Source organism: Streptomyces sp. HUAS CB01 (assembly GCF_030406905.1).
Lineage (GTDB): Bacteria > Actinomycetota > Actinomycetes > Streptomycetales > Streptomycetaceae > Streptomyces > Streptomyces chengbuensis.
Genome location: NZ_CP129137.1, coordinates 6,662,574 through 6,777,916 on the forward strand (window position 1 = coordinate 6,662,574; position 115,343 = coordinate 6,777,916).

Consider the following 115,343-nt stretch of genomic DNA (forward strand, 5'->3'; position numbering starts at 1 on the left):
TTCGAGCAGCAGGTCACGCTGGAGGAGTTCGACTTCTCGGCGTCCTCCAAGCTGCCCGCGGCCCAGATCCGAGACCTGTCCGCCCTGCGCTGGCTCCATGCCGGCGAGTCGGTGATCTTGTTTGGCCCGGTCGGAGTAGGAAAAACGCATATCGCTCAGGCCCTCGGCCACCTCGCGGTCCGCCAGGGCGCCAACGTCCGCTTCGCCAAGACCAGCCGGATCCTGGCTGAGCTCGCCGGCGGCCACGCGGACCGCACCTGGGAGAAGCGCCTGCGCGAGCTGATCCGGCCCGACGTCCTCATCCTCGACGACTTCGCCATGAGGCAGATGACCGCGCCGCAAGCGGACGACCTCTACGAACTCGTCTCCGAACGCCAGGGACGCTCACTGATCATCACCAGCAACCGAGCGCCCTCGGACTGGTATCCGCTGTTCCCCAATCCGGTCGTCGCCGAGTCTCTGCTGGACCGGCTGATCAACACCAGCCACCAAGTCATCATGAACGGGCCCAGCTACCGGCCCAACAAGCGGCCCCGCACCCCAGCGGACAGACCCGAGAAGAAGCCCACAGCAAAGTAGCGATGGACTGAATTCAGGACGCCCTGGAACTTGACCGTCCTGAATTCAGGCCACATCCTGGTGTTCATGGACACCAAGGACACGATCACCGACCTGACGGCTATCCGGGACAACTTCCTCGGCGAGCGCAGGCTCCTCGTCGCCGCCATGACGAGCGCGTCCCGCAAGGGAGTCTCCGCGAAGGAGATCGCCCGGGCCGTCGCGCCCGCCTTCGGACGCGACCAGGTCCTGCAGTTCCTGGCCGCCACCGCGCTGCGCGACTCCGCCCGAAAGGCCCTCATGGAGGCCGGTCTTCACGGCGTGGTCGACGTGTCGGTCACCGGCATCGATGCGCCCCGCGAGGCGCACCTGCGTCTGTCGGCGGACCCGGCGGAGATCCCTGACTTCGCGACGCTCCCGCAGCGGATCCGAGAGGCTCTCCGCGACTACCTGATCACGCTTCACCTGCCGAAGGGCGGGAACGACGAGGTCGCCATTGAGGTGATCGACGAATCCCTGCTCGACGCAGAGCCAGTGCGGCTCGTCCGACTCGAACCCCGCCTCTGACGCGGACCATCACCCGGGGAGCTCGGGATCCCCGTGATCCCAGCCCCCGGGAATTACGTGATCGTCCACACCAGCACGCCGAGGAGAGGGCCGAGCGTGTCGGTGACGATGCTCCGCTTCCTGCCAACGATCTTCTTGCCCGCGTCGATGCCCTGACCGGAGGCTGGGACGCTGGTCGAGGTCTTCACGCTCTGGGCATCGATCACGCACACTGAAGGCTCGCTCTCCCGTCCTTCCTTCTCCCGCAGCAGCTGCCGGAGCAGGCCGTTGAGCTGGGCGCATGCTAGGGAGTTTGTTCATGGCGCCTCGTGTGACGACTGGGGCCGTGCTGGGTTTGGAGTGATGAACACCGCGAGGTAGCGGAATTCGCTACTTGGGCCCTCAAACTGGGTGTACGGACGCCAGGCGAGCGTGTAGGCGCCTCGCAGAACTCGGGTGTTGTCCGGGAAGGAACCGCCGGCCCACAGCAAGGTTCCGCTCAGTTCGCGGCCGTGGTGGATGCGGAACTCCTCGTCCCTGGTGGGCATCTTGCGTTGCCTGGGACGCCACAGAGCCGCCTCGTTTGTGACGAGCAGGGCAAGCCCGTTTTGGTCCTCGCGGTTGCAGAAGCGTTCCAGTCTTCCTATGTCCCGCAGGAAGTCCCTGCGCGCGACGTCCGGCGCGTTGTGTCCGCGCAAGGCGTACTCCTCGGGCGGCGTCCCCGCTGTGCCCGACCACTGCCGGGTCACGTACTTGAACTCGATTGCCGTACGGCCCACCGGCCCTAGGCACAGTAGGTCCAGGTACTCCGAGGCGTTGCTCCCGCGCACCGGAACCTCAAGACGACACCTGACCTCTGGCGCGACCTCTCCAACCGCGAGGGCGAAACTGTGCTGGAGATCGGCCTCGGAATGGAACACCGGCCGCCGTGCGCGTAGACACGCCAGGACTTCGTCCAGAGCAGCGCTACCCGAGATCATCTCCAGGGTGGCGGGCGGGGGCGGGGGTATGGGTATCGGCGTGGCCACGACGCCATTGAAGACCGTGCGGCCTGTCCTTGTCAGCTGAGAGCTGATCACAGTCGACAGGAAGTCGGCCACATCGTTGGACGCCGAAGTGCTCGTGGTCCGCCGAACGCATCTTGAAAGGGAGCCGATACCGAGGATGCCGTCCCCCTTCCCCTGCTCGGTGCCCGGTTGTCCGGAGGGTCATCATCGGGACTTGAGTCAATTGGCAAGACCGCTTCCTGCGACGCTGGCGAGGGCTGCCACCCGCCAAACCCTTGACGGGCTGCCCCTGCAACCGTCACAGGCGAGGGGTTCGCGCCACAACCAATGCGTTGATGGCCACGGTCCCGAGGACGGCAGCAAGGAGCGTTGTAGCAAGCACTAGTTGGACTCGCTCCGTGACGTTACCCATCCGCAAGTGAGCCTTGCCGCAGCCGAGTTCGAAGTCACTGGCGGGGGTGGCGGCAGGGCCGCTGCCACTCGTGTTCCTGGTCATGGACGCAGGACACCGCGTCTCGGGCGGTACGTCAAATTCCGCAGATACCGGGGCGTTCAGGTGATCGAAAACAAGTGGGTGTACCGCCACAGCTGGCTCGGTCACGCGTGTCACTGTCGCCCGGCTGCGGACCTTGGTGGCTGTCGAACCGGCGCGACGCCAGTGAATCCGCCGCAACCACTATCCCGCGTAGCGGCGCCGGTGGTGGAGCGGCGGACGGCACCAGTAGCGGCAGGCGGTGGGGCCCACCGGCTTCACCCCTTGCCCGCGATGTAACCCTTCCCGAACCCGCGTCCGGCGGCCTACGCTGACGGGCCAGTGCCGCCGTGATCACCGGGTCGTGAGGAGCGGCGGGAGGAGGGACAGCAGGACCGGGGGCAGGCCGCCGCCCGTACGCAAGCACCGGGACAGCGCACCGACGCTACCCGGGAGCGCGTGCCGGGGCCGGGCAGGCCGCGTCACCCGTCAGGGGGAGGGCCATGAACCGCTGGGTCGGCATCGTGTCGCTGCGCGAGACCGCGCCACCGACACCCGTGCACCGCATCGCGCTCGCCATCGATGCCGCGCGGAACCGGACGTCGTACCAGCTGGCCGGTCAGACGGTGCCGTACGCGCGGATGCGGTCGGCGCTGCGCACGCTCGGTCAGGAACACGCGCGCCATCACGAGTGGGAGCGGTACGCGTACTGCGTCGACCTGGCCGGCGACTTCTTCGACGGCGGCCACCCCCCGACAGGACTGCCCTCCTGGCTCACCAACGAACTCAAGAACCTCCTGGACGGCAGGTTCGGCACACCGCCGACCGGCGGGCGGAGCGTGCAGGCGGCCCCTCGGTGCACCGACTCGCGTCCTGCCCACCAGCGCTCGGCGTCCACCCGCCGGGGCCGGACCACACCCCCCGAAGCCGCCCGCCCGTCCCGGCCCGCGAGGTCGGCCCCGCCCGTGACCGGACAGCGTCCGTCGCCCGAGCCGGTCCGGCCCTACTCCCGCGCCGAACGGCGGCTCGACGTCCGCGACGTCACGAACCCGGCACTGTGCGAGCCGCCCGTGTCGCTGGTGGGCACGTACGGGCAAGAGGTCCGCGAGGTCGTGGGGAAGGCCGTGCGCGGAAGGGATGCCGGCCCCGAGGTCACCGCCTGGCTCGGCCTGGCCGCCGAACACCGCAGTCATCTCTACGAGAGCCACCACGCCGCCCAGGTCACACCGCACGTGCTCGGCCTGCTCGACCGGCTCGGCGCCACCACGCTCGACGTGATTCTTCTCGACGCCTACGCGCGATGGGCGACCCCTCGGAAGGCGGGCGAACAGTCGAGTGAACACGCCCGGCGTCGTGCCGCCGCCGACCTTGCGCTCGGCGCGTGGGCTGCCAAGCAGGGGCTGGTGCGCATGGGCGCGGGGGAGGCGCAGCAGCCCGCCCGGTCCGTCTTCGAAGGAGTGGCCCGGCAGATCCTCGGCGTGCTCAGCCTCTGGGGCGAGCACGAGGTCGCCCGGCGGCTGGTCGCCTCCGTGTGGCCCGACCTCGACCGCCCATCCGCGGAGACGGGTGCCGATCCCGTCACTCTGGCGCATACGGCCTTCCACAAGGAAGGACTGACCTACGAATACGACGAGGAGGGTCCGGACCACCGCAAGGTCTTCCACGCCGCCGTCCGCACCGGAACCGGCCGCAGGGCGGAAGGCAGCGGCCAGTCCAAGAAGGCGGCGCGGGCTGCGGCGGCACGAGCACTGCTCGATGCATACCCGCAGGTGGCCGCGGCGGCGGGCGCCGAGCGGAAGGCGGCACCCGCGACCCTGCCGGCCGCGTCGCCGCTGCCGTACGCGCAGCCGGGCAACCGGCACCGGGACGCCGTGAGCGACCTGGCGGCCATGTTCGAGCTCGGGCACCGTGCGGACGGGCTCCTTGCCCAGGCCCTCACACATGCCTCCTGGGTCCACGAGAACCCGGCAGCGGCGACCGCCGCCCGCCAGCGCGACAACCATCTCCTCGCCCACCACGGCTCGCACGTGCTGGACTACCTCGCCGCCCACGTCCGCGTCCACCAGGCCCTCGCGCACGGCCTCACCCCCGACGAGGACGAGGCGCGCATCCTCACCGCATCTGACGACGACACCGCCCGGCTCGGTGCGACCCTCCAGCTCGCGGAAGGGCTGCTGACGAGCCGCGGTGAGAGCGGACAAGGCCGCACAGCGGTGTCGGACGCCGCCCAGGCAGTCGTCGCCGCGGCCTGGCGCGTCCACGGGCCTCGGCTGCTTGGGCGCCGGCCCGCCGTCCTCGACGACTGGCTCTCCGGCCTGGAACACCAGCACGACCCGGTGACCGTCCTCGCCGCCATGGCCACCACGTACGGCATCGACCACGGGTACACGTACGACGTCTCGGGGCCAGACCACCTGAAGAGCTTCACCGCCACGATCAGGCTGCAGGACGCTCAGGGCCGGGTCCATCAGTGGACCGAGCGTCTGCCCAGAACCGCCGGAAAGCCGGAGGCGAAGAAGGCGACCGCCGAGGCCGTCCTCGACATCCTCGCCACTCCCGTCAACGGTGCTGTCGACGATCTTCCCGTCCCGGAACGGGACCTGCTCGTCTTCCTCCTGCGGGCCCAGCTCGATGGCCTGGGCCGGCCGACGGAACGGCAGCGCGCCCGGATGCTCGCCCGCGGCGACCTCGGCACCGACCTCCTCACCACCGGCGATACCGAGGCGTTTCTTATTTGGGCAGAACGCGTCCGCCTCCTGCTAGGGCCGGACGGCCCGGCCGTACCGGACGCGCTGCGCGAGCTTTACCGGAAGGTCCTCGCCGACACGCGCATCGGGCCCGACTCGCTCCTGCGCCGCATGGCCGCAGACCCCGGACTCGACGCCGCGAGCGTAGTCCGGCGAAACGCGACGGACGCTGTACGGCGCGCGTTGAGCAGCGGGCCGCAGGCCGCCTCGGTCCGAGACATCGTGCAGGACTGGTGGCGGGACCAGGCCCCGGCCACCGGCGTCACGGTCCGCGATGACATGCGTCAGGACGTCTTCCGCCCGCTTCCCGTCCACCTGGGCGTGCTGGACGAGACCCTGACGTGGTGCGGCGAAGCCGCCGAGGCAGCTGGCACCCGCATCGACGTCGAGCTGACGGTTCAGGACGGCACGCTGCACGTCTGGCTCGGCCTCGACAAGGTGGACATCCGAGCGGCGTGCGACGATTTCGCCCGCCTCCTGTCCCGCACCCTTCCGTTCACCGACTGCCTGGTCGGGGACGACCATGTACTGCTGCGCCTGCACGGCGATCTTGAGACGGCTCCCATCCATCCCCTGGCCACAGCGGGCATGGATGCCTACGTCTCCGTGCCTCTTGACCGGCGGAGGCTCACCAGGGAGGTCGCCGACGGGCCAATAGGAGCACAGGTCGTGCAGCCGTACTCGTGAGCCCGCTCCGCGAGCCAGGCCACCGGCCCCAACTGCCCCGTCGCCACAGCTCAGAGGACGGCCCTCGGCCCCGGTTCCAGTCGGCCGCTGGCCCAAGGGTAGGACGCCCATCCCTGGACGAGGATCGGGTTGAGGGAGTTCTCGTGCCCGTTCAGGCATTCGTTGAGCGCCCAGGTGGAGCGCCCGAGGCCGGCCGCCCGGTCCAGGAGTAGAGAGCTGGGTGTGGTGTCGGTGAGGGTCACCAGGCGTTCGACTTCGTGGGCTGCGACGACCGTTGTCGGGATGCCGGCGGTGGGCAGGTTGAGGTGGGGGAGGTTGGCGTTGGCGACGGGGAACGGTTCAAGGGTGACGATCAGTGCCTGGCGTGGACGGTCGGTCGGAATTTCGGCGAATGCCGGGTGGCGCTGGTCGATCTGGGCCGAGGCGGCGTTGACCTGGCGGAAAGCGCGGGCGAGTTTGCTGTCGGTCTCGGCGACGCCAAGTTCCAGGCCGAGGCGCGCGTTCTCGGTCGGCATCATGGACTTGACCTCCACGAGCAGCACCAGCTCGTCGAAGACGACGAACCAGTCGACGCTTTGCAGTTCGTTCCCCTTGACCCGGTACGTGATCTCCGAGATGACATCGGCGTCCGGTATCAGGCGGAGCTGGCGGCCGACGTACTCCTCGAAGAGGTAGCCGGTCTCCTGCAGGAAGTCGGGTCCGAAGTGCTCGCGTCCTGCGTGGTAGATGCCGGACGGAGTCGCTTTGCGCCAGACCAGCTGGTGGGAGGGGCACAGCAGGCCGGGTCCGAAGCCGGTGACCGCGGGCCGGCCGAGCAGCGGGTTGTACGTGAAGCGCCGCAGTTGGGCCGCTTTGCCGCCGGCCACTCTCGCTAGGTTCTGCGTGGTGTGCTTCTCGGCTGCTTTGACGGAGGCCACGTCGGTAGCGAAGTGCCGTTCGATGACGCGTAGGGCGGTGTCCCGGCTGACGGTGCGGTCGAACTTTTCCCCGTCCGGGCTGTCGTAGAGCGCGGGATCGAAACGCCCGGCGTTCAACAGTGCGCATCCCCAGAGCAGTTGCGCGGTGCCGACGTAGTCGGACAGCGGGCAGCCAAACACCTCGGTGTCCCAGCCGGGGACCATGCAGCGGGGCTGGCGGTGTGCGGGGAACGGTGTGTGTAGGTACAGCGCCGCGGTGCGGGCGAGACTGGCGAACTCCGGGGCTTGGAAGGCCATCTGTTCGCCGCCCAGGCGCATCAGGAAGTCCCTCAGGCGGACCGCGTCCTCGTCGGTGCCATGCAGGGTCGGTTCCTTCAGGCTGGAGTACGCGGCCAGGATCTCCAGCAGATCGCGCTCGGTGCCGTAGGCCAGGCGGACACGGGCCGCGTCAGCCAGCGCCCACGGCGTGTACTTCAGAGAGGGGCTTTTCAGCCGGGGCTGCGGCCGCTCGGGGATGCTGTAGCGCGCCGCCGCAGCGGCGATCAGAGGCAACAGTGAGCTGGGACGATGCCGCCGGATGCGCTGGCGGTATTCGTCCTCCGTCACCAGACTGGGCGTCTGCGGATGATGACCTGGCGGTCCCTCTCCGTAGGTCCTGCGTCTGCGGGCCGCTCCGCGAACGCCGGCTACTTGTCCGGTCGGGGGCCGGCACTGGCGTAGTAGAAGGCTCGTGCCTGTTTGACACGGTCCTGGGAGTCGCCATGCTCCGTTCCCTCGACGTTCAGCGGCGGGCGCAGTTGGGAGATCAGTTCCTTCTCCAGCGGGACCGGTTCGGGGTGCTCGGTCCAGGTGAGGGTGAGGTGGTGGTGCATCCAGTGGGTGAGGCGCTGCTCGTCCTCGGGAACCAGGACGACGCGGTCGGTCCAGGTGGTGCGGTAGCTCTCGGCGGCCATGAGGAGTCCGGCCAGAGTTCGACGCAGGGTAGACCGTCCGGAGTCCCTCAGGTGGTTGGAGGCGACGCGGGAGCGCAGCCGGCTGGCCTTGCCGAGGTAGAGCAGTCGCCGTCCAGCATCGCCCGAGTTGACCGGCCCGGGGAAGGAGGTCAGGATCTCGGGCGGTGCCCACCAGGCGTACACCCCTGCGGTCGTGGGCAGGGCGATAGTCGCGCGGCTAAGGGGGTGCGGTGTGGAGAGTAGATCGGCTGTGGCCTGCTGAACGGTCGCGTCGTCGAGCATGAACGCACCCTAGGCGCGACGGTGCGGATATGTCACCGCCTGCGGTGCCACCCCGCAGCTTGATCAGAAAGGCGCCTCAGTGCGGGCGAACGCCAACTGCTCACTCGCCCGCGCGGTCCTCATCCAGCCGTCGATCCTTGTCCTAGACGAGGCCACGTCGTCCGTCGACACCCGCACCGAAGTGCTGATCCACCACGCCATGGCCGACCTGCGCACCGGCCGCACCGGCGTCGTCATCGCCCACCGGCTGTCGACCATCCGCTACGGGGACATTATCCTCGTCATGGAGGCCGGGCGCATCGTCGAACAGGGCAGGCGCGAGGAGCCGTTTGGTGGCCGGTGACGCCTAGGGGCGCCTATAGGAGGCTTGTGGTCCCCGGGCCGTAAGACTCATTGTCCGTAAGGGAGTCAGGACTCACTGGGCAGGCGGTGACCGCATCGCTCCCATTGCGTGGGTACCTCATCATCAGTGGGTCTCTGTGCTGCGGGCAGAGGGCGGCGGGGGCCTCTACGTGACGGAGAGAAGCACCGGTTTGGTAAGCCGGTGATTTCCCGCTGCGTTGCGCCCCCGCCCCAGCTGAGCTCGGGGCGAGGAGGAGGGATTGGTGACCATCCACGTCACACGCGTTCGTACAGGGCCCCTTCCGCCTCTCTCAGCTCACGTTCGACGGCTTCGGTGAGGTTCGGGTTGTCGATAAGGATGCCGAACTCGACGTTGTTGTTCTCCGCGCTCCATGAGAGGTTCGCGCTGGTGACCAGGAGGAGGTGGTGGTCGATGGCGAGGAACTTGGCGTGATTGCGGACGTACCCGCCGTCGAATTCCTTGGTCCGCCATACCTCGGCCGGAGCGAGGTGCGCGGCTACCTCTGTGGTCGACGGGGACCAGTGTTGTCCGTTGCCGTCGGCGGCCCGGGTGTCCATGTAGACGCGGAGGGCGATGCCATTGCGCTGCGCGGCCGTTCGAAGTGATGTCCAGAGTGCTGAGCTGCGCTGGAAGTTGAAGGTCGAGCAGGTGATCGCGTGTCGGGCGCTGTCCACGAGGCGGGTGACCGAGGTGGTGAGCGGACCGCTCTGGGCCAGGTGTCCAGGCATGGTCCACAGCGGTGACAGTGTGGTCGGAAGTGCCCGTGCCCCCTCGATCGCCCGCAGGACCAGAATCTGTTGGGGTGCCGCTCCGGGACCACCGCCGACTGCCTCCAGTAAGCGTCGGACCTCTGCTCGCTGGCCGACCGCGACGACCTTGAGCGCGGTGGTCAAGGTGTCGCCGTCGGCCAGGCGGTCCGCTATGTCCTTGGCCTCTGTTCCGGTCAGCAGCCGGCCGAGCTGCCGTGGCGCGTCCGCGTCACTCATGGGCCTGGAAGAAACCGAGGTCACTGCCGGGCAGGTCGAGCAGGAAGCGGCGGTCGAGGAAGCGGTTGGCGCGCTCGCAGGAAGTCTCCGAGGCCATAACGCAGCAGTGGCAAGCGGCGCCGTGGAGGAAGTCCTCGGGATCCTGTGGGGTGCGCTTGGAGCAGATGGGGTCGGAAGAGCAGCGTGCGGCCTTGCGCAGCGCACTGCCGACCGCCCTCTGGAGGCGCGTGGGCTCGCTGAGCTGTACGAGGCCGCCGAGGGTGCCGTCGCTATCTGAGGCGGTGGTGCAGATGAGAAGGCCGGCCGCAGGCTCGCGACCCTCGGCGGCGGGCCACGCGTAGAGGCGTTCGCTGAGGCTAGCGGCCGAGTAGCCGCAGGTGAGGGCGAGTTCGCGGATGAGGACGTGGGCGAGGGTGTGGACGAGCCAATAGCGCGGGGGCTTCAGGCGGCTCTCGGGATCTACCTGGTCGGCGGTTTCGGAGAAGCGGCGCCTGAAGTTCCTGTCGTGTGCCTCGCGGTGCAGCTTCCACAAGTCGGTGTCCAGGACGCGCTTCTCCCATGCGGCGACGGCGTTCTCGTCGAGCTGGAGGAAGATGCCTTCGCCCCGGTCCTCAGTGGCCACGGTCCAGGTCGGCCGGGACGTGCGGGTCAGTGGGGCCAAGCGGCGCGGGAGGTCGCCGACGCGGTCCATGTCGTCGATGCGGGTGAAGCCGACCAGGGCGTTCACCTTGCGAAGGCGTTCGACCGCGAGCACACGGGTGATCTCCGGCTGCAAGGCGTCGCCCCGATCACGAGTGGCGAGGGTGAGCCCGCTCTGGGGGTCCTCGACGCGGGTGCCGACGATGTCCCGCAGCAAGTAGCGCCACTCGGGGACGAGGAGGTCGACCGGGTCCCAGTCGCGGAGCTTCTCCTCCTGCTCTTCGGGGGTGTCGGTGGGGGCTGAGGCCGCCTTAAGGACCTGCTCCAGGTCGTGGTCGGACAGGCCCGTGATGTTGACGCCGCCGTCCATGCCGAGCAGGTCCCGGATCAGGTCCAAGTTGTCGCGGTACTTGGCGAGCTTGTCACCCAGCGCAGTGCGGACCCGGTCGGCAAGGTCGCTGGCCTGTTCCTCCTGGGACTCCGGCATCACGATGATCGACTGGGTGGCCGGGAACCATAGGTTGGAGGCACCGACGAGCATCAGCCGGGTCTCGTTGCGGCAGCCCTTGGGCTCGAAGCCGTCCAAGTGGGGGTGGCGTCCGCGGCACTGCGGGAGTTTCGCCCTGCCTGCCTCGCCCTGGGCCTCGTTCATGGGTCGCCGCATGTCGCAGGACGCGCAGTGGATCACGGCCGAGGCTCCCTTGCCAGCGGTCCGGTCGACCATCTTCAGAGCGGGCAGCTCTGCTTGGCTACACGGCTGTCCGCGGTGCACCCACAAATCGTACGGAAACTCGTCCAAGTGCCCGTCGACGCAGGCCAGCAGATATCGGGCCGGGATGGCGGTGCGGCGCATCGGCTTGCGGGTGCCGGCGCCCGCGCGGCCCGTGCACTTGGCGTGCTCGAAGACGGCCAGGTCGGTGCGGAAAGGGTGCGTGTTGCTGTAGTCGAACTGAGTGAGCAGTCCGAGCATGTCGCAGCCCGTGCACCGCAGCCATTGCGGGAAGACCCGGGAGGGCACTCCGAGGTCGTTGCCTTCGGCGGACCGGCTGTGTTTCTTCGGCTGCCAGGGATACGGCCGCAGCTGCACGTCGGGCGAACGCAGCATCATTCGGACCACGTCACGCAGGCGCGGGGCGTGGATCTGCGGGGGTGCGGAGTCGCGGCGCCGCCAGATGCGGTCCCAGTCGTCCAGGCCGGTGGGCATGATCGTGAACTGTGGCAAGTCCATGATCGCGCCGGGGCCGTAGGTGTAGAGCAGGGAGGAGGGGCGGGCGGAGCCGACCTTGGCACGGTTGTGCTTGGTGGCCTTTTCCGCCTCCTGTTCCAGGTCGCCTAGCGGGTCGACGGCGTGGGCGACATCGTAGACGAAGCGCGTCTCGTCACTCACGAGTTGTCCTCCGGCATCTTCCACTGAGGGGCATGATCGGGTGCGCGGTACACCAGTCGTTCCTTGATCGGGCTCACCAGGAGGTTGATCTCCGGCTGCACCTCGCGCATTGAGTTCGCCACGATGAACGGCGCGGCGTCGCGGGTGTCGATGCCAGCCTTGGCGTTCTCCGCGCTCATCATCAGCGCGTCGTGCCGGCCGTCGTCCAGAACCCTCTCGTACACCAGCGACTTACGGTCCTCCATGAGGCTCTTGCGTCGCTTGCCCCATTGGTCGAGCCGGTTCTCCAGGCGTAGGCGGGCGCGGGTGGCGGCATCCTCGTCGCCGGCCCGCGCGACGCGATGCACGAGGGCGTTGACGAGTTCGCCCGCGAAGTGCTGCTCGGCCTCGATACGGGCCGCCCCGTCCTCCGGGGACAGCCCTTGGCTGGCCTTGGCGGCCTGCAGGACACGGGCGGCGCTGACCAGCACGCCGTCCAGGCCGCGCTCCAGCGAGGTCACCGAGAACGGGGTCACCGACAGTGCCTCCACCTGGGCGTAGAACGTCTCGTGGTAGTGGCGGAACTGCTCGAAATGGGCGAGGTCCCTCGGCCGCGCCCAGTTCCCGAGCGCGACCACCAGGCCCGGCCGGTCCGCGGTACGACCGACACGGGAGGACGCCTGGATGTACTCCGCGGTGTTCTTCGGCTGCCCGACCACAAGCATCAGCCCAAGGCGAGTCACGTCCACGCCCACCTGGAGCATGGAGGTGGCCAGGACCACGTCGTACGGATTGACCTCACGCGTGGGTTCCGGCATCTTCGCCTCCCTGAGCGCGCGCCGGTTGCGCTTGCCTGCGGTGGAGTCGAAGCCCGGGTCGAACGCCGTTGCCATCTGGTCCAGGGTCGCGGTGATGTCCGCGCTGGCCACGCGCGAGGTCAGTTCGGCGACGTGCAGCGAACCGTAGTCGGTGCCGGTGCGGCGGGGGAGCTTCGACCAGGGGCGGCCCTTGGCGAGCGCGGTCTGGATGTCGTCGCTCATGTATCGAGCCATGCCGGCGAGTTCACGAGTGGCGCTGAAGTAGCTGACCAGGCTCATGTACGGATCGGCCGCGCGGCCGGAGCGGTCGATAAGCAGCTGCCCGCCGGCGAGGAGCACCTCGGCGACACGGATCTCCGCTGTGGTCAGGCGCACGCCGGTCGTGCTGATCCCGACGTACCTGCGTCCCGGGTGCTTCTCGGAGACCGGGATCTCCTTGGAGAAGTAGGTGTTGCCTGCGTCCAGGACCTGCGGCGGGAAGATGGTGACGTCGCGCCCGTACAGTGCACGCACCTGCTCCGACGCGTTTCGGGCGGTGGCCGTGGAGGCGACGAGCAGCGGACGCACCGGGCGCCCGTCCTTCGTCCGCCAGTCGGTCATCACGTCGATGGCCACCTCGAACAGGCCCACCGTCGTGCCGAGTGCCCCGGTGATCAGGTGCAACTCGTCCTGGATGACCAGATCCGGGGGCCGCAGTCGCATGGCCGGGTGAATGGGGGCCGCCGGCAAGCCGTTCTTCTTGGGGTGCTTGCTGCCGTCTTTGATGTCGCACTGCTGATAGTCGGGATGCACGAAGCCGTGCCGTTCACAGCGCCGCGAGATGTGCCCGAACAGCGAGGCGGCCTCGCCCTCCCGCGCCAGGCGGGCGAACTTGTCCACAGTGGCGATGACGAAAGCCGGCGCGAGCCGGTAAATCTCCTCGTCCACCGTGAGCACCGGCAGCCCGTCCGGGACCTCACCGCCGTCAGCGAACGGACAGTCGGCCAGCTCGTCCCCGCAGTACACGTACACCCGGCGCAGCGCGGGCTCCGTGCGCACATCCCGTGCCTCGACCCGGGTCCCGCACCACGGGCAGCGCTGGATCTGCAGCACCGTCAGGCGATAGCCGCGGCCTCCATGGGCCTTCTGCAACTGCTCGGCGGCCTCGTCGTAGCGTTTCGGGCTCACATCGGTGCCGACCCACAGCCCGATCCGGAACGGCTCCTGCCCCCATGTCGCCACATCATCGCGCCGCGCCAGCTCCGCCGCGCACACCAGGGCGGTGGCGCGCTGGAACTGCTGGGCGGTGAGCAGGCGCAGCGTGTACCGCATGAGGACGGCCACCCCGGATCGCCCGTCCAGCGGACTGTCGAAGGCATCCACGACGCCCTGGCGGCGACGGATCGCGAACGTGTACGCGGCCAGACCCAGATACGCCTCCGTCTTGCCACCACCGGTAGGGAAGAACAGCAGCTGCGCCTTGGCCAGATCCCCCGACCGCTTCTCGGCTGCCGGGTCGGACAGCAACGGCAACTGCATGAGCACGAAGGCGAGCTGGAAGGTACGCCACGAATGCGCCCGTTCCTTCTTTTCCCCGAGGATCGCCTCGCGAGCCTCGTCGATGCTTTCCTCCGGCTGGCTCGCCCGCCGCTCCGCGACCTGGGACTGCACACGCTGATCGGCCATCACCCGGTTCATGAACCGGAAGCAGCGCAACGCCTCCTTGTCCCCGAGGAGATGGTTCAGACCCTCCTCAAGCTGGCGATGCACGCGGCGTGCCTCGGTGACCGCATCCAGACCCTCGGACCGCAGATGCTCCGGAAGAGCCTTGGCCCGCTGCTCCTCGCCGTCCAGCCAGGCCGTGTAACCTGCGACGATCGGCTCAAGACCCGTACGCAGTTCGTCGGTCGATGCCTCCTGGAGCTTGCGCATGTCCAGCAGGGCCGCGCCGATCTCCTCGGCGGCCGTTTGCGGCGTCTCGCTCACCGGCAGCCACGTCGTCCAGACCTCACTAGCCCTGCGCGCTCCCTTGGCTACCTTCCAGTCCACCGAGCAGGTCCGGCCATGGGCGAACTCCAGACGGTTGCGGTACTGAAGCCGCAGCCGCCGCAGCTCGTCGTCCGGCTCCTCGCGGGTATCGAGGAGTACGTCATTGACCGGCAGGAACACCTCAGCTCCACCGGCCGACACCGACAGCTTGGTCTGGTACAGCCATGCCTCAACCGGGATCTTGCGAGGCGTCTCCCGGTCGTTGCACAACGCCACCTCTATCAGCCGACAGCCACGCTCGGAGTCGTCGTAACGATCCACCCGAAGCAGGACCTTGTCCTTGAGCACGATCTCGGTCGTGCGGGACGGCTTCAGGTCGGCAACCTTGATCGTCTTCGCGATGGCGTGCGGGGTGCGCTGGAAGCGACGGAGCGCCGGAGCGGGGGCCGCGCCCTCGCCGTCTCCGGTGCCCTCGCCGCGCTTCTCTTTCACCGGCTCGTACGTGCCCCACGAGGCGGTCACCGTGAACTCGTCCAGATCGTCAGGGATCTGGAAGCGCAGCCCCATCGACGCCGGGATCATCAACCCGCGCTTCTGCGGCTGGTCCTCGACCTCGTCCTCGTCCGAACTCGCGCTGCTGTCGTCGACGGCGGTGAGCGGCACGCCCCGGCTCTCGGCGGCATCCACAGCGTCGCCCACGTCGGTCGCAGCGTCGTCCGATCCAGCCTCGCCTGGGTCATCCTGGCCGGCGGTGAGGCGCACGGGCGCGATCCGGCCGATCAGGTACGCCGAGTCGGGGACGCCTTCGAGGACCTCGTCCGGGCCGTTGGCCGGGCCGAGGAGCTCGCGCTCCAGGATGTCGACCAGGTTCTCCCGGGCAGTCCAGGAACGGTCGTCGGGTTCGAGGGTGAGACGGTAGGCAGGGGCTTGGGGGCCGCCGGGTGTCGCTGCGGGCTGGCCGCCGTCGCGCCGGGGGGTGGTCACTCGTCGCCCTCCTCTTCCTCAGTGGCCTCATTGTCGCCGGTGGGACTGACAACACCCTGCGACGCGGCACGGCGGTGGTTCTCTTCGAGGAGGCGGTCGAGGATCTCCACCCGGGCGGCGGGGCTCACCGTCCAGCGTTGCATCTGGCGGTAGGTGTGGAAACCGTGGTCCAAGGGGACGTCATCCCAGCCGTAGGCGGCCATAACTTCTTGGTCGAGCGCGACGTGGATCTCGCGGAGGCGGGCTACGTCGAGGTCGGCAGAGTCGGAGATGGCCGGGTCATTGACCATGTTATAAAGCTTGGTCAGGCTCAACTCTCGACGAAGCATGACTTCACGGCGCGCGCGATCGAGAGTCCTGCCAGCTTCCTCAAGTGCCTCAGTAGCGGGAGGCCGAGGGAACGGCTCGAAGACGTCCGAGTGGGTATAGCGAGGGTCGTTACGCAATCCTGATCCGTATTTGATGGCCCACATCTGGTGTGGGCTCGACGAGAGGACCGCCTCGAATGAGTGTGAATCGGTCGCGAATACTCCGAGTCCATGACTGAAGATCTGCCCGGTCTTGACTCGTGCGGGCATAACAGTCCTGCTGTGGATGGTGAGCACCAGAACTTCAGTAAGTTCTGAGATGGCTTTGCGTAGTGCGGGACGCTTCTCGCCGTACTGCCACCATCGATCGCGAAGCACCTTGCGATTTACTCCCTGACGGGCAGGCTTTACATCACGAAGTACGCGCTCATAGGGTAGCGCATACCTACTCGCCGCCTCTTCTGAACGATCATAGAAATCAATGATCCAGCGTGAGGGTGAGGCATCATGACGAGAGTTCAGGTCCTCTCCCGTCAAATAGGGGAACACTACGTCTGCATTTGCCGGATCACGCTCGACCCATTCCGCAGCCTCTTCGGCTGTGAGTAGAAAACCGGAACCGTACGGCTTACATCCCTCGAAAGCGATTCTGGAGTTCTCTAGCAGGCGCACCGGATCCCCGTCCGTTCGCCCCGCGGCCTCCAGCAGCGTAGAGATCCGCCTCACAGGAATGCCATCTGCAATTCTAGGTGAGCTCGGCGCCACCATTCCCCTAGTGCCCCAAACAGCCGCATACTCGAGATTAGCGCTCGCCGCTGGCCACGAGTTGCTTTGGATTGCGCGGGTGATGGTAAACCCACTCCGGGACATTTGTTCAAGTCCAACCTTGCGACTGAACCCCTGAGCGACCGAATTTGTGGCAATGAGCCCAAGTCCGCCATGCCTAGACAGAAGGTCGTGCGCTCGCAGGAAGAAGTACGCCACGAGATCGGCACTTCCCTTCTGCCCGCCGGCAAGGGCGTGGACAAACCAATCTCGGATGTTGGTACCCATCGAGCCGGTGAGCTTCGGCCCGCCCAGGAACGGCGGGTTCCCGATGACCGCATCGAAGCCACCCCGCTCCATCACGTCTGGCACAGCCAGGATCCAGTGCAGCGGCTTCCAACGCTCGTAGTCCGTGGTCACTGTCGGGGTGAGCCCGACTTTCTGGATGCCGTCGAGCATCGTCCGGTTCGCCTCCCCGCCATCGGCCGGATAGGCCCTCTCCACCGCGAGACGCAGATTCTCGTATGCGGCCTTCAACTGCTTCCCAGGCTTGCCACCCCAGCGCAGCCCGGCCGCGATCACCCCGTCCGCGACGTCGGCGAGCTGCGCGGTCAGCTCCTGGTACCGGCGGAACTGCCGCCGCTTGGTGGCGGCCGAGCGCTGCGGGTCGCTGTCGTCGACCTCGGTGGCGAGCTGGCGACGCAGGCGGCTGGCCTGGTCCAGGATGTCGTCCACATCCAGGGCGAAGATGCTGAACTGGTTGCCGGCCACGGCGGGGTCGATGTGAAGGCGGCGCAGCTGGTCGGCGTCGGTCAGGCCAAGCAGGGCGTTGCCGTGGAGCACCTTGTCGTCGACGAAGGAGAAGGGGAGCTTCGGGTCCAGCGACACCAGCCAGAGCGACAGCTTGCACATCTCCACGGCCATGCCGTTGATATCGGCGCCGTACAGGCAGGTCGCGACGACGGTCCTTATCGCGTGGACGAGCAGGTCGTGCGGCGTCCTTCCGTACGCCACGCCCTCACGCTGCCATGCCTCGACGAGCCGGTCGGCGAGGTAGCGCGCCGCGGCGACGAGGAAGGCGCCCGAGCCGCAGGCGATGTCGGCGATGCGCAGGTCGAGGATCTGGTCGGAGTCGATGGGCCGCCACGCGTCCTGGTCGGCGGTCTGGTGTGGGCCGGGCGAGTAGACGAGAGGTTCCAGCGCGTACCGGACGACTTCCTCGGCCAGTGAGCGGGGCGTGTAGTGCGCGCCAGCTGAGGCGCGCGAGGGGGTCTCCACCAGCAGAACGCCGCCGGGCTCGACCACCAGGGGCCGGTTGCGCAGGTCGCGGCGGATGATTCCGATGAACGGACGCAGCCGGTCGCGCAGTTCGGGGTCGTCGGTGACGTCGCGCAGGGCGATCTCGGTGTCGTCGAGGGTGTCGCCCGCCTTCAGCGCCTTGGTGAGGGCGGCTTTGCTGGACGGCTTCGCGGCCGGCTGGTGCTGCTTGATCCAGGCGAGGATCGCGTCGGCCAGCGCGTTCTCGGTGCGCTTGGTCTGGCTGAGTTCTTCGAGGGTGGCGAGGGGGATCTCGGGTTCGGATCCCGCGCTGCCGGTCAGGCCGACGATGATCTCTTCGGCGGGTTGGCAGGAGTAGCCGAGCAGGCCCTCGTAGATGTAGCCGATCTGTTCGACGTCGATGTCGCGGAAGGAGATCCGTCGTGCTCCGCCGGGCAGTTGGGCGATCTGGACGGCGCGCAGGACTTCGAGCATGACGCGGTCGCTGACCGTGATGGCCAGGGTGTCCTGGGAGTCGCAGGCGGTGAGGAAGGGGAAGCGGGCCGGATCGAAGAGGGAGCCGCCGTACTCGGGCAGGCGCAGGTCCTCGAAGCTCGCGCCCCGGTACAGGGCCTGGGAGGTGGCCAGGAGCCGGTGCCAGGTCAGGAACGTGGCGTCGAGGGCCTGTTCGCCCTCTTCCTTCTCGCGGGCGTCGAGGAGGTCGAGTTCGTCGCTGATGCCGTATCCCATGGCGAAGAGGCGGCTCTGGGGCAGCAGTCCGCGTTCTTCGGCGAAGAGGAGGAAGACGACGCGCATCATGACGGTGACGGCGGCTTCGTAGACCTCGCCCCTCGCCGTCGGCAGTGGGTCGGGTTCGCCGCGTCGCTGTGCGTCCAGGGCGCCTTCGGACAGGGCCTGGACGATGAGTTCGACGGCGCGGCGGACCTGGGTGCCGAGGGCTTCGGTGATCTTCTCGGCGGCGGTGACGGACTCGCCGAAGAGTTCGGTCAGCCGGTCCTGCTGTTTGCCGCCGACCAGGCGGCGGCGCTGGAGGAGTTCGATGAAGGCGTTGCGGGTCTGGGGCTCTTCGATCCAGGTCTGGGCGTCGACGATGCCGGAGGCGACCATGGTCTGCGGGCGGGCGCTGACGATCGCCCACCAGCGGCCGTCGGTGACGACGCCGATGGGGACGCCGGAGGCACGCAGTAGCTCCTCCATGCGGTCGATGGGGCTGGCCGACCAGCCGTCGGTGAGCGGATCGCGAAGGGAGTCCGTGGGGTCGGTGACCAGGACGAGAGCCCCGGTCGTGTCGCCGTGGACGAGGGCGCCGTCGGCGCGCACGGTGACGGCGTAGTCGGGCGAGCGGACCTCGGTGGCGGCTGGGGCGGGCACGGTGTAGGAGGCGCCCCAGCGCAGCCCCTGGCGCAGGACGAGGTCGACCCAGGTGTCGCGGGCCTCGCGGTACAGGTCGAGGGCGGCTTCGTCGCCCGGGTGCTCGTCCCAGTTCTCCCATGCCTTCTCGAAGGCGGGCTTGGCGTCCTTGATGGCGTCGAGCGCCCGGGAGTCGGGCTGGGGGATGCCCTGGGGGTAGACACGTTCCAGGGCAGGCACGGCGAGGAAGGGGCCGTCGGCGTCGACGAGTTCGAGCCAGGCGCGGTGCAGGCCGGCGGCGGTCTGGGGGTAGCGGCGGCTCATGCCTTGACCATTCCGTTCTTCGCGTCTTCGGGGGTGAGGGCGAACACGACCGCGGCGGCGGATACGTAGGGCCTGATGTCGCTGTAGCGCTCCTGGATCGAGGCGATCTCGCGCGCCTCCTCGTCGTCCAGGCTGTCCAGGCGCTCGTTCATGTGGTGCAGGTCCCGGCGTCGCTGCTTCTGCTGGTCGTCGGTGAACAGCAGTTCTTCCTCGGCGCGGATGGCCTGCTCCAGGCGGTCGCGGGATTCGCGCAGGTTGAGCCGGAAGGCGTCGAAGATCTCGTGGGCGCGCTTGATGTCGGAGTCCCGACGCTGGGTGAGTGCCTCGGTGACTTTCTCCTGACGGCTGGCGCTCTTGCGTTCCATCGCGGTCAGCAGGCGGGTGCGCAGCCGGGAACCGTCGTCGTTCCACTGCTCGGCGAGGTGAGCACGTACCTTCTCATCGGCGAGGAGCAGATCGGCGGAGTCGAGGGTCTCGTCGAGGACCTGCTCGACCTTGGACTCGGCAAGGGCCTGACCACGCAGTCGGACGCCCGTGAGGAACACCTCCTCGTGCAGGCGCAGCCCGCCGCGTCCGACCAGGACGAGCCGGGAGACGGCGGCGACACAGGACTCGGGAAGGCCGGGGGCGATGACGGCGGTGACCCGGTTGACCGGGGAGTCCGTGCTGAAGAGCGCGGAGCGCAGGGTGCGGGTGGCGCGCTGCATGAGGGCGTGCCCGAGGTGGATGTGGACCAGGTCGGTGCGGTGTTGCGCGGCCTGGTCGTCGAAGGTGATGGGGCGCGGGACGCCAGGCTCCAGGCGGGTGTCCAGGCCACGCAGGGCTGGCTGCCAGGAGCGGCTGAGGTTCGGGATCTCGAAGACCTGTGCTTCGGTGCGGTCGTCGCCGATCTCGACGAGCGGGGGCTGAGAGGTCAGCGTGAGCGCCGTGTCCACCACCCGGCGGGCGTTTGCGGGCGTGAGATGCATGGCGGCCTTGCTCTCGTGGTAGGTCTCGGAGAGCTTGGTGAGCCGGCGGTTCAGCTCCATTCCGCCGGCCAGCACGCGGGTGATCACCTCGTTGCCGTCGTCCGGCGCGGTCAGCCGGGCCTTGCGCACCGTACGGGTGGGGGCGAAGTGTTCCTGCACCTCGGCATCGATGACCTGGTTGACCTTGCCGAGGTCCTCGGTGGCCTGCCCGACCTTGGTCGCGATGATCCCCATGAACTTCATGTCCGCGTCGTACGTCGTGGAGCTGGAGACCGGCACGAAGTGGAAGATCTCAGGGTGCTTGGTCTGCCCGTACCGGTCGATCCGGCCGATGCGCTGCTCCAGGCGGGACGGGTTGAAGGGGATGTCGAAGTTGACCAGGCGGTGGCAGTGGGTCTGAAGGTCGATGCCTTCGCCGGCGGAGTCGGTGGCGAGCAGGACGCGGACCGGGTGCTTGTCCGGGCTCTCGGTGAACAGGGCGCGGATCTTCTCCCGCTCCTCGGTCGGGGTCGAACCCTGGATGACCTCCAGCACGTCGTTGTAGCCGCGCTGCCGCAGGACGCGCTCGATCCATTCGAGGGTGGCCGCGTACTCCGTGAATACCACGACACGTTCGTTGGTCCAGTGGGCGCCGTCCGGCCGGCAGACCGCGGCGAGGAAGGTCAGGAGTGCTTCCAGCCGGGAGTCCGGCTTGTGCTCATAGCGGCGCCCCCACTCGATGAGCGAGGCGATCTCGCTGCTGGTGGCCGCGACCAGGGGGTCCGAGCCCTTGGAGTGGCGCAACGCGGTGAACTCGGGGTGTTCGGCCGCGCCTTCCTCCTCGTCGGACTGGCCGCTGCCCAGCACCTCTGTGTAGTACTGGTCTTCGTCGTCCATCCGGAGCTGCCGGTCACCGCCGTCCGAGCCCTCGTACAGCTCAAGGGTGCGGGCGAAAGACCACGGGCTGGACAGGAAACGCTTTTTCAACAGCATCGCGACGATGTCCCCGCCCGATCCCTTGCCGTTTGCCCGGGCGCTGTCCGCCAGCAGCCGCTCCAGCCGCGCGAACTGCTGCTGCTCCTCCTCCGACGGCGTGAACGGGAGGGTCCCCAGCTTCCGGGTCTTGAACCCCTTGTCCGGCAGATCGGTCTTCAGCCACCGCACCATCACCTCCTTCAATGCCTGCTCGTCGATGCTCGCGCCGCGGGTGAACCGGCGACCGTCGATCATCTCCAGCAGGGCGGTGAACGACTCCGAATAGCCGTTGTGCGGCGTCGCACTCAGGAACAGCCGGTGCTCGCACGCTTCCGCAAGCCGCATCGTCGCCGTCGTCCGCTTGCTGTCCACCGCGTAGCCGCGCTGCCCCGGCGCCGTCGTCGGGCTGGCCGGCGCCACATGGTGAGCCTCGTCGACCACCAACACGTCGAACGCGTACCGCCTGGCCGTGCTCGCGCTGCGCACATCGGCCAGCACGTCGCGCAGCAGGCGCTGCGCACGCAGTGACGGCAGCCACGCCATACTCACGATCACGCGCGGAAAGAGCCGGAAAGGGTTGGCGTTCAGCCCGTGGCTCCGCCGCACCTTCGCCATCAGCTCGCTGTTGACGATGACGAAATCGAGGCCGAACTTCTCCCGCATCTCGTCCTGCCACTTCAACGACAGACTCGGCGGGCACACGATCACCACGGACCGCGCGCGGTGCCGCAGCAGCAGCTCCTGCACGACAAGCCCGGCCTCGATGGTCTTGCCCAGACCGACGTCGTCCGCGAGCAGCAGGTTCGTACGCGACGACTGAAGGGCCCGGCTCAGCGGCACCAGCTGGTACGCCTCCACGTTCGCGCCGCTGCGGAACGGAGCCTGATAGGAGTCGGTGTCCGCCGAGGTGACCGCACCCCAACGGACCGCGTCCACGAACGCGGCGAGGGTGTTCGGATCGTCGAACGCCTCCGCCCGCACGGTCTCCGGCAGCCCCTGATTCGGGGCGACAGTGTGCCCGACCTCGAGCTCCCAGACCACCGTCAGCTCCTGCCCGAGCCGGTCCTCGTCCAGCGACTGCAGGCTGACCACATGTGTAAGGCCGGGCACGCCCTCATCTGCGGGGCTACGGGGAAGCCCCTGCTTACGGACATCAGACACGGCCCAGGTCGAGCCCCGGACCTTGACGACCTGCCCGGGCTCCGGGACCGGTGGAAGGGCAGTCGCGCTCGCGGTACTGCTCGCTGATCCCTGCGGATGCTCCGTAGCGGTCGCCACCTGGGCAGACTCCTTCACCGATGCCGTCATTGCCGGACTGAGACCCCCTTTGCGCTTCGCGCCGCCACGAGGCGCTGGAGGATCACGAAAGCACCAGTATCTACGACCTTGGGTGCGGCCTGCTTCGAGTCGCGCGAACTCGCTGAGAGCGCTGGTCAGCCGGGTGCAGGAGTGCCCTTACAGACTGTCCCGGGAGGCGTTGGCAGCTACGGGCTCCTGGGACCGGACTCCGCTCGATCTCGGGTCAATGGCGATGCGATCCTCCAGTTGAAGCTGGTGTCTCCGGCTGGGGAGCAGTACGGGTTTGACACCTGGGGATCGTCTGCCCTGCGCCTTGAGAACTGGGCAGATGGCGGACTACTGTCCACGGGTGCCCAGCATCTCCGATCGCGTGAGAAGCCTGATCGACCAGTCGGGCTTGAGCCCCCACAATTTCGCCGACCAGGCTGACCTCGACGCCGAGCAGTTCCTTGAGTGCCTCAGCGGCACGAGCCCCTTCTCAACTGTTGATCTCGCGGTCATTGCCGATGAATTCCACGTCTCCATGGACTGGCTGCTCACCGGAGCCGAGCCCCCACTGGCCGTGGCAGCGAGAACGACCACCGGAAAGGCGGCCGAGGCACTGGCAGCCGCTCGGGACTACGTTGCCCGACGCGCTGACCTGGACAAGCTCGGCTATGCGCAGCCTTGGCGGCCCGTCTCCCCGGCAGCGCCTGCTGGCAGTACCTACGCTGCCCAGGGAGAGGCGCTGGCGAAATCAGCTCGGAGGGCGGTGGAGCTCCAGGGACGATTGGTGGTCCAGGGCGGCCTGCCGGAACTGATCGAGGCGGTCTTCGGTGCCGATGTGGCTGTCGAGCCGCTGGGCGACGGCTTTGACGGCCTCGCTGCCATGGGGCAAGGTGCCAAGCTCATCCTCCTGACTACGACATCTAACCCGGCACGTCAGCGCTTCACTCTCGCGCACGAGCTTGGGCACCTTCTCGCCGACGACGACCAGGACGTCCACCTCGATCGCGATATCTTCGAACGGGCCCAGAAGATCGATCCGAGCGAGCAGAGAGCCAACGCCTTCGCTTCCGTCTTCCTCTTGCCCGAGCAATCCCTGCGCGAAGCAGTCGGTGCAGTGAGGTTGACCCGGGAAAGCTTTGCCGCGCTGTGCTGCGACTTCATGGTCAGCCCTGCGACCCTGGCCTACAGACTGCTCACGCTTCGTGTGATCGACGCCGGCGCCTGCGACTACTACAAGCGCATGACCGTGCGCGAGGCCGCAGTCGTCGCTGACCGCGTGGAAGAACTCGACCGGCAAGTCGCGGCCTCGCAGGAGAAACGGCTCCCCGGACTTCTTGTACGCGACACGCGCGCTGCCTATGACGCCGGCAAGGCGACCTTGCGTCCGTACGCGTCGCTACTCGGCCTTGATGTCGACGAGCTCAGAGACCAGTTAGCGTCCGAACAGGACAACGGCGGTACAGCATGAGCGACTTCCTGTTCCCGGACAACACCGTCCTGTGCAACTTCGCCGCCGTTGAACGCCTCGATCTGCTCCGCGCGGTCCTGGCCGGCCGCGGCAAGTGGACCGCGGCTGTGTCGCGGGAGGCCCGCAAATCGGCCGAACAGCTGCCCGCTCTTCACGACCTGAGACGGCAGGGCTGGCTCGGCGAAGCAATCCGAGTAACGGCTCCGGACGACGTTGAGAACGTCGGGCACCTTCGCACGGCTGTGTTCGGCGGTCAGGCCGACCGGTACCTGCAGCACCTCGGCGAGGCCGAGACCTGCCACATCATCCAACACTGGCCCCAGTTCTCCGGTGCATGGTGGATATCGGACGATAAATCCGCTCTGGAGTATGCGATTGGGCAGGGCATCATGACGGCGGAGACGCTCGACGTGATGCAGCTTGCCGTGAAAGCGGGATTCGTCGTGGCGGAGGACGGCTTCGCCCTGATGCAGAAGATGCGCCAGTTGAACCGCTATCCGCGGCTTCCCCAGTCTGTCGCCGACCTCACCGTCCTCCCATGGTCGCTCGCTGAACTCTTACCTGGTCAGAGCGACGGCGAAGCTACCGCGCACACCACGTAAAAACTGCCTCCCCAGTGCCGAGCCAGTGCCTGCGCGGGACGCCGCTCTTTGGCCCACTCCGTGTGTTCGCTCCCGCGTTTCCAGGCAGCGAGGAGTTCTGGCAGCGGCTCGGAGTGCGCTTGCCGAATGTGGACGACGCCACGGCTGTGATCAAGGAGCTGGCACATCGGGACCGGAAGCAGGGTCCGGATGAGCCGGACGGGACGACCCAGTCCATCGTCCTGGAGACCCTGAAGATGCTCGCCGCTCTGGGTCCTACCCAGCCAGGCGCGTTGACGGCCAAGCGCATGGGACGCCTCCCTCTTTGGACGAGCCAGGGCTGGCGAAGCAAGCGGCCCGTGTGTCGCCTGGGAACACCTTCCCCAGGAACTCGGCTTCGGGTCGGGCATGACCTGCTGGCGTCGGCTGGCCGAGTGGACCGAGGCTGAGGCGTGGCCCCGGCTGCACGAGGTCCTCCTCGCGAAGCTGCGCCGCGCGAACGCCATGGACTTCTCCCAGGCCGCGGTCGACGGCTCTCACGTACGAGCGCAAAAAAGGGGCTCCAAGACAGGACGAAGCCCTGTCGACCGGGGCAGGACGGACAGCAAACGCCATCTGATCACGGACGCCACCGGCATCCCACTCGCCGCCACCTTGACCGGCGGCAACCGCAACGACGTCACCGCTACTGGAGGCGGTACCGCCGGTGCGGGGCAAGCGCGGCCAGCCCAGGAGCCGCCCGGATGTGGTGCTGGGTGACCGCGGCTACGACCACGACAAGTACCGCCGCCTTGTCCGGGAACTCGGCGTGAAACCCTTGATCGCCCGCCGGGGCACCGAGCACGGCTCGGACTAGGCACCCAACGCTGGGTCGTGGAGCGCGCCATCGCCCATCTGCACTGGTTCCGCCGCCTGCGAATCCGTTGGGAGATCCGTGACGACATCCACGAAGCCTTCCTCACCCTCGGATGCGCACTCATCTGCTGGAGGCGGCTCGCATCAATGCCGCCGACAGAGTGATGCACGGAGCTGTGAACCCTGGTCACGGCGGTCCGCCGGGTGCCGCTACGATCCCGCTCCATGGACAACGAGGAGCCGGAGTCGGCACCGGTGTCGGCCGGTGTCGAGCTGGTCTATCTGCCGACCCGAGCCGACATGGCCGAGGCGCTGCACGCACGGTCTGGTTCCCCCGCACACTGGTGGCGTATTCCGTTGATCGCAGGACTGATCACGGCGGCCGTTCTCGTGGTTCTCCTGACGCTCGCGGCACCCAAGGGCGTGACCGTGCTGGTGGCCGCAGTCCTGTGCTCAGTTTTGGGGAGCCTCGTGGGCGGGTGGGTGAACCAGCTGTACCGAGTGCGACAGATGACCAGGTATGCCCGTTCCCAGGGCGAGTACACCATGCGGGCGGACGACAACGGCATACACGCCGCCACGGCACTTGTGGAGACCACGATCCCGTGGGCGTCGTTCCGCCACTACATCGAGACGGCGAGCCTCTTCATACTGGTCATCGACGACACGGTGGGCGGAATGGCCCTCCTGCCGAAGCGCGGACTGCGCGACGGAGCGGACATCGACAGGATACGTACAGTCGTCTCGCGGCATCTCGCACCGCGTCCGTCCAGCGGCTGATCAGGCGGCGACACCCCGCGCCAGCCCCGGTGCTTGGACTCCCGCCGACCCGGAACCGACTGGGCTCTGTGAGCCCGGATGAGCTTGTTCTTTAAGGTGTGACCTCGAACGACGCTCCGAACGTGATCGCTCGTACGGGGATTGTGGGGACGTGAACACGGCCTCCGTCTGATCCTGTGCTCCGACGAAAGAGGCACTTGACCAGTACGAAGGCCGTGGGGGAATGAGTCTGCTGCATCACGATGTCAGGCAAGAAGCGTTCGCGGTGGCTTCACACTTCCGGGACGACTTCTTCGATTGCCTGACCGGGCGCGGGGACGCGCTGTTCGAGTTGACCGACGCGTTGTTGTGCGCGGATGGTTCCGTGACCACGCCGGTGGATCTGACGTTGACGGCCGAGCATCGACGCGGGCACGGTGCGATGTACGACGCGCTGAACCGGGGGAACGTGGATGTGCCGCGGTTGCGGCAGGTGCTGGCGGGGCTGCCGCAACCCGAGGCCACCGACGGGCGCTTGGTCCTGGCGGTGGATGTCACCCACTGGCTCCGACCCGACGCGCCGACCAGTCCGGACCGCTTGTTCTGTCACGTCTACGGCCGCAGCGGCCGGTCCTCGGATCAGTTCGTGCCCGGCTGGCCCTACTCGTTCGTCGCCGCTTTGGAGTCGGGCCGGACCTCATGGTGCCAGATCCTGGACGGGCTACGGCTCGGGCCGACCGATGACGTCGCCGAGGTCACCGCGGCCCAGGTCCGTCGTGTGGTCGAGAACCTCATCGACATGGGCCGCTGGACGGTGGGCGACCGCGACATCCTGGTCGTCTTCGACGCCGGCTACGACGCCCCACGCATGGCCTACCTGCTGGAAGGACTGCCTGTGGAGGTGCTGGGGCGGATGCGCACGGACCGCGTGATGCGCAAGCCCGTCCCGGTTCCGTGGGTCTCGCCGCCACAGGGCGGGCGGCCGCCCAAGCGCGGCAAGGAGTTCCGCTTCGCCAAGCCCGACACCTGGGGCGAGCCCGATGCCGCGACCGTGCAGGTCACCGACCGTTACGGAACCGCCCGCGTGATGGCCTGGGACCGCATCCATCCCCGGCTGACCACCCGCTCCGCGTGGATTGACCACACCGGCGAACTGCCCGTCATCGAGGGCACCGTGATCCGGCTGGACGTCGACCTGCGCTGGCAGGCGTTCCTTCGCAGATTCGATCTCGAGCACACCTTCCGGATGATCAAGCAGACGCTGGGCTGGACCCGTCCGAAACTTCGCACCCCCGAGGCGGCGGACCGGTGGACCTGGCTGGTCATCGCCGCCCACACGCAACTCCGCCTCACCCGGCCACTCGCCGCTGACCTCCGCCGCCCCTGGGAGAAGCCGGCCGAGCCCGGACGGCTCACCCCCGCCCGAGTCCGCCGAGGGTTCAGGAACCTCCGCGGTAACTTGCCCTGCCCTGCCCGGCCCGTGCACCGAAACCCAACAGACCCGGCCCCGGCAGACCGCTCGGCTCGAAGAACCGGCACCCCGCCACCCGCTACGACGTGGGCAAAACAGTCAAGCGGCCCAAGACCAAAGCCGAACGCGACGCGGTCACACCATAAAGAACAAGATGAGATTCTGTTCAAGAAGATGCGGGAGCTCGCGCGGGTGCTGGGGGCGCGTGTCCAGGCCGACGACTGTGAGTACTACGACGAGTGAACACTGCCCGCTCGCAGCAGGGACGGCCACCGCGTGATCATCGGGGGTTGGGTGGAATCCTGAAGTTCGTGCGGTGGCCGGCGTATCCCCTGCCCGCTGGCGGGCGATGTTCGACCAGGTCGTGGCTCGGATCGCGGGCTGGCTAGGCGGTTGAGCCCCGGGCCGCTGCCCGCTCCTACCTGTTCGGGCTGCTGTCGGATTGCAACGGAAGAACTGCTGGCAGCTGGCTGAACAGGCGGGCCATACGCGGCCCGGGCCGATGCAGCGCCTGTGCGCGGCGCCCGCTGGGACGCCGACGCCGTCCGCGACGACCTGCGTGCCTACGCCGCCGAACACCTCGGCACCGACGGTGGCATTCTCGTCGTCGACGAGACCGGCTTCTTGAAGAAGGGCCGGTCCTCGCGACACGGACGGGATACCCGAGGCGGTGGAGTTCGCCACCAAACCCCGTCTGACCGGGGAGATGATCGAAGCCGCGCTGGACGCCGGATTCGGCGCCTCCTGGGTGACCGGCGACGGAGCCTACGGACAGGATCCTCACCTCCGCGCTGCCCTCGAGGCACGCGGCATCGGCTACGTTTTGGCCGTCGCCTGCTCGACGCGGATGACAATCAACCACGGCCGCACTCCCGTCCGCGGACACTGGCGCCGGTCGTCTGCCCGCCACGGCCTGGCAGCGGCGCAGCGCCGGAAACGGCGCAAAGGGCCGCGATACTACGACTGGGCCTGGATCCACATCGGCACCTGCTCGTCCGACGCAACCGATCGACCGGCGAACTCGCCTTCTATCTGTGCTGGTCACCCACCCAAATGCCCGTGTCGGAGCTGGTCCGCGTCGCGGTGTCCGCTGGAGCATCGAGGAGTGCTTCCAGGACTCCAAGGGCCACGTCGGACTCGACCACTACCAGGTCAGGCACTGGACCTCATGGCACCGGCACATCACGCTCGCCATGCTCGCCCTGGCCTTCCTGGCCGCCCTCGCCGCCGACGCGGCCCCCGAACGGCCGCCGACCCGCATCAGCCTGCCCGTAGTAGCGATCGGATCGCGTGACCGTCCCGGAGCGGTGGTTGAGGCGTTCGTCGCTGACCTGACCGTACTCGGCGTTGCAGGGGGTATCGCCGCGGCGGCTGGCCGACCGGCGGGCGGAGATCGACGGTGAGCTCCGGAACTCGCCCGAGTTGAGGACTGGATCGAGCAGGGCCAGGCCCTGGCCCGCTCTTCCTCGACGCAATCGTCTGTCGGCGAGACGAATTCGCCGGCTTCCTCAGCAAACATTATCCGGACTGCGCCGCGACGGAAAGGCGTGAGGAAGCACGGCACGACCACAGGCGACGTCGATGCGGCGTTCACCGTGGGGACCACGCTTCGCAGTTCGTGCTGCTGCTACCAAATGCCGTCGATGACTTCTTCGAAGGTCAGGTGCCACTGCGATTCCTCATCCGCAAAGGGGAGAGGGTCGAATGCAGTGATCGCGGTGCGGAGTGCGTCGACGCGGTCCTCCGCATCATCGCAGTCACCGTCTTCCAGCTCCTGCTGAAGGAGCTGGAACTTGGTCAGGGAGTAGACGAGCGATTCGACGTCGCGGTGGATCGCCGTATAGATGAGGTGGCCTTCTCCGTCACCGAGGGCGTAGACCGTGCCCGTGACCGGGGCCAGCGCGAGGGTGGTGTCGGCGAACATGCCGAGCACCAGCCAGTCGTGGCACTCCTTGGGTACTGTTCCCTTGTTGGCGTACCACTCGTTGAGGTTGATGGAGTCGTCCGCGCGGAGGCTGGCCCTGGACATGAACCATTCGGTGTCCGGGAGGCCGATGCTGCTCAGCAAGAGTGCGGCGCGGTCGTTCATCCGGTGGTGCGGATTGCTGTAGCGGGGGAAGTAGACGACACCCGTCAGTCCGAACGCGGTGCGCACCTCGTCCGGGGACACGACGAAGTTCATGCTGAAGCCTTTGCATTGTGTGAGGGTGGCTGGTTATCGATTCTACCGGCCGTGGTGAGCTTTCAGCTCCTCCATGTACTTTTGGTGTTCGATGTCGCGTTTGTGTCGACTGACATTCTGGTCATAGGTGTTGGTGTGATGGACGGTATCGGCTTCCTTGAAGTATTTGTCCAACCATGCGTCGCAACGGGGGCGTTTCTGGCATGGCTCTCGTTCTGTGAATACTTCTTTCAATCCGTCCTGTTTGCCGTTGTTCAGGAGGGGGTAGCCGATCGACCGTTCTGAGTGCAGGCTCTTCTCGGAGTAGCCGACCAGAATGCTCTCTCCGCGCCCGTCGGGGTCGATGTAGCGCCCGGCGGCGTAGTTGTTCCCGTTGTAGTCGTTGCGGGCGTACCGGGCCAACTGCGTGGCCTGACCAAGCTCATCGGTGTAGGGGTCGACCTTGGTCGACTGCACCTTCGTCGTGTGCGTGTCCGCGACGCTGAGCGCTTCACGTTCCGCCCGGGTGGAGGGCCGGTATGCCTTGCCGTCGTCGAGGATACCGTCCAATCGCTGCTTGTCCGTGCTGTCGAGCGCCTTCAGATCGCCGTCAGCCTCCAGGCGCCGCACCGTTCCGTCGGCGTCCAGTAGGTAGGTGCGGACGTCCTTGCAGGCGTCGATGTCTTCCTTGGTCTTCTTGTCGTTCTTCTTGTGTTCCTTCTTTGCCTTGTCGATGTCGGCTCCGTGCTTCTCGAGCACGTGAACGGTTTCGTCGGCCTTCTTGTCGACGGCGTCCTCAGCCTTGTCCATGACGGTGGCGAGCTTGTGAAAGCGGCTGTCCTTCTTCACCGAGCCGCGCCGATTGCCGCCGCCGGCCTTGTGCAGTGACTTCTTCTTGTCGAAGTCTCGCTTGGTCTCGTCGTAGCCGCCAGAGGCCTTGTCGAAGTCGTCGAACTCGATCGCCAAGTCCGTGGCCATGTCGGCCGTTCCGGACAGGTAGCTCCCCGCTTTGCCGTCGTCGTGGGCGTCGAGCACGTCGGTGAACAGGCCTTCGATCTTCCCGAGGATCTTTGCCTCGATCTTGTCGGTCACAACCTCCGTGATCTGGCCGATTGCGTAGTCGATCGCCTCGTGCAGGGCGATCCGGCACGCAGCGATCGCGGCAGCGCTCAGTAGGCCGCTGAGACCGGCGGTGAAGAACATGCCGATCACGCCGGCGGTGGCGGTGGCCGCTGTCGCACCCAGTTCGGTGATGCAGGCGATCTTGCAGCCCTCGATGAAACCTGCGCAGTCGTCGAGAGCGTCCGCCAGGTCGTCCAGGGCTTTGGAGAAGGTTTTGAGATCTTTGGTGCTCAGCTTCCCCCAGCGCCGGTCGATGGCCTGAACCGTCTTGCCCTTGCTCTTGCCGCTGACGATGTGAGCGCAGGCCCGATTGCCCTGCGTGATCGCATCGTTGATGCCCTCGGCAAGGTGTCGATAGTCCTTGGCCGTGCTCCGGACCTCGTCCTCGTCTATGTTCGGCCAGGCGACGCCAACAAGGTCAAGAACCTCTACGAGCTCATCCGGCAGCGTCTTGCCCACGCGTTTCATCTCCCCCGTGACACAGCAGTCTTCCCTGCGTAGGCCATAACGTGACGCCACGTCAACGCGCGTGGCATCACATCAAGCCACCTCACCGGCCTCAGGACGGTGTGAGGCACACCAACATCTCGTCGGTCCCCACCAAGACGTCGCCGTCTGCCAATGCCGCCACTGATCGCACGGGCGCCCCAGGACGGAAGAACCGCTCAGCGGGCTCGGCACCCACAGCCAAGTACTCCAACAGTCCGTCATCCCAGCCGATCACCAGCACGGGCCCATCTGATGTCTGGGAAGCGGACAGAGCTGTCACGGCGCAGTCCCTCTCGCGCACCGCAGTAGTCAGCGGAGCCCGGTCAGGAGCCCACATACGCACGCGACCGTCCTGACCTCCGCTGTAGACGAGAATGGCTCCCTCAGCCAGTTGAATCCCGGCCAGGGCCGCTACCGCACCCGTGTGCAGCACCTCGTGGGCGACATTTGTGGTGTCGCCGACCAGCGTCGCCACACGCACCGCGCCGGCGCCGTCCCCATATACCAAGGCGTCACCGACACAAGCGATGGCGGTAGCGGAGACTTCGACGGTGGCAGCGAGCCGTTCGAAGGGCTTTGCTTCGGTCTCCAGCAGGCCGGCGATGCCCGTGGAGCGCGGAACGGTCGGACTCTGTTGGAGCGTCAGGTGCCCGTGGCGGTCCAAGACAGCCACGCTTCCGTCCCTTCCGAGGGCCACTGCGGTGGCCCCTGGGGCCGCTTGCGGTAGGCGACTTTGTGCCTGGCCGCTTTCTGCCGTGATGAGACGGACGATGCCCTGATGGTCGACTACCGCGGCGCTGCCTGATGTCTTACCGACGCCCATTCCCAGCGACAAGGCGGGCCCGGGCCACGGCGGACGGATGTCGCCGCGCACCCGCTTCCAGCGCACTGTCCATCCCGCACCGTGGGATAGGGTCCGCAGTTCGTCCGCCAACCGTGGATCAGCGTCATCGCCAAGGGCTGTCCACAGCACCAAGGCCCTCTCGTGTGGAGGACAGGGACGCGTCAAGGCGCCGCCGGCACGCAGCCACGCGGCACGCAAACCTCCGTGAGAGCCCTCGGCAACTTCGTAAAAGGCCGTGACCTGCAACGGATCAATGCGGCACACCGAGCTGGGATCATCAAGATTAGGAGCAGCCTGATGATTGCCAGGCAGCGTGTCCGGCTCTGGAGACGGTGCAGACGCCGCCCACACCGCGTAGCGCTTCTCGTCGCGCCACTGGGCGGCGCCCAGATCCATCACAGCCGGGGCCAGGGCCGACAGCTCCGCGGATATCTCACGGGTCTCGACGATCAGGCGAACGTGCTCCAACCGGGCCAGAGCACGGATCAGCCCCTCTATCGCCTCAGGTGCGGCCGAGTGATGCAAGTCGGGCAAGACGATCACGGTGCGGCGCCTGTCAGCAGCCATTGTGGCGATCAGATCGCCAGGCGTGCGCGCTGCCGAGCCCAACTGCTCGGCCAGCAGCCAAGAGGCCGTTAAGGCCGAATGCCCGGCCAGGGGAACGAGTCCGTGGACGCGGCGCTCAACCCTGACATTCGGCTGCGTGGCTTGCTCAACGAGCCACGACAAGAACATCGACTTGCCGCAATCCTCATCACCGCTGATCACGCAGATGCGCGGGGCATGCGGGTCACGCAGCCATCCCAGGATCGCCGCACCGGCAGGCTCGCGCCCCGCTGGAGGCGGTGACCACACAGCCGAGGTCACCGGGACGCCTGTTCCGCCGTATACCGGATCAACCCTTTGAGTCCTTCCTCTCGGGACTCAGCCGTATCCCCGTAGTCGAAGCTATGCGTGAACTGCGCGTTGGGGAACTCCATCGCCATCCACGCGGCGCAGTAGTGCCCGGGCATCATGCACGCCTGCAACTCGCAGTACACACGCCTGACCTGCTGCCCATCGACGCCAGCATCCTTGAGCTGATGCCAGATCAGCTCTTCCGGATGCAGTTTCCCCGGACCGGTCGCGTCCGTGACGATGTGCTTCTGCCCGCTCGCATCCACGTATTCGATCGCCGCAGAGAAGCCAATGTTGAGCGCGTGGCGTACATCGTCCAGTACCCGCGGCCACCAGTATTCGCGCCCTTCGAACGCGCCGGGGTCGATGAGGCGCAGCTCTGCGTTGAGTTCTCGGAACGCGGCCGCCCCACCGGCAAGATCCGTCGAGGCAGCGATCACCCCCAAGCGCCGGTCCAGGACTGCCAGGCACTGACCGAACGCCGATACGGTCGAGTTCACGAACATGCTCGGCTCCACACGGTCCATGAAGACCGCCTGCACCACACCGTCCGCGCTGACTGCCATGTGGGCCAGGCCGTCCGTACCGACGCGCACCCAGGCCGCCTGCGACTCGCCGCAACGCAGCCCGTGATGCCCGGCGTGCAGGCCCAAGGTCAAACCGTCCGATTCGGCCGCAGCCCTAAAATACGGAGTCACACTCAAGGGCACGCCGACCTGCTCCAGAACAGCACGCACGTCATCTTGTACGGCAGCACCAAGACTCGACAGAGTCAGTCGCCGCATCCCGTCCGGCCCGAAGTGCTCGGTGACTGAATCCGGAGTCTGATCTGGCATGGACGAACGCCTCCCCGTAGCTGGTTGATCTCAAGGAGCCTATCCAATCGAGCGGTTCGTGCCCTCGCCGCGGTCCGGCTGCCCCAGCTGCAGTGGAGTATCCGTGACTACGACGCGCAGCACCGCGGCGATCGCCTCCCCGGGCGAGGAGAACAGCAGAATTAGCGACACCATGCCTGCCACGGACCGCACTCCCCGCTTCGACAACGTACCCGTGGTCGTTCACGCGGACGCCAGCGCCGAAGGCCTCGTACACCTTGAAGTGCTGCTCTATGCGGCGGTCTCCGATCCGGCGACCGCCCGGCCAGCAAGTCGGGCACGACCGCGCGGGCGATCAGGCTCATCCCGCGTGCGGGCCGGCGGCCTCGGCGATTAGGTCCTGGCCGTAGCCCCTGCCCTGGTGTCGGGGATGCACCATCACCGTGTAGAGCCAGATCCTGGGCTAGCGTCGGTGGCCTCTACCCGCAGAAGCGTGTCGGAGAGCCGTGCCACGACGCCGATCGGGTGATGAGTGGCGTATCGGACCCCATTCGTGACAGTCCGCTGATGGCCAGCTCGGCCGTGTGGGCGGATTCCGACGCGGCGGGTACTGTCGGCCAGTCGTGTATAGCCTCCTGCCGGTCATGCAGCGCCCCTCCCCCGGCGGCTCGGAGTGCGGCGCTGCTCGGGGGCGATCAGTCGCAGCCGGCGGCGCGTCTGCCTCCGGTTGGACAGCAGGACCACGTCGGCACGGCCCGAGGCGAATTCCTCGATCTTGGCAATGACACGGGGGCGCTTCTTGCGGCGGCACGTCGCCACGTACTTGGTTACGTCCCAGTGGATGCAGTTGTGCACTCCGTAGCTCTTGTGCCCATCACCGTGCCGGATCTGTCGGGAGAAGATCCCGTACAGCGCGGCCACGGTCGAGACGTCCTTCAGGACTACCGTGTCGCAGGCTTCGAGCCGGATCTGCAGCGTCGAGTTGTAGTTCCAGTCGATCACCCACTTCGACTGCGCGACCGGGTCTCGCTGCAGGGCGGGGAACTCCTCCGTGGCCAGCGTGTTCCCGTCGTCGTAGAACGCGGCGTCCAGGTGCGTGACCGGGGCGTCGAGAATCATGCCCAGCTCGCGTGCCAGTTACGACTTGCCGCTGCCTCCGCTGCCGACGGCGGCGACCTTCTTCAAGGTGCTCCAGCGTAGAGGCGTTCGGGTGCCCGGTCGGACCGTCCGGTCGGACACGTTCGGATGGCCCAGGAGCCATAACCCGGGCAGTCAGGTCGATGAGGCTGCTGCCCATTCCACAGCTACGGGGCCGATGGTCGTGTCCAGGCTCGCGTGCTGCACCGAACCTCGATGCAATCGACAAGCCCGCGACCAGTGCCGCCCGCTACCGGGATGAGAGAACGAGGACGCTTCGCCAGGCGAACGCTGGTGACGCACCCTTCACAATCAGCGTTCGGCTGTTTACATTCGGTAAGAGAGAGGTGTCGGGGCGAGTGCCCCGGCGTGTTCGAGAGCAAGGTGCGGCCGTGAGGTCCGCACGAGTGCCGTCGGCCGCTTGACCATCAGGGGGCGGCATGGTGGTACGAGCAAGGAGGCGCGGCACCTACGAAGAAGCCGTGCGAATAGCAGTTTCCGCATTTGGGGCCGAGGTCACACCGAAGCTGAAAGGCGGCGGCTGGCAGGAGGATCAACTTCGCGGCCCGCTGGAGACGTTGATACGGTCCGTCGGGCGACGCCTCGGGTTCACCGTCACACTGGCGGGTGAAGTCCCGCTCGTAGACCTGAGAGCAAGGCCCGACTACGCGGTGTCGGTCGACGGAGTCCTCGTCGGCTACATAGAACTGAAGAAGCCGGGCCGTGGAGCTGACCCCTCCCTGTACACCGGGGAGAGCGCTGCCCAGTGGGAGAAGCTACGGCTGCTGCCCAACGTCCTGTACTGCGATGGGGACGAGTTCGCGCTGTACCGTAGCGGGCAGCTCAGTGGGTCGCTTGCCCAGATGAAGGGTTCAGTCCTCACATCGGGGGCCCGGCTCACGCCGGACGGAGGGGCGCTCGCCAGGCTGCTCCACGACTTTCTCACGTGGCAGCCCAAGCCCCCCCGCACGACTACGCAGCTGGTTCGATCCGTGGCCGGCCTCTGCCGCCTCCTGTGCGACGAGGTGGCCGAGTCGATGGCCCAGGAGAAGGCCGGCAGACGCCGGCGGATCTTCACAGAGATAGCCGAAGAGTGGCGACGACTCCTCTTTCCTGAGACTACCGACGACGAGTTCGTCGAACAGTTCGGTCAGACAGTGGTGTTTGCCCTCTTGCTTGCAAGGGTCGAGGGCATCGCCTTTGAGGGCGAATCTGTCCACGCCATCGCTACCAAACTGGGCAAGCGGCACTCCCTGATGGGGAAGGCACTCGATGTCCTCACCGAGGAGTCGGCGACCACAGGCCTACGCACAACCCTCGACACGCTGCTGCGGGTGGTAGGCGCAGTCGAGTGGAGCCGCCTCGACGACGGTTCCGGCGACTCGTACCTCCTGCTGTACGAGGACTTCCTGCAGATCTACGATCGTGAGCTTCGTGTGCGCACCGGCTCCTACTACACACCGCACGGTGTGGTGGATGCCATGGTTCGCCTCACCGAGGCGATATTGAAGAGGTCCTTCGGGATCCAGACCGGGTTTGCGTCATCAGAAGTGGTCGTCGTCGACCCTGCCATGGGAACGGGCACCTTCCTGCTGTCGATCCTCAGACGGGCAGCAGCCACCATTACCGAAGAGGAAGGGGCCGGCGCACTCGGGCCGAGGCTTCGACAGATGGTTGGCCAGCGAATCGTTGGCTTCGAGCGGCAAATCGGCCCGTACGCCGTGGCGGATCTCCGGATGCACGCGCTGTTGAAAGATTACGGATCCGCTGCACCGAGGCAAGGACTGCGCCTCCTGGTAGCTGACACCCTCGACAACCCGAGGGCCGAATTCAACTGGATCCCCCACACCTACCGCCCTCTCGCCGAGTCCCGCCGACAAGCCAACAAAGTCAAGCGAGACGAGCGTGTCATGGTAGTCATCGGCAATCCACCCCACGATGCCGTTACTCAAGGCGCGGGAAAATGGATCGAGGCAGGCGATCCGAACGTCGGCGAGGCACCACCGCTCGACGCCTTCCGGTTGGCCGGGAACGGTACCTACGAGTCGAAGCTCTCCAACCTCCACGTCTTCTTCTGGCGCTGGGCGACCTGGAAGGTCTTCGACGCCCATGAGGACGCACCGTTCGGTGTGGTTGCCTACATAACGCCGAAAGCCTGGCTGAAGAGCCGCGCCTTCGCCGGCATGCGCCGCTACCTGCGTACAGTGGCCGACGAAGGGTGGGTCATCGACCTCTCGCCCGAAGGTCAACGATCCGCCGTGGCGAACCGTCTCTTCCCAGACGTTGCCCAGGAGTTGTGCATCGCAGTATTCGTGCGTCGACGAGGCGACCGTCGCGAAGGCAGTGCTCTCGTACACCACCTGAAAGTGCACGGGCATCGAAACGAAAAGGCCCAGCGCTTGCTCGAGGTGACCCTCGACGATCCGGAGTGGCGGGATTGCGCCACAGGGGACACGGACCCCTTCCTCCCTGAAGGAGACGACCTGTGGATGAGCGCACCCCTTCTCAGAGACCTGATGCCGTGGTCATCGCGCGGGGTGACGCCCGGCCGGGTCTGGGTCTACGCACCAGATGAGGCGACCCTCCACAAGCGATGGCGGATCTTCCTCAGCGCCGACGCGTCCGAGCGCAGGAGACTCTTCGGAGAGGCCAGGGACCGCACGATCGACAGCCGAGTGGAGCCTCTTGCCGGCACGACCGGGTATGACGCAACTCCGTTACGACAGGAGCGGCGTCTTCAGCCCGATCCTGTCCAGATCGGGTACCGGTCCTTCGACCGGCAGGTGGTCATGCCGGACCACCGCCTGATGGTCGTCGCCCGGCCCGATCTTTGGCGCGTTCGGGGCGACCATCAGGTGTTCACCGTGGAACAGAACGCCCACCCTGTCATCAACGGACCGGCCCTCGTGTTCAGTGCACTGATCCCGGACATGGACTACTTCAACGGACGCAGCGGCTGTGTCCGGCCGCTCTACCGCGATGCGCAGGGCGAGTTCCCCAACATCGCCCCCGTCCTCCTGCAGGTGCTCTCACAACGACTTGCCACGCGGGTAACGCCCGAAGAGTTCCTGGCCTACGTCGCTGGGCTTGTCTCGCATCCCGCTTATACCGAGCGGTTCCGGGAGAACCTCGAGGACCCTGGCGTCCGAGTGCCGCTGACTGATGATGTTCATCTGTGGAACCGCGCGGTTCGCATCGGCCGCCACGTGCTGTGGCTGCATACGTACGGAGACCGCTTCGCGGACCACACCGACAGTCGTCCGCGCGACATGCTGCGACTTCCGTCGGGACGTCCCCGCTGTGTCGTGGAGATACCCGACACCGAGGAAGGGATGCCGCAGGCCCTCCGATACGAGCCGGAGGAGCAACGGCTATGGATCGGATCGGGATGCATCGCGCCGGTTCCGCCATCCACCAGGCGCTATCAGGTCTCCGGGATGAACGTCCTGGACAAGTGGTTTGGCTATCGCCGGAAGGAGCCGGCAGGTAAGCGACGACTAGAACTCGACCATGTGGTGGCCCGCAGATGGTCTCCCGAGTGGACGACAGAGCTGCTCACGCTGCTCAACATCCTCGGACTGCTGGTGCAAGAGGAACCTGCTCAACGAGAACTGCTGGATGCGGTGTGCTCTGGCCCTCTCATCTCTGTGCGGGACCTGTCGGACGGAGGTGTCCTTCCTGTCCCACACCACACAAGGGGTTCCGTCAAGCGTACTGCTCGGGGTGAAAGAATTCCCGCTCCGTGAACCTGGGAGGGCTCGGGTGGCGGTCAGGTTCGGATCAGCAGTTCAGCTTCGGACCGCGGAACAGAGTCGGCGGCGTGAGCGGGACCAGGTCAACGATCCGGATCCCGGTGACGCCCGTACTGGGCACGCTCGACACGGATAGGTCTGTCCCTCCAGCCCTTCCCATCGGGCGTCCGCCCCTGGCGCAACAGGCAGGGCAGCGCCGCCTGCCCCCGGGGCACTGTCGCGAAGCTGAGGGGGCAATCTTGGCGTGCACCGAGAAGAATCGGTGGCAGCGCTTTCGAGCGCGTGACGTCCTTCGATTCTTCAAGGAGATTCGTCTGTCGTCCCGGTGGTCGTTTCGAGCGTCGCTTCTACGGTCGTCCTTGGATGCGACGCCCCCGTCCCCTCATTGCCGCAGGCCATGCGGTCTGCGAGCCAGCAGCTAGCGGGGCCGACTGTAAATCGGTGCTCTATGCATCCCGATCTACTGACTGCCGCCCCGCCGGCTTCGTGAGGCGACTCGTCGCAGCGCCCTCGTGGTATCTGCATCTCTACTCGCGTCCTTCTTCATTCCGTTTCCCCGGCCTGGCCGGCTTCTGCCCCGAGGGGCGATGGCACCTGCCTGCTATAGGAGGACCGGCGTGCACGCATCTGGCCTGAAGTCCCACGCCGGTGCCGCCGCGACTGCGCACGGCTGAGCCTGCCGATCCGTTGTGCGCGGCGGGATGCACGACACCTTGTGTCGTGCCACATTGCATTTCTCTGAATTCCCGTCGTGAATTCACGAGAATTCCAGCAATTCCAAGCCTATTTGTCAGCCCTGGATGTGTTCGTGTCGAGCTATATTTGAATTGTTCCCGGAAGTGCGGGAAGAAGGAAATCGAGGGAAATCTGCCCGAATTCGAATCGCGGGACAAGTGCGCCCAAAAATGGGGTGCGGGTCCATGGTATCGAAAAGCGGGCCCGGCGCCGAGAAAGGCTTGAGACACATGAGTTCCACCCCTGCCCCGCCCAGCTCGCCCACGACCTCCCAGCCGTCCTCGGTCCCGCAGGCAGGAGCGGGTGGGAAGGCCCGCCCCGGGGAACTCCGGGCGGCCGTCGCCCAGATCATGTCGGCGAACCCGACCGCTTGGTTCACGGTCACGGACCTCGCCAAGACGCTGGGGCACTCGGGCGGCGCAGTTGGCAATGCCTGCGAGACCCTCCTGCACCGGGGCGAGGCAGTGCGGCAGGGGATCAAACCACGCATGTACCAGGCGAACACCGCCACCGCCCACGCTGCCCGGACCAGCTCCACACTGCCCAACACCCCGAGCCCCACACCCTCAGTGCCCCGACCAGCTGCGGCCCCGCAGTCCCTCACCACCGCCCCGTCGGGCCGCCCGCAGCCCGTCAGCCGCCCGAACGGCCAGCACTACCACCCCCGTTCCCTCGCCAACCTCCCCGACGTGGAAGCCCTGCAGCGACTGCGGGACGCGAACGTGCCGGTGCTCCTGTACGGGCCGCCGGGCACCGGAAAGACCTCCCTGATCGAGGCCGCCTTCTCCGACCTGATCACCGTCGCCGGGGACGGGGACACCACCGTCGGTGACCTCATCGGGGAATACACCCAGAACACCAAGGGGGGTTACGAGTTCGTCTACGGTCCACTGATCACCGCCATGCAGGAAGGCCGGGCGCTCCTCCTCGACGACGCGACCCTGATCTCCCCGAAAGTCCTGGCAGCCCTGTACCCGGCCATGGACGGCCGCAGGCAGATCCAGGTCAAGGCACACAAGGGCGAGACGATCACCGCAACCGAAGGTTTCTACGTGATCGCCGGTCACAACCCCGGCGTCCACGGTGCCGTACTGACCGAGGCCCTCGCCAGCCGGTTCAGCATGCAGATCCAGGTCGGCTCCGACTACGACCTCGCAGCCGCCCTGAAGATCAACCGCACCGCAGTACGGATCGCACGGAACCTGGCCACCCTCCAGCAGGCCGGGGACACCGGCTGGGCCCCCCAACTACGCGAACTGATCGCCTTCCAGAAGATCACCGACGTACTCGGCGAAGAAGCCGCCTTCGCGAACCTGGTCGGCATCGCGCCCCTCGAGGACCGGGACACGGTCGCGGAGATCGTCACCAAAGCCACCGGCCGAACCGTCACAGCCCTCGCCCTCGGCCGCCAACTCTGACCCCCGGCCCGGCCCCGGGGCCGATCCGGGGCCGGGCCCCGAGCCCGCCCTCCACCCCAGCCTGCGGAAGGACCCATCCCATGCCTGCCCTCAGCCACCTGATGCCCCACCCCCCAGCAGCGAGCGATGACTCGGAAGCCCTGGCCCGCTGGGAAGACGACGGCGGCCCCGCCTACGAGCCCCGCCTCGGCACGCGCGCCGCACACTGGCTCCGGATCAGCGCCGCCCTCACCGCCCGACTCCCCGAACTCGCCGGACGTGACGACGTGATCGTCACGTGCCAACCCGGCACCCGCTCCGGAGCCCCGGCCGCCTTCTACCCCGTCACCGCCCAGCTGGAGGTGGACGCGAACCTTTTCGCACCCACCCACCCCACAGCCATCAACCCCGCCCGGACCGGCGACGAGGAGAACTACCCAGAAGTCTGGGGCGCCTTCACCCACGAAGCCGCCCACGCCGCCCACAGCCGGTGGACCACCCCACCCGCCCTACACCGCACCGCCCAGGGAGCGGCTGCCGAAATCCTCGAGGAGTCCCGCGCCGAACACGCACACCTCAACCGGCGCCCCGACGACCGACGCTGGCTCCGCGCTGCCGTGACAAGCCTGGTCATGGAGAACTGCAGCCCCGAGACGGTCACCGACACATGGCGCGCGGCCACAGCCGCCGGACTGATCCTCGCGAGGCGCGACGCCGGAATCCTCACCGACGAGGAAACCGAACCCCTGCAGGAGACCGTCAGCAAAGTCCTGGGGCCGGACCTCCTCGCCACCCTCGCCGACATCTGGAAAGCCGCCCACTACACCGGCGACGAAGACCAGCAGGGCATGCTCGCCCACGCCGCAGCCTGGTGCACAGCCCTCGGCACCGAACCGACCGGCCACGAGCCCGCACCCGACCCGACCGGCCTCAAAGGCGAACTCGCCGGAGCCATCGCCCAGGTGACCAGCACCATCGAGGTCAACAACAAGGCCGAGACCGCAGCCCGAACGCGTAAACAGGCCAAGGCCGAACAGGCCGCGCAGGCGCGGCAGGCAGCCAGAACAGCCGAGAAGGTGTTCAACTCCAGTGCCAAGCCCTACCTGCCCGAAGGCCAACAGAGCAGGCGCCGCCGAACCATCACCCCGGTCATCGGCACCCGCCCGCCCACAGCCGCCGAGAAGTCAGCCGCCGGACAACTCGCACGCGCACTGCGCACCGCCGCCTACCGCGAACGCACCGTCACCGTCAGCACCTCCGCCACGCCGCCCGGACGCCTCAATATGCGGGGAGCCCTCGCCTACGACGCCCAGAAGGCCGCCGGATCCATCCCCACCGCCCAGCCCTGGACACACACCCAGCGGCGACAAGGCCCCACCCCGCCCCTGCGGGTCGGCATCGCCGTCGACGTCTCCGGCTCCATGCACCGGGCCACCGCCCCGATCGCCTCGGCCGCCTGGATCGTGGCCAAGGCCGCCGCCCTCACCGACCCCGACTCCCGCACGGCAACCATCGCCTACCGCGCCACACTCACCGCGATCACCACCCCCGGCAAGGCCCCCACCAACGTCACTCAGTTCGACGCCAGTGGCGGCGGCCACAGCCTCGCAGAAGCCTGCGACGCACTCACCGCCGCACTCGACCTCAACGCCCCCGGAACCGGCCGCCTCCTCGTCATCGCCTCCGACGGCCGCTACCTCCCCCAAGAAGCCACAAGGGCCACCGGACGCATCACCACACTCCGAGCCGCCGGATGCGCGGTCCTCTGGCTCGCCTTCGACCCTGACCCCCAGCCACTGCCCGGCAGCGCCCTGCTCGAACTCAGCGACCCCGCCCAAGCCGCCGCTGCCATCGGCAAAGCCGCCACGACAGCCCTCGCCATCACCCATCCCTGACCCGCCCGCCCGCCTGGGGCCATCCCGACCAGCCGGGACGGCCCAGGCGGGCACAGCCCGAATCCCACGGAGGACTACAGCCATGACGTCACTCACCGAACGCGCTCAGGCAGCCGCCGCCTTCATCCGGACCACCACCGCACTCAGCCCCTACGGGCCCTACCGCGGCGAGGATCACGCCCGCACCGCCGTACGCCTCGCCGCCATCCTCGGCATCGGACTCGACCACATCACCACCGCACCCGATTCCCTCCGCCGTCGCACCCACCCTGGCGAACCGGTCATCGCCACCGCCACCTGCCCCGACACGGCCGAGAGCCACACCTTCCTCGCCCGAAACCCGCACTACGACGACGAGCCCTTCGAACTCCTCGGCACCTGCCCTGAATGCGCCGGCCAAGTCCCCCTCGCCGAAGTCCGCCATCTCGCTGACTTCGGCGCCCATCTCGCCCAGGCACCCCTCAGCCGCGCGACCCTCGAGAAACCCGACGCACTCCCCGACACCTTCGCCACTGACCCCGCCCACACCCGAGCCTGCCGCTTCGGCGACCACTAACCCCCATCCGGACGCAACCCACCACCACCGCCACGAGCGTTGACCACTCCAGGACACACACCACCAGGCACTCGCCCCCGACGAACGGAGAAGGCTCGCATGCTCCACAACAGTCGGCCCAGCCCGGTGTCTGGACCCACAGACAGCACTGCACCTACCGCTACGGGCCCCAGCAACGAGCCATCCCCGCACGCCGACTCGACAGGGGCAGAACCCCACGCCCCACACGCCGACAGCGAACGAAGCACCCCAGCAGCCCGCTATGGGACCGTCAGCGACGCCTCCAACCACGCCCAGCGCCCTTGGACACCTGAAGAGACACCCCTCCGCGGCGCACCGCAGCAACGCACCGATTTCGCGCCAGGCCGAGGCAGATGCCCGTGCGCGTGCAATCGGGGAAGCTTCTGCGGAGGCTGCGGCCACGCCGGATGTGGCGGACGCTGAAGAGCCTGGATACTCGCCTGAGCCGTTCGGACCGCTGGAGAAGTACAGATTGCGTCTCCATGTCGCTGGCTGATCGTTGATCCTGCTTGGTCGCGTGGGGCCGGGCAACGGAGGTTCAGCCCGGACCCCCGACGGTGATCGCCTTCGAGCCCTCGCCCTACGGTGCCGGGGTGAAACTGGCGATGGTCTCCTTGCAGCCGGCCGCGATCTCAAGCAGCTGGGCGCGCTCGGCTTCGTCGACTGCAAGGCCCCATCGGAGCTTCGTCGCGGTCCACTCCGCACCGTAACGGCACCAGGCCTGTGGAGACGTCGGGAGCCATTCCGCCGGGTCCTGGTCGGCCTTTGATCGGTTCGACTTTGCGGTGACGGCCACGAGCGAGGTGCCCTGGCCGAGATCGTTGGCGTAGGCCTCCCGCCTTGCGGCAGTCCAGCTTGACGCGCCGGAGTCCCAGGCCTCGGCCAGCGGGACCACGTGGTCGATATCGAGTGAGCCGGCCGGAGTCACCAGCCGGTCGTCGTAGTACGAAAGCCACGTCCCGCCGGTCAGGGTGCACCCAGGCCCGATGGCCGCAAGCTCCACAGCTTCGGCGATCAGTACCTCCTGACGGGTGTTGCAGCCATCGGACGGATTCGCTCCCGCGTTCCAGTGCTTGAAGCTGGTCCGCTTGTACCCCGTACGATCCTCGGTCGCGAGCTGCAGCGCCGAGACTCCGACCTGGAGCTGAAAGAGTACGGGTGCCCTTTCTGGGCCCTCGGCGTGCGCAGTTGTCGACAGGGTGGCCAGGGCAAGCCCAGCCGTCAGCGCGACGGCAGCCCGCATGATCATGGTTTTCATAACCCATGTTGTAGCGGATCACTCGAGCCGTCCGAGGTGAGAGCTCCTGGCTTCACTCCGACGGCAACCACATTCACCGGAGAAGACGTCTCCAGGAGCGCCTCACGTGCACGGCCGACACGGAGCTCCGGTTCGAGCCGAAGTCCTCAAGGACATGCCAACATTCGATCCGGTCTGGCGCGCCGAAGTACCAGCCGCCCAGGCCGGAAGTCTTCCCACCAGCCTCGCGCTACCCCCGGCTGCCCAGTCGGGGGACGGTCTACGCGGCGTCGGAGCCGGCCAGGTCACCCGTTGCCGAGGTGCGGGCATGTGGGGAGTGCGAAGCCGCCGTCCTCTGGGCGGCCGCTGATGTCCGCGTGAATCGTGACCCGTACGCCTTCGCCTGGTACAGGGCGAGGTGGTGACGGGCTGGCGAGCCACAGGCCGCAGATTCCTTCAGTCGCCAGCTCGGCTGCCACCAAGGTGTCCGCGGTGATGTCGATCCGAACCAAGCTTTGAGTCTCGATTTCGCTCACAGCAACTCAACGTGCGGATCACCTTTGGGGTATCGCACCGCGATGCATTGAGCCTGTTCGTGGGCGCCGCGGCGCACCGTGTTCGAGTCATGCGGCGGTGCCCGGCCGCGCATGGGCGGTCCGGGCACCGGTTTCAAGGGGAGGCCGGCGGCGGTCGTACGCCCCTGAGCGTGGAGCCCGGGACAGTCGACGTGCGCCATGAGGTGGGGCGGTCCCTGCTTCTGGCTGGGGCCGCCCCGGGCATGGTTGGAAGCTATTCGGCCTGTCGCGGTGGTGTCGCTCGGTACGTGCGGGGCCGTTCGGTGACCTGTTCGGCGACGCCTTGCTTGGCGAGGGTGACGAGGGCGTTGGCGATGGCGCCGGATGAGCGGTCGATCACCCGGCTGATCCGGGTTGCGGTGAAGGCCTCTCCGGGATGGGCGTTGAGGTGGTCGGTCACGAGTTGGCGGAGGCCGCCTGGGGCGAGGCGCTTGGTCCCGCCTGCGGTGGCGGTCATGGGCGCGGGCCTGGGAGGGCTCGCGGATTCGGTGCGCTGGGCGGGCAGGGGCACTGCGAGGGCTGCGGTTTCGGCTGCCTGGTCGGGCGCGGGGCTGTCGCAGTTCTTCCTGGGTTCGTCCGCGGGCGCTTCTTCCGACTCCGGTGCATACTCCGCCTGCTCTGGGGTGTCGGCGGCCGTACCGCTGACGGTCTCTGAGTCTGGCGTGGGCTGGGCTACTTCCTCCTTGGTGGGAGGCTCTTCGGGCTCGGGGGCGGTGGGTTGGGTGTGGGGGGCGCGCCAGAGGTCGGGGCGGCGGTTGGGGCCGTTCTTGGCGCCGCGGTCGCGGAAGGCGAGGCCGCGCTTCTCGAGTGCGGTGAGGGCTTTGAACGTGCTGGAGCGTGCGGTTCCGGCGGCGTGGGCGATGTCGTCGATGGTGGCCGGTTCGGTGAAGGTGACCAGTTGGGTGTAGACGGTGAGGATGTAGGGGGCCAGTCCTGTCAGTTGGTCGGTGGCTTTGGTGTCGGACATGGTGGGGCCTCGTCTCCTGGTGGTGGAAGAAGGGGTGAGGTCCCCGGCCGGGGTGCGGCCCGTTATGGGCTGCTGGTGTCGCCGGGCGCGTGCGCATCGCGGGTGTCCCGGGCGGATGTGGCCGTCGGAGCGGGGTGATCGCGGCGGTGCGTGATCGGCTCTGTGGGTCGGCCACGACCATGGACGCTCGGGCGCGGGTATGAAGTCAAGCGCCGCTCAGCCGATCGGTGTGGTGCGGTGTCAGAGCGGCCGGTCGGTCGGTGGCCGGTGGGTGCCGATCGGCCGGCGGTCGGCGAGCCGCTCGTGGATCCGGGCCGCTCGGCGCGGGCCGATCCTCAGCTCCTGACGCAGCCGCCAGACAGTGACCGGCGTTCCTGTCGCAGCGCGGGTCCGATCGTCCAGTTCGATCGCGCGCGTCCACACGTCGCGGTCGACGTCTGCCGGGTCGCGATCGGGCGGGTCAGTGACGCGTGCATCGGCGTCCGGGCCGCTGCTGTCGGCGGTCGGTGCGGTGTCCCCGTCGGTGAGCGGGCGGGTGGCCTCTTGAGCGGTGGCGGTGTCGTGTTCCGTCCGATGGTCGGTGTCGATCCGGTCCAGGAGGTCGGTGACGGTGCGCCGGTAGGCGGCGATCGTCTCGGTGAGTGCGATCAGGAGGAGGGCGGGGGCGAGGTGGAGGAGGACCGCTGCGGGGTCGGCTCGGCGGGGCCAGCCGATCTGGCCGTCGGGCCAGAGGCTTTCCCAGGAGTTCATGAGGGCTGCGGTGCACCCGGCTCCCCAGCGCAGCGTGGTGGACCAGGCGGGTGGGCTGACGCCCCATGAGGCCAGGCGGGCGTCGACGTAGAGGACGCCGGCGAGGGCGGTGCCGATCATCGGGTCGAGGAGGATGGCGATGGGGAGCGGGACGTCGCGGCTGGTGGCGAAGCGGGTGACGTTGACGGTGGTGAAGATCAGGGCGAGGATCCCGACCGTGCACAGCACGCGGGTCATGGTCTTGAGCAGGCTGATGGCTTCGCGGGCGGCGATCTGTTTCACCGGTGTCCGCTGCTCCTGGCCGCCGGCCTGGTGGCTCCTTGGTAGGTGGGGGAGTTGGTGCCGGCCGGTGATTCCCGCACGGTGGTGCCGGGACGGGGTGCTTCGATGATGCGGCCGTTGCCGATGTAGAGGGCGACGTGGGTGATGTGGTGGGGGCTGTCGCCGTAGAAGAGGAGGTCGCCGGGTTGGGGGCGGCTGCCGCGGGGCAGGCGGGGGCCTGCGTTGAACTGGTCCTGTGCGACGCGGGGGATGGGGATGCCGGCTGATCGGTAGGCGGCCTGGGTGAGGCCGGAGCAGTCGTAGCCGCCTTCTGCGGGGCCGTCGCCTCCCCAGACGTAGGGGGTGCCGATCTGGGCGCGGGCGAAGGCGATCGCTGTGCGGGCGGCGCCGGTCGGTGAGGCGGAGACGGATCGGTCGGCTGCGGCGTACTGGTCGGCGATCTTGAGGACCTGGTTCACGTAGGCGGTGGAGTGGTTGTAGTGCCAGATCGCCCGTCGGAGGTTACGGCCGTCGCGGGCGCCGTTGGCGCACAGGAGGCGGGCGGCGGCGTGGACCGCGTCGACGGGGTCCCAGGGGGTGGGCGGGTTCTTCCCGCCGGGTGGGACGGGGTGGGCGTAGGCCTTGAACGTGGACGGCAGGAACTGCATGGGGCCGACGGCACCGGCGGAGGAGATCATCGTGGGGTGGCGGCCGTGATTCGTCTCGACCTTGCCGATGGCGGCGAGGACGGTCCAGGCAAGGCCAGGACACTCGCGCGCCCCCCGTTGGTAGAGGGCGAGCATGCGGGGTGGGATGTCGGAGCGCGCGTAGCCGCTGGCGACCAGGGTGTTGGCCTGCGACGCGGGGGAGTGGGTCAGGGCTCCGGCGACGGCGGCGGCCGCGAGCAGGGGGAGGGCGAGGACGGTGCAGCCGATGCCGCCGATCGTCTTGGCCAGCAGGGCCGTCATTCCGCCTCCCCGCCGGTGGGCGGGAGCGGGGGGACGGGGAGGGTGAGGGGTGTGTCGGCGTCGGTGGGTTCCAGGCCTCCGGCCGAAGTGAGGTGGGGCCAGAGGGCTGCGAGACCGGCGAGGGTGGTGCGCCGGGTGTCGTTGGTGAGCGGGCACCACCACGGGCCCCACGGGGAGGTGGTGGTGAAGTCCGCGGAGGAGGTGGCGATGGTGAGGCCGAGGCCGCGGGCGGGGGCCGCGAGGTGGCGGCGCAGGGCCTGGGCGCGGGATTCGGTGCGGGTGTGGATGAGCAGCGCGGGCCGGGTGCTGGTGGCGGTGACGAAGGCGGCGTAGCCGGGGAGCTTCGCCTCGACACGGCCCAGGGTTTGGCTGCCGGTGTCGTATTCGAGGAAGAACGGCAGGCAGTGCGTGCCGTCGCGCCAGTGGGCGTAGGCGTCGGGGCGGACGATGTCTCCCCAGCGGCGTGCGCAGGACCGTTCCGAGAGCCACAGTCCCAGCCGGGTGTCGGGGTGGGTGCGGGAGTGGGCGGCGAGGCGGACGAGGAGTTCGTTGACGCCGAGGTCGTGGCCGAGGGAGGGGGAGTAGGCGATGCGGCCGGTGTGGGTGGGCCGCCAGCCCACGTCTGCCGGTTCGCAGCCGGCCCAGGCGGCGAGGAGGGCTGCTCCGGCCGGGCCGAGGGTGTAGTGCTCGGGTGCCGACCCGGACTGCACGAGCGGGCGGAAGGAGTCCAGGACGCCGTACTGGTGGAGGGCGCGCAGTCGTCGCTGGGCGGAGCGGAGGGTGGTGAAGGCGAGGTGGCGGATGTGGTGGCTGGTCAGGACGCGGTGCTCGTGGAGCATGCGCGCCAGCCACTGGTCCCGGGCGGTGAGGTGGCGGGCCAGCGCGGCCACCTCCACGGGCCGGGTGTGGTGGCGGCGCCGGGTGGTGGCGGCGCGTGCGGTGTAGCGGGAGCCGGGCCCTGAGGCGGGGCGGGGCAGTGCGGGCATGGGAGTTCACCCCCGATGAGGTGTCGGAACTGAAGAGATAAGGAAGACCGGCGCCGTCGAGCAACGGCCGGGGTCAGGGCCGGGTGGCGGGGCGGGGGCCGGTGCGGGCGGCGGCTGCGGTGCGCAGGTCGGTGGCGCGGCCGGGGACGGCAGGTGGCAGTGGCTGGGTGGTGAGGGTGAACGCGGCGGCTGCGGCGCCGCCGGTGAGGAGGTGGGCGGCGGCCTGGTAGGGGCCGAGGTGGGCGAGGTCGTGGGCGGCGAGGGTGGGCAGGGTGTGCCGTTCCAGGGCGCCGGCGTCCTCGGGAGAGGCGTTGAAGAAGATCTTGTTGCGGGCGTTCGCGGAGATCCCTTCGCGCAGGTCGCGGGGGAGTTGGGCGAGGTGCTGGTGGGCGAGCAGCATCGACAGGCGGTAGCCGCGGGCCTCGGCGAGCATGTCCTCCAGCGGGTAGGGGAGGGTGAGGAAGTTGTGGGCTTCGTCGATGCTGAGGGTGGCGTCGATGCGGGTGTGTTCGGGGGTGCGGGCGCGGGCGGCGGCGGCCTGCCAGGTGCCGGCGACGAGGAAGGAGCCGAGCAGCCGGGCGGTTTCCTCACCGAGGGCGCCTTTGGGGAGGCGGGCGAGGAGGATGCCGCCGTCGAGGACCTGGCCGAGGTCGAAGGTGGAGGGGCCGGCGGAGATCGCCCGGCGGGCGAAGTCCCGCAGGAGGAAGGCGCGCAGTTTGTTCATCACCGGCCCGACCACGGCCGCGCGCGAGGGTTCGGACATCGATTCGTACCAGGCCCAGAATCCTCGCAGCACGGGGTCCTTGAGGGCGGGGACGATCCGCAGCCGGTAGGCGCTCTCGCCGAGGAGGCGGGGGACGTCGGCGAGGGTGACGAGTTGGCGGGTGCGTTCGCGGTGCTTGAGGAGGGTGAGGCACGCGGCGCGCATCACGTCGTCGGTGCGCGGTCCCCAGAACGCGGTGAAGATGCGCCGGAAGATCCCGGTGATGTTGTCGACGACGACGTCGATGTCGTGGCCGTCGAGGACGTTCAGGCAGGGCGGGGTGTGCGGGTCGTCGGGGTCGATGAGGACCAGGCGGTCGGCGCTCGTGTCCGGGATCCGGTCCAGCAGGTCGGTGACGAGGTCGCCCTTGGGATCGATGACGATGACACCGCGATGGTTGCGGATGTCGTCGAGGGCGAGGTTGGCGATCAGCGTGGACTTGCCCGACCCGGTTGCGCCCATGACATGGAGGTGATGGCGCGCGTCGTGGACCGCGAGGCCGACTCCGCGTCGGGCGCCGGTGTCGGAGCGGCCGAGTGGTTTCACCCCGTTGCCGGCTGCCGGTTGCGGGACCGAGGGCGGGGGCAGGACGGAACGGGCCCCGGCGCGCTGCACCCCCGGTGCACCGGGGTCGATCGGCAGGTGGGCGAGCGCGGCCAGTTCCGGAACGGACAGCAGCGCCGCCCGGCGGGGGAGGAACTGCCGGTCGGTGAGGAAGGGTTCGGGCCTTGGGAGTCGGGTGCGGGCGAGGTAGTTGCGGTCCGCGTACAGGCCGAAGGCGGAGGCCAGCGCGTGCGCCCGGCCGCGCACCACATCCCGGGCCCCGCCTTCCGTTGCGGGACAGGCGACGGCGTAGGTGATCGTGCACTGCCACTGGGCGCCTGACTGTTTCGCCGCCATCTGCCGCACCGCCACCCCGTGCTCGGGGTCCTGCCGCCCCGTCGCGGCTGCCGGTTGGGCGCGGTGCAGCAGCAGCGCGGTGAGGGCGGGCAGACGGGAAGGCGTCTGCCCGGCCTTGAGGCGGCGTGCCTGCCGGCGCGCACGCCGCAGGGCCCTGCCGGTCGCGGGACGGGCCAGGATCTGCACGCACGCCGACTCCGTCTCGGCCATGCCGGTCGCGGCCTGCAGCAGCGCCCGCAGCGGGTCGGTCGCGTGGTCGGTGCGCAACGGCAGCACGTCCGGCCTCGCCGGGCGCAGACGCCCGGCACTGACCGTGTGCCCGGCGGGGAGCAGCGGCGCGGGGGCGGTGACGCGGGTGTGGGCACCGGGCCACGCACCCTCCACGGCGCGCCGCACGAGCCCGAGGGGCACCGATCCGGGAACCCACAGGCGGATACGCAGCCCGGTGTGCGACCAGGAGTACTCGAACGCGAGATGCGGCTGGCCGGTGGTGATCCGGCGCCACCACGGCCGCAGCAGCCCGGCCAGCTGCGCCCACAGGACTTCACCGCCGCGGGGAGCCACCACCGGCGGGGCGAGGATCTCCACCATCTGCGCGCCGGCCTGCAGCTGCGCCTGCCGCCACCGCACGAGCCGGCGCCGTCCCGCCCCCGCCCCGGCGGCGCCCAGGATGAGCACCGGCGTGAGGACGGGCGCGGAGGCAAGAACCCAGTGGGCGGCCTGGGCGAGGGCGGGCCCGAACCGGTGCGGGTGGGTGAGGAAGTCGACCAGCGGCCCTCCCGGCGGCCCCACCTCGACCAGGGCGCGCAGGCGGGTCACCGCTGCCACTCCCCGTCGCCGTCGAGGAGCCCGTAGGCGTCTTCGACGGGGAGGTCGTCGAAGCCGGCCGGGTCGTCTGTCAGCGTGGTTTGGGCGGCGAGTTCGCCGGGGTCGGTGGTGATGACCTCGTGCTCGCCGGGCGCGGCGACGCTGATCAGGGCCACCTTGTGGCGGCGGTCTCCGGTGAGCAGCAGGGCCTCGCCGCGGGTGGCGGAAACCAGGAACTCACGCTCGCCGTGGCTGAGATGGAAGGTGTCGCTGATGGTGTCGATGGCCTGGGGTGCCTGCCGCAGCAGGATCTGGGTGGTCGCGTTGGAGACGATCGCCCGCCCGAGCGGGGAGGCGAGGACGTCGTCGGCGTCCTGGGTGATCACCGCCAGTCCGGCCCAGTACTTGCGGGCGGCCTTGGCCATGCGGAACAGGAAGCGGGCCCCGGCACCGTCGCACATCAGCCGCCAGGCCTCGTCCACGACGACCAGATACCGGCCCGGCTCGGGGCGCGAGGTGACCTGCCGCCAGATCGCGTCCAGGGCCAGCAGCATGGCCGGCGCCTTGACCTCCTCGGGGAGCCGGCGCAGCGCGAACACCGTCAGGTGACGGTTGGTGTCGACGGTGGAATGCCCGTTGAACAGGCCGGCGTGGGAGCCTGTCGTGTAGGTGACCAGCCGCGCCGCCAGATCCCTGCCCGTCTCGCCGCCGTCCTCCAGGACGGCGGCGAGGTCGTCGAGGGTGGGGGGCGTGCGCTGCCAGGTGCGCGGGTCCGCGGTGATCCCGGACCGCGCGTAGGTGGCGAGGATCGCCTGGTCGAGGACGGCCTTCTCCGACGTGCTCGGATCACAGCCGAGGAGCACGGTGAGGAACGTGTGCAGGAACAGCACCCTCCGGGTCAGCACGTCCCCACCGCCCCTCGTGCCTGGGGCGGGGAGGTCGAAGGGGTTGATGCGGATCCCCTCGGCTCCCAGGGCAAGGACGCTGCCCCCGACGGTCTCGGCGAGCCGGACGTATTCGTCTTCAGGGTCGATGACCGCTGCGGTCACCCCGGTGAACAGCAGGCGCAGCAGCTCCAGTTTGGCCAGGTAGGACTTGCCGGCACCGGAACGGGCCAGGGTGATCGAGTTGTAGTTGTCCTGCCCGTAGCGGTCCCACAGCACCGGCGCACCCGAGGAGGCGTTCAACCCGTACAGCACCCCCGACGCCGTGCCGGTGTGGGAGGGCAGGTCGGGGCTGGTGAAGGGGAAGCAGGCGGCGAGCGCGGCGGTGTCGAAGGTGCGGCGGATCTTGAGGGTGTCGATGCCGAGGGGGAGGGTGGCGAGCCAGCCGGGCAGGGCCCGGTAGGTGGTCGGGGAGAGCGTCATCAGCAGCGATTCGGCGACCGCGCGGACCGCGGCGGCCTGCTCGGCCAGCGTGGCCTCATCCGGTGCGTGGACGGTCAGGTACAGGGCGACGTGGAAGAGCTTTCCCTCGCCGCGCGCGATGCGGTAGGCGAGGTCGGCGGCGTCGCAGGCCGCCGCCTCCACATCGGGGTCGTCCAAGTGTCCCTTGTCGAAGCCGGCACGGCGGCCGGACTCGAGCCTGGCCCGCTGCTTCTTCAGGCCGGCCGCGGCGACCGCGTTGGGGATCGGTTCGATGTGCGCCGCGATGTCCAGGGGCGCGGGGAAATTCAGCAGGGGTGCGAGCCAGCCGGGGGTGACCTCGGCCGGGTAGCCGGTGACGACGAGGGTCGTGGTGAGGTGACCTGCCACGGCCAGCATCCGCGGATGGACCTCGACCGCCTCCGGGCCGGCCGCCTCCAGCAGACGGGCCACCTCAATGGCCGGCTCCTTCCCTGCGGCGCGTCCCGCAGTGGGAGATGGGGTGGTGGTCATGGGCGGTCACCTTCCGAGGGATCTGGCAGGGCTGGGGTGTCGGGATTGCAGGCCCCGGTGATCAGGGCGGCGGTGTTCGTGGCGTTCAGCGGGGTGACGGTGATCTCCGCTCCGCCGAGGGCGCGGGCGGCCTCGTGCGTGCGCTGCACCGCCCGCCCGGCCCGGCCCGCGGGTTCGCGGGAGACCAGCACGGTCTGCCGTCCGAGGAGGTTGCCGCCGGTGGCGAGGGAGGCCAGGAAGTCGGCATGGGCCCGCGCGGCCTGTTCCAGAGCGGGGTGCGGCAGTCCCGCCGCGTCCTGGTGCAGCTGGTCGGCGAAGGGCGTGAGATCGATGCGGTGACAGCGCACCAGCAGCTGCGCCGGACCGGTGAGGGAGTTGAGCCACCGGGCGAACGCGGCGGTGAGCTGCTGCTGTTCGGCCGCCGACCTGAGTTCGAAGTTCACCGTGGAGCACGTCGCCACGGCCGCCGTCCCCTCCCGGCCGAGATTGAGCACGCCATCGGCGCCCACTCCTGCGTACGGCATGGCCATCGCCGCCGGTGGCGGCCCGGCCGCAGCCGCCCACCGGCCCGGGACGAGCGCGGGCAGAGGCGGGACGCCGTCGGGCGCGTACACCTGCCGTTTGGGCCGGCGGCGGTGAGCGAGGGCGGCCAGAAGGAAGCGGTCCAGGCCGATGCCCTCGCGCCGGCCGAGGACGAGCGCGGACGCCGCGCCGGCGACCGGCACCACCATGGCCAGGTAGACCAGCGGGGCCATCAACGGGCGGGTAGTCCACCAGCCGGCGTAGAGGACGACGGCGACGGCGGCGAGGACAGCGGCCTGCCGGGCGGTGAACGGGCCGATCAGCCGGTCCGGGCGCGAGATGTCCGCCGGAATCCGTGTCGTGCACGGGCCCTCTTCCGCCGACGTGAACTGGTTCATCGTGGATTCCTTCTCTCAGGTTCCAGGGGAAGCCGCAGCTGCATCGGGCGCGGCGGGCGCACGCGGACCCGGCGTGCGGGAATCGGCAGAGCCAACTGCCGGGCCGTACGGCTACCGGGAGGCGGCTGCGACACGGACCGCCGGCCGGGCGGGGCGTCGCCGGCCGAAGACCGGGCCGGGGAAGGCGCGGCCGCGGATGGGGCTCGGGGCGGCACCGGCACAGAAAGCGACAGCTGCGTCGACGTTCCCGGCATTGCTGGACCGCGCCGCCCGGCGTGTGGCGGGGCCGGTTGCGGCGCCCGACCGCTGTGGCCGGTAGGAGCCATCCGGGGAGCCGGCGGCGAGCCTGCCCGTGGCCCTGGCCTGGCAGCTGCGGCCGGTGTCGGTGGCTCGGGGGGGTGAGGGAGGAGACCGAGCCGGCCCAGGACCGCGCGGCCGCCGCCCAGTAGAGGAGCGGCTGCTCCCGTTCTCCGGCCAACCGTCGGCGACGGGCCGGACGCCATCTGGCCCGGATCCGGGCCCCCGCGCTGCGGCGAGCCACCTCCGAGCCACCCCAGGCCCGGCCCCGAGCCACCCGGCCCGCGCGGCCCCCGGCCCAGGCCGCCCCCACCGCGGGACCCACCGGCCCGGCCACCGGGACGCGGCGGGACAAGTCCGGGGAAGAAGCGGCCCACCAGCCGGTACATCGCCAGGTGCTTGAGGACCCGCAGCCCGCCGGCAGGCTGCTGGATCGGACTGCCGCGCAGCACGACCTGAAGCGTCCAGCCGGGAATCTTGAACAGCACCCAGAACAAGGCCACTCCTGCCAGCATCGTGCCCAGCTGGTCGGACCGCGGAATGCCCAGGGTGGTCGCGCCCGGCGCGAAGAAGAGCTTCAGCGCGAGGACGAACGTCACCGACTGGGCCACCTGAATCACCAGGCAGCCGCCCAGCGCGCGCCACCACAACCGGGCGATCGGATCGGTCAGCGGGTGCGCATGACACGCCAGCATCAGGGGCGCGCACACAGCGAGCAGAGCCATCACCGCGACCCGCACCAGGAACCCGATCAGCACCGCGAGAACCAGAGCGATCATCACCAGGGCCAGGAGCAGCAGATACAACTGCACCCCGGGTGCGCCGAACAACGCGAACGGCAGCACGCGTTCGACCATGCCCTGCCCGGCATCGGCCATGTCCGTCTCCATGACTGCGTGGGCCAGGGCATTGGAGAGGCCGATCGCCTTGCCCATCACGGTCAGGGAGGACGCGGCCGCGGCGAACCCGAGCAGCAGGCGCGGGGCGATCTCCTTGACGGTGTAGCGGGTCTGGACGGTCTCGTAGCCCATGACGGTGATGCCGCCCGCCGTGACGAACAGGACGTAGATGCCGGCAGTGATCCCCAGCAGCGACTTCCACAACGTCCTGATGTCGGCATGCCGGGTCACATCCGGGGTCGCGAGGAGGGTGTCGGCGAGGAACTCGCGGACCGGCTTCATGATCTGCTCGACCAGCGTGCCGAGGAACGAGGTGATCGCGTTCACGATCATCCCGCTGGCGTCGAAGAATCCGAGACCGCCGCTGCCGTCGTCGCAGTCGCTGGGATCCCCGTCCGCCTCGCACGCCGACGGCATCTCACCACTCGACGGCTCCTGCCGGGGTCGTTCACGCCGCGGCTCCGACTGCCCTGGAGAAGGCCGCGGCCCGGGGGACGGCGCAGGCTCCGGCCGCTGCGGACTGCCAGCCTCCGGCCGGCTGGGGGCGGGCGGAGGTGGCCCGGGGGCGGGCTGCGGCCGCGGAGGATCCGGAGCCGCAGGGGCCGCGGGCACCGGGGCCAGCGCGCCGGCCTGCTCGGCGAACGCACCGAGGAATAACCCGCCCAAGAGCAGCACCGGCACAACCCGCAGCACACGCGCGGCGTTCCGCTTCACTGCCCGCGCCCGGTACCGACGATGCCCTGCAGGATGGTCACGATCACCGGCGCCAGCAGCGCCAGGCCGTAGCCGATCGCCGCGGCCCGAAACGACCGCTTGGCGGATTCGACCTCGCCCGGATCACCCCCTGCCATGAGGTACCGGACCCCACCGAGGGTGAAGAAGAGGGTGGCGAGACCGGAAAGGATGCCGATGATCCAGTTCCGCAGATTGCTGATCACCGTCGGGATGTCGGCGACCGCCCACCCCCGCCCCTCGTCGGCGAACAGCACCGCTGTGGCGAAGAACGCGACGAAGCCAACACGGCACAGCCAGCGGCCGCACAGCCGGACGACCCGGACCGAACACCTGCGAAGCCTCGCGAGCACGGTGACACACCTCCAGGATGGGGAGGACGAAGAAGCGGGGGAGTCCGGCGGTGCGGGGCGAGCAGACCCCCGGGGCCCGGCGCCCACCTCCTTCAGAGGGCTGACGGACTTCGATCTCGGGTGTCAGCACGAGAAAGTCGTACTCACCCCACACCGCTCGGCAGACCCGGCCCCGGGCGCACGGTAGGCGCAGACCGTGACACCAGGGGCCGGGAAGGCGGCCGAGACGCGAGTGCGTTCCAACCGCCGTCACCGTCCATGGAGAACCCTTCCCGCCGCCGTTGACACGACAGCGGGCGGGCTCCCACGAATGGCCCTGCCTACTGCTCCTGCAGACGCCGACGCAGATACCCCGCCAGATGCTCCTCCGCGGCGCTGCGGTGCCGGTACAGCTGCCGCCAGCTCACCCCCCGCTCGGCTGCCAGCACCTTCATGTGCTCGCCGTTGAGACGCGTGCGGGCAATGAGCCGTGCCTCATCCACACTGATCGCACCGGCCCGCAGCGCCTGCGCCAGCACCGTGAATTCATCGACCGACTCGCCCTCCTCGCAGGCGAACATCGCTCCCGCAGCGCCGGCCAGCTCGACCTCCAGTGCCCTGTCCCGCAGGCAGCTCTGCTGCGCGGCATACACCAGACGGTGCACAGCCCGGTCAGCGGCACGGAACAACTCCCGATCCTGCTGTTCCCCGTCGAGATCGACGGTGCACAGCGCCGCGGCGACACCGGCAAGGGCCTCCTGCTCGACCTCGGTGCGATCCAGGTGAGCGGGCCGGGCCAGCCTGGCGAGCATCCGCCGCAGGACCGGGACGGACATGGCCACCGCGACCACGTCCCAAGGCGCGCCCAGTGTCCGGGCTCGCCGGATCACCTCGCGCCAGGTCCGCTCGCGCAGTTCCGGCCGAGTGGAGGGGTGAGCCAGGTGGGTGCGGATCCGGTCCACCGGCCAGGCGTCCCGGTCCGGCTCATCGCACACGAGCCGGGCCGGCATCGTGAGCGGATCCACCCCCCGGTCCACCGGCCAGGCGTCCCGGTCCGGCTCATCGCACACGAGCCGGGCCGGCATCGTGAGCGGATCCACCCCCTGGGCAAGCGAGAGGAACGCCTGCTCCAGCTCCATGAGCGGCGAGCGGACGGCGCTGGGCCGGCGGGCGGCGGCGGGACGGTGAACCTCGTGGCGGTGCTGCATGGCGGCACTCCCGTGACGTAGCGGACAACTTCCGCCGCCACACCTCCCAGCCCCGCGAACCAACACCGGCCCACCGGCAAACCATCCCCGTGACACGCCCGGTCAAATGGACCGGCCTGTGCGAGAACCACACCTCGAACCACGCCAGCTGCCTGCCGTGTCACAACGGATGCGGCACCGGAATCGAACATGAAATGACTCCAGGGCCCGGTCCAGCTGCATGACGGAATTGAGACGAGTGGACCGGGCCTGGCTCACCCCTGGCCCGGCGCGGGCTCGCCGCCACAGCCAGCCGTGCACCACCGGTCACCGGCGCCAACGCGCCAGGGGCGCGGCAACCCAGGGCCAGTGAACTCTCTATGAGCCCATGTCAGCACGAGCAGCAGAGCCCTGGGACCCGGCGCCGCACCCGCCATGACCCACCAGGCACCCCTTGGCAACACCCCCGGCCACAACAGTCCGCTCCCCACCACCGTCTGGCTCCCGGACGCCGACGAGCCCAACACCGCCCCGATCCCGGGATGCGTCCTGCCGGCCTGGGCCCTCGACAAAGTCCGCACCGACTTCGTCGGGCACCCCGGGCACCAGCCCGTGCCCCTGCTGAAGATCGCAATCCGCGACATGGGCCCGGGCGCCACCGCCCGCATCCCCACCACCGCCTTCACCACTCACACGGCACAGGGCGACGCCCCCCAGCGCATGCGGATCCTCCTCGCGGAAATCCACCCCGACGCCTACCCCGTTCCCGGAGAACCCCTGTCGTCATCCGCCCCCGACGTGCCCGGTATTGCGGAGGACGGCTGGCCGGGCTTCTTTTACCACGCCCACCGACTCCTCCCCGACAACGGCCACCTGCTGCTCGCCACCCGCCAGCGCAGGGACTCCGGACGACTCACCGACCCGCTAGGAGCCCTCATCGCCGCTGCCCGCACCGCAGGCTTCCGCTACCTCCAGCACATCGTGGTCGCCTACGCCCGCCCGGACGGCGACGGACTCGTCCCCGTGCCGCCCGCGGATGCCTCACCCGGCGTCGCCCATTGCGACGTGATCGCCCTCTCCGTCATCCGCCACAAGTAGCCAACCAGAGGAGAAGCGCCCGTGACCCACTCAGCATCGGTGTGGAACACCGCCCCCACATCCGCCCCCAAGCAACGCAAGAGAAACTACGTCCCCGGCTCGGCCGCCCACCCGGCCAAGATGCTCCCCCAGATCGCCGCCCACGCAATCTCCACCTACACCCGCCCCGGCGACCTCGTGCTGGACCCGATGTGCGGCATCGGCACCACCCTCGTCGAGGCGATCCGCCTCGGCCGCCCGGCCCTCGGTACGGAGTACGAACCCCGCTGGGCCGCACTCGCCAGTGCCAATGCCCGCCACGTCATGAACGCGACCGGAACCGGACGAGGTGAAGTCGTCTGCGGCGACGCACGGCGCCTGACCACCCTCATCGACAAACAGCACCACGGCAAGGTCGCCCTCGTCGTCACCTCACCCCCCTACGGCAACTCCGTTCACGGACAGGTCCGCTCCACCAAGGAAACCGGCAACCCCGGCGTGCTGAAGAAGGACCACCGCTACAGCCACGACCCGTCCAACCTCGCCCATGTCTCCACCGACCAGTTGCTGGAAGCCTTCACCGAGATCCTCACCCAGTGCCGAAGGGTGCTGCGACCCGGCGGCACCATTGTTGTCACCACCCGCCCATGGCGCGAGCACGGTGAACTCATCGACCTCCCCTCGGCCGTTCTGGGCGCCGGCAAGGCGGCCGGACTGCAACCGACTGAACGCTGCGTCGCACTCCTGGCCGGCATCCGCAACGGCAGGGTGATCAACCGCCCATCCTTCTTCCAGATGAAGAACGTGCGCGACGCTCGCCGCGTCGGCATCCCTCAGTGCGTCATCCAGCACGAAGACGTCCTCGTCTTCGCGCGACCCCAATCGCGCACAGGACCCGCGCACAGGTAGCAACGCAGCACAGAGACCCTGACCGAGAAACAGACACGGCAGAGCGCGCAACGCCTACTCCCGCTCTAGAGAGGGCCGGGCAGCGAGGTACACCCTCAGCAGAAGCGAGCGCAGAGAAGGGCCGGGGCGCAAACGCGCCCCGGCCCCGGTCGGATCACCTCGCGCGGCGGTCCCGCTGCCGTACGGTCCTCAGCCCGGTCAGCGCGTCGCCGACGCGTTGTTGGGGGATGCCGGTTACGCGGGGGATCGCGGTGTCGTTGTGGTTGCCGGTCAGATAGTCATCGGGCCGGAGCAATTCGTCGTCATGGTCGCGGTGGGCATGCATGATCGCTGTCCCTTCAAGGGGCGTGATGGGGGAGGGGAGCGACCGGGGTGGGGTGCCGTTCCCCATCCCCGATCAAGAACAACGATACAGCGACTCGTGACAATGGGTTGGTGGCGCGCCGTGGTCCGGAGCGCTCAATACCCTTCTCTGTCACGCGAAATGTGGGGACGATGTCCCCGTCGTACGCCAGCGTCGACGGAATTGAGCCGGGTCGGCCCGCATCTGTCGCCTCACGGCGCAACGTCGCATCCCCGCTTTTGGGTGGAGTGCGCCCGCTGCGGCTCCCGTTGGCAGTCGTCCCCACCGCTTCTGCAGTCGGGAACGCGGTGATCCCGTTCATGGCCGGCATGCTCGAGCGGTCTGGTCGCGTGCTGCAGCGTTTCCCTGTATCTACGTGTGTGAGGCGTTCCTGATGCCTCAAGTCGAGCCTGTTGTGTCGCTGGGCCGAAGTTCCGCGGTCGGAATTGCCCATGGCTGCCTGCTCTTGGCCTGAGTGACGGTCAGGTATCTGCAGCCTCCAGCCGCGCCTGCGCCGAGAGGCGTGAAGTAGCCGACTGTTCGCGAATGATTAGAACGTGACAGCTCATTGGCTCGAAAAGATCAGTTGAGTGGCAAGAAGTGATCATTGCGGAGTTTTGTGCATGCCGGGTAGGGTTCCGATGACCAGCTTGACCGGGTACGTGCCGGAGGGGACCGGCGAGGTGTTGACCGCACTTCGCTCCGGGCCGTGCGCGCACCGGAGCACGTTCGTAAGACCGGGGGGAACTGTGAGCTATCAGTCCGTGCGTGGCTACTTCGCGACAGTCGCATCCATCGTTGAGTCGCCGTGCGGGCGCCGATGCTGCGCCGCCGAATTGCACCTCCGCACGAACTGAAGTCCCAACCCTGGCCCAGAGGTCTCTGCCCGTAAGCCTCCTGTGGAATACGGTGCGGCACGCCTCTGCTTGGCGGCGCAGGGTTCATCTCCCCGGTCGGCTGTGGATGTGCGCGATCGACGCCCGAGTGAGCTTCTGCCATGAGGGGACTCCCTGAGAGCCAGGAGCCGCAGGCCTGCCTGCCGGCCCGCCTCGGGAGCTGTCCAATCACGGTTGACCCCCGTCACCTTCTTCAACTGTCCATGCCCGCTTGCTCTTCGAATGCGGGCGCGTTGTGTCGTCGATTCGCGACGGCGGAGAGGTTTTGGCATCAGCATGAATACCAAGTACTTGGCTTCCTCGCGGAAGCGTCGGATCGTCACACGCGGGCTGGTGACCGCTACCGCACTTGCAGCGGTCAGCGGCGCGGTCGTGCCCAGTACCGCCGTGGCCGACGATCCTGCCGGTGCGGCGGAAGTGACGGCTCGGGCGGCGGGAATCGGTACCACCGACACGCAGCGGGTCGAGGCCGCGGCCGTGGTCGGGCTGGATCCGACGGCGGACGTCCTCCTGTTCAGTGACTACGACTTCATCCACGCGCTCTGGCAGAAGGCCAGAGACGCGGGTGAGAGACTCGACGCGGTTCGGACAGCGGCAGAGCAGGCCATGGCCAGCACAGCAGCCGAAGACCACGTGCGTTTCATCGTCACGGGCATCCACGAGGCGCACAGGCTCGATCAGCAGCGCGAGCGGGACAAGGCCGAGGAAGAGCGTGTCACCCGGCTCGCCAGGACACAGGTGTTGCTGGCCATCGGTATCCCCAGCAGCCCTGAACTTCGGGGCCTGACGGACGACAACTTCATCCGTACGGTCGCCAGGCATTCCGCGGCCGGCCCCGAGGTGCGGGCCGCGGCGCTCAAGGCATTGGCCGGCGAGGCGGCGGACTGGCGAGAGTTCATCATCAACGGTGCCCGGGAGGCCCACAAGCGGGACGTGGCCAGGGAGCTGGCGGAACTGGAGGAGCAGAACCGCAAGGAGGCCGAGCGCCGCAAGGAACTCGCAGCCCGCCACAGCACGGCCGCCCTCTTCCGCATCACGCCCTCCGAGGCGATGCTCGCGCTGACCGACGACAACTTCCTCCGCGAGCTTCTGCGCCTGGCCCCCGGAGACCTCAAGGGGACCGAGCTGCTCACGGCCGCTCAGCGCGCGGTCCTGAGCTCGAACGCCGCGGACTGGAAAGCGTTCATCTACACCGGAGCCGACGCCGCGTTCAAGCGTGACGACGAAAACCGCCGCAAGAAGCTCGCCGAGGCCAACCGCAAGCTCGCCCTGCAGATCCAGGCTGCGGCAGAGAACAGCGGCGTGAACCCCAATCTGGCCGCTGCCGCAAATAAGGTACTGGCCGGGACCGATGACACCGCCGTTGCAGAATTCCTCAAGGAAGACACGCAGTACCGGCTCAAGCGCCAGTCCCTGAGGGTACGGGACACCACTGAGTACGCGCGCCAGACCGACGCAGACCGCGGGCGGGTGACTCTGAGCAGCTCGATCAACAGCAGCAGCGTGCTGGCCGACCGTGAGGACGCCACCTGGGTCATCGTGCCGTCCCTCGCGAACGAGCCCGGCTGCTACTCCTTCGAGTCCGTGCGCAAGCCCGGCTACTACCTCAGGAGCGGCAAGGTCGAGCAGAACGCGCTTCGGGTGGAGATCGCTGCCGACGACCGGAGCAGTGTCTTCCGCAAGAGCGCCACGTGGTGTGTCCGCCCCGCCCCAAGGCCGGTGCAGGGTGGTGTGGGTTTCACACAGGCGGCTGGGTCGGGCGTGAACTGGCTCTCGCCCACGACGAAGGACGTCTACGCCCGCTCCACCTTCGCCTTCCCCCTGCCTGGGAGCGCCGACGGAGAGGCTCGGAGCATCCGTCTTGCAGCCTGGCGCATCCTGCCGCCGCTGGCGCGTTGATTTGTCCGAATGAACGAGGGCTCATACACCGTCGTGAAGGGGAACAGAATGATGGGAGGCTTTGCGAGGCGTGGCATGAAACATCGGAGGTGGGTCACGTCTGGGATGGCAATCGGCGCGCTGGCCTTCAGCGGCGCGCTCGCCGACGCGGCGCCTGCCCAGGCACAGACCGCGACAGTTGCCGATCCGGCCGGGCCCCCGTCCCAGGTGGTGACCGCTGCTGCCGATGAGGCGCGGGAACATGTGCTGCGCCTGGCGAAGTCGGGGTTGCCTGCGGAGATCCGTACGTCGGCGTGGAACGCATTGCGCAGCACGCGCGGTGATGCGGCAATTGCGGAATGGTTGGCCCCCGGGGGCGGATACGACTCGGCGAAGCAGCGCTTGCGTGATGCCCGGTTGCGCAACCGGGCGTTCTGCGAACGGGTGGTCAGCACGCATCCGGTCGGGTTCTCGCCGGAAGTTCGCACTGCCGCGGAACGGGCGATGAAGGGCACTGATGCCGATCGGGCCGCGTTCGTGAAGTCCGGTTACGCGGAGGCGCAGCAGCGTGACCGCACCGTACGGGACAACAATGCGCAGCATCGTCTGGAGGTCGCCGAGCGGGACCGTGCCTTCGTTCGGAGGCTTGCGGAGAGCGAACCGGGCGAGCAGGTGAGGGTCGCCGCGCAGTGGGCGCTGCGCGCCGGATCCACGGATGCGGACATCGCGGAATTCTTCGGCTACGGCTGGGCGACGGGTGCCGCGTTGGACGTGGAGGCATACCGTCTACGGGTGGTGGACGCGGAAGTGCGACGTCACCACGTCCTGTCACTGTTGATCGCACAAGCGGTGTCCGCCGAGGACGCATTGAGGACGGCAGCGGACGCGGCGAAGGCACGGGCCGAGGCCGAGCGGGCCTGGAAGGCCGTGGCCGACCACGCGGACAGTGCACACAAAGCGTGGCTCGCCGAGCAGGAGACAGCCCGCGTGCAAGCGGAGAACTGGCAGAACATCGCCCGGCAATCCAAAGAGAGCGCCGACAGCATCTGGAAGCACATCACCCTCCCGGCCGAGGCCCGTCACGCCGACTGGGCCGAGGAACACTCTGAGGCCGCCATAACGGCCGCCTTCTGGAAGGACATGGCCGACCGGGCCACGGACAGCGAGAAGCGCGTAAAGGGCTGACCCGAGGGCCCGGCGCACTTCACCGAGCCCAGCGCTGCCGAACCGCAGCCACGGCCCGACCTGGCCCCCCTGCTCACGCAACCAGGGCAGGGGGCCTTCTCATGTCGCTTCCTCTACTCATCGATCTATCAAAGGAGTTCTCGTGAATGGGAGATTCCGGCCGATAGCCGGAACAGTGCGCGGCCGCGTGCCCGGCATAGCGGGCAGACTGCTGTCGATGGTGATGGCTCTGGCCATCCTGGGCGGTGTGGCGCCGGGCGCGGCATCTGCTGCCGTCACCTCGGCGAGGCCGGCGGACACGGCGACCCTGGCCCGGTTGGTGGCCGCGCTGCCGACTGCGCCGCCTGGCCCCGCTCCCGCGCGTTCCGAACTGGACGACATCAGCGATGAGCGCGACCGGCAGTTGGTGGAGGACCTCGCGGAGTTCGCGGAGGAGGAAGAGGTCCGCGAGGCCGCCAGGAAGGCACTGGAGAGCACGGATCCGAACGCGATCCGGGACTTCCTGGAGCGCGGTGAGGCCGAGGCGCGGCAGCGTGCCAAGGAGAAGCGGGACGCGGCCGATGCCGCCGACCGCCGCCGGATCGAGGCGCTGCGCGGTACCGGCGGGCCCTACTTCAACGCGGAGGTCGAGCGGGTCCTGAAGGGAACCGCCCGCGACCGGGCCGACTTCCTGGCGTTCGGCGCCGACATCGCGAGGCAGCGGGACAAGGCGACGGAGCAGAACGAGAAGGAACGCGCGGCGGAGAACCGCAAGCGGGTCGAGATGCTCGTGGCCGTGGGCGGCCCCGAGGTGAAGAGGGCCGCGCAGGCCGCTCTGGCCACCGGTGACGACAAGGCGATCGCCGAGTTCCTGGACAAGGGCTACCTGGTCGCCGCGCAGAAGGACGCGGACGACCGGGCGGCTCATGAGAAGGCGCAGAAGGAGGCGTTGGAGGCGGCGGAGCGGCTGCGGAAGCTGGCGGAGAACGCCGCCCGTGCCGCCGAGGCCCGTACCAAGCTGATCGCCGCGCACGGAAGCGCGGTGAAGGCGCTCAAGACCGCGTCGAACGCGATGAACGCGGCGGCCGCGCAGTCGCGCGAGGCCGACCGGATGCTCGCGGCCGACCGGGCCGGAAAGCGCGTCTCCGACTACGGGCCGGTCAAGGTGGAGATCGCCCGCCAGGTCGGTATCGCCGAGGACGCGTCCAGGCAGGCGCAGGTCGCGGCTCTGCAGGCCAAGGTGCAGGCGGATGTGCTGGTCGACACCGGGCTGACCCACGGCGTCCAGTGGTCGGAGGTCGCCTCCGGTATCGCGGGTGCGGCGGACGCGGCGGCCAAGGCGGCGGCCACCGCGCAGCACGCGGTGGACGCCTCGGCCGCCGACGCCGCCGGGCTGAACGCCAAGAACCAGGCCGAACTGCACGAGCAGCAGGCCAAGAAGTGGCGGGCGAACGCCGAGGAGCACGCGAAGGCCGCGGCCCGGCTCGCCGAGGCGGCGGCCAAGCAGGCGAAGATCGCGGCCGATGCGGCGGCCAAGTCCCGCCAGGCCCGGATCGCCGCCGAACAGGCCGAGAAGGAGGCGTGGGAGCACGCCCGCAAGACGCGGGACGCGCGGATCGAGGCACAGCGCCAGGCCAGGATCGCCGCCGAACAGCGGGCCATCGCCGAACGCGAGCGTGACCTCGCGGCGGCCGCCCGGGCGCGTGCGGAGCGGGAACGGGACATCGCCGCGGCGGCACGAGCACGTGCCGAAGCCGAGGCCCGTACCGCCTCGGCCAGGCGGGCCGACGCGCAGGCCGCCGCGGCCGTGGCCGCCGAGAAGCGGGCCACCGCGCAGACCCAGGAGGGCATCGCCGCCAAGGCCGACGAACAGGCCCGGGGCGAGGAGACCAAGGCCCGCACCGCCCGCAACAAGGCGGTCGAGGCCGAACGCGTCCACAACGCCGAAGCGGCCAGGGCCCGGGCGACCGAGGCGATGGCCGCCAAGGCCGCAGGCACCGAGCACGCCGAGACCGCGCGCACGGCGGCCACCGAGGCGCGCTCCGCGGCGAACGCCGCCGGCACGGCGGCCGGTACGGCCCGCGGGGCCGCGGACCAGGCGTCCGCGGCGGCGGTGCGTTCGCGGTCCGCGGCCATCGAGGCTGCCGGAGCGGCCGCGCGGGCACGGGCGGCGGCCGCGGAGGCCACCGCGCACGCGGCACGCGCCAACGCCGCCGCGAACAAGGCCGAAGCGGCCGCCTTCGCGGCGAACGCGGCGGCGAACCGGGCCGAGGCCGAGGCCGCGCTCACCCGCGCCGCCGCGCAGCGTGCCAATGCCCAGGCGGCCGAGGCCACCGCGCAGGAGGCCCGCGCGGGCATCGCGGCCCATGAGGCGTCCCGGCTGGCCGGACTGGCCGCCGTCCACGCCAACCAGTCGCTCCAGGCGGCCAACCGCACCCGTGACGAGGCCGACGGGGCCACCCGTGAGGCGGCGATGGCCCGCCTCCAGTCCACGATCGCGCTCCAGGCCGCCGCGTCGGCCCGTACCACCGCGGCCGGCATCGCCGACCCGGCGAACACCGCCATCGCGCTCACCGCGCCGTTCACCGGCACGGACGTCGACGCCGACTTCGCCGCCGAGGTGGCCAAGGCCGCCCAGGTGATGGGCCAGGCCGAGGTCACCAAGGCCGAGGCCAGGGCGGCCGAGGCGGTCAAGGCCGCCGAGGCCGCCGAAGCCGCCGCCAAGCGGGCCAACGCCCAGGTCGCCCCCGCCTTCAAGGCGGCGGCAGCGGCGGCGCGTTCCTCCGCCGACGCGGCCCGCTCCTCGGCGGCGGCGATGAAGTCCGCCGCCCAGGCGGCCGAGGACGGCGCCAAGGCCCGGGCCGCCGCGGCACGGGCCAACGAGGCCGACGCCCAGGCCCAGGCCGACGCCAAGCTCGCCCGCCAGGCCGCCAACCAGGCGTTCGCCGACGCGGCAGCAGCACGCAATGCCGCCACCCAGGCGGAGGCCGAGGCCGCCCGCGCCCGGGGCGCCGCCGCCGACGCCGAGAACCACGCGGCCGCCGCCAACGGCGCCGCGAACCTGGCCGAGCAGGAAGCGAGCGTCGCCCAGGGCGCCGCCGCCCAGGCGGAGAAGGACGCCACCGACGCGAACAAGTTCGCCGAGTCCGCCGAGAAGCACGCCACCTCCGCCGAGACGGCCGCCAAGAACGCCGGCACCTACGCCAAGGAGGCCGACGAGGCCGCCAAGAAGGCGGAGGAATACCAGCGAGAGCTGGAGCGCAAGGAGCGCGAGGAGGCCGCCAGGCCCGGAAAGGAGGTTTCCAGCGGTGACCTGACGGAGGCGGAGCGCAAGGCCCTCGAAGCCGCAGGCATCAGCGTGGCGGAGTTCGAGGCGGCCAAGGCACTCGCCCAGAAGAACCTCCTCGACTACCTCAAGGAGAACGGCGCCGAACTCCTCGTCGAACTCGCCGCCGAGGAGATCAAGGAATGCTGGGACGACCCCGACATCCCGACCTGCCTCTGGGCGATCGTCAACAACCTGCCCTGGACGAAGGCAGCCTCCCTCGTCACCAAGCTCCCGAAGCTCGGCAAAGCCATCTTGGGCATCAAGGACTTCCTCGACAAGGCAGCTGAGGCCAAAAGGACTGTCAAGAAGGCCGAAGAGGTAATCGAAAAGGTCCAGAAAAAAATTCCGGACTGCTTGGGTAAATCCAAGAAGAAGCCGACGCCGAAAAGCAGCAAGGCGCGTTCCGCAGCCGCGAAAGCCGACGACGATGACGAGTGCCTCACAGCGGAAACGGTAATCTACCGCTCGCCTGCCACAGGAAAGCGCGAAAGCGAGAAGAATGGCCTCAACCCGGCCAATCATGGCGGCGACTACCCTACCGCCTACTACGCCAACTTGCCTGAAGGTGCCGCGCAGTACGCAGGGAACGGCCACGATCTCGGATTTCACCGTTATGTAATGAAGCCGGGCTTCCGAAAGGCCTTCGGAGACCTGGAGTACCCGCTGGAAAACAAGAATAAATTCCCTGGCCTGACCGAATGGCGTATCCCGGCGAACCGAGCTGCCGAGTTCAACTCGTATATCGACCACAGCAAGACCGAATGGTGGGACGCTGCGCTAGGGTCGTACTACCCGCCTGCCGGATGAGACGTCCAGGACTGTCTTGAGGCTGCCGCGGGCGGCGTGCGACCGGTCCCTGTACAGCGTGTTAGAAAGGCGCAAGTTGGGCTGAACCCTTCTTGAAGGGGCGAGGCGAGCCCAGGCAGTAAGGCCTGGGCTCGCCTCGCCCCGCCGAGCGGGCGAAGCATTACGCGCAGATCGCAACGCGCGACGCAGCTTCTCTCGCACGCACCGAAACTGTGCAAGGCCACCGAGCGTTGAGAGGGCAAGCACACTCACTGCCTATCGAAAGGATGACAGCGTGATCAAACCTTCGGAGAACCCAGACCTTTGGAACTTTCTTGATTCGCTGCAATACGGTGATCTGCTTTCTGGGCAAGTTGTGGCGATCGAAAGATTCGGCGTTTTCGTAGATTTGGACGACGGTCCCGGCCATCCAGTTCTCCCTGGCGTAGGGTTCATTACCCTCCCGGAGCTGTCCTGGCAGTCATTCGAAGACCCGTCGGAGATCGTTCAAATCGGACAGTCCGTGTCGTGTATGTTCCTTCAATTTGATACCTGGAATGGGGAGGCCCGTCTCTCACTGCGAGAGACACTGCCGGACCCGTTCCAGGCGGTCGCCGACAGTATTCAAGTGGGTCAGGAGTTGACGACGCGCGTAACGAAACTCCTACCGTTCGGCGTTATCGTGGAAATCTCCGATGGGGTAGAAGCTGTGATTCATGAGAAGGAACTCATGGGAGAACCCGCCACCACCGCAAAGGAAGATGGGATCAAGGTTGGCGACGACATCGCCGCAGTGGTGCTTGGGCTCGACCGAGAGCGCCGGACGGTGACTCTCTCGCAGCGACAGGCTCGGACCAACCTCGGTTGACGGCTCCCTGTTCGTTGACGTGGGACTCGTGAATCAGTCTGCCGCCCAGGCGAGAGCTCGATCTCCGGCAAGCACAAGTGCCACCGCATGAACGTCCAGGTCAGTGCCGATCCGTTCGCTCGGCTGCTCTGGGCTTCACCCGCCCGCCAGGCGCCGTGCACGACGGCCGTCCGAACCCACGGAACCATCGAAGCGCTCACCAGAGCCGACGTCCGGACCTGGGTCGACAAGGGATACCAGGGGGCCTGGGGCACGGAGTGAGTCCCCTACCGGGGCCGCTGGAGCACGCTCCCGTCCGGGAAGCGCGCAATGAACTCCTCACACGCCGGGATCGGGTCTGTAAAGATATCGGCCCTGTCTCACATTCGGTGGTGACGGAGCGTCGTGAGGACTCGTTGACATTCACGTGAAGGATGTCAACGAGCTTGTCCAGACGGTGTTTTCGGGCTTGTCGCCGCTGGTCATCGAGGATGTGGCTGACGAAGGTGAGCGGATCCTGGTGCGGGCACGGACACCGCGGGACACTGCGGCCTGCCCGGTGTGCGGGGCCCCGTCGGAACGCGTGCACGGCTATCACTGGAGGACGGTGGCCGACGTGCCGGTCGATGAACGACGGGTGGTGGTCCGTGTGCGGGTGCGGCGTCTGGTGTGTCCCACGCGCGGCTGCCGCCACACCTTCCGCGAGCAAGTGTGCGGAGTGCTGGACCGATATCAGCGGCGAACCGTCCGCCTGACCAGGCAAGTCAAGGCCGTGGTCAAGGAGTTAGCGGGCCGGGCGGGGACACGTTTGCTGGCGATACTCGCGGTGAGCCTGTCGCGTCACACGGCCCTGCGCACCCTGCTGCGGATCCCACTGCCAACCGGTCGGGTGCCCCGGGTGATCGGCGTCGACGACTTCGCTCTGCGCCGGCGCCACCGCTATGCCACCGTGATCATCGACGCCGAGACCCACGAGCGGATCGATGTGCTGCCCGACCGCACCGCCGACACTCTGGAAGTGTGGCTGCGCGAACATCCGGGCGTCGAGGTCGTGTGCCGTGACGGCTCCGCGACCTACGCCGAGGCGATCCGGCGCGCCCTGCCCGACGCGGTGCAGGTCGCGGACCGGTGGCATGTGTGGAAGAACCTGTGCGAAGCCGCCCTGAGCGAGGTCAAGGCGCACAGCACCTGCTGGGCCACCGTGCTGGACGCGCCGATCTACGACGGGCCCCGCGCCCAGACCACCCTCGAACGCTGGCACCAGGTCCACGGCCTGCTCAAGAAGGGCGTGGGCCTGCTCGAATGCGCCCGCCGCCTGCAACTGGCCCTGAACACCGTCAAACGCTACGCCCGCGCCGATCGGCCCGAGCGCATGCTCCGCGTCCCGAAGTACCGTGCCAGCCTCGTCGACCCCTACCGTGAACACCTGCGTAAACGCCGTGCCGAGGACCCCTCCGTCCCCGTGAAGCACCTCTTCGAGGAGATCAAGGCCCTCGGCTTCACGGGCTGCCTGATTCTCCTGCACAAGTACATCAACCAGGGCCGTGCGGACGCCGACCGCAGCCACGTCTCCCCGCGCAGGCTCGCCCGGATGGTGCTGACCAGGCTCGACAACCTCAAGGTCGAGCAACACGAGCTCCTGGCCAAGCTCACCGCAGCCTGCCCCGAAATGACCCAACTGGCCACCGGCATCAGAGTCTTCGCCCCGCTCCTCACGCCGCACGTCGACAATGCCGACGCGCTCACACGCTGGATCGCTCAAGTCCGAGCAGCCGACCTGCCCCATCTGCATGCCTTCACACGGGGGCTGGAACGAGACCGTGACGCCGTCAACGCCGCACTCACCCTTCCGTACAGCAACGGCCCCACCGAGGGCGTCAACACCAAGACCAAGCGGATCGCGCGTCAGATGCACGGACGAGCAGGCTTCACCCTGCTCCGCCACCGCATCCTCCTCGGATAGCAGCACTCTCCGTCACCACCGAATGTGAGACAGGGAGCCTTTTCCATCCTCACTCTGAGCTGGCCAGATGCAGGGCGAGGACGGCCCGGACGAGGCTGGTGACGCGGGCGGTCGAGCACCGGAGCTTGCGGAGGAGCCGCCAGGATTTGAGGGTGGCCATGGCCTGCTCGACGAGTGCGCGAATCTTCGCGTGGGACCGGTTGACGGCCTGCTGACCGGTGGAAAGGGTTTCCCAGCGGCCCCAGTAGGGGGTGCGAACGGTCCCGCTGGCACCCCGATATGCCTTGTCCGCCCAGCACTTGATGTCGGCTGCGGCAAGGGCGTCGACGATGCCGTGCTCGCGGGCCGCGCGGACATCGTGGACGGCGCCGGGCAGGGCCGGCGAGGCCCACAGCAGCCGGCCGAAGGGATCCGTGAGGACCTGCAGGTTCATCCCGTGTTTCTTGTGTTTCCCGGAGTAGAAGGGCCGGTCCGCGGCGATGCGGTCGGTCGGCAGGAGTGTGCCGTCGAGGATCACGAACGCCTTCGTCGACGCGACCCGGATCGCGTCGGCCAGGGTGGGCGCGAGGCCTGCCAGGAGTTCGACAGCCTCGGTGGCATACCGGTAGGCGGTCGTGGTTCCGATACCGAATCCGGCCGCGAGCTGGGCATACGTGTTTCCCATCCGCAGGTGGGCGAGTGCGAGCAGGGCCTGGCGGCCGGGGTTCAGACGCCTCCAGCGGGAGCCGATCGCGCGACGGTGCTGCCGCAGACGGGCGGACAGAAAGCGCAGGGCAGAGCTGGACACGTCGACGCCCGAAGGGTAGACAAGCATGCGAAGCCTCTGGTGGAGACGGTTCTCTTGGTCGAAAACCCATCTACCAGGGGCTTCACCACGTTGTCATCCCAACTGGCTCGCTGCTGCCACAAGTTGGAAAGGGCTCAGGGCCGTTCTTCTTACAGTCCCGTTACACACGACAAGACTGTGAACGCAGCGTATGTGTACTTCATCGATCCGAAGGTCGTCGTCGGCGTCGCGGCACGTCAACGCCAGCAGGTCCGGTTCCTGGCCAAGCGGTTCTTGTGGGAACGGCCGGCTCCGGTGCCGTGCTCGACCGTCTCCAGCAGATCCCCATCGAGCGCGGACGGGAGCACGGCGGCATTGGACGCGGCGTTGGAGGCGCTCCGGGCCGGCCACTGCGTCTGCGCGTTCCTGAAGGGACTCTTTCCCGGGGGAGGACATTACGCGTGCGCAGTGGCGTCGCACCTCGTCACAGCGGTTCCCGAGACTCGGCTCATCGGGTGCGCTGTCACGGGTGCCAGAGCTCTCGCATCGCTTCGACACCGACCACGGGTGCGGGTCGTCTTCCTCCCATGCTCGCGCGAGCCCCTGCCAGCCAACTACAAGCTCAGGGTCGAGTCGGTTCAGAACTCGATGCGTGCCATTCGCGCGATCGCGCCGCCCACGCCGTGAGCCACGCCATTGGACGGACCTCTCGACACGGTGCCCGCCCGGTGGCCGTAGCTCGCGTCCGGGTCGCGCCTGAGGTGTCTTTGCCCACGGAGCCTGCGCACCGAGACGTCTTTTCGATGAAACGATCTCGTGCAGCGGTTCGACCGCCCAGGGAACCCCGCGAGCCTCGATGAGTTCTGCGGCGTCCGGCGGTCGTGCGGTCGAGCCTGTCACCGAGCAGTGGGAGCCCATCTGTGACGAGGTGGCGATCGGGGGCGGTGCGGGCTGGCAGGCATGATCTGGGATCGGCCCCGGGCTTCGGTAAGCCGTCGGACGTGGAGGCGGTGGTGGCGATGTGGCGTCGACGGGATGGATTCCGCTCGAGTCGACGTTTCAGGGTTCCGCTGAGCTCACCGAGGAACTCTCGGGGCGTGATGCGATGCGCGCACGCGCCGCTGCAAGAATCCGCGCTCCAGTCGACCGGCTGACATTGAACCGAGCGGCAATCTGCGCAGCACTCGGAGGCTTCACACCCTCGCCCATAGCTTGATCGACCACCTCAGCCGTTTCCACGACTCGAGAGTCTGGCGGGGCGGTCTCGTCGCGACCCGCTCGACCTCTGTTGGGTCGCTCCGGACTGCTCGTCGGACGTCCAGCACCCGTACGCTCCGGACGCTCTCGCTGATCGCCCTGCTCGAAACGGGCCGCGATCACCCATCGCGGCCACCGCCGACCGTGCACTTCCACACCACGAGGGAGATAGCCGGACACGGCATAGCTGCGCACCGTCGAAGCGTCCACTCCGAGAACCGCAGCGGCTTCTCTGTCTGTCAGCAGGTCATCCGGGTGCTCGACAGCATCTGGCAGCGGACGGATGGGCTGACCTTGCACGAAGGCGGACACCTGCTCGGCGTCGTAGAGGCGAACGCGGCCCTCATCAGCGTTGACTCGGCACACGTGCTCCTCAAACGCGTCGCGCACGTTCCGGCGCCACGAATGCAGCGGCAGCCCCATCGCCTCGGCCACCTCTGACTCGGTACGCACCTCACGGCCCTGGGGGATCATCGAGACTCTCCCTCCTGCTCGGTGTTGATAGCGCCAGCCGAGCGTCCCACCATAAACTTCCCCGCGACATCGAGGCTCGCTCTCGGGTGGGTGTCGATGGGGGAGGGGCCGGCGGATGCCGTCGCTGCCGTTCAGGCAGCGAACCGTCGGCCCCGACAGCAATGCACCGGCGAAGCCGCGGTGCGATGAACCGATCGAGGACAGCAGGCAGAAGTGCTGTAGCTACCGGGGTCGTTCATCCTGAGGAATCAGTGGCGGGAGCCGTAACGCTCGCGGGTCGGCTCGGTTGGCCAGGCATGCTACGAAAGATCACTTTGAGCATGGCGGCTCTTCTCCTGGCAGTCACCGCTGCACCAGCTTCTGCATTGTCCGGCAGCGCGCCCCGCGTCGGCAGTCCCTATGTGGACCAGCGCGATCACTCGTGCGTCCCGAAGCGCGGCGGGGGCTGCCTGATCGGAGCGGTGGTGAAGTACTGGCACAAGAAGGGTGCTGTTCAGCGTTCGGTGAGCTGGGTCTACGCATCACGGGCCGCAACGGCCGGCGCAGCGCGCTGGCTCTACAAAGCACCGGGGCGTGGTTGGAAGGTCGGCGGCGGCTGGAAGAAGGCTGCAAACCGGGGCAGCTTCGTCGAGGCTCACTGGGGCCGCGGTGGCCACACTGGCCGGAAGGTCCCACGAGGCACCCAGGTCTGCGTTGAATTCAAGGGCCTCACCAAGAAGGCCTGCATCAAGATGAAGTAGCGCACCACGCCGGTGTCGGCATCTACGGTTCTCGCAGGGACCTATGTCCGCGTACTCGTCGGAGTGGCCCTGGCAAGATTTTCGTAGCCGGAGATCATCTCGGCAGGACGCTCGACCAGTCCGGGTAGTGGCGGCGGAAGTGGGCGATCAGGACAACGCGGTGGCGGAGGAGTAGGACGCCGGTGCGTCCGGCCATCAGGCGTTTCTGCAGTTTGACGTCGGTGATGCGGCCTTCGTTGACGCCAGAGTTGTAAGGGGTGGTGATTCCCTGGGCGACGGCATGCCGGTCCAGGGCTCTGGCGAGGCTGGAGAGTGGGGCCAGTCCGCTGCCTGCGAGGTCGTCGAGCCAGCTCGGCAAGTGCGTCGCGTCACGGTTGTCGAGCATGGTGGCGAAGCGCCGGACAGGTCGTGGGTGGTTCTGAGTGCAGGGCAGTGCTCGAGAAGCCGGGGCAGGTGATCGCTGATCTGCAGTGTTCGGCGGCCGGGATGGGTGGTGATCCACCGGGCGGCTTCGCGTGGGGAGGGCGGTCGCTCGTGTGGCTCGTCCAGCGGCAGGCCCCGTTGCAGGGGCGCGACGGCCATTTTCACGCGCTGGGAGCGGCCGAGGTATCCCTAGGACTGGAGTTCCTCGTGCAAGATCTTCACGCTGTGCCGTCCCTCCTCCCAGCGTTGCCCCAGGTAGTCGAGGTAGGGATCCAGCGTGGAGGGCTTGCGGGGCGGTCGGCGCATCACTTCCTGCCAGGTGCGGGCCCGGGCGTACTTGCTCACTGTGCGGCGGTCCAGGCCGAGTTCCGGGGCCACGGAGCTGTGGCTCCGGCCGGTGCCAGGCCGAGCGTGCACGGCTTCGAACAGCCTGCGTGCGTGCCGTCCAGCACGGGAGTCAGCCGCGATGTTCTCGGCGGCTTCGTCGACGGATGTGGGACAGGTCTCGTCCACCCGGGGCAGTGCCGCGGGCAGGCAGTCGCGGTGAGCCGAGGTGATGTCCTGGACACGGCGGGAGACCCCCTGCCAGAGGTGGAAACGGTCGCTGACCTGCACTGCGTCGGGAGCGCCGGCGTGGATTCCCTGCCGGTAGGTGAGGGAGCCGTCGCGGCAGGCGACCGCAACACCCGGGTGCTCGCGGAGCCACTGACTGAGCTGTTCCGCGTCACGTCCCTGCCAGAGTGTGAGCGGGAGCCGTGTGGTGGCATCGACCAGGAGGGTGCCGTAGGTGTCGCCGTAGAGCGCGAAGTCGTCCACCCCCAGCACCCGGGGTGTCTCCAATGGCGGCAGCGGCACCCGCATCAGTTGCGACAGGACAGTGCACCGCGAGAGCGTGACGTTCAAGACCCGTAGCATCCGGGCACCGCCCCGGCCCGCCAGCACCACACCGACCGCCTCCACCAGATGCTGCAACTGCGGCGTGCGCCGCTGGTATCGTACGGTCAATCCTGGCACCTGCTCGGCGAAGGTCACCTTCGGACAGACCGAGTTCTCGCAGTACAAGCGGCGTACGGACAAGTCGATGCGCACAGGCCGGCCGCCGAGAGCAACGTCGGCGAGGCGCCGTGCGTAGCGGCTGTGGCGCCACACACTGTGCCGGCCACATCCCGGACATCCCGCCGGAACACCGGATCGCGTGCAGGCACGGACCGCCACACCAGCATGGGAGACATCAACAGAGACGACCTACACATCGGTCAACTGCGGTAACAGGCTTGCCAGTTCAAGAGAGCACAGTCAGATGCTGCCCGCTACCCGGACTGGTCGAGCGTCCTGCCGAGATGATCTCCGGCTACGAAAATCTTGCCAGAGCCACGTTCACGTGTACGCCGTCACCGCCGACCGTGCCGTCGTCGTGCCACCAGGGCAGCGCGCCCCCGGGACCTTTTCCGTCGTCCCGTTCAGCGGGGAGGCAACGCGGAGTCGCAGCCGTTTGACGTGCGACGACGGAGGTCCCCCGGCTGAGGCTACGCTGTGTCACAGCACCGCCACAGCGCCTCTACTCAGGTCGCACATGTCGCATGATGGTCCCTCAGCAGCTGAACCGCTCAGGGGGGATCATGCACACCCGCACCGTCGCCGCGCTCACGTTCACCGCCTGCGAGGGCACCGACACTGCTAGCAGCAAGCCCAGTAGTGTGCAGAGCGCCAACGACCAGCCGTCGGACGCCGGCAACGCGCTCGCCACGGAAGACAAGAAGACGGCCACCCTGCCGGACATGATCGGCAAGGGCCTGCAGTCCGCCGCGCAGGACCAGGAGCATGCCGCTGGCATCTACAGCCCAACCTCGCACGACGCCCTCGGGCGCGGCCGCATGCAGGCCTTTGACGGTAACTGGGAGGTCTGCTCGCAGACCTCGACGCCCGGCGAACACCCGGCCGACACCAAGGTCGACTTCGCCACGGTCAAGCTCGAGGAGACCTGCCCCTCCACGGACGAAGGCGCCGCGCCACAGGCTGCCGGATCGATCATGCCCGACTTCACCAGCAAGTCCGTGAAGGTCGCCCTCCAGGCCCTGGACAGCTCGACGAGCATCACCGTCGCGCCGTGACCGGTCTGCCAGCGGAAAGCGATGACGAGTTGACGACAGAGGCGGTGTCGCTCGAGGAGGCCGTTCGATCGGCCGTCGAGCAGGGACACGCGGAACTGACGCGCCTGGATGACATAACGGACGACCTGATCGGCGCATTTACGCAAGGACAGTGCGTCGCGCCGTCCTCGTCTGGCTTGATCATCCGACTGGACGAATTCACTCGTGGGTTCCCGGGGGAACTGCGACGTCATCTCGATCGTGAGCGTGAGTCGCTCGGGTGGTTCAACATCGTGTTCTTCGGACGCACCGGCGTCGGAAAGAGCACCCTGCTGTCGGCGTTCGGACAGCTCGACGGGGAGTATGTCTCACCGGGTGTCAGCGATTGGACCACCGAGGTGCGTCCAATCGAGTGGCGGGATTGCCGACTGTTCGACACACCCGGGATTAACGGCTGGGGACGGACCGAGAGCCGCGACGAGCTCGAGGCCAAGGCCCGTGAGGCAGTCGAGATCGCTGACATCGTGCTTCTGTGCTTCGACAGCCAGTCTCAGCAGGAGATGGAGTTCGAGAAGATCGCCGCCTGGATCCGTGACCACGGAAAGCCGGTGGTGGCTGTCCTGAACGTCCGTAACTCGCGCTGGCACCACCCCGCGAAAGTTCCCGAGGCCGGCCGCAGGAATCTGTCCGAATCGGTTCGCCAGCACGCCGATAACATTCGGACCCAGCTTGTACAGATCGGGTTGCCCGACACCCCGGTCGTCGCGATCCACAGCCGACGGGCCTTGTTGGCGCGCGCCACGACTCCCTTCCGTGGACCCGCCTCGGAGGCCTTCCACCTTGAACGCGAGGAATTCGGGTCGGACTACCACGATCGTTGGTCGAACTTCGGGACGCTGGAGCACCTAATAGCCACCTCGATCGCGGAAGGCAGCGCCGATCTCCGGTTGACCGCGCTGCGCGAGGACATCCGATCACGGTGCCGTCGAGGGGTCGGCGAACTCGAAGACCTGGCGGTTGAGATAGAGCAGGAAGCGGAATCCCTCGAACGCAAGGTCGAGTCGCTATTCGCCGTGTTGGGCTATCCGGAAGATGCCGAACGTGCCAAGTGGCTGCACGATGCGGCTCTCAGCGCGGATCTGGTCGACATGTCCGAGCGGGCGCGGGGCCGCCCGTACACGTTGCCGGTCAAAGGGGCATTGGACCGCTTCGTCCGGCACGTCGCTGCTTCGCACCTTGCGGGATGTCGCCGACAGGCGAAGGCCAACGCGGATGATCTGATCCGGAGGGCATTCGACGAGCAGACTGCGATCGAGGAGTCGAAGTTTGCGGAGGTTGTTTTCGATCAAGGTGCCATTTCCGCTGCGGTGGGGGCTGTTTGGGTGGGTCGCCGGGCGTTCCTGCAGCGTGAGCTTGAAGTCGCGGTGGACCATGAGTCCCCAGACAACGTGGCGGCGGTATGGCACGCCGCGGTGATCCTTGGCGACGAGGGCGGCGGTGGGGCGGGTGATGTTGTCAGGGGCGCGGGCATCGCGGTGGGTGCGGGCGCCCTTGCGGTACCCGCGTTGGCCCTCTTTTGGAACCCCGCAGGTTGGGTACTCGGCGTAGCTGCCGCGGGCGTCGGGGTCGTGGGACAGCTCCAGCAGCATTTCGGCAAGAAGATGAGCCAGCAGGCGTCGAAGCAAGCACGAAAAGCGAAGGCTCAGGCATTTGCAGACTGCCATCGTGCTGTGGATCAGACGTTCGTCGAGTATGAGGATGCCCTCGTCCGCGACAGCCGGGAAGCGGCGTGGTCGTTGTTGGCTCCTGCGGTCGGCGAGTCGCTCCGCGCTGCGATCGAGCTTCGCATGGCGCGCGGCCGGATCGTGCGGTTGATCGACAGCCTGCAGACCTACGCCGGTTCGATTAAGCCCGCACCCGCTGTGACCGGCGTCCTGCTGCGGGCGCAGCGTCGGATGGGAGGATCCCCGGCCGAGGTGACCCGGGCCTTGTTGGGCGAGGACTGGCTCGAGTCTGGCGTGGACCACCAGTCGGCACAGATCGGCCATGCCGTTCATGAGGCGTACTCGAGTCGCCGCGAGGAGGACCGCAGCCGGCTGACGCGCGCAATAGCTGCGGCGTGGAGCGAACCGTCGACGGCGAACATCCACTCGTGGCGAGACGACCTCGAGGACGCGGCCCGACGCGACCCGGCACTGTTCGATATCGCACGAACCTTCTGGCGCGTCGCCGGGGCAAGGCCAGCTCTCGTCGTTCTCGGTGACTACAACTCGGGAAAGTCGTCGTTGATCCGTCGGATCATGGTGGACAGCGGCCAGCAACCGCATGCAGCGTTCGACATCCGGGCGTTGCCCGCGACCGCAGCCGCGATCCGCTACCAGTTGCCCCGGTTCGATCTCGTGGACACACCGGGCTTGCAGAGTGGACATGACGAGCACGACACCACCGCATTCGAGGCGATCTCCGAGGCTGCTCTCGTGTTCGTCGTCGTCCACATCAATCTGCTGGTGGGCAACACCTCGATATTGGAAGAGCTCTCGCGTGGCTCGGAGATGATTGCCACAAAAGGCGGGCGGATGCTGTTCCTCGTCAATCGGTGCGACGAACTGGGCGTGGATCCGCTGACTGAACCCGAGGCATTTCTCAACCTGCAGGACCGCAAAGGTGAGGAACTGCATGCAGCGTTCGCCGTTCGTTCCATCGAAGTCGATATCGACAGGATCCACTGCTTGTCCGGCGATCCGTTCGGCCTGGTGGGAGGGGACGCAACGGCAGAACCCGGTGATTTCGACGAGAATCGGCTGTGGGACGGCGTGGCCGCATTGACCAGCGTCATGTCAGGTCTCTCCGACAAGCAGCTGTCCGCTGCGGCGTCGGCGGCCGCCTTTGATGGGGCGGTCACCGGTCTCAAGCGTCGCCAGCACACGCTTCACCAGGTGCAGGTCGACGGTACGAAAGAGCTGCGTCGCTCGGAGCCGGTGATCGCTACCCTCCGGGCTGCCGTGAACGACGCCGTGGTCCTCGAAGGTTCACTGCGAGAGGACGCCCGCCGTGTGGTGGACCGCCACGTGGTAGCGGCGAAATCCGCAGTCGTGAAACTCGATCGGAAGGACGGCCAGCAGCTGGAGAACCTCGCCGACTCCTGGTGGAAGGCTCCGCAGTTCGAAGCTGATCTCGAACGGTACCTTGCCGACGCAACGCGCAAACTGGACGAGTGGTACAGCGACCACATATCGGCAATCGGACGCGAGATGCGCGCTGCTGAGTTCCGGGTGACACCCGAGTTCGCGGCAGAATTCAAGGCCCAGGGCACCGCCTGGTACGAGGATCTGACCCAGGGTGCCGGCAACGTCGCAGGAGCCGCGGCGCCGCTTGCGAAAGCCCTTGGGAATCGGAACGCGGTCTACGCGATCGGCAAGCAGTTTGGCCACAAGTTCAAGCCATGGGGTGCGGTGAAGGGAGGCGCCAAGGTTGCCAAGGTCGGGTTCGTCCTCGGGGTCGTCGCTGCCGCCGTGGATGCCGCGGCGATGGCCAATGACATCCAAAAGGCTGGGAAACACAAGCACCAGCAGGAGTCGGCATTGCAAGTGATTGACGAAGCGGCTGCGGGGATCGTCGAACAGATCATGCACGGTGAGCAGGGGGAGGGTCCCGTCGGATACCTCGAACAGCAGACCAAGGAGCTCGAAGCACTGCTCGACGAGCACCTCGATTTCGAATCGTCGATCAGGGAACGGATGGACTCGACGAAAGCGCAGGCCGAGGTAGTCGGGGCCTTGATCGCGGCTGCGGACGAATTGATCGGCACACCAGAGGGGAACGAGTGACAGTGGTCGACATCGATGCAGTGCGGGACTGGCTGGGGCGACTTCCAGGCGGATCGTTGGTCGAGCAGTACGTCGACGACTGGGACGCGTTCGAGAAGCTGGACAGACCGGTAGTGACCCTCTTCGGGTCCTACAACACCGGCAAGAGTTCCCTGCTCCGCCGGTTGCTCGTCGATTCGGGCGGCGATGTCCCCGGCTGGCTCACGATCAGCGCACGCCACGAAACCTTCGAGGTCAACGACGCCGAGGTCGGTGGGTGCATCATCCGCGATACTCCCGGATTCGCGGTGGATGCGTCCGACATTCGTGCACAGAACAATTCGCGCCGAGCGATGGCGGCGGCCGGACTCACGGACGTCTGCATCGTGGTACTGACTCCGCAGTTGGCGACCGCCGAACGCGACGTGCTTCACAAGCTGTTCACGCAGGGATGGCCGGTGGGGGCGATGTGGTTCGTCATCTCGCGGTTCGATGAGGCGGGTGTGGACGCAGGGTACGACCTCGCGGAGTACCGGCAACTGAGTGATCGCAAGGTCCGCGAGTTGCGGCAACTGTTTGAATTGGACGACAGGACACAGATATTCGTTGTCTCGCAGGACCCGTTCCAGACGGCCGGGCCGGACACAGATCTCAGCCGAGAGACCTGGGATGACTTCCGTGGCTGGGACGGCATGAGGGACCTCGCGGATGCTTTCGAGGCGGTGTCCCCGTCGGCACTGCCCGGATGGCGGCATGCGGCCGGGCAACGGTACTGGACAGCGGTCCTGGACGAAACCGTGACCGAACTGCGGAGGCAACTGTCGGACTACACGGCACGTGCCGAAGTAGCTGCCAGTGGCGTCGCTCGCCGCGACGTATGGGGGAGCGAACTCGACACTCTCGATCGGGCCGCCCAAGCCAGCCTCGACGGTCTCGTCGAGGAGGTGATGCGGCGGTCGTGGGAGCCGAGTTCCGGCGCCGATGAACTTCAGGCCGAGATTCAGCGCACGCTCGACGAGTGGTTCACCAAGCACGAGGTCCGCCTCCAGCGGTTGCAGCAGTCGATCCGCAAGACCAAGGAGCGAGAGCGCGCCCGACCTTCCTGGGCCGGCTTTGCTTCGCTGGTCGCGACACTCGGGTCCGGGGAGGATGCCTCCACGACCCCGGCAGGGCCCGGCGGTGCCGCAGAACATGTCGAGACGGTCGGGACCATGGTGATCGGTATGTTGAAGGCCGCGAACAACGCACCCGGGCCGATCGCAGGCGGGAAGGCCGGTTCGGCGAAGGCGGCTCGGGACCTGGGACGGCCCATCGGCATCGCCGAAGCTGCGCTTCCCCTTGCCGTCTACCTGGCGAAAGTCGTCGATGAGCAGAGAACGGATCGCGCGCGCCAGAACCAGGACAAGGTGGCGGCCGAGAAGCGACAACAAGCCGTCACTGAGTGCACGCAGCGCACTCGCGACACCTGGCAGCCGTTCGTCGACGACGTGCGTGAAGCGATCGTCGCGGAGACGAGAGACCAGGTCGACCTCGACGCGAGCCTGCGCCAACTCGTCGAGCAACTGCAAGAAGCTGTGGCGGAAGGCGAGGGTCTCTTTCGAGCGGGTACCGTGCCGCTGCTCGAGTCAGACGCGTAAGCGAGTCGGGCCACTGCGGCCCGACTTCAGGGAACAGGTCATTAGCGGGTCTTCGAAGTTGGTGGGGGTGCGGCACGCGGGATGCTCCTCCGCGTCGGACCCCCGCCGCTCCAGGAAGCGAATTACGTGCCGCGCTGGTAGAGCCAGATGGCGTGATCCAGTTCCCAGGGAGTGCAGCCGATGATCTGCGCTGCAGCAGTCAGCAGTGTGCGGGCCTCAGACACGCCCATAGGACGCTTCAGAACGTGGGCCACCCAGTTCAGAACCATACGGTCCGGCTTGATGCCCGTGTCGTCGCCGGCGAGCATCCACAAGTAGCTGAGCCGGACCCCGTGGGCGCCATGGCCCGGCACCTGGGCCAGCGCCTTCTCAACCCTGGCGAGGCGATTGTCGTCGGCAAGCAGCTTCTCAACGTCGATGAGGAGATCCACGCCATGGTCCACGAGGATCCGCGCATAGTCCACGGCCGCCTCGACCTTGAGGATCCCGCCCCTCGGAGACGTGCGCCCATAGTTGTCGAGGACGGCGGCCAGGGCGTCCATGTCCGCAGCACACTCCGCGAACCGGGACAGCGGCTCCTCTTCACCCGGGTGCTCGGTGCCGCGCGGGTACAGCCGTTGCTCAAGTCCCACATGATCGGCGTATCTGTGACACACGTTCACGACGCCTGCGTAATGGGCGTTGATCGAGAAGACCGCGTCGAGCACACACAGCGATAGATGAGCCCACCGCTTCAGCCCGGACTCCGGTCCGCACCGGACGATGTCCAGCCTCTTGGCGGCCATGACGACCACCTTGATGTCCTGTTCCTCCACGTTGCTCCCCCTGGTCAGTTCCCCTACCGGTGCCGGCCGACTCGTCCGGCACTTCACGGCGGCGTGTCATGCACTCGCGCGGACCGGGAGCCAGTCTCGACTGAGCCCTCTACACCGCCCGCGCCCTGTACCAGGCGTGCGGACAGCGACGGCTACGCCCCCGAGCAGCAGCGCCGAGGAACGCCCGCTCCGCACGCGGCTTCGCGGAAGACGGTGCCTGCCGTGCCGGACCGCAGAACGCGGAACCTGCCGCACGTCGGCAGGACAGTTGAATCCCCATTGGGTGCGATGTGATCGGTCACGGCTATCCGCCTGTCGGGCGATGGCTTCGATGACGCAGCCTGAAGGCACCCCAGAGCTGAGTGACGCATCCTGCCGCAAAAAAGAAGGAGCCGGCCCGAAGCTCGGTTTCCTCGAACGCGAGGGCGTACGCAAGGAGTATGCCAAGAAACAAGGCGGCACTCGTCACCACGTTGTACACGACGCGAAGCGCCCGATGCCGGCACGCCTCGGGCGTCTCCAACACGAGGCTCGTCACAACAACGAGCATCAGCACGCACACGGCACTTGTTATCCCGATGGGCGTTTCGAACGGGTAGTACGTGCTTCCTGGATCCTCCGCATACGCTCCCGGAATAAAGTGGGTGGGCAGGACCATCGCCATTGTCATGGCGACAGCTCCAGACACAAAAGGCGCGACAAGCCTGCGGTTCGCAGAAGCGGCCTGCGCGAGTTTCGGTTCGCGTGCTCCCTTGTGCTGGCGCCCGTTCAGGAGGCCGTTCCTCGGCAGATTTCCAGTCCCGCGCTCCGCTGTCACCGTGGCGGTGACGTGCACGAGGAGGTTGCCGACGGCGGTTTGGAGCTTCACCACTCCGGTGTAGCTGCCGGCGGATGCCGTAGCGTCGAGGGAGAGCGTCAGGCCCTCGGGCAGATACCGCACACGCAACCAAGGCTCCGCTATCGCCTCCAGCGTGCCGCGGACAACGGGTGGCCCGTCGACTGGGAGCAGTACGGCCGGGCCGGGAGTGCCCGCCGTCGAGCTCCCCAGGTCAAGTTGGGTGGTGGAGACCTGTGGCTGGATAGCGGCCCAGGCGTTCTCGGCGGCCTCAGAGACACGGCGGCTGTCGTCCTGGCGGAGCTCGGCCAGTCTTGCGCAGGCAGTACGGGCAAGTGCCATGTTCGGCCCCCGGGCGATGGCTCCCAGGTCGGTCACAGCCCACAGCCTTCGCTCACGCTCGGGGGATACGACGGCAGCGGCGAGATCCGAAGGCAACGCGGCAGGCTGGGCAGCGCGGCGTGGGGCCTTGCCGATCGAGAGGTCGCCCTGAGCCCCGAACATCCACAGCTGCGGATTCTGGTGCGGTGTGATCCGGCGGATCCGCTGGCTGATGTATTCCGCCAGCTCCGACAGCCCGATCTCGCCGTCTCCGTTCAGATCTGCCGCACCAGTACGCATGCCCTCGACCAGCGCCCCGGTGAACAGTGAGGGGCCCGGTCGGCCTTCTTCGGTCAAAGATCGTGCACCTTCACTTGCCACGAGCCGGTCGCCCTCGAACGCATACTCCACGGCGCTGGACGCGGTGAGTACTGCTCTTCCGCGTTCCCCGATCGTGCGCTCCAGCCCGGTGAAGCTGTCCTGGACATGCGCCTGGGCATCCGCGCGGCTGAACATCCCACGCTCGAACGCACCGGCATAACAGCAGTCCAGCATGAGTGCCACCCTCTGCGCCCGGGTTGACATCATCAACCCGCTGACGTAATCCGCGGGAACCGCGGTCGAAGCGAGCCGGTCACGCCTCGTGTCGGTGGCAGCCAGGTAGAGTTTGCCGCCCGGGTTCTTAAGCCCATGGCACGCGACGTGTACTAGCAGCGTGTCATGCAGCGACCGGTCGGCGAAGAAGTCCTCCGTCTTCCTCCTGAGTTCGTAAGAGTCGGGGTTCTTCACAACGGTCACTTCAAACCCGCCGACGGCTGGTTCTCCCAGTACCTCGACCAGTTCGTCCGCGTCGTGGCCCGGCGCCTTGAGACTCCTCAGTCCCTGGTCACTGTAGGTTTCGATGGCGACGATGAGTGCGTAGCGCCCATGAGGAATAGTCACCGCCTCTGCCTAGGCCCCCGGCATGGACGGGTTCTGCCGGGACCGGTTCTCCACGGACTGTTCCCCCGATGTGACGATGGAGCGATCAACCATGACGGCGCCCAGCCACGCGTCGGTCAGGCGCCGCTGATCGGCCCGACTCACCCCGGTCAGCTCCAGCCGTCGGCCATCGATCTCCAGAGTCGCGCTGCGGCCTCCCGTCCGTTCCAACCATGACTGGACGACCCCCACGAGTCCTTCCAGGAGTGGCAGGCTCGGCGCCAGCACCACAAGGAGCGCTCCGACTGCCTCCGCCACACCAGCACGGCTTCCTTCCGGCGCCGGCCCCGCCTCCGCCTGCTCCACACGATCGATGTCAAGAGCGAGCAGATCCTCCTGCAGTGCCTCCAGCAGCAATTGCAGTGCTTCCGCATCCGCCGCGTCCTCGCCCCTTCCGGACGCGACAAGGCTCAACCGAACAGCCATAAGCCCCCACTACCCGCGCACCAAGCCCTTCGGACACCCAGTGTGGCACTGCGATCACCCCATGTCTCAAGAACGCGTGACTGCACAAGGCCATGATGAGATCCCATCGGAACGACTTGCTTGAGGCTTTCGGTACGCTCGCCGAAGCTGGCACCGCGATCGGACCCGCCTGAGGAGGGCCAGCGAGCTCTCACAGCTCGACCACGCAGCATGCCCCGGCCTGCGCCTCCTGGATGGCGCGGTGTGGGACGCGGTGCGCGAGGACGTACTGGCCGGTCTGAGCCTGGACATGCCTGTCACCGAGCACCTGGCGGAGCTGGTGTGGGCCCTGGACGCGGGCTGGAAGCAGATGGCCGAACGCCTGGAGGCGGCGGGCAAGGACGCGAAGGTGTCGCTCGATGTCCTCCCGAACGGCCGCGTGAAACTGAACGTGGAGAAGATCGGCGCGCTCGGAGAGCCGAAATCCCTGGCCTGGCTGCGCAAGCGGGTCGAGAAGATGCTCCCGAAGATCGACCTGCCGGACCTGCTCTTCGAGGTCTACTCCTGGACCGGGTTCCTCGACGCCTTCGTCCACCTCGGAGACGGCACCACCCGCATGAAGGACCTCACCACCTCGGTCGTCGCGCTCCTTGTGAGCGAGGCGTGCAACATTGGCATGACTCCGGTCACCAGCCCCGGCCACGAGGCTCTCACCCGCTCCCGCCTGGTCCACGTCGACCAGTTCTACCTCCGGGGCGACACCATCGCCGCGGCGAACGCCAAGCTGATCGAAGCCCAGTCTCAGGTGCCGATCGTGGCGTACTGGGGCGACGGCCTGCTGGCCTCGGTCGACGGGCTGCGTTCGTCGTCCCGGTACGGACCATCAGCGCGGCACCGTCGCCGAAGTACTTCGGGTTCAAGCGCGGCATCACCTGGCTCAACGCCGTCAACGACCAGGTCGCCGGGATCGGGCAGATGGTCGTCCCCGGAACGCCGCGCGACTCCCTGCACATTTTGGACGCGCTGCTGAACCTGGACGGCGGGCGCAAGCCGGAGATGGTGGCCACCGACAACGCCTCCTACTCCGACATCGTGTTCGGGATCTTCAGGATCCTGGGCTACAACTTCAGCCCCCGCTTCAAGGACCTGGACGACCAGAGGTTCTGGCGGGCGACGATGCCCGGGGTGAGACGGGGACGTACGGGGTGCTGGAGCCGCTCGCCCGCAACCGGGTCAACCTGAAGAAGATCGAGACGTGGTGGCCGGACATGCTCCGCGTCGCCGGTTCCCTGGTCACCAACCAGGTCAGGGCGTACGACCTGCTGCGGATGTTCGGCCGTGAGGGCCACCCCACGCCGCTGGGGCAGGCGTTCGCGGAGTACGGGCGGATCGCCAAGACCGAGCACCTGCTGCGGATGGTCGACCCGGTCGACGACACCTACCGCCGCCAGATGAACCGCCAGCTCACCGTGAAGGAGTCCCGCCACAAGCTGGCCCGGGACGTGTGTCACGGCAAGCGCGGCGCCATCCACCAGGCGTACCGCGAGGGGATGGAGGACCAGCTCGGCGCGCTCGGCCTGGTCCTCAACGCCATCGTGCTGTGGACGACGCGGTACATCGACGCAGCCGTCGCCCAGCTACGCGCCAAGGGCCACGAGATCCGGGACGAGGACATCGCCCGGCTCTCCCCGCTCAAGCACCGCAACCTCAACGTGCTCGGCCGCTACAGCTTCACCGCCTCGACCCCGGCCGGTGGCGGCCTGCGGCCCCTGCGCGACCCGGATGTCGCCGGGCTCGACGAGGGCGACGAGGAGTAGACGAGACCTTGGCGACTCCCCGGAAGCAGCATTGTCGCCCGGGGTGAGGGCTGGCCAGGGGAGGGTCCTTCCGGAGCCGAAACTGGGGCCTCGGGGGGCGCTGGTAAGGGTGCCGTCCCAGCCCTCGATGGGGCCGCGGCCGCACTCCGGCGCCGGTTCACGACCCCTGGGCCGACTGCTTCCGGATAGTCGCTCACGCGTCCGCCTGCGGCATCGGAGAAATGCCTCTGACCTGGTGTTTTCCTGGGATCTATCTAACCTGGGAGGTCTGCTCGACATCGTCGGAGGGGACACCGTGAGCGAGGAAGACACCAGGTACGACGCCAGCCACATCCAGGTGTTGGAGGGGTGGGAAGCAGTTCGGAAGCGGCCCGGGATGTACGTCGGCTCGACAAGTGAACGCGGCCTGCGTCAGATGGTGTTCGAGGTCGCGGACCGGGCGGTGAACGATGTTCTGGCCGGCCGTGCCGCCTCCGTCGACATCACTCTGACGCCCGACGGCGGCGTGTGCGTCGCCGACGACGGGCCGGGCGTTCCCATCGACGAGACGGAGGGTACCGGCGGTCCCGGGCTCGAAGCCCTGCTCACCCGAATTCAGGTCGGGGCGGGTACCGGAGACCGTCACGACGTGACGCTTGGCTTCTGTGGCGTGGGGCCCGGCGTCGTCAATGCCCTGTCGCGCCGGATGACGGCCGAGGTACGCCGCGAGGGAGTCCTATGGGTCCAGGAATACGCGCGCGGCGTGGCCGCCACCCCGCTCACCGTGGTGGGTACGGCGACCGGAAGCGGGACCGCCATTACCTTCTGGCCCGACGCCGACATCTTCGGAGCCACAGAGTTCTCGTTCGACGGACTGGAGGAACGATTCAGAGAACTGACCTTCCTGAACCAGGGCCTGGAAATCTCGCTGACCGACCTGCGCCGCCTGGGTGAGTCCCATTCGGTGCGGCTCCGCTTCCCGGGCGGGACGCGGGACTTCGTCGACTTCCTCGACGGCCGCACAGCGGCGCACGCCCCCATGGAGACCATCGCCTTCGAGCGCGAGGACGCTCGGATGGCTGGGGTGATGGAGGTGGCCTTCCGCTGGTGCAACTGCCCTGACGAGCGGGTGCAGAGCTTCGCCAACAGCCGGCCCACCATCGGCGGTACGCACACGGTGGGCTTCCGCGAGGGGATGGCGGCCGCGGTCACCGCGTACGCGCGGGAGCAGGGGCTGCCGACACCTATGGACCCCGACTTTGGCGCCGATCGGATCGGCGCGGGCCTGACGGCGGTCGTGTCGGTGAAGCTGGACCGTCCCGAGTTCGAGGGCGCCACGCGCGGTGTGCTGGGCAATTCCGAAGTGCGCAACTGTGTCGGAAAGGCCGTCCAGGACCACCTCGGCAGGTGGCTGAAGGAAGACCCGGAGCGGGCCGCAGCCGTCATCGACCAGATCGTCCAGGGTGCCCGCCGGGACTGACCAGCAACGAACCGCCCTGCTGGTTTACGAAGACGGGACCGGCAAGGCGTTGGCAGGATGCAGACGCTCGATCGGAGTTCAGAACGGCCATCCAACTGCGCGTGCGGACTCGGGACCACTCTCACAAATGTTCATCTGTGAGAGTTCTGCGAGAGTCCCCTCAGTGATCACGTTTCCGCAGGTCGCCGTTCGCAAAAGTCCTCTCGCCCGCGTATTGTGCGAGGCACTTCTGAGAGACTTCCCGGATGGATCTCACGCCCGATCGGGCCGTGTCCTGTCTCTGCCATGTCCGGGCAGTCTCGGAGATCTCCGGGCAAGTGAGCTGATGTCTCATGTCGAGCACAGGGTTGATGCCAGCCAGATGCGCCCGGCTTTGTCAGTGGCAGCGGAGTCAGCGTCAGTAGGCGGGGAGAGGTTGGCAGGCAAGGCGGCGGCTTCGACACGTCGCCGGTGAGGATGCCGTGGTCGCCCGTCCGCGCTCCACTGCGTGGGCAGCGGCGGAAACGCTACTCGCGGGCGGGCATCGCGGCGGGACGATGCCCTTCCTCTTCTCCTTCCGCTAGCAGCCATCGCAGCAGGTTGAGTCCACTCTTCCGCAGCCGCGAGCGGAACTGGCGGAACCAGCGATGGACGAGGCCGGAGAGCCGCTGAGCCTGACGCATGTACCAGGTGCAGGCCGGAAGAGCTAGGAGTGCGAAGATGCCGTACAGGGCAATTTCATTAGGAGGCACCGCGTTTCCCTTCATTGATTAATTTCCGCACGCGAAGACCGACCCGAGAGGCACGAAGATGCATTAGTCGCAGCCTGTAATGGGGCACGGACTCGGCTCGGACGCAAGAGGCCATCCCGGAACTACCGCAACTCCGGCAGGCAGGTAGAATTCGACCTCGGGTTCCGGAATTACGACCTTCGATCTTTCTCTCGTCGGGTCGTCGTCAATCATGGTCCATTCGACCCCTGTGGAACTCTTAGCGAAGATTACGCAGATTTCTCTGACAGCTCCGTCCTCTGTCGCCTGAATGCCATGCAGGTGCCTTGCTTCGCTTACGTCGGGGCCAGCGTCCCGGTATGTCGGCATCCAAGGAATCGCTTCGCCCAAAGGCCAACTGCCACCCTGCCTCACAGGTCCTGGCCATCCCGGGCGCTTGAAGGGGTACCGCATGACAGCAAGCTCCACCGCCTCAGTATTCTCGTAATTCGCAGCCGCGACATAAGCGCGATGGTAGGTCAGGTCGTTGGTCGCCAGGGTCATCCGAGCACGGCGACCCCGCTTGTCTCGGACCGTGCAATGGAGCAGCCCCCATTCCTTCACCGAAGGGGCCAGAGCGGCATATTCGCACAACTCTACATAGCTGCATACACGAATACTCTGCATCTCACGCGTCGAATAACTCGACACCTCAGAGAACTCCTTGATCTTCGGGTCCCGCAAGTCGGAGCTGAGATATCGGACCCTCTTCTCCTGCGCGGCGGGGTTGGGGGACTTGAAACGGGAGTTGCGCTTCTTCTTCGTCATGCCGTGAATATTGCCGCACTCCAGAAGGTATGTGCCACCGTGCTATATCCAGCACGGTAAAGAACGATCGCAGGTCGCTGAGCTGGGCAAACACGAGTCGAGGAGATCTGCCAGCGACCTCTGCGGGGTCAGCGCGGGCCGCAGTGCAACCTGACCGTTATCCGCGCTCCCGCAGGCGGCGGCTGGCAGCTCAGCGCGTCACTTACACCTACTCTGCGCTCAACATCTCACTATCAGTCAGGTCCGGGCGTCTGGCGGGCTGTCTCGGTCTTCTCCGCGTGCGCTGTCGTCTCTGTATCTATGGTCGTCGTGGTTCGTCGGCTTCGTAACGGAGGCCCGGATGGATGTGAACGGGGTGTCGACAGAGGACGTCGAACTGGAGTACGTCAGCGCAGTCGGGGCCCGTGAGCGGGCTTTGCTGGGGTGCCTGTGGTCGGTTCCGTTTGAGTCGGTCCGGCCCGAGCGGCGGTTCCCGGCTTTCCGGGGACAGGGCAACTGGTGCGGTTGGTACTGGTCGGCTACATGCGGCGGGCACGTCGGCTATGAGTCGTGGCTGGAGCGGGACCGGCTGATGCTGCTCGACTTCGATCCGCGGGTGGTCGGGATGGCCTCGCAGCCGTTGCGGCTGTCGTGGGACGGGGCTGGTGGTCGATGTCCGCCCCGATGAGCGGATCGAGCCGCGTGACGCGGTGAAGTTCGCCGGGACAGCGGCGGCGTGTTCGCTGGTGGGCTGGGACTTCGCCCGGGTCGGGATACCGGACGCACTACGGATGTCCCGCTCGGTGCTGCCGCACGCCTCGCTCACAGCGCTGGACGAACGGTTGGCCCAGGCGGCGGCGATCCCCGTGATCACGCCGGAGACGATCGTCTGCGACCGGGGCACGCTGAACGCCATGACGCGCTGCGGGCCCTCGAGGCCGTCGGCCCACCAGGCACGCCGGGCCATGTCGAGCCTGCCGGGCAGGGAGGCGTGTCGATGAACCGGGCCAGGACGCGCCACACGCTCGCTGAGGTCTGCCGGTACTGGGCGAAGGAGACCGCGACCCGCGGCAAGTAGTCCCAGCCGCGGGGGCCAGACACGAGCGCAGCCCATGCCATGAGGGCGGCCGCCATCACGTGGTTGTCCGGGTGCGGGCCCCGGGCGGCGATCCGGCGGGTCTCGTCGGCGGCGGCCGCGTCAAGGACAGCGCGCTGCTCGTCGTCGAGGATGAGGCCGAGGATGTCCTCGGCGAACCCGGCCGGGGTGTCGCGCCACAGCTCGTAGGCGCTGCCCGCGTGCCGGTCGAGGGCGATCATCACGTCCATGAGCGTCCCCGGGGCCATCGCCGCGACCTGGGCGCGGCGCTCGCCGACCGGGAGGTACATGAGCTGGTGCGCGAGCTCCACGGTCTCCGGTTGCACGCACGCGATCGGGTGCGGCCGGTTGTGGGTCCGGGCCGATGCGGCGAGCGAGGCGCAGCGGGTGAGCGGGATGAACGTCATGGCGCGCACCGTAGGGATCCGAGGGTGCTTGCGTCGCGGCCGCCGCGGGGCCCCTTCTCCGGCCGACGTCGGGGCCCCGCTGGCGCTGAGAGCCAGGAGGGACAGCGCCACCGGGGTGAACGACGCGGCCGCGCTCGGGTCACGGGCCCTCGGGAACGGGTGCGCCCCGACCGCCCGCTTGGGCCGGGGCGCAGTGTGCGGGGCGGGCTATCCGGCGGTGGTGCCCGTGGTCGTCCCGGCGTCGGTACCGGTGCTCGTTCCGGCGTCGGTGTCGGCGTACACATGAACGTGGCCCTGGCAAGATTTTCGTGAAGCTGGGGTGTGCCACTGTGCGCCGGTGACGCTCCGTCACAGGTGGCGGCGTCGGAGCAGGGCCATGAGGATGACGCGGTGTCGGCGCAGTGGGACTCCGGCGCGGCCGGCCATGAGCCGTTTCTGGAGTTTCAGGTCGGTGATGCGGCCTTCGTTGACGCCGGAGTTGAACGGAGTGGTGATGCCCTGTACGACTGCAGCCTGGTCCTCGCGGATGGCTTTGGCCAGGCTGGCCAGGGCTGGGAGGCGGGCGGTCGTGAGCTGCTCGAGCCAGTCCGCGAGGCCGCCTGCGTCGCGGGCGTCGAGCATGGCGGCGAACTGACGCACCAGGTCGTGGGTTCGGTCCAGTTCCGGGCAGTGCTCGAGCAGCCGCCTGAGTGCCTCCGTGGCGTGCAGGCTGCGCCGGGATGGTGCGGTGGTGATCCAGCAGGCGACCTGACGGGGCGAGGGCGGTCGCTCCCGTGGCGTGTCGATCGGCAGGCCACGGCGCAGCGGTGCGATGGCCATCTTGACCCGCTGGTAGTGACCGCGGTAGCCCTTGGCGACGATCTCCTGGTGCAACACCGTCGCGGTGTGCTCGCCTTCCTCCCAGCGTTGCCGCAGGTAGTCCAGGTACGGATCGAGGCTGGTAGGCCGACGGGGCCGGGTGCGGCGCACGCATTCCTGCCAGTTGGCGGCTCGCGCGTTATTTCCGCACGGTGCGCCGGTTCAGGCCGAGGTCGCGGGCTGCTGCGTTGAGCGAGCGGCCGGTGTCGGTCACCGCGTGCACCGCCTCGAAGAGGATCTTCGCGTGGCGACGGGCGGGGGTTTCGGCCTGGTCGGAGGGTGCTGCTGGGCTCGATGGCGGGGGCCGGTTCGGGTTCGGGTACTGCGGCGGGTAGGCAGCCGCGGTGGGCGGCGATATCCCCAACTCGCTTCGACAGCCCCTGCCACAGATGGAACCGGTCGCTGACCTGCACCGCGTCCGGGGCGCCGTCGGCAATGCCTTGGCGATAGACCAGCGAGCCGTCCCGGCAGACCACCTCAACACCGGGGTGCGTCCGCAGCCAGGCTGCCAACTGCTCGGCGTCGCGCCCGGCCCACAGCTCGATCGGTAGCCGGGTGTCGGCATCCACCAGCAGGGTTCCGTAGACGTCCGCGTACAGCGCGAAGTCGTCCACGCCCAGCACCCGCGGCACTGCTGCTGACGGAAGCGGTAAGCGCATCAAGTGGAACAGCACGCTCGTCCGCGACAACGGCACCCTCAGGATCTGCAGGAGCCGGGCCCCGCCCCGTCCGGCGAGCAGCACCCCGGCCATCTCCACCAAGTGCTGCAGCAACGGGCTGCGGCGCTGGTAGCGCACCGTCAGCCCCTCGACCTGCTCGGCGAACGGGCCTTGACCCCGGATCTTGGACACCGGAGAGACTTGGATCTTGATGGTCCAGGAGAACGGAGTCCCCGTGGGGATGAAGCACTACCCCGCCGAGTTCAAGGCGGACGCGGTCGCGCTGTACCGATCACGTCCGGGAGCGACGATCAAGTCGGTCGCCGCTGATCTCGGGGTGAACACCGAGACGCTGCGGAACTGGATACGGGCTGCCGACGGCCGCCGCTCCGGTGCCCACTCCGCGCCGCCGGCCACTGCGCAGTCTGGTGGTAACGCCGTCCAGGCGGAGCTGGCCGCGGCAAGGAAGAGGATTCGCGAGCTGGAGGAAGAACGAGACATCCTCCGCAAGGCGGCCCGGTATTTCGCCGGGGAGACGCGCTGGTGAACCGCTGCCAGTTCGTTGACGACCACCAGCGCCGATACGGCGTCAAGCGGCTCTGCGACATCCTCGGGATCGCCCGCTCGAGCTTCTACTACTGGCGCCGCACCGCCCCGGACCGGGCGGCCCGCCAGGCCGCCGAGGCCAAAGTCGCGGCCCGGATACGCCAGGTCCACAAAGACTCCGACGGCACCTACGGCGCCCCGAGGATCACCGCCGAGCTCCGCGACGAGGACGGCCTGGTGGTCAACCACAAGCGCGTCGCGAGGATCATGCGGACCATCGGCCTTGAAGGCGTCCGCCTGCGGCGCCGGCACCGCACCACCGTCCCGGACCCGGCCGCCGCGAAAGCACCGGACCTGATCGGCCGGGACTTCACCGCCGTGGTCCCGAACACGAAGTACGTCGGCGACATCACTTACCTGCCCATCGGCGCCGGGAAGTTCTGCTACCTCGCGACCGTCATCGATCTGTGCTCACGCCGTCTGGCCGGGTGGGCGATCGCCGACCACATGCGCACCGATCTCGTCACCGACGCCCTCGCTGCGGCGATCCGCACCCGCGGCACTCTCGCCGGAGCCGTGATGCACACCGATCACGGAGCCCAGTACGCGAGCCGGGCATTCGCCGAAGCCTGCAGGTCAGCAGGGGTCCGACAGAGCATGAGCGCGGTCGGGTCCAGCGCGGACAACGCCGCCGCCGAGTCGTTCAACGCGACCTTCAAAAGAGAGACGCTCAAGGGGCGAAAGAGCTGGTCGGACGAGCGCGAGGCCCGCCTCGACGCCTTCCGATGGCTCCACCGATACAACACCCGACGCCGTCACTCCCGCCTCGGACAACGATCCCCGATCGCCTACGAGAACGCCTTCCACCCAACATCAACTACCCTGACCCGAGCCGCATAGACGTGTTCAACATCCGGGGTCAAGGCCCGACGTCCGCCGACCGCAGTCCGGGCTGTCACAGAACAACCGGCGCACCGACAGCCCGATCAGCACCGGGCGTCCACCGACAGCGACATCGGCCAGCGTGCGGCAATAGCGACTGTGCACCCGAGCAGAACTGCGACCGCAGTCCGGACACGCCACCATCAGCTCGCGGGTACGGGCGGCCATATGCACAGTGCCACCCTCCGCCCACACCCGTTCCACCCGCACCGCATCGAGGTGCGGAGTCACAATCCGTACGAGGTCATCACACTCGCTGACAGTGCCGCCACCCTTGACGGAGCGTCACCGGCGCACAGTCGCACACCCCAGCTTCACGGAAATCTTGCCAGGGCCATGAACGGGCCCTGGCAAGATTTCCGTGAAGCGTCTGGTGAGGAGCAGACATGCCGGTGCCCCCGGCAGCGGGTCTTCCCCGCCGGGGGCACCGGTTCTCGTGTTAGGGCCGCCCCACCCAGTTTTCGGGTATGAGCGGTGCTGGTGTGAGCCAGACGAATGCGACCTGGGCCATACCTTGGAACAGCAACGGCTCGCCGGACGTGGCAGCCATCAGGGGCCAGGCGAACATCAGCATCGGCACGGCCAGTGCGATTCGGAATCGGGTGACGTCCATCCGAGTATGCATCAGCCCAGCGATGATCCCGAGAAGCAGCGTTGGTGCCCCTGTCACGATCAGCACAGTCAGGCCGTCCCGCAGGATGACAGCGAGGGAGTCACTGCCCGGGTCGATCAGGGCCATGGCCACCCAGGCCACCACATACAGGACCAGATACGTGAGTACGCATCGTCCGATCCGCGCCAGCACACGGAGCATCCCCGGCCCAGCTGGTTGTTGGAGATCCGACATTAGCAACCTTTCACGCATCGGCCGTCTGTCCAGGTCTTGTCGATCTTCCCTGGCCAGCCCGGGATGGAGTCCAACCCCTTCTCGCTAGCCATGCGGTCTGTTGCGATGACACGCGGTGCCTGGTTGGTGCGGTACTGGACAACCTCCATGTCAGGGTAGGCGTCACCGACCCTGGTCACCGTGACCGAAGTCTTCGTCGCCCTGACCTTCATGTGGTTGTCGACCGCGAAGATCCTGATCAGACTGTTGACGCCGTGGACTCCGAGATCCAGTTGCTCCGAGGTGCTCTCGTGCCCGAATGTCTTGTAGTTCACGATGTTGTGCTTACCGGGGGTATCACCGGGGAAGCTGTCGAACTCTAGGGGATAGGCCGGGAGCGTTTGACTGGGCACCGTCACCCTCTCCACCTGCAGATGCCCAGTGCCGACAGAACGGAGCGCGTGTGAAGGTACCGTGTGCGACGCAGTGACGGTAAAGGTGCACTCGCCAGACTCGGTGTTCCAGAAGAGGGACATCCGGTACGGCTTGTGCGGGTCGATCGACATTCCGCGGTCGTCGCCCAGCAGTCGCCCCATGAGGGCGTCCTTGGTGTGGATGTAGAACGTGAGGCGAATTATGCCCCGGTCCGGCCCCTTGCCGACGTTGAACTTACCGCGTACAGATCCGGCCGGCACCGCGCCCCAGCCAGCCTCGATGACATCGGAGATGAAGTCATCGACAGTGGTGCTTGAAGGCTGCGCTTCTTTAGGCTTAGCGCTCACGGGCTTACCGCCCGAGCAAGAGACCTTGTCGAGGTTGCACTCAGCAACGATCCGGCCCGTAGGGTCGCTATAGGTAATGGGGTTGTTGTTGCCGTAGCTGTAGCCGTGTGACTGCTGCGGGTCGTTGAGGTCAACCACCGGGTCGACGCTGATGAACCGGCCCGTGGTCGGGTCGTACTCTCGTGCGCCGAGGTGGACGGTCGCACTGACCTCGTCCTCGGTGCCGCCGAGGAACGCCTTGTCGCCGGTCCAGGTCGCGGCGTCGGCGCCGCGTCGGCTACCGAAGGGTGAGGTCTTGCGGCGCGTCACGGTCTGTGCGGCGTCGGCGGTCACCTGGGTGGTGCCGGTGTTGTGGTGGTCGGTGAAGACGAAGGTGAGCTTCCCACCGGTCCGGATGGCTAGCGAGCGGCCGTCGGCTGTGTAGTAGCGGGTGCCGGTGACGGTACCGCTCGTGCTCAGGTGCAGCTCGGTGCCGTATGAGAGGTAGAGCGTGGTGCCGGTGGCGTCGCGCTCGATGATGCGCTGGCCGTCGGTGTCGTAGAGGTAGCTCGCCTTCTCGGTCGTTCCTTCCTTGACGGATGCGAGGTGGCCTTCGTCGTCCCAGTTGAAGGTCTGGGTGGGGGAGGTGCCGATCTTGCGGGTCTCGGTGTTGCCCGACGGGTCGTAGGTGTAGAGGTCGTCGCGCGGGGCCGTACCCGTCTGGGTGACCTTGGGCAGGTCGTGCTTGCCCGAGGTCGGATCGGCGTAGGTGCGCGTGGTGTCTGTGGCCGGGCCCGAGGCTGTCTTGTGCTGGGTCTCGGTTTTGCGGTTGCCGACGGCGTCGTACGTGTACGACGTCCAGTAGGCGTCCTGACCCCCGACGACGGAGTCCAAAGGCGCCGGGGAGCACTGCGTGTTCTTGTCGGTCCAGGCCTCGGTGATTCGGCGCAGGGCGTCCAGGTCGAAGCACTGGGTGTCGGTGGTGCGGGCCGCGTCCTGACCGTAGGAGGTCGAGATGGACGTGATGTTGCCGGCGGGGTCGTACTTGTAGTGCGCGTCCTCGATGCGCTGCGGCGCGGTGTCCCGGTCCAGGTAGGTGTCGGTGAGTGCGCCGGTGTGGTCGTCGAAGACGTTTGCTGTCTGGAGGCTCTGGCCGAAGGCGCCGTACTTGCGGATGGTGTTACGGCCGTAGTGGTCGTAGGTGCTCTCGGAGATCAGTGGGTCGGTGCCTGCACCGATCGTGTCGAGGAGGCCTGCGACGGGGCTGTAGGTGTTGGCGACCTTCTCCGCGGGCAGTCCGCCGATGGCGGGGTGCTGGGTCCACATCACCTGGCCGGTGTTGAGGTTGTACGAAGTCGTCCACTTGTAGGTACCGGCCAGCTTGTCTTCGGAGGCCGGGATGGTGGTTTGGGTGATGACCGGCTGGTAGATGCTGTTGTAGGTGAGCACCGCAGACTCGTAGGCGTTGCTGCCCACGTAGCGGATGGACTTGGACACCTGGCCCTTGGCCACCGTGTCGTACTCCCACCTGGCAAGGGTGGCAGCGTCCTTCTTCAAGGCGGTACGCCGGCCCAGCTCGTCGAAGTCGGTGTGGAGGGTCACGCCGCGCGCGTCCTCCACGTCGGTGATGCGGTCACCGTTGTCGTAGAAGCTCTTGATGATGCCCTTGTCGGGATCCTTGGCCTCGATCTGCCGGCCGCGAACGTCGTGCTTGTATGTCCACGTGGCGCCGGCGGGGTCGGTGACCGTGGCGAGCCTTCCGTGCTTGTCGTAGGTGCGCTTGGTCGTCTGGGGCGTCGTTCGGGCTGTGTCCGCGTACTGCTTCAGCTCGACCGTCCGGCCGCGGGCATCTGCCACGCTGGTGGTGGCGATACCGCCGGTGGGCGGGATCACCGTGATGCTGTCACCGGTGTAGCTGGTGGTGATGCGCTTGGTCTCGTCGCCGAAGCGCTTCGAGATCACGACCGTGGTCCGGCCCGCGCCGTCAAACTCGGTGTCGGTCGATGCCGGGTAGTTCAGCTCCTGGCCCGTCACCAGCACGGGCCCAGGGGCACCGGTCGCGAAGTAGGTGCCGGAAGTTCGCCACGCCTGTCCGCGCGTGTCGTAGAACGTCTCTGTCAGCAGACGGCCCGCGCGGTCCGGGGATTCCTTCTGGGTCTGTCGCTCGCGCAGGAGGCCGTCGTAGATGCCGTAGGAGGTGGCGTACTTGGAGTCGTGGGTCAGGGTCTTCGTGGTGACGACGGTAACGTCGTTGTTGCGTACGAGATACGCGAACTCAATGTTGGGCGAGTCGGGGTAGGTCAGGGCCGAACGGGTGGGCTTCCAGACCTTGGTGAGTCGCCCCACAGCGTCGTAGGCGGTGGTGGTGATCTTGCCGTTGGCGTCGGTGACCTGGGTTGTCTGGCCGCGCAGCGGCTCCAGTGCGGTGGTCACCGTGTGGCTCTTGGGATTGGTGACCAGGGTTTGCGTGGGCACCTCCCCGGTCACCGGTGTATATACCGTGGTGGTCACCTTGCCGTAGGCGTCGGCGACGCTGAGCGCGCGGCCGTAGATGTCGAAGTCCGCTGCCGGTGTCGAGGTGACCGTGGAATAGCCAGTGCCGGATCCGTTGATCCTCTCCCGCTTGGTCACGAGACCGCGGGTGGGCGCGGCGCCCAGTGCTCCACCGTCGAAGTAGGTTCGGATGTCGTCGATGACGTCACCGGGACGCGACACGGGACTGCCGCACGGGACGGCGACGGTCTCGATTCGGCTGGCCTGGTTCAGGATCGGGCTTGTACCGCTGCGAGCATATGTGGTGGTGACGCACTTCTCGTCACCGGTCTCGTCGACGTCACCGGTTTCCGATATCCAGTCGACCATGCCGTAGGCGTCGAAGTGACGGGTGGCCTCGGTGGTGCGGAAGCCGCCGGTGACGGCAGTGCGGGTCGACTCCTTCTCCGTTCCGGTCTTGTACGACACGAGATCGGGCAGGCCGGGCCGAGTGCGGGTATTGCCTGCCGCAGAGCGCCACGGTGTGTACGAGGTCGCGGAGACGAGCTTGTCTGTGTCGTCGCCGTTGTACTGGATGTTCTCCCGGACCATGCCCGCGAACTGGGGGCGGTCGGTGACGGAAGCGCCTGCGCTGTCCTTGACGGTGGCGCCGTCAATCCCGCGGAAGAATCGCTTCTCCTCCAGCGTCTTCGGATCGCCTGCCGCGCCGGTGCGGGTCTGGATGCGCTCGTAGCCGCGCGCGACGGAGTGGACGCGGTTCTCCGGCTTGGTGAACTCGTCTGTGCTTTTCGTCCATGCGGCGTTGCCCACGTAGGAGTAGGTGCTCACCGTGTCGGGCGATTCGACCAGGTTGTCGCCCTCGGCGACCTGGGTGACGACGTACTTGTTGAACCAGTCCAGTTTGGCTGTCTCGCCCTCGAAGGCCCATTTGACCGGGTAACAGAGGGTGGTGTTTTTCTCGTCGGCCGGCGGCAGGCTGGTGGCGGTGCAGTCCGGCTGGGAGTAGGTGACCCCGATGGTGCCCCCGGACTCTGTGGTGATCTGGTAGACACGCAGGCGCACGAACGGCGCAAGGCCGTCGCCAAGCGCATCGACACGGTTGGCCTTCTGCTCACCCGCGAACGTCACTGCCGGCAGGGTGATGGTGCCGCCTGCCTTGCCAGTGCGCTGGATGGACTTCAGCCACATCGGCGTGGAGATGCCATCGCCCGAGGCAGGGAATTCCGGGGTCAGGGTCCAGGTGTCGACGTCCTTGTGGGCACCGCTGGTCAGGACCTTGGTGGTGATGGTCTTGAGTCGCATCCGGGACCAGAAGGTCGGCGAGTACTGGTTCTTGCACTCTGTGGCGCCTTCCTTGCAGTACTGGTCGAAGGGAACGTCGGGCCAGTTCTTGGCATGCGTCTCGTCGAAGGTGCCGCAGTTGGTCAGGCATCGTTCGTCCACGCCGAAGTGCACTTGGCCCATGGCCTTGCCGGTGTAGACAGCGTTCGAGCGGAGGCCGTAGTCGATGCGCTCAAGGTAGCCACCCCGGATGTAGGGGGTGACTGTGGCGTTGCCGCTGGTCTCGGAGACGTTGCGGCCGTAGTTGTTCGCCTCGGTCTTCCAGTAGAGGGCCATGGCGTTGCCGTGCGGGTCGACTACATAGTCGAGCTGCCAGCGCCATGCCTGCTGGCACCAGGCGCTTGCGAACGAGGCGTTGTAGCAGGGCTCGCCGGACTGGTTACCGAACACCGGCACTGTCCAAGCCGAGTTGGTGACAGGGTCGTCGGTGGCCGCGCCGTTGTCGCTCCAGCCGGGCAGTTTGTTCTTGCCGAAGAAGTATTGGGTGCCGTCGGTCGTGGTGACCTTCCAGTGCTCACCCTCTCCGTCGATACCCGCAGTGCCCTTGTCTCCGTTGGCGGCGCCGGTCAGCTTCTCGATCGTCTCGCCCGAGTCGCCCTCCGCGACCCAGCCCTTGTCCTTCTCCCAGACGAGTTCGGTGGTCTTGCCTCCGAGCGAGAGTGTGGCGTTGTCGTTGTACCAGCACAGGTCGCCGACCTTGGTGGTGTTGGTGCCGCCGTCCTTGTCGTCGTTGCAGGGCTTGTAGCGTCGCTCGATGAAGCCCGGCTCCCAGTCCCATCCGTCACCGATCCAGGAGGGCTGGTTGTTCGACGCGGCTGTGCGTCCGTCCACCGATTGCGAGTTGTAGCCGAGTGAGATCTTCGGCTCCAGGCCGCCGGGGACGGTTGGCACGCCGATCGGGTGAGACCAGGTGAAGGCTCCCGTGGAGCCGCCCGCACTCCAGGACCCGGACGGCTGAAGGGACGTAGCCTTGTAGTCGCCTGTGGAGCCGGATGACTCTGCGGTCGCCGCGAGAACCGTGACTGATGAAGCAGCGACACCAGCCCGGGGCTTCGCACCGGAAGTGGCAGACGGAGCGCCTGCCGTACTGCCGGCAGCGTTCACCTGGGCCGACAGCTTGCCGGCGAGTATGTCGTTTCCTGTCTTGAGGGGTTTGTGCACACGGCACTTGGCTATCTCTGGCGTGGTGAGTGCGCAGGCGGGAAGCACCACCAGCCGGAGCCGGGCCGCCCAGTCACCGCCGTAGGCGCCGCGGATGGACGAGTAGTCGACCTCGACGCGGGCAGGCACCGGCTCTGCCGCGCCGTCTGCTCTGCCCACCGACAGCAGGAGACCTTCAACGCCGGCCTTGCGCGCGGCTTCTCGACCGATGACCGAGACCTTCACCTTGGCCGACGTGTGCTTCGCCGCGCCCTTGGCCCCTCTCTTGGGGCCGCCTGTCACAGCCTTGAGGGAGACAGGCAAGGAGCCTGCCTTGCCGCCCGGAGCGAGTGACACCTCCGCAGAGCCACTAGTTGGCCACTTGACCTTCGGGGCTTTCTTCTTCCAGGAGTTCGCAGCAGCGGCATCCGGCCGCTTGGTTCCTCCTGTAGCGACTTCCTTCACTGGGACGGCCTTCGGTTGCTTCATGTTCGGAGCAACCGGCTTGCCCACTGCCGCAACTGCTGCACCCGGCAGCACCCCGGCAAGAGCAGCGCCGACCACGAGCACCGAAAGCCCGTGTTTGGCCAAACGTCTCACACCCTACCCCGCAATCATTGGCGAAATGGATCGGCGCAGATTAACAGGTGCCTTAGAGGCCTCCATGCAAGTTTTTTGGCCATAATCACCTGAAAGGAATTCAAACATGATCTTGCCGATCAATTCGGATCTTAGGGGTAAGATCACGACAAACCCGCAGATGAGGGCTGGGCAATCTCCGTGGTGACGGATAGAGTCCCGTCGGTTATCAGACATTGAGGGGTTTGTGTGCATCAGATAAGACCTCGTAGTGGCAAGCGAAGAAGGTCGGCGGCTTCCCGGGCGATATCCCTGGTTCTAACAAGTGGAATTGCCGCCTCAGGACTTCTCGCAGTGCCCCCGGGATCGGCAGTAGCAGCGGCATCAACTGCTGTGACCGCGGACCCTGTGGCAGACGGCTCCCTGAGCGAAGAGGACTACGCGCTTCAGCAGGCTGCCTCCACCGGCCAGCCCTACGAGCTGACCTCGGCCCGGACCGAATCGTCGGACACCTGGGCGCTCCCCGACGGCACTTGGTCAGTCAAGCGGCACGGCACCCCGGTGCGGATGCTGAAGGACGGGGCCTGGGTACCGACCGATCCGACCCTTGCTCTTGGCGCAGACGGGCGGGTCGTGCCGAAGGCATCGACTGTGGTGGTGTCGTTCTCAGGTGGCGGGAGCGGGCCCTTGCTCTCCGGTGTCAAGGACGGCCGCACTCTGACCCTGACCTGGCCCAAGCCGCTGCCCGCGCCGACGCTTGCCGAGAACGTCGCCACCTACCCTGACGTGCTGCCGGGCGTCGACATGCAGCTGAAGGGAGAAGTCGAGGGCTTCTCCCAACTCTTGATCGTCAAGACCCCTGAGGCAGCCGCGAACCCTGAGCTGGCCGCCCTAAAGTACAAGCTGGACACGGTCGGACTGACGGTGTCCACGGACGCGGATACCGGCAGTGTCACCGCGGTCAACCCTGCCGGGGAGATCGTGTTCACCAGCCCGTCCCCGCTCATGTGGGACTCCACAACGATTTCCTCGGGTGGCGCTGCCCGGTCGACAACGAACGCTCCAACCGACGCGTTCGAACCCATACCCGGAGCGCAGGACGCGCAGATGCCGACCACGGTCTCTGGCGACACCCTGGAGATTAAGCCCGACCAGGAGCTGCTGACTGGCCAAGACACCAAGTACCCGGTCTACATCGACCCGTCCTGGACGTGGGGGAAGCGTCAGAACTGGACCCGGGTCTACAAGCACTGGCCGGACAACTCCTACTGGAACACGAAGGAGGTCGTGCGGGTCGGCTACGAGTCCGAGTCCGGCGGTTCGGACCGGATCTCCCGGTCGTTCTTCCAACTCGACACCGCCAACCTCAAGGGTGCGGCGGTCAAGTCGTCCACGTTCCGGATCAAGAACACCTGGTCGTGGTCCTGCCAGGCCAGGCCGGTCGATCTTTATCACGTCGGCCCGATCTCTCCCAAGACCACATGGAAGAACCAGCCCGCACAGATTGGCGCGAAGCTGGCCTCGGTCGACGACGCCAAGGGCTGGAGCAAAGACTGCGCCGCTGGCAACCTCGAGTTCAATGCGACCGCCAAGATCCGCGAAGCCGCCTCGAAGGGCTGGGCCAGCGTCAACTTCGGCCTGTACGCACGTGACGAGGGGGACACCTTCGGCTGGAAGAAGTTCGACGCCAAGACCGCGGTCCTGGAAACGATCTACAACAACCCGCCCAAGACCCCAACGACTCTGGGTACCCATCCCAAGACCTCTTGTGCAAACGGCGGCCAGCTCGGCAACACGCGCGTGAGCGTGTACGCGAAGATCGACGACAAGGACGGCGGAAACCTCACCGCCGAGTTCCAGATCTTCAAGGCGGGAACGGCCACCCCGGTCGTAACCCAGTCCATGCCCGCCATCAAGGGCCAGGTCACCACTTACCCGGTGCCTGACTCGTATCTGACCGGCGGGGACTACACGTGGAAGGTGCGCGGCAAGGACCAGGACAACACCTATTCGGGCTGGTCGGCCACGTGCAAGTTCTCCGTCGACAGAGCCCGGCCAAGCAAGCCGCCCGTGATCACCTCGGTGGGCAACTTCTTCCCGCCCGGTGACAACGGCTGGCCCACGACAACGGGCAAGGCGCGCGAGACCGGGAAGTTCACCTTCGCCGACGGCGGTGCCGAAGGGGTCAAGGAATACGGCTACTACACCGACCATGACCCCGACGTGAAGTACGCGCAGCCCGGCATCGAGGTGCCCGTCACCCCGCCCGGTTACGGTCCGCACTTTGTCTACGCGTTCAGCGTGGACCAGGCGGGCAACCGATCCGACACCGCGACGTACATCTACTACGCCGCTCGCGAAGAGAAAGAGGACGGGGAGCACGACCTCAACGGCGACACCCACCGTGACCTCTGGAGCGTCGACTCCTACGGAACCCTGCTTACGTACGCCGGCCAAGGCGACGGAACCTTCTCCGCCGCCACCAATGGAGCAGGCGAGTCCTTCGCGGACCAGCAGGTCACGTTCGCTGGCGACTGGGGCCAGGACGGAGTCAACGACCTCGTCAGCCTCGCCTACGACCCAGTAGACAAGAAGAAGAAGCTCTGGACGTATAAGAACAACGGCACCGGCGTCATCATCCCCGGAGGAAAAGAACTGACGGCGACCTGCCCCGTCAAGGACCCGGAAATAGGCTGCGACTACGGCGGTGAATGGACCGGTGACGACCACTGGTACAACGCTGAACAGGCCCTCGGCCCAGGCGACATCAACGGTGACGACCATCCCGACATGCTCGTCAAGCAAGGCAAGCAGCTCTGGGCCTACTACGGCAACAAGGCGACCTACGACCTCGACCTCGGCGGCCAGCACCCGCCCGTCCTCGTCGGCGAGGGCGACTGGGACAAATTCACCGTCATCGCCCCCGGTGACGTCAACGGCGACAACCTCCCAGACCTGTGGCTGCGCGAGGACAGCACCGGCTCCGTCTGGCGCTCCTACGGCAAAAGGGGCCCCGACGGGAAGCTCGACCCCACCACCTGGGGCAACACCGCCGGACGGGTGAAGATCGGTACGGGCTACCCCGCCTCTCTCTACCCGAGCATCGGCTCAGCCGGAGATCTCACCGGCGACGGCCTCGCTGACCTGTATGCCCGCAAGGCCGACAACATCATGCTCGGCTGGCCCGGCAAGACCCCCGGTACGGACAACATGTCCTTCGCCGCCTACTTCACCATCGACGGCGTCACCGGCGGTGCGCGCATCCCCTCCGGCACCACCCTCACGGGCGGCCAGTCCTATGCCTCGGACTCAGCCAAGCTCACGATGGGTACGGACGGCAACCTGGTCATCACGTCCAATGCCGACAAGGCGCTGTGGTCCACCAAGACCGCGGGTAACGCGGGAGCCAAGGCAGTCATGCAGGCCGACGGCAACCTCGTGGTCTACGCAGCTGATGAGAGCACCAAGCTGTGGGAATCAAAGACCGCCGCAGCCAACGGCCACGCGGTGCTCCAAGACCGAGGCAGCCTCGTCATCTACAACATCAAGGGCCAAGCCCAGTGGAGCAGCGGCACTGCCATCCGTCACGACCACAACGGTGACGGATTCAGCGACATGGGTCTCTGGTACGACTTCACGGCCGGAACGGATGCCACATACACAGTGATGGCGAACTCCAACGGCTCGTTCCAGACCCCCTACAAGTCCTACAGCGCTCCGATCGGCAAATGGGACGCCAAGTCGCTGAAGTTCGTCACCGGTGACTTCAACGGCGACGGACGTGGGGACATGGCGGCTCTTCAAGGCCACAGCGACACCGCCGTTTCGCTATGGACCGCACTCGGAAACCCCGCAGGAGGGTTCGGCACTCCCATCGAGTCCTGGGCCGTCCCGAAAGGCGTGATGCACACCAGCTATATGACCCCGCAAGCAGGCGACTTCAACGGCGACGGACGCGACGACATCGCCGTCTGGTACGCCTATCCCGACGGCACCAGCAAACTCTTCACCTACACCTCCAGCGTCACCGGAGGATTCAACAAGCCCTTCGAGTCCTGGTCCGCTCCCAGTGGCACCTGGCTCAGGAACCGCTGCAAGTTCGTCACTGGAGACTTCAACGGAGACGGGCGCGACGACATAGGCGTCTTCTACGGCCAGGGCGACAACACCGTGCGCAACCACACTTTCCTGGCCACCGCCACCGGAGGGTTCGCCAACCCCACATCATGGTGGTACACCTCATCACTCGACTGGAACCGCTCCACCCCACATGCCGGAGACTTCAACGGCGACGGGCGCGATGACGCCATGATCTGGTACGACTACGCCGACGGCAGCGACAAGGTCTCCACCTTCATCGCCGAATCCGAGCCCGACAACCACTTCGGCTCCGCTTTCGTCTCCCTCTCCAGCAACGCAGGGAACTGGGACATCAAGCGCAGCCAACTCGTCATCGGCGACTACAACGGCGACGGACGGGACGACATCGGCGCGATGTACCACCAACCCGACGGCGCCGTGAAGATGTGGACCTGGACGGCCAGGGAAGACGCCAAGTTCAACGGCGCTCTCGCCAGCTGGAGCTATACCTCATCCGAGTGGGTCTACGCGTCAACCCGCTTCTTCAAGCCCTACAACTAGCAACTCACCACTGACACCGCTTCCGGCATACCCGTGCCGGGAGCGGTGTCATTTACACACCTCGGCGAGTCCACCAAAACCCCCACGGCCCTGTTGGGGTCTCCGGCCACACCCAGCCAGAAGGCCTCGGCCTGATCGAGATCGTAGGCGGCAGCGGTGTCCGCATTCTCCGATTCGCGGATCTCGGAGGTCGCCTTCGCCAAGAGCTCTGTGCGTCTGCGCTGGGAGGAGGGCGAGCACAGTGCGAAGGTGCTGCACCGTCGCTGGCGAACACCAGAGCAAGCCCGTCTTCAGCGATCCCGATGGAGCCGTACTCGCGGAAATGCTCCGCAACCGTGGCCGGTGAGTGGACGAAGTAGCCACTGTCGACATCAGGCAGCGAGAGCTCGCTGATCACCCAGTAGAGCGTGGCCAGATCGGATGGGATTGCGTCAGGTCCACGAGAGCATCCGTCGCCTTGGAGCACCCGTCCGTGGTCAGCCTTACGGCGTTCTGGCCGGACAGGAATCCGTGCGTCGCCCCGAACACCCTCACCCACTCTCCGAGCGCCGCACTGGTCTGCTCGCACCACGTCCGGACCCATGCATAGAGTCGCTCACCAGACACAATCTCCCCCTCCAGTCACCGCGCATGGAGGCCGCCATCCGCGAGTCCGGATGAACGTTCCTCGGTAAGCCGGCAGACACTGCAACCGGCTTGACTCACATCGGCGCTCGCGAATACGACCCAACCATCGGGCAGTTCATCAGCGTTGACCCTCTGCTGGAACTTGACAAGCACCAGACACGGCTACAGCTACGGTGCCCAAAACCCTGCGACCTTCTCCGATCCGTCCGGCATGGGACTAGCCTGCGGCAGACCCGGCTGGGAAGGCTGCGGCACAAACTCAAACGGTGGTCAGAGCGGTCAGCCCTCCGTAATTGATTCTGGTGGGAATGTTCCCCCTGAGCCCGGCGGCGAGGGAGGTACAGCTGAAGTCCGCGGCGACTCTATAGTTATCCCCGATGAAACCGACTGCGGTTTTTGGGATGTGAAGTGCGGTTGGAACAAGAATTTCAAGAGTGAGTGCGGGTTCTGAGATGTTAAGTGCGGATGGGAGAAGAACAAGACAGCCTGGGGTGAGGCGCTTGGTGTTGACGACTGGATAGGATGTATCGCAAATCGCGAGCTATCTCATTGTGGTTGGGTCCTTGCTGGGTTCATACCATTCGGCAAACTCGGAAAGCTCGCCAAAGCTCTCGACGAGGGTGTGGAAGCATCGAAAGCCACCAAGAAGTTGGACGTGGCAATCGAGCTCGTCGGTCAAGTTCCCTGCGGTGGGAGTCACCTCAGTGAGGCAGTCCGACTTCAGCGACTGATCGACAATAAGAGGAATGGAAACTACGCGTCAGCGCTACTCGCTGATGGAACGATACTCGTGGCGCACGCGGACCAGTATCTACATTCAGAGGAGTATCTTCTGCAAGCGGCTGCAGACAGAAAGATCGTCGCAGTCTACTCCGAGCGTGAGCCATGCAACACGGGTCACAGGTGTGCTTCTCAGCTTGAGGCGGCGGGCATTAAGAATGTCAGTTGGTCCTTCAAGTGGAACGATATTGGAGATGCGGGGCGTGATGAGACCACTAAGCAGATCGCAGCAGAAATAAAGAAGCTCTTCAATCAGTAACACTCGTATTGGCGTATGCTGCGATGGGGGTCCGGCTCGGACCCCCATTGAGACTTGGAGATACACGGGTATGAATTTCTCGTTGGTTGATCTATCAAGCGATGCGGGTATGCATCTCGTGGTGCCGAAGAGCTTTTTCTCCTATCGTGCCGTGGATCACGCGGAACGTTTCCATGTCGGATCCTCCGTATTTGTTAAGTTTGGCTCGATTGGCCGCGCGGTAAGTGTCTTTGTGAATGCAGTAACTGGTCAAGTGGTCTCGGGGATCACCTTGGATGACACGGACTTCGTTAACGGAAGTGTTGCCCATTTCACGGAGTGCGTTCGCGAGCTGACCGAAAAGTTTCCCTACTATTCCGCTGACTCGGATTCAGATGAATGGGAAGAAGGTGCCCGGCTCGTAGAGGAGACGGTTAAACGAATCGACTCGATGGCGTATCGAGAGGGTTCGTTCTGGCATGAATTTAGGTGGGATGTAAGCATGGGTGAGTTTTACGAATAGCATTGAATTACCCCCAAGGCTTACATGGATGGGAGTGACGTCGTGGGCTGTCGGGCCATTCAATGCCAGTACTCTCGCTACGCCGTGCTGGTTGGCCATCCCTCCTCCCCTGCCTGCTTCACCCACCCGCCTACAGTTTCCCTTGCGCGACCACGACCGTATCGCTAGTGGTCGAATCCCCCCTCGGACACAACCACTGACGATACGGATTCGAGGGCCTCGACCTTACGGTCGCGGTCCTCGTTTCGTGTTCGTAGGTGATCGTGATGCCGAGGGCTTCGTAGAGCGGCCCCTTTTGCATCGGCGCTGGCTGCGTGAATGCGTTGTGCGATGTCGCCGAGGCTGTCCGTGAGCTGTCGGATGCGGTGGGCGTCGAGTCGTGGCTCCTTGTGTCGGTGCGCGTGGGGGAGCGCGTCGAGCTGCTTCTGGGCGCTTTCCTTGTCTCGGTGCGCTGCGTTGATCCATTGGGTGACGACGGCGGGGTCGGCGCCGGCGTCGAGGGCGGCGTGGTAGCGGGCGAGGCGGCGGTCGCAGTCCTTGATTGCTTTGCGGGCTTGGGCCTGCTCGGGTGTCTGCGAGTCGTTGGCGCTTGCGGCGGCACTGGCTTGGGCCAGGGCTTCGATCGTGGCGGTGAGCCGGTCGGGTGCGAAGGCGCGGGCGATCCACTGGTCCAGGGCCTGGCAGACGATGTCTTCCCGTAGGTAGACGGTGCGGGGGTGGTCGAGGCCGGGGTGGAGTGCTGTTTCGTGCTCGGTGAATTGGCACCGGTAGTAGACGCGGTCGCGGATGGTCGAGGGCTGCATCTTCCGCCCGCACAGCTGGCAGCGGACGCGCCCGCGCAGCGCGTAGGGGCGGGCGCTGGGTTTTCCGGCTCGTTCCTGTCGTCCCTGGTTGCGGGCTCGCTGTCTGCGGAGGGCTTGGACGGCGTCGAAATGGTCGGGGCTGATGATCGCTTCGTGGGCGGGTTCGTTGGAGCGGATCCACTGCTCGGTGGGGTTGTGTGAACCGTTCCGGGTTTGATCGAGACTCTAGGTTGTGACTGTGGATGCGCTGGCCGGCGGCGGCTTTGGCCGGGTTCGGATGTGGTCCGGCGTCGGCGATGCGATAGCCGTAGGGAGGGCGTCCGCCGAGGTAGCGGCCCTGTAGTTGGGCCTGGGAGCTCATGGCGGTCCGTACGCGGATCTTGATGCGGTTGCGTTCTCCCTTGCTCATGCCGCCGAAGACGGACATGACGAGGTCGTGGGCCTCGTTGTCCGGGTCGATGGGGCCGCCGACCTCGGGCACCCACAGTGGGATGCGGAAGTGGACGAAGACGGGGAAGGTGTTGCCGAACTGGTTCCCGTAGAAGGTGCGTTGGGGCTCTCCGATCACGACGGCGTCGAATCCGCGTCTGGGATCGCGGAGGGCTTTGAGGAGTTCGTTGGTGCGGGGGGGCGCTGCCAGGGCAGGGCGCGGCTGTGGCCGATGTCGAAGTACTCGGCGACGATATGGCCCTGGGCGGGTTCGATGAGGGCGCGGGCGCGGGTGAGTTGCCAGTTCCGTGAGGCGTCGGGGTCTTGAAGGTCCTCGGTGGAGCAGCGTCCGGCGAAGGCGAAACGGATCACGAGCGGCTGAGACCTCCATGGCGGTCCGGTGCAGTGGTTGGGGTGCGTATGTTGATGGCGTTCTGTCCTACCCGGAGAGGGTGAGAAGCGCCAGCGGATCCCTCAGCCCTGTGGTGCACTGCCGCCTGCTCTCGGGCAAGCCTGACTCGGGTCGCCGCCAAGCTCGCGAAGGAAATCCAAAAGGCTGGTGGCGACAGACTCGGTCACGAGAGGCGGCTCAGCAGGGAGGGTTACGTCGACCTCCCGGTCACGTCCGTTGGAGTGGTGTATCGACGGCCACTCGGCGATCTCGTTTTGAGGCTATGCGGTGAGTTCGGTGGGCAGGAGGGTGTCGTTGTTTTCTGACTCGATCGGGTGGAGTCGGGCCTTGGCCAGCAGGTCGCGGCCCATGTAGCGGCGGGCTTCGGTCCACTCGTCGTTCTGCTCGGCCAGGACCGCCCCGACCAGCCGGATGACGGCGGTGCGGTCGGGGAAGATGCCGACCACGTCTGTGCGGCGGCGGATCTCCTTGTTCAGCCGCTCCTGCGGGTTGTTGGACCAGATCTGTCGCCAGATCTCACGCGGGAAGGCCGTGAAGGCCAGCAGGTCATGCTGGGCAGCGTCCAAGTGGGCTGCGGCTTTCGGGAACTTGGCCTCCAGCGCGTCCAGGACGTGCCGCATCTGTGCTTGGACCGCGTCGGTGTCGGGCTGTTCGAAGACGGTCCGCAGCAGCGTGGCCACCCAGGGCTGGGCCGATTTCGGAACCTGGCTCAGCAAGTTCCTCGCATAGTGGGTGCGGCAGCGCTGCCACGACGCGCCGGGCAGAACGGCACCGATGGCGTCGACGAGGCCGGCATGGGCGTCGGAGATGACGAGCTGGACGCCGGTTAGGCCGCGAGCGATGAGTGAGCGCAGGAAGGCGAGCCAGCCGGCGCCGTCTTCGGCGGTGGCGACGTCGATGCCGAGGATCTCGCGGTGTCCGTCGGCGTTGACGCCAACCGCGATCAGCGCGTGGACGTTGATGATGCGGCCGCCTTCCCGGACCTTCTGGGTCAGTGCGTCGACCCAGACGAACGCATACGGCCCGGCGTCCAGGGGCCGGTTGCGGAAGGCGGCGACCTGTTCGTCCAAGTGCTTGGCCATCGCGCTGACCTGGGACTTCGACAGCTGGGTGACACCGAGGGACTCGGCGAGCTTCTCGACCCGGCGGGTGGAGACGCCGAGCAGGTAGGCGGTGGCGACCACCGAGATCAGGGCCTGTTCGGCCCGGCGACGGCGTTCGAGCAGCCAGTGCGGGAAGTAACTGCCCTGCCGCAGCTTGGGGACGGCGAGCTCGACGGTCCCGGCGCGGGTGTCCCACTCGCGCGGGCGATAGCCGTTGCGATGGTTGACGCGTTCCTCGCTGACCTGCCCGTACTCCGCGTTGCAGAGGGCGTCGGCCTCCGCCGACATGAGCGCATCGGCGAACGTCTTCACCATCGCGCGCAGCAGATCGGGACTCGCCGAGGCGAGGTTGTCCTCGGCGAGGGCGTGCAGGGGCAGACTGTCTGGTGCGGTCATCGTGCTGATCTCCTTCGAGGCTTCGACACTTCGAAGATCAGCCGGTGGCCGTTCGTCTATGCGGGCGCCATCCCGATGCCGGAGCAAACCCCCGGATCAGGTCGAACCCGTACACCACTTCCCAGGACGCAACCGACCTCCCCGGCGTTGCTTGCGCCGGATCGGTGCTCAGGTGCGCGCCGGGTCATGCTCTTTGGCGCCATGCGGTTGCCGCTGACACGAACTTCGTAGAGGTGCCGTACGACAGATTTGTCGCGCTCAGGGCATCCAGTGCGGGCCCTGTTCCCCCGCCTGTAGAACCGCAGGGCCGGACCCGGTGACCGGGTCCGGCCCGCCCCCACTGCCCCGGCCCGCCACCAGGCGGGCCGGGGCGCCGGCGTAAAGGACAGCCGCAAGCGGCTGGCGTCCGCCCCTTGAAGCGCCCTTCGGGCGCGGGGCGGACCAGCGGAAACGCCGCCCCCTGAGTGGCCTTCGGCCACGGGCGGCTTTCTCTGCCCTACGGGCAGGCGCTTCGCGCCGGCCCCTTCAAGCGCCCTTCGGGCACGGGCCCGCCCCTGCGGGGCTGAGGAGCCGCCTCCGCGGCCGGCCCAGGCCCCGAACGAGTCTCACTCGCGAGTCTGGTTGCTGTAATGTTTAAGGTGTCAAGTCCCGATGTGTTGCGCTGCCACCGCCGGCCGAAGGCCGGCGCAGCCCGGACACCGCCAAGGTAAGGAATCCATGCGGAAAATCGCGCTCTTCGGACCACCCGCCACAGGAAAGACCACGCTGGCCAAGTGGCTCTCAGCAGAGCTCGGCTACCTACACACAGACCTCGATGACCTTCTCTTCGCCCCTGACGGCCCCCTGCCGCTGCCGGAGTTCCGCCGACAGGCAGGAGAGATCACCCGGCACGACGCATGGATCGTCGAGGGGAACTTTTCCAAGCTGGCCGATGTGGTCTGGCACCGCGCCGACGCACTCGTGTGGCTCGACTTCCCGCTGCCTCTGATCGTGTACCGCATCGTGCGCCGCAGCCTCTACCAGCTCACCGGACACGAAGACAGCCCACAGGCCAGGCGACTGACCTGGAGCAAGGCCTTCTTCCACCGCCGGTCGCTGCTGCGCACCGCCATCCGCAAGTACCGGAACAACCGGCCCCGCTATGCCCTGCAGGTAGCCGAGACAGCCGATCGGGGCGTCCAGGTCGTCAGGCTCCGCAACCCGCGTGAAGTCCGCAGATGGAAGACGGAAATGAGGAAAGGGCCGACGGAGAGCCACTCACACGGAGCGACCCGGCACACCGCCGGCCCTTGACCAACCATCCGTGCCGGCGGAACGCCAGCGCAGGAAGTACCACCAGCCTACAAGGCCCCCCGCGACCCCACAGCAGCTCAAGGAACCCCACAGTGATCCCCCGCAACCGGCCAGTGATCAATGAGGCCGACATCGCCCAGCAAGCCGGCGTCCCCATCGCCACCTGGCGGCGCCGCGATGCCCCCGCCTTCCGCCAGCGCGTAGCAAGCCTCTTCCCCCGCAGCCGCATCCTGATCTACGACCTCGCCCAAGCCCGTGCCTACCTCGCGGGCAAGCCCATTCCCACGCTGCCCACCGGAGAACATCCCGACGACCTCCTCAACGACGAAGAGGCAGCCGCCCTCCTCGGCGTCTCGGCAAGCACCGTCCGCGCCTACGCGACCCAGGGCTACATCTCAGCAGGCAAAACTCTCTACAGCCTCCGCGTGTGGCCCCGCGGAGACCTCGAAGAACGCCGGAACAACCCACCCGGCCAGGGAAAGGGCGGCGGTCGCCCACCAGGCACAGGAAAGGGCCCCCGCAAAGCACACGCCTACGAAGGCGATCCCCGCCTGCACACCGCGACCGCAGCCCTCAGCACCGCCGGCGACACCCCCCGCCACCACCTCGCAGCATCCCTCGCCCAACAGCACGGCGGATCGACACGCACCTGGGAACGCCTCCTCACCCAGGCCAGCCAGACCTCCCCGCCCGACTGATCCGCACGCGGAAGGGCCGGCACTGGCTTTGTTCACGAGAAGAGTTTCGACAGCACTTGGGCCTGCTGGCGCGGTCCCCGTTGATCAAGGACGCGAGGCCGGTGAGTCCCCAGCCGGCCGGTCGCGCCGGGCTGAGCTACGGGTGCACCTGCCACCAACGGTCCGCCTCGACGCGGGCCACTTCGGCGTCGTACTGACGCGCATCGAAGTGGAGCTCAGGCGGCGGGTAGGGCGCTGTCATCCCCGTCCCCAACGGAACCTCCCAGTCCGACCACTGCACGATCTCCCCGAACCGCTGCACAACCACAGTCAGGAAGCCGCAGCAGCCGCCGGTGCAGTCCGGTTCCCCCAGCTCCAGGCGGCGCGCGTCGCTGGTCGCCCGGAGAGGGCTGGGATGGCCGGCCGGCAGCGCATCAGCCGCGTACGGTCCGCGGCCGCCCTCGCCGACCGCCGCCTCGACCACGTCCTCGCCGGTGACCCAGAGCCGCAACTGGGCAGCGAACCGGGGTCCCGGCGGCAACACCCTGATCTCCAAACGATCGAACATCAGACCACCCTACTGGGCGCGCTGACGTCAGGCGTGAGGCCAGCCGACGCCCACCTCGGCCCGGCTGGCCGGCGGGTTTGAGGTGACTCCCGTTCTCGTAAACCTCGCCCCAGGGCCAATCCGGATGCCTCCCGAGATGGTGAACAACCGCTGTCGAAACTCGAAACTCGTGAACAGAGCCACCGCACCTCATGTGGTGTGCCGCCCCGCCCTTTTCCTCGAGGTCGTGGCGGGCAGGGCCGTGCCCCGTCAGCCGAGAAGTCAAGCCACCGGGCGCTGCCGTCACGGGCGGCGAAGGCGGGCCTGCTCTGGGGCCGCTACCGCGCCCGGGCCCGATCCGCGCGTGCCCTGGCTGATCCCGCACCGCGGCTTACGCGGCCTGCGCGGCAGCCCCATCCTCGGCGGCGCGGGGACGCTCAGGGGTTGGTGAGTTTGTACGCGCTGATGTTCTTGCCGGCCTGGATGAAGAGGTGTGTGGCGCTGGTGGCGAAGTAGGCGTCTTTGTCGCTGAGGGGGAGGGTCCAGTTGGTGTCGCCGGTGGTGGGGTTGAGGGAGCGGATCTCTTTGGATTTGGGGCGGGTGTAGAGGAGTTGTCCGGGGCTGGTGCCGATGAACTGGTGGTCGTCGGACTTGATCTCCCACCGGATCTTGCCGGCCTTCCTGTCGAGCCCGTAGAGGTATTCGTTGTCGGCAGTGAACAGGGTGTCGCCGCGGACGGCGACTCTCCAGTCGCTGGGGGCGTGGAGCTTGG

The 115,343-nt window shown here is 67.5% G+C and carries 72 protein-coding genes and 9 pseudogenes (2 of these 81 cut by a window edge); 36 read left to right on the forward strand and 45 right to left on the reverse strand.

Translation table 11 applies throughout. The features are described 5' to 3' along the window. Positions 1 to 579, forward strand: partial view of an IS21-like element helper ATPase IstB gene (gene istB, locus QRN89_RS29295; RefSeq protein ID WP_290349016.1) — the 3' portion only. It extends 198 nt beyond the left edge of the window; 579 of the gene's 777 nt are visible here — the last part of the coding sequence; its start codon lies off the left edge, out of view; the stop codon is at positions 577 to 579. Positions 580 to 645: 66 nt separating this feature from the next. Further along, a complete protein-coding gene (locus QRN89_RS29300; RefSeq protein WP_290349015.1) occupies positions 646 to 1,125 on the forward strand; it encodes a hypothetical protein in 480 nt (159 codons plus the stop codon). Between the two features lie 68 nt (positions 1,126 to 1,193). Here the strand turns inward: QRN89_RS29300 and QRN89_RS29305 are convergent. Beyond that, positions 1,194 to 1,397: pseudogene (locus tag QRN89_RS29305) on the reverse strand (transposase); the annotation flags it as partial. Positions 1,398 to 1,421: 24 nt separating this feature from the next. Then, entirely contained in the window at positions 1,422 to 2,132 is a 711-nt protein-coding gene (locus QRN89_RS29310; RefSeq protein ID WP_290352429.1) for a hypothetical protein, read from the reverse strand. A 954-nt stretch (positions 2,133 to 3,086) separates the two neighbouring features. On the opposite strand from QRN89_RS29310, the gene QRN89_RS29315 reads away from it, so the two are divergent. Then, positions 3,087 to 6,017, forward strand: a complete 2,931-nt coding sequence (locus QRN89_RS29315) for a putative dsRNA-binding protein (protein ID WP_290352430.1) — start codon at positions 3,087 to 3,089, stop codon at positions 6,015 to 6,017. Positions 6,018 to 6,067: 50 nt separating this feature from the next. Here QRN89_RS29315 and QRN89_RS29320 read toward each other — a convergent pair whose 3' ends face one another. Together QRN89_RS29320 and QRN89_RS29325 are read right to left on the reverse strand one after the other, a co-directional pair. Next, complete coding sequence (locus QRN89_RS29320; RefSeq protein ID WP_290352431.1) at positions 6,068 to 7,540, reverse strand: hypothetical protein; 1,473 nt, start codon at positions 7,538 to 7,540, stop codon at positions 6,068 to 6,070. A gap of 80 nt (positions 7,541 to 7,620) precedes the next feature. Next, positions 7,621 to 8,169: a GIY-YIG nuclease family protein gene (locus tag QRN89_RS29325; RefSeq protein WP_290352432.1), complete on the reverse strand. Its 549-nt coding sequence runs from the start codon at positions 8,167 to 8,169 to the stop codon at positions 7,621 to 7,623. A gap of 75 nt (positions 8,170 to 8,244) precedes the next feature. Between QRN89_RS29325 and QRN89_RS29330 the strand changes: the two are divergent. Continuing rightward, positions 8,245 to 8,512: pseudogene (locus QRN89_RS29330) on the forward strand (P-loop NTPase family protein); the annotation flags it as partial. 275 nt (positions 8,513 to 8,787) lie between these two features. On the opposite strand, the gene drmC reads toward QRN89_RS29330, so the two are convergent. From drmC to drmD, 5 genes are read right to left on the reverse strand one after another with little or no spacing between them, the layout of a single operon-like run. Then, positions 8,788 to 9,519 carry a DISARM system phospholipase D-like protein DrmC gene (gene drmC, locus QRN89_RS29335; protein WP_290352433.1) on the reverse strand — a complete coding sequence of 244 codons (732 nt, stop codon included), beginning with the start codon at positions 9,517 to 9,519 and terminating at the stop codon, positions 8,788 to 8,790. Continuing rightward, on the reverse strand, positions 9,512 to 11,545 hold the full coding sequence (drmB, locus tag QRN89_RS29340) for a DUF1998 domain-containing protein (RefSeq protein ID WP_290352434.1): 2,034 nt from the start codon (positions 11,543 to 11,545) through the stop codon (positions 9,512 to 9,514). The genes drmC and drmB overlap by 8 nt, the downstream gene beginning before the upstream one ends. Beyond that, positions 11,542 to 15,294, reverse strand: coding sequence for a DISARM system helicase DrmA (gene drmA / locus QRN89_RS29345; protein WP_290352435.1), 3,753 nt, complete (start codon positions 15,292 to 15,294; stop codon positions 11,542 to 11,544). The genes drmB and drmA overlap by 4 nt, the downstream gene beginning before the upstream one ends. Then, positions 15,291 to 19,319 (reverse strand): Eco57I restriction-modification methylase domain-containing protein, encoded by a 4,029-nt coding sequence (locus QRN89_RS29350; RefSeq protein WP_290352436.1) that lies wholly within the window; start codon positions 19,317 to 19,319, stop codon positions 15,291 to 15,293. The genes drmA and QRN89_RS29350 overlap by 4 nt, the downstream gene beginning before the upstream one ends. Beyond that, positions 19,316 to 22,549, reverse strand: coding sequence for a DISARM system SNF2-like helicase DrmD (gene drmD / locus QRN89_RS29355; RefSeq protein ID WP_290352437.1), 3,234 nt, complete (start codon positions 22,547 to 22,549; stop codon positions 19,316 to 19,318). Before drmD ends, QRN89_RS29350 begins: the two co-directional genes overlap by 4 nt. A 340-nt stretch (positions 22,550 to 22,889) precedes the next feature. Between drmD and QRN89_RS29360 the strand changes: the two genes are divergently transcribed. From QRN89_RS29360 to QRN89_RS35880, 6 genes and pseudogenes are all read left to right on the forward strand, one after another. Next, positions 22,890 to 23,996, forward strand: coding sequence for an ImmA/IrrE family metallo-endopeptidase (locus QRN89_RS29360; protein WP_290352438.1), 1,107 nt, complete (start codon positions 22,890 to 22,892; stop codon positions 23,994 to 23,996). Then, positions 23,993 to 24,598: a hypothetical protein gene (locus tag QRN89_RS29365; RefSeq protein ID WP_290352439.1), complete on the forward strand. Its 606-nt coding sequence runs from the start codon at positions 23,993 to 23,995 to the stop codon at positions 24,596 to 24,598. The genes QRN89_RS29360 and QRN89_RS29365 overlap by 4 nt, the downstream gene beginning before the upstream one ends. Before the next feature lie 348 nt (positions 24,599 to 24,946). Continuing rightward, a pseudogene (locus tag QRN89_RS29370) lies at positions 24,947 to 25,597 on the forward strand (IS5 family transposase); the annotation flags it as partial. A 60-nt stretch (positions 25,598 to 25,657) separates the two neighbouring features. Further along, positions 25,658 to 26,212, forward strand: a complete 555-nt coding sequence (locus QRN89_RS29375; RefSeq protein ID WP_290352440.1) for a YcxB family protein — start codon at positions 25,658 to 25,660, stop codon at positions 26,210 to 26,212. A 223-nt stretch (positions 26,213 to 26,435) separates the two neighbouring features. Beyond that, positions 26,436 to 27,808 (forward strand): annotated as a pseudogene (locus QRN89_RS29380) (transposase). Between the two features lie 218 nt (positions 27,809 to 28,026). Then, a pseudogene (locus QRN89_RS35880) lies at positions 28,027 to 28,950 on the forward strand (IS701 family transposase); the annotation flags it as partial. A gap of 339 nt (positions 28,951 to 29,289) precedes the next feature. On the opposite strand, the gene QRN89_RS29390 reads toward QRN89_RS35880, so the two are convergent. From QRN89_RS29390 to QRN89_RS29420, 7 genes and pseudogenes are all read right to left on the reverse strand, one after another. Next, on the reverse strand, positions 29,290 to 29,844 hold the full coding sequence (locus QRN89_RS29390) for an SUKH-4 family immunity protein (protein ID WP_290352442.1): 555 nt from the start codon (positions 29,842 to 29,844) through the stop codon (positions 29,290 to 29,292). 42 nt (positions 29,845 to 29,886) lie between these two features. Continuing rightward, positions 29,887 to 31,404, reverse strand: coding sequence for a nucleic acid/nucleotide deaminase domain-containing protein (locus tag QRN89_RS29395; RefSeq protein WP_290352443.1), 1,518 nt, complete (start codon positions 31,402 to 31,404; stop codon positions 29,887 to 29,889). 100 nt (positions 31,405 to 31,504) lie between these two features. Then, the gene (locus QRN89_RS29400; RefSeq protein ID WP_290352444.1) at positions 31,505 to 33,046 is read right to left on the reverse strand and encodes a WD40 repeat domain-containing protein; all 1,542 of its coding nucleotides are present in this window, start codon (positions 33,044 to 33,046) and stop codon (positions 31,505 to 31,507) included. A gap of 95 nt (positions 33,047 to 33,141) precedes the next feature. Next, entirely contained in the window at positions 33,142 to 34,011 is an 870-nt protein-coding gene (locus QRN89_RS29405; protein WP_290352445.1) for a nucleic acid/nucleotide deaminase domain-containing protein, read from the reverse strand. A gap of 39 nt (positions 34,012 to 34,050) precedes the next feature. Beyond that, a complete protein-coding gene (locus QRN89_RS29410; protein ID WP_290352446.1) occupies positions 34,051 to 34,185 on the reverse strand; it encodes a hypothetical protein in 135 nt (44 codons plus the stop codon). Between the two features lie 184 nt (positions 34,186 to 34,369). Beyond that, a pseudogene (locus QRN89_RS29415) lies at positions 34,370 to 34,447 on the reverse strand (GNAT family N-acetyltransferase); the annotation flags it as partial. Positions 34,448 to 34,632: 185 nt separating this feature from the next. Continuing rightward, entirely contained in the window at positions 34,633 to 35,109 is a 477-nt protein-coding gene (locus QRN89_RS29420; RefSeq protein WP_290352447.1) for a P-loop NTPase family protein, read from the reverse strand. A 458-nt stretch (positions 35,110 to 35,567) separates the two neighbouring features. On the opposite strand from QRN89_RS29420, the gene QRN89_RS29425 reads away from it, so the two are divergent. The 4 genes from QRN89_RS29425 (at position 35,568) to QRN89_RS29440 (ending at position 43,462) form a co-directional block, all read left to right on the forward strand. Beyond that, on the forward strand, positions 35,568 to 38,873 hold the full coding sequence (locus tag QRN89_RS29425) for a type ISP restriction/modification enzyme (protein ID WP_290352448.1): 3,306 nt from the start codon (positions 35,568 to 35,570) through the stop codon (positions 38,871 to 38,873). A gap of 971 nt (positions 38,874 to 39,844) precedes the next feature. Further along, a complete protein-coding gene (locus QRN89_RS29430) occupies positions 39,845 to 41,032 on the forward strand; it encodes an AAA family ATPase (protein WP_435833276.1) in 1,188 nt (395 codons plus the stop codon). A gap of 80 nt (positions 41,033 to 41,112) precedes the next feature. Continuing rightward, entirely contained in the window at positions 41,113 to 42,906 is a 1,794-nt protein-coding gene (locus QRN89_RS29435) for a hypothetical protein (RefSeq protein ID WP_290352449.1), read from the forward strand. 82 nt (positions 42,907 to 42,988) lie between these two features. Then, complete coding sequence (locus QRN89_RS29440) at positions 42,989 to 43,462, forward strand: hypothetical protein (RefSeq protein WP_290352451.1); 474 nt, start codon at positions 42,989 to 42,991, stop codon at positions 43,460 to 43,462. A 601-nt stretch (positions 43,463 to 44,063) separates the two neighbouring features. Here the strand turns inward: QRN89_RS29440 and QRN89_RS29445 are convergent. From QRN89_RS29445 to QRN89_RS29495, 11 genes are all read right to left on the reverse strand, one after another. Further along, positions 44,064 to 44,741 carry an HNH endonuclease family protein gene (locus QRN89_RS29445; protein WP_290352452.1) on the reverse strand — a complete coding sequence of 226 codons (678 nt, stop codon included), beginning with the start codon at positions 44,739 to 44,741 and terminating at the stop codon, positions 44,064 to 44,066. A gap of 768 nt (positions 44,742 to 45,509) precedes the next feature. Continuing rightward, the gene (locus QRN89_RS29450; RefSeq protein ID WP_290352453.1) at positions 45,510 to 46,262 is read right to left on the reverse strand and encodes a helix-turn-helix domain-containing protein; all 753 of its coding nucleotides are present in this window, start codon (positions 46,260 to 46,262) and stop codon (positions 45,510 to 45,512) included. A 240-nt stretch (positions 46,263 to 46,502) separates the two neighbouring features. Next, positions 46,503 to 47,294, reverse strand: coding sequence for an extensin (locus tag QRN89_RS29455; RefSeq protein ID WP_290352454.1), 792 nt, complete (start codon positions 47,292 to 47,294; stop codon positions 46,503 to 46,505). Further along, positions 47,291 to 48,241, reverse strand: coding sequence for a C40 family peptidase (locus QRN89_RS29460; RefSeq protein WP_290352455.1), 951 nt, complete (start codon positions 48,239 to 48,241; stop codon positions 47,291 to 47,293). The genes QRN89_RS29455 and QRN89_RS29460 overlap by 4 nt, the downstream gene beginning before the upstream one ends. Then, complete coding sequence (locus tag QRN89_RS29465; protein WP_290352456.1) at positions 48,238 to 49,227, reverse strand: replication-relaxation family protein; 990 nt, start codon at positions 49,225 to 49,227, stop codon at positions 48,238 to 48,240. The genes QRN89_RS29460 and QRN89_RS29465 overlap by 4 nt, the downstream gene beginning before the upstream one ends. Before the next feature lie 73 nt (positions 49,228 to 49,300). Continuing rightward, a complete protein-coding gene (locus QRN89_RS29470; protein WP_435833277.1) occupies positions 49,301 to 51,709 on the reverse strand; it encodes a type IV secretory system conjugative DNA transfer family protein in 2,409 nt (802 codons plus the stop codon). Then, entirely contained in the window at positions 51,706 to 53,574 is a 1,869-nt protein-coding gene (locus tag QRN89_RS29475; protein WP_290352458.1) for a VirB4 family type IV secretion system protein, read from the reverse strand. Before QRN89_RS29475 ends, QRN89_RS29470 begins: the two co-directional genes overlap by 4 nt. Further along, entirely contained in the window at positions 53,571 to 54,494 is a 924-nt protein-coding gene (locus tag QRN89_RS29480) for a PrgI family protein (RefSeq protein WP_290352459.1), read from the reverse strand. The genes QRN89_RS29475 and QRN89_RS29480 overlap by 4 nt, the downstream gene beginning before the upstream one ends. Further along, entirely contained in the window at positions 54,491 to 56,107 is a 1,617-nt protein-coding gene (locus QRN89_RS29485) for a TrbL/VirB6 family protein (protein WP_290352460.1), read from the reverse strand. The genes QRN89_RS29480 and QRN89_RS29485 overlap by 4 nt, the downstream gene beginning before the upstream one ends. A 293-nt stretch (positions 56,108 to 56,400) precedes the next feature. Beyond that, entirely contained in the window at positions 56,401 to 56,775 is a 375-nt protein-coding gene (locus tag QRN89_RS29490) for a pilin (protein ID WP_290352461.1), read from the reverse strand. 320 nt (positions 56,776 to 57,095) lie between these two features. Beyond that, on the reverse strand, positions 57,096 to 57,893 hold the full coding sequence (locus tag QRN89_RS29495) for a hypothetical protein (protein WP_290352462.1): 798 nt from the start codon (positions 57,891 to 57,893) through the stop codon (positions 57,096 to 57,098). A 483-nt stretch (positions 57,894 to 58,376) separates the two neighbouring features. Here QRN89_RS29495 and QRN89_RS29500 point away from each other — a divergent pair, with 483 nt between their 5' ends. Together QRN89_RS29500 and QRN89_RS29505 are read left to right on the forward strand one after the other, a co-directional pair. Next, a complete protein-coding gene (locus QRN89_RS29500) occupies positions 58,377 to 59,039 on the forward strand; it encodes a hypothetical protein (protein ID WP_290352463.1) in 663 nt (220 codons plus the stop codon). A gap of 21 nt (positions 59,040 to 59,060) precedes the next feature. Next, positions 59,061 to 59,927 carry a TRM11 family SAM-dependent methyltransferase gene (locus tag QRN89_RS29505; RefSeq protein ID WP_290352464.1) on the forward strand — a complete coding sequence of 289 codons (867 nt, stop codon included), beginning with the start codon at positions 59,061 to 59,063 and terminating at the stop codon, positions 59,925 to 59,927. Between the two features lie 154 nt (positions 59,928 to 60,081). Here QRN89_RS29505 and QRN89_RS29510 read toward each other — a convergent pair whose 3' ends face one another. Next, entirely contained in the window at positions 60,082 to 60,252 is a 171-nt protein-coding gene (locus tag QRN89_RS29510) for a hypothetical protein (protein ID WP_290352465.1), read from the reverse strand. Between the two features lie 1,190 nt (positions 60,253 to 61,442). Here QRN89_RS29510 and QRN89_RS29515 point away from each other — a divergent pair. From QRN89_RS29515 to QRN89_RS29540, 6 genes and pseudogenes are all read left to right on the forward strand, one after another. After that, positions 61,443 to 63,065 (forward strand): AbfB domain-containing protein, encoded by a 1,623-nt coding sequence (locus QRN89_RS29515; protein WP_290352466.1) that lies wholly within the window; start codon positions 61,443 to 61,445, stop codon positions 63,063 to 63,065. Positions 63,066 to 63,170: 105 nt separating this feature from the next. Then, entirely contained in the window at positions 63,171 to 64,229 is a 1,059-nt protein-coding gene (locus QRN89_RS29520; RefSeq protein ID WP_290352467.1) for a hypothetical protein, read from the forward strand. Between the two features lie 142 nt (positions 64,230 to 64,371). After that, positions 64,372 to 68,343: an ALF repeat-containing protein gene (locus QRN89_RS29525; RefSeq protein ID WP_290352468.1), complete on the forward strand. Its 3,972-nt coding sequence runs from the start codon at positions 64,372 to 64,374 to the stop codon at positions 68,341 to 68,343. Between the two features lie 274 nt (positions 68,344 to 68,617). Beyond that, positions 68,618 to 69,190 (forward strand): S1 RNA-binding domain-containing protein, encoded by a 573-nt coding sequence (locus QRN89_RS29530; RefSeq protein ID WP_290352469.1) that lies wholly within the window; start codon positions 68,618 to 68,620, stop codon positions 69,188 to 69,190. 63 nt (positions 69,191 to 69,253) lie between these two features. Next, a pseudogene (locus tag QRN89_RS29535) lies at positions 69,254 to 69,532 on the forward strand (IS5/IS1182 family transposase); the annotation flags it as partial. Positions 69,533 to 69,596: 64 nt separating this feature from the next. Further along, positions 69,597 to 71,132 (forward strand): ISL3 family transposase, encoded by a 1,536-nt coding sequence (locus QRN89_RS29540; protein WP_435833278.1) that lies wholly within the window; start codon positions 69,597 to 69,599, stop codon positions 71,130 to 71,132. 49 nt (positions 71,133 to 71,181) lie between these two features. Here QRN89_RS29540 and QRN89_RS29545 read toward each other — a convergent pair whose 3' ends face one another. Continuing rightward, positions 71,182 to 71,946, reverse strand: coding sequence for a transposase family protein (locus tag QRN89_RS29545; protein ID WP_093654803.1), 765 nt, complete (start codon positions 71,944 to 71,946; stop codon positions 71,182 to 71,184). Positions 71,947 to 73,949: 2,003 nt separating this feature from the next. Between QRN89_RS29545 and QRN89_RS29550 the strand changes: the two genes are divergently transcribed. Further along, on the forward strand, positions 73,950 to 74,369 hold the full coding sequence (locus QRN89_RS29550) for a hypothetical protein (RefSeq protein WP_290352470.1): 420 nt from the start codon (positions 73,950 to 73,952) through the stop codon (positions 74,367 to 74,369). 94 nt (positions 74,370 to 74,463) lie between these two features. Here the strand turns inward: QRN89_RS29550 and QRN89_RS29555 are convergent, their stop codons facing one another. Both QRN89_RS29555 and QRN89_RS29560 read right to left on the reverse strand, forming a co-directional pair. Further along, entirely contained in the window at positions 74,464 to 74,754 is a 291-nt protein-coding gene (locus QRN89_RS29555) for a hypothetical protein (protein ID WP_290352471.1), read from the reverse strand. A 227-nt stretch (positions 74,755 to 74,981) separates the two neighbouring features. Further along, positions 74,982 to 76,007: an ISL3 family transposase gene (locus QRN89_RS29560; RefSeq protein WP_356948668.1), complete on the reverse strand. Its 1,026-nt coding sequence runs from the start codon at positions 76,005 to 76,007 to the stop codon at positions 74,982 to 74,984. A gap of 404 nt (positions 76,008 to 76,411) precedes the next feature. Between QRN89_RS29560 and QRN89_RS29565 the strand changes: the two genes are divergently transcribed. From QRN89_RS29565 to QRN89_RS29575, 3 genes are read left to right on the forward strand one after another with little or no spacing between them, the layout of a single operon-like run. Beyond that, entirely contained in the window at positions 76,412 to 76,903 is a 492-nt protein-coding gene (locus QRN89_RS29565) for a hypothetical protein (protein ID WP_290352473.1), read from the forward strand. Beyond that, on the forward strand, positions 76,900 to 80,709 hold the full coding sequence (locus tag QRN89_RS29570) for a GTPase (RefSeq protein ID WP_290352474.1): 3,810 nt from the start codon (positions 76,900 to 76,902) through the stop codon (positions 80,707 to 80,709). Before QRN89_RS29565 ends, QRN89_RS29570 begins: the two co-directional genes overlap by 4 nt. Before the next feature lie 2 nt (positions 80,710 to 80,711). Continuing rightward, positions 80,712 to 82,325: a GTPase gene (locus tag QRN89_RS29575; RefSeq protein ID WP_290352475.1), complete on the forward strand. Its 1,614-nt coding sequence runs from the start codon at positions 80,712 to 80,714 to the stop codon at positions 82,323 to 82,325. Positions 82,326 to 82,447: 122 nt separating this feature from the next. On the opposite strand, the gene QRN89_RS29580 is transcribed toward QRN89_RS29575, so the two are convergent. The 3 genes from QRN89_RS29580 to QRN89_RS29590 all read right to left on the reverse strand — a co-directional run bounded on the left by QRN89_RS29580 (position 82,448) and on the right by QRN89_RS29590 (position 85,691). Then, the gene (locus QRN89_RS29580; protein ID WP_290352476.1) at positions 82,448 to 83,140 is read right to left on the reverse strand and encodes a DUF8548 family protein; all 693 of its coding nucleotides are present in this window, start codon (positions 83,138 to 83,140) and stop codon (positions 82,448 to 82,450) included. Between the two features lie 304 nt (positions 83,141 to 83,444). Continuing rightward, a complete protein-coding gene (locus QRN89_RS29585; RefSeq protein WP_290352477.1) occupies positions 83,445 to 85,238 on the reverse strand; it encodes a caspase family protein in 1,794 nt (597 codons plus the stop codon). Positions 85,239 to 85,247: 9 nt separating this feature from the next. Continuing rightward, positions 85,248 to 85,691, reverse strand: coding sequence for a hypothetical protein (locus tag QRN89_RS29590; protein WP_290352478.1), 444 nt, complete (start codon positions 85,689 to 85,691; stop codon positions 85,248 to 85,250). 226 nt (positions 85,692 to 85,917) lie between these two features. Here QRN89_RS29590 and QRN89_RS29595 point away from each other — a divergent pair. The 3 genes and pseudogenes from QRN89_RS29595 to QRN89_RS29605 all read left to right on the forward strand — a co-directional run. Further along, positions 85,918 to 87,499: pseudogene (locus QRN89_RS29595) on the forward strand (Tn3 family transposase); the annotation flags it as partial. 235 nt (positions 87,500 to 87,734) lie between these two features. Then, positions 87,735 to 88,958 (forward strand): ATP-binding protein, encoded by a 1,224-nt coding sequence (locus tag QRN89_RS29600; protein ID WP_290352479.1) that lies wholly within the window; start codon positions 87,735 to 87,737, stop codon positions 88,956 to 88,958. Positions 88,959 to 90,815: 1,857 nt separating this feature from the next. After that, positions 90,816 to 91,142 (forward strand): hypothetical protein, encoded by a 327-nt coding sequence (locus QRN89_RS29605; RefSeq protein ID WP_290353986.1) that lies wholly within the window; start codon positions 90,816 to 90,818, stop codon positions 91,140 to 91,142. A 182-nt stretch (positions 91,143 to 91,324) separates the two neighbouring features. Here QRN89_RS29605 and QRN89_RS29610 read toward each other — a convergent pair whose 3' ends face one another. From QRN89_RS29610 to QRN89_RS29620, 3 genes and pseudogenes are all read right to left on the reverse strand, one after another. After that, positions 91,325 to 91,957, reverse strand: coding sequence for a hypothetical protein (locus QRN89_RS29610; RefSeq protein ID WP_290353987.1), 633 nt, complete (start codon positions 91,955 to 91,957; stop codon positions 91,325 to 91,327). Positions 91,958 to 92,305: 348 nt separating this feature from the next. Next, the gene (locus QRN89_RS29615; RefSeq protein ID WP_290352480.1) at positions 92,306 to 92,926 is read right to left on the reverse strand and encodes a transposase; all 621 of its coding nucleotides are present in this window, start codon (positions 92,924 to 92,926) and stop codon (positions 92,306 to 92,308) included. A 311-nt stretch (positions 92,927 to 93,237) separates the two neighbouring features. Beyond that, positions 93,238 to 93,567: pseudogene (locus QRN89_RS29620) on the reverse strand (transposase); the annotation flags it as partial. 142 nt (positions 93,568 to 93,709) lie between these two features. Between QRN89_RS29620 and QRN89_RS29625 the strand changes: the two are divergent. After that, positions 93,710 to 94,920 (forward strand): IS3 family transposase gene (locus tag QRN89_RS29625; protein WP_290352481.1). Its coding sequence is split into 2 segments (ribosomal slippage): positions 93,710 to 94,007 and positions 94,007 to 94,920, totalling 1,212 coding nucleotides; the frame shifts between segments, so codons are not numbered across the junction. A 6-nt stretch (positions 94,921 to 94,926) separates the two neighbouring features. Here the strand turns inward: QRN89_RS29625 and QRN89_RS29630 are convergent. The 3 genes from QRN89_RS29630 to QRN89_RS29640 form a co-directional block, all read right to left on the reverse strand. Beyond that, positions 94,927 to 95,130: a transposase family protein gene (locus QRN89_RS29630; protein ID WP_435833279.1), complete on the reverse strand. Its 204-nt coding sequence runs from the start codon at positions 95,128 to 95,130 to the stop codon at positions 94,927 to 94,929. Between the two features lie 271 nt (positions 95,131 to 95,401). Continuing rightward, positions 95,402 to 95,767 carry a hypothetical protein gene (locus QRN89_RS29635; protein ID WP_290352482.1) on the reverse strand — a complete coding sequence of 122 codons (366 nt, stop codon included), beginning with the start codon at positions 95,765 to 95,767 and terminating at the stop codon, positions 95,402 to 95,404. A gap of 41 nt (positions 95,768 to 95,808) precedes the next feature. Continuing rightward, a complete protein-coding gene (locus QRN89_RS29640) occupies positions 95,809 to 102,114 on the reverse strand; it encodes an RHS repeat-associated core domain-containing protein (RefSeq protein ID WP_290352483.1) in 6,306 nt (2,101 codons plus the stop codon). Between the two features lie 396 nt (positions 102,115 to 102,510). Here QRN89_RS29640 and QRN89_RS29645 point away from each other — a divergent pair, with 396 nt between their 5' ends. The 4 genes from QRN89_RS29645 (at position 102,511) to QRN89_RS29660 (ending at position 108,911) form a co-directional block, all read left to right on the forward strand. After that, positions 102,511 to 106,743: an FG-GAP-like repeat-containing protein gene (locus tag QRN89_RS29645; protein WP_290352484.1), complete on the forward strand. Its 4,233-nt coding sequence runs from the start codon at positions 102,511 to 102,513 to the stop codon at positions 106,741 to 106,743. 696 nt (positions 106,744 to 107,439) lie between these two features. Further along, on the forward strand, positions 107,440 to 107,667 hold the full coding sequence (locus QRN89_RS29650) for a hypothetical protein (RefSeq protein ID WP_290352486.1): 228 nt from the start codon (positions 107,440 to 107,442) through the stop codon (positions 107,665 to 107,667). 358 nt (positions 107,668 to 108,025) lie between these two features. Further along, on the forward strand, positions 108,026 to 108,409 hold the full coding sequence (locus QRN89_RS29655; RefSeq protein ID WP_290352487.1) for a nucleic acid/nucleotide deaminase domain-containing protein: 384 nt from the start codon (positions 108,026 to 108,028) through the stop codon (positions 108,407 to 108,409). 70 nt (positions 108,410 to 108,479) lie between these two features. Beyond that, a complete protein-coding gene (locus QRN89_RS29660) occupies positions 108,480 to 108,911 on the forward strand; it encodes an SUKH-4 family immunity protein (RefSeq protein ID WP_290352488.1) in 432 nt (143 codons plus the stop codon). Positions 108,912 to 109,075: 164 nt separating this feature from the next. Here the strand turns inward: QRN89_RS29660 and QRN89_RS29665 are convergent, their stop codons facing one another. The 3 genes from QRN89_RS29665 to QRN89_RS29675 all read right to left on the reverse strand — a co-directional run bounded on the left by QRN89_RS29665 (position 109,076) and on the right by QRN89_RS29675 (position 112,054). Further along, positions 109,076 to 109,714: a hypothetical protein gene (locus QRN89_RS29665; RefSeq protein WP_290352489.1), complete on the reverse strand. Its 639-nt coding sequence runs from the start codon at positions 109,712 to 109,714 to the stop codon at positions 109,076 to 109,078. A 564-nt stretch (positions 109,715 to 110,278) separates the two neighbouring features. Further along, complete coding sequence (locus QRN89_RS29670; protein ID WP_290352490.1) at positions 110,279 to 110,515, reverse strand: recombinase family protein; 237 nt, start codon at positions 110,513 to 110,515, stop codon at positions 110,279 to 110,281. A 300-nt stretch (positions 110,516 to 110,815) separates the two neighbouring features. Beyond that, positions 110,816 to 112,054, reverse strand: coding sequence for an IS256 family transposase (locus QRN89_RS29675; RefSeq protein ID WP_290352491.1), 1,239 nt, complete (start codon positions 112,052 to 112,054; stop codon positions 110,816 to 110,818). Between the two features lie 717 nt (positions 112,055 to 112,771). Between QRN89_RS29675 and QRN89_RS29680 the strand changes: the two genes are divergently transcribed. Then, positions 112,772 to 113,347, forward strand: coding sequence for a P-loop NTPase family protein (locus QRN89_RS29680; protein ID WP_290352492.1), 576 nt, complete (start codon positions 112,772 to 112,774; stop codon positions 113,345 to 113,347). 92 nt (positions 113,348 to 113,439) lie between these two features. Continuing rightward, positions 113,440 to 114,045: a helix-turn-helix domain-containing protein gene (locus QRN89_RS29685; protein WP_290352493.1), complete on the forward strand. Its 606-nt coding sequence runs from the start codon at positions 113,440 to 113,442 to the stop codon at positions 114,043 to 114,045. Between the two features lie 136 nt (positions 114,046 to 114,181). On the opposite strand, the gene QRN89_RS29690 is transcribed toward QRN89_RS29685, so the two are convergent. Both QRN89_RS29690 and QRN89_RS29695 read right to left on the reverse strand, forming a co-directional pair. After that, positions 114,182 to 114,592: a hypothetical protein gene (locus tag QRN89_RS29690; protein ID WP_290352494.1), complete on the reverse strand. Its 411-nt coding sequence runs from the start codon at positions 114,590 to 114,592 to the stop codon at positions 114,182 to 114,184. Positions 114,593 to 115,008: 416 nt separating this feature from the next. After that, a protein-coding gene (locus QRN89_RS29695; RefSeq protein WP_290352495.1) for a PQQ-binding-like beta-propeller repeat protein crosses the window boundary here: on the reverse strand, positions 115,009 to 115,343 show its 3' end. 736 nt of this gene lie beyond the right edge of the window; 335 of the gene's 1,071 nt are visible here — the last part of the coding sequence; its start codon lies beyond the right edge, outside the window; the stop codon is at positions 115,009 to 115,011.

Bases quoted from the DNA above. Each gene is read 5' to 3' on its own strand.
- QRN89_RS29300 (WP_290349015.1), top strand. From the start codon at position 646: ATGGACACCAAGGACACGATCACCGACCTGACGGCTATCCGGGACAAC.
- QRN89_RS29315 (WP_290352430.1), top strand. From the start codon at position 3,087: ATGAACCGCTGGGTCGGCATCGTGTCGCTGCGCGAGACCGCGCCACCG.
- QRN89_RS29325 (WP_290352432.1), bottom strand. From the start codon at position 8,169: ATGCTCGACGACGCGACCGTTCAGCAGGCCACAGCCGATCTACTCTCC.
- drmC (WP_290352433.1), bottom strand. From the start codon at position 9,519: ATGAGTGACGCGGACGCGCCACGGCAGCTCGGCCGGCTGCTGACCGGA.
- QRN89_RS29350 (WP_290352436.1), bottom strand. From the start codon at position 19,319: ATGAGCCGCCGCTACCCCCAGACCGCCGCCGGCCTGCACCGCGCCTGG.
- drmD (WP_290352437.1), bottom strand. From the start codon at position 22,549: ATGACGGCATCGGTGAAGGAGTCTGCCCAGGTGGCGACCGCTACGGAG.
- QRN89_RS29365 (WP_290352439.1), top strand. From the start codon at position 23,993: ATGAGCGACTTCCTGTTCCCGGACAACACCGTCCTGTGCAACTTCGCC.
- QRN89_RS29375 (WP_290352440.1), top strand. From the start codon at position 25,658: ATGGACAACGAGGAGCCGGAGTCGGCACCGGTGTCGGCCGGTGTCGAG.
- QRN89_RS29390 (WP_290352442.1), bottom strand. From the start codon at position 29,844: ATGAACTTCGTCGTGTCCCCGGACGAGGTGCGCACCGCGTTCGGACTG.
- QRN89_RS29405 (WP_290352445.1), bottom strand. From the start codon at position 34,011: ATGCCAGATCAGACTCCGGATTCAGTCACCGAGCACTTCGGGCCGGAC.
- QRN89_RS29410 (WP_290352446.1), bottom strand. From the start codon at position 34,185: ATGGTGTCGCTAATTCTGCTGTTCTCCTCGCCCGGGGAGGCGATCGCC.
- QRN89_RS29420 (WP_290352447.1), bottom strand. From the start codon at position 35,109: ATGATTCTCGACGCCCCGGTCACGCACCTGGACGCCGCGTTCTACGAC.
- QRN89_RS29425 (WP_290352448.1), top strand. From the start codon at position 35,568: ATGGTGGTACGAGCAAGGAGGCGCGGCACCTACGAAGAAGCCGTGCGA.
- QRN89_RS29430 (WP_435833276.1), top strand. From the start codon at position 39,845: ATGAGTTCCACCCCTGCCCCGCCCAGCTCGCCCACGACCTCCCAGCCG.
- QRN89_RS29435 (WP_290352449.1), top strand. From the start codon at position 41,113: ATGCCTGCCCTCAGCCACCTGATGCCCCACCCCCCAGCAGCGAGCGAT.
- QRN89_RS29440 (WP_290352451.1), top strand. From the start codon at position 42,989: ATGACGTCACTCACCGAACGCGCTCAGGCAGCCGCCGCCTTCATCCGG.
- QRN89_RS29445 (WP_290352452.1), bottom strand. From the start codon at position 44,741: ATGAAAACCATGATCATGCGGGCTGCCGTCGCGCTGACGGCTGGGCTT.
- QRN89_RS29450 (WP_290352453.1), bottom strand. From the start codon at position 46,262: ATGTCCGACACCAAAGCCACCGACCAACTGACAGGACTGGCCCCCTAC.
- QRN89_RS29460 (WP_290352455.1), bottom strand. From the start codon at position 48,241: ATGACGGCCCTGCTGGCCAAGACGATCGGCGGCATCGGCTGCACCGTC.
- QRN89_RS29465 (WP_290352456.1), bottom strand. From the start codon at position 49,227: ATGCCCGCACTGCCCCGCCCCGCCTCAGGGCCCGGCTCCCGCTACACC.
- QRN89_RS29475 (WP_290352458.1), bottom strand. From the start codon at position 53,574: ATGACCACCACCCCATCTCCCACTGCGGGACGCGCCGCAGGGAAGGAG.
- QRN89_RS29480 (WP_290352459.1), bottom strand. From the start codon at position 54,494: ATGAACCAGTTCACGTCGGCGGAAGAGGGCCCGTGCACGACACGGATT.
- QRN89_RS29485 (WP_290352460.1), bottom strand. From the start codon at position 56,107: ATGCCGTCGGCGTGCGAGGCGGACGGGGATCCCAGCGACTGCGACGAC.
- QRN89_RS29495 (WP_290352462.1), bottom strand. From the start codon at position 57,893: ATGGAGCTGGAGCAGGCGTTCCTCTCGCTTGCCCAGGGGGTGGATCCG.
- QRN89_RS29500 (WP_290352463.1), top strand. From the start codon at position 58,377: ATGACCCACCAGGCACCCCTTGGCAACACCCCCGGCCACAACAGTCCG.
- QRN89_RS29510 (WP_290352465.1), bottom strand. From the start codon at position 60,252: ATGCATGCCCACCGCGACCATGACGACGAATTGCTCCGGCCCGATGAC.
- QRN89_RS29515 (WP_290352466.1), top strand. From the start codon at position 61,443: ATGAATACCAAGTACTTGGCTTCCTCGCGGAAGCGTCGGATCGTCACA.
- QRN89_RS29520 (WP_290352467.1), top strand. From the start codon at position 63,171: ATGGCAATCGGCGCGCTGGCCTTCAGCGGCGCGCTCGCCGACGCGGCG.
- QRN89_RS29545 (WP_093654803.1), bottom strand. From the start codon at position 71,946: ATGCTTGTCTACCCTTCGGGCGTCGACGTGTCCAGCTCTGCCCTGCGC.
- QRN89_RS29550 (WP_290352470.1), top strand. From the start codon at position 73,950: ATGGCGGCTCTTCTCCTGGCAGTCACCGCTGCACCAGCTTCTGCATTG.
- QRN89_RS29555 (WP_290352471.1), bottom strand. From the start codon at position 74,754: ATGCTCGACAACCGTGACGCGACGCACTTGCCGAGCTGGCTCGACGAC.
- QRN89_RS29565 (WP_290352473.1), top strand. From the start codon at position 76,412: ATGCACACCCGCACCGTCGCCGCGCTCACGTTCACCGCCTGCGAGGGC.
- QRN89_RS29605 (WP_290353986.1), top strand. From the start codon at position 90,816: ATGGATGTGAACGGGGTGTCGACAGAGGACGTCGAACTGGAGTACGTC.
- QRN89_RS29610 (WP_290353987.1), bottom strand. From the start codon at position 91,957: ATGACGTTCATCCCGCTCACCCGCTGCGCCTCGCTCGCCGCATCGGCC.
- QRN89_RS29630 (WP_435833279.1), bottom strand. From the start codon at position 95,130: ATGGCCGCCCGTACCCGCGAGCTGATGGTGGCGTGTCCGGACTGCGGT.
- QRN89_RS29660 (WP_290352488.1), top strand. From the start codon at position 108,480: ATGAATTTCTCGTTGGTTGATCTATCAAGCGATGCGGGTATGCATCTC.
- QRN89_RS29665 (WP_290352489.1), bottom strand. From the start codon at position 109,714: ATGCAGCCCTCGACCATCCGCGACCGCGTCTACTACCGGTGCCAATTC.
- QRN89_RS29675 (WP_290352491.1), bottom strand. From the start codon at position 112,054: ATGACCGCACCAGACAGTCTGCCCCTGCACGCCCTCGCCGAGGACAAC.
- QRN89_RS29680 (WP_290352492.1), top strand. From the start codon at position 112,772: ATGCGGAAAATCGCGCTCTTCGGACCACCCGCCACAGGAAAGACCACG.
- QRN89_RS29690 (WP_290352494.1), bottom strand. From the start codon at position 114,592: ATGTTCGATCGTTTGGAGATCAGGGTGTTGCCGCCGGGACCCCGGTTC.